At 66.2% G+C, this 113801-nt stretch carries 113 protein-coding genes and 4 pseudogenes (1 of these 117 cut by a window edge); 56 read left to right on the forward strand and 61 right to left on the reverse strand.

Translation table 11 applies throughout. The annotated features are described in order from the left end of the window. Positions 1–352: 352 nt before the first annotated feature. The 11 genes from ACVT6V_RS19555 to ACVT6V_RS19605 form a co-directional block, all read right to left on the reverse strand. On the reverse strand, positions 353–685 hold the full coding sequence (locus ACVT6V_RS19555; protein ID WP_489895648.1) for a type II toxin-antitoxin system PemK/MazF family toxin: 333 nt from the start codon (positions 683–685) through the stop codon (positions 353–355). Next, the gene (locus ACVT6V_RS19560; RefSeq protein WP_489895650.1) at positions 682–891 is read right to left on the reverse strand and encodes an antitoxin MazE-like protein; all 210 of its coding nucleotides are present in this window, start codon (positions 889–891) and stop codon (positions 682–684) included. The genes ACVT6V_RS19555 and ACVT6V_RS19560 overlap by 4 nt, the downstream gene beginning before the upstream one ends. Positions 892–1068: 177 nt before the next feature. Further along, entirely contained in the window at positions 1069–1782 is a 714-nt protein-coding gene (locus tag ACVT6V_RS19565; protein ID WP_489895652.1) for an RES family NAD+ phosphorylase, read from the reverse strand. 14 nt (positions 1783–1796) lie between these two features. Beyond that, on the reverse strand, positions 1797–2525 hold the full coding sequence (locus tag ACVT6V_RS19570) for a hypothetical protein (protein WP_489895654.1): 729 nt from the start codon (positions 2523–2525) through the stop codon (positions 1797–1799). Positions 2526–2943: 418 nt separating this feature from the next. Beyond that, the gene (locus tag ACVT6V_RS19575) at positions 2944–3153 is read right to left on the reverse strand and encodes a hypothetical protein (RefSeq protein ID WP_489895656.1); all 210 of its coding nucleotides are present in this window, start codon (positions 3151–3153) and stop codon (positions 2944–2946) included. A 224-nt stretch (positions 3154–3377) separates the two neighbouring features. Beyond that, entirely contained in the window at positions 3378–3794 is a 417-nt protein-coding gene (locus tag ACVT6V_RS19580; protein WP_489895658.1) for a type II toxin-antitoxin system VapC family toxin, read from the reverse strand. Beyond that, complete coding sequence (locus tag ACVT6V_RS19585; protein WP_489895660.1) at positions 3794–4048, reverse strand: FitA-like ribbon-helix-helix domain-containing protein; 255 nt, start codon at positions 4046–4048, stop codon at positions 3794–3796. Before ACVT6V_RS19585 ends, ACVT6V_RS19580 begins: the two co-directional genes overlap by 1 nt. Positions 4049–4284: 236 nt before the next feature. Next, positions 4285–4590 carry a type II toxin-antitoxin system PemK/MazF family toxin gene (locus tag ACVT6V_RS19590; protein ID WP_489895662.1) on the reverse strand — a complete coding sequence of 102 codons (306 nt, stop codon included), beginning with the start codon at positions 4588–4590 and terminating at the stop codon, positions 4285–4287. Further along, positions 4587–4904, reverse strand: a complete 318-nt coding sequence (locus ACVT6V_RS19595; protein ID WP_489895664.1) for an antitoxin MazE family protein — start codon at positions 4902–4904, stop codon at positions 4587–4589. Before ACVT6V_RS19595 ends, ACVT6V_RS19590 begins: the two co-directional genes overlap by 4 nt. Before the next feature lie 256 nt (positions 4905–5160). Continuing rightward, positions 5161–5562: a type II toxin-antitoxin system VapC family toxin gene (locus tag ACVT6V_RS19600; RefSeq protein ID WP_489895666.1), complete on the reverse strand. Its 402-nt coding sequence runs from the start codon at positions 5560–5562 to the stop codon at positions 5161–5163. A 26-nt stretch (positions 5563–5588) separates the two neighbouring features. Further along, positions 5589–5828 carry a type II toxin-antitoxin system Phd/YefM family antitoxin gene (locus ACVT6V_RS19605; RefSeq protein ID WP_489895668.1) on the reverse strand — a complete coding sequence of 80 codons (240 nt, stop codon included), beginning with the start codon at positions 5826–5828 and terminating at the stop codon, positions 5589–5591. A 116-nt stretch (positions 5829–5944) separates the two neighbouring features. Here ACVT6V_RS19605 and ACVT6V_RS19610 point away from each other — a divergent pair. From ACVT6V_RS19610 to ACVT6V_RS19625, 4 genes and pseudogenes are all read left to right on the forward strand, one after another. Further along, positions 5945–6367, forward strand: a pseudogene (locus ACVT6V_RS19610) (PrsW family glutamic-type intramembrane protease); the annotation flags it as partial. Between the two features lie 109 nt (positions 6368–6476). Beyond that, complete coding sequence (locus ACVT6V_RS19615; RefSeq protein ID WP_489901080.1) at positions 6477–6671, forward strand: hypothetical protein; 195 nt, start codon at positions 6477–6479, stop codon at positions 6669–6671. A gap of 323 nt (positions 6672–6994) precedes the next feature. Continuing rightward, entirely contained in the window at positions 6995–7390 is a 396-nt protein-coding gene (locus ACVT6V_RS19620; RefSeq protein WP_489895670.1) for a hypothetical protein, read from the forward strand. Beyond that, on the forward strand, positions 7300–7920 hold the full coding sequence (locus tag ACVT6V_RS19625) for a CPBP family intramembrane glutamic endopeptidase (RefSeq protein ID WP_489895672.1): 621 nt from the start codon (positions 7300–7302) through the stop codon (positions 7918–7920). Before ACVT6V_RS19620 ends, ACVT6V_RS19625 begins: the two co-directional genes overlap by 91 nt. A 65-nt stretch (positions 7921–7985) precedes the next feature. Here ACVT6V_RS19625 and ACVT6V_RS19630 read toward each other — a convergent pair whose 3' ends face one another. The 5 genes from ACVT6V_RS19630 to ACVT6V_RS19650 all read right to left on the reverse strand — a co-directional run bounded on the left by ACVT6V_RS19630 (position 7986) and on the right by ACVT6V_RS19650 (position 13624). Continuing rightward, complete coding sequence (locus ACVT6V_RS19630) at positions 7986–8654, reverse strand: LGFP repeat-containing protein (protein WP_489900902.1); 669 nt, start codon at positions 8652–8654, stop codon at positions 7986–7988. Positions 8655–8907: 253 nt separating this feature from the next. Then, positions 8908–10329, reverse strand: a complete 1422-nt coding sequence (locus tag ACVT6V_RS19635) for a DUF1254 domain-containing protein (RefSeq protein WP_489895674.1) — start codon at positions 10327–10329, stop codon at positions 8908–8910. Positions 10330–10849: 520 nt separating this feature from the next. Then, positions 10850–12241 (reverse strand): IS1380 family transposase, encoded by a 1392-nt coding sequence (locus tag ACVT6V_RS19640; protein ID WP_489895676.1) that lies wholly within the window; start codon positions 12239–12241, stop codon positions 10850–10852. Positions 12242–12457: 216 nt separating this feature from the next. After that, entirely contained in the window at positions 12458–12922 is a 465-nt protein-coding gene (locus ACVT6V_RS19645; RefSeq protein WP_489895678.1) for a DUF8821 family protein, read from the reverse strand. A gap of 237 nt (positions 12923–13159) precedes the next feature. Continuing rightward, positions 13160–13624 (reverse strand): nitroreductase/quinone reductase family protein, encoded by a 465-nt coding sequence (locus ACVT6V_RS19650; RefSeq protein ID WP_489895680.1) that lies wholly within the window; start codon positions 13622–13624, stop codon positions 13160–13162. Between the two features lie 210 nt (positions 13625–13834). Here ACVT6V_RS19650 and ACVT6V_RS19655 point away from each other — a divergent pair, with 210 nt between their 5' ends. The 4 genes from ACVT6V_RS19655 (at position 13835) to ACVT6V_RS19670 (ending at position 16875) form a co-directional block, all read left to right on the forward strand. Continuing rightward, entirely contained in the window at positions 13835–14098 is a 264-nt protein-coding gene (locus ACVT6V_RS19655; RefSeq protein ID WP_489895682.1) for an SHOCT domain-containing protein, read from the forward strand. Further along, a complete protein-coding gene (locus ACVT6V_RS19660; protein ID WP_489895684.1) occupies positions 14095–15570 on the forward strand; it encodes a multicopper oxidase family protein in 1476 nt (491 codons plus the stop codon). Before ACVT6V_RS19655 ends, ACVT6V_RS19660 begins: the two co-directional genes overlap by 4 nt. 132 nt (positions 15571–15702) lie before the next feature. Further along, entirely contained in the window at positions 15703–16488 is a 786-nt protein-coding gene (locus ACVT6V_RS19665; RefSeq protein ID WP_489895686.1) for an alpha/beta fold hydrolase, read from the forward strand. A 174-nt stretch (positions 16489–16662) separates the two neighbouring features. After that, entirely contained in the window at positions 16663–16875 is a 213-nt protein-coding gene (locus ACVT6V_RS19670) for a DUF2255 family protein (protein ID WP_489895688.1), read from the forward strand. Between the two features lie 48 nt (positions 16876–16923). Here the strand turns inward: ACVT6V_RS19670 and ACVT6V_RS19675 are convergent, their stop codons facing one another. After that, positions 16924–17262, reverse strand: a complete 339-nt coding sequence (locus ACVT6V_RS19675; RefSeq protein WP_489895690.1) for a hypothetical protein — start codon at positions 17260–17262, stop codon at positions 16924–16926. Between the two features lie 139 nt (positions 17263–17401). Continuing rightward, positions 17402–17569: a hypothetical protein gene (locus ACVT6V_RS19680; RefSeq protein ID WP_489895692.1), complete on the reverse strand. Its 168-nt coding sequence runs from the start codon at positions 17567–17569 to the stop codon at positions 17402–17404. A gap of 24 nt (positions 17570–17593) precedes the next feature. Here ACVT6V_RS19680 and ACVT6V_RS19685 point away from each other — a divergent pair, with 24 nt between their 5' ends. From ACVT6V_RS19685 to ACVT6V_RS19695, 3 genes are read left to right on the forward strand one after another with little or no spacing between them, the layout of a single operon-like run. Continuing rightward, complete coding sequence (locus ACVT6V_RS19685; protein WP_489895694.1) at positions 17594–18439, forward strand: isocitrate lyase/PEP mutase family protein; 846 nt, start codon at positions 17594–17596, stop codon at positions 18437–18439. A gap of 37 nt (positions 18440–18476) precedes the next feature. Beyond that, the gene (locus tag ACVT6V_RS19690; protein ID WP_489895696.1) at positions 18477–19853 is read left to right on the forward strand and encodes a TrkH family potassium uptake protein; all 1377 of its coding nucleotides are present in this window, start codon (positions 18477–18479) and stop codon (positions 19851–19853) included. 19 nt (positions 19854–19872) lie between these two features. Then, positions 19873–20511, forward strand: coding sequence for a potassium channel family protein (locus ACVT6V_RS19695; RefSeq protein WP_489895698.1), 639 nt, complete (start codon positions 19873–19875; stop codon positions 20509–20511). Between the two features lie 249 nt (positions 20512–20760). Here the strand turns inward: ACVT6V_RS19695 and ACVT6V_RS19700 are convergent, their stop codons facing one another. Further along, positions 20761–21279 carry a hypothetical protein gene (locus ACVT6V_RS19700; protein WP_489895700.1) on the reverse strand — a complete coding sequence of 173 codons (519 nt, stop codon included), beginning with the start codon at positions 21277–21279 and terminating at the stop codon, positions 20761–20763. A gap of 286 nt (positions 21280–21565) precedes the next feature. Here ACVT6V_RS19700 and ACVT6V_RS19705 point away from each other — a divergent pair, with 286 nt between their 5' ends. Further along, positions 21566–22819 carry a wax ester/triacylglycerol synthase domain-containing protein gene (locus ACVT6V_RS19705; protein ID WP_489895702.1) on the forward strand — a complete coding sequence of 418 codons (1254 nt, stop codon included), beginning with the start codon at positions 21566–21568 and terminating at the stop codon, positions 22817–22819. Between the two features lie 61 nt (positions 22820–22880). Here the strand turns inward: ACVT6V_RS19705 and ACVT6V_RS19710 are convergent, their stop codons facing one another. After that, complete coding sequence (locus tag ACVT6V_RS19710; RefSeq protein WP_489895704.1) at positions 22881–25451, reverse strand: ATP-binding protein; 2571 nt, start codon at positions 25449–25451, stop codon at positions 22881–22883. A 134-nt stretch (positions 25452–25585) separates the two neighbouring features. On the opposite strand from ACVT6V_RS19710, the gene ACVT6V_RS19715 reads away from it, so the two are divergent. Next, complete coding sequence (locus tag ACVT6V_RS19715) at positions 25586–25861, forward strand: DUF4242 domain-containing protein (protein ID WP_489895706.1); 276 nt, start codon at positions 25586–25588, stop codon at positions 25859–25861. Between the two features lie 83 nt (positions 25862–25944). Here the strand turns inward: ACVT6V_RS19715 and ACVT6V_RS19720 are convergent, their stop codons facing one another. Both ACVT6V_RS19720 and ACVT6V_RS19725 read right to left on the reverse strand, forming a co-directional pair. Next, a complete protein-coding gene (locus ACVT6V_RS19720; RefSeq protein WP_489895708.1) occupies positions 25945–27036 on the reverse strand; it encodes a DUF2332 domain-containing protein in 1092 nt (363 codons plus the stop codon). Then, positions 27036–27371 (reverse strand): hypothetical protein, encoded by a 336-nt coding sequence (locus ACVT6V_RS19725; protein ID WP_489895710.1) that lies wholly within the window; start codon positions 27369–27371, stop codon positions 27036–27038. The genes ACVT6V_RS19720 and ACVT6V_RS19725 overlap by 1 nt, the downstream gene beginning before the upstream one ends. Before the next feature lie 216 nt (positions 27372–27587). Between ACVT6V_RS19725 and ACVT6V_RS19730 the strand changes: the two genes are divergently transcribed. From ACVT6V_RS19730 to ACVT6V_RS19750, 5 genes are all read left to right on the forward strand, one after another. Continuing rightward, positions 27588–29624, forward strand: a complete 2037-nt coding sequence (locus tag ACVT6V_RS19730) for a DNA/RNA non-specific endonuclease (protein WP_489895712.1) — start codon at positions 27588–27590, stop codon at positions 29622–29624. Between the two features lie 9 nt (positions 29625–29633). After that, a complete protein-coding gene (locus ACVT6V_RS19735) occupies positions 29634–30548 on the forward strand; it encodes a zinc metalloprotease (RefSeq protein ID WP_489895714.1) in 915 nt (304 codons plus the stop codon). A gap of 7 nt (positions 30549–30555) precedes the next feature. Further along, positions 30556–30867: a hypothetical protein gene (locus ACVT6V_RS19740; RefSeq protein WP_489895716.1), complete on the forward strand. Its 312-nt coding sequence runs from the start codon at positions 30556–30558 to the stop codon at positions 30865–30867. Next, positions 30864–31820: a M28 family metallopeptidase gene (locus tag ACVT6V_RS19745; RefSeq protein WP_489895718.1), complete on the forward strand. Its 957-nt coding sequence runs from the start codon at positions 30864–30866 to the stop codon at positions 31818–31820. The genes ACVT6V_RS19740 and ACVT6V_RS19745 overlap by 4 nt, the downstream gene beginning before the upstream one ends. A gap of 88 nt (positions 31821–31908) precedes the next feature. Further along, complete coding sequence (locus ACVT6V_RS19750) at positions 31909–33543, forward strand: alkaline phosphatase D family protein (RefSeq protein WP_489895720.1); 1635 nt, start codon at positions 31909–31911, stop codon at positions 33541–33543. A gap of 29 nt (positions 33544–33572) precedes the next feature. Here the strand turns inward: ACVT6V_RS19750 and ACVT6V_RS19755 are convergent, their stop codons facing one another. Beyond that, entirely contained in the window at positions 33573–34004 is a 432-nt protein-coding gene (locus ACVT6V_RS19755) for a PPOX class F420-dependent oxidoreductase (protein ID WP_489895722.1), read from the reverse strand. Positions 34005–34162: 158 nt separating this feature from the next. On the opposite strand from ACVT6V_RS19755, the gene ACVT6V_RS19760 reads away from it, so the two are divergent. The 6 genes from ACVT6V_RS19760 to ACVT6V_RS19785 all read left to right on the forward strand — a co-directional run bounded on the left by ACVT6V_RS19760 (position 34163) and on the right by ACVT6V_RS19785 (position 38861). Continuing rightward, the gene (locus ACVT6V_RS19760; RefSeq protein WP_489895724.1) at positions 34163–34675 is read left to right on the forward strand and encodes a flavodoxin domain-containing protein; all 513 of its coding nucleotides are present in this window, start codon (positions 34163–34165) and stop codon (positions 34673–34675) included. 108 nt (positions 34676–34783) lie between these two features. Further along, complete coding sequence (locus ACVT6V_RS19765) at positions 34784–35554, forward strand: CPBP family intramembrane glutamic endopeptidase (RefSeq protein WP_489895726.1); 771 nt, start codon at positions 34784–34786, stop codon at positions 35552–35554. 67 nt (positions 35555–35621) lie between these two features. Beyond that, positions 35622–37298: a cation:proton antiporter gene (locus ACVT6V_RS19770; protein WP_489895728.1), complete on the forward strand. Its 1677-nt coding sequence runs from the start codon at positions 35622–35624 to the stop codon at positions 37296–37298. Positions 37299–37397: 99 nt separating this feature from the next. Then, positions 37398–37718, forward strand: coding sequence for a hypothetical protein (locus tag ACVT6V_RS19775; protein ID WP_489895730.1), 321 nt, complete (start codon positions 37398–37400; stop codon positions 37716–37718). A gap of 61 nt (positions 37719–37779) precedes the next feature. Continuing rightward, complete coding sequence (locus tag ACVT6V_RS19780; RefSeq protein WP_489895732.1) at positions 37780–38058, forward strand: YrhK family protein; 279 nt, start codon at positions 37780–37782, stop codon at positions 38056–38058. Positions 38059–38138: 80 nt separating this feature from the next. Beyond that, complete coding sequence (locus ACVT6V_RS19785; protein ID WP_489895734.1) at positions 38139–38861, forward strand: potassium channel family protein; 723 nt, start codon at positions 38139–38141, stop codon at positions 38859–38861. A 6-nt stretch (positions 38862–38867) separates the two neighbouring features. Here ACVT6V_RS19785 and ACVT6V_RS19790 read toward each other — a convergent pair whose 3' ends face one another. The 3 genes from ACVT6V_RS19790 to ACVT6V_RS19800 form a co-directional block, all read right to left on the reverse strand. Further along, complete coding sequence (locus tag ACVT6V_RS19790) at positions 38868–39323, reverse strand: nitroreductase/quinone reductase family protein (protein ID WP_489895736.1); 456 nt, start codon at positions 39321–39323, stop codon at positions 38868–38870. A gap of 67 nt (positions 39324–39390) precedes the next feature. Then, positions 39391–40338 (reverse strand): NAD(P)H-dependent flavin oxidoreductase, encoded by a 948-nt coding sequence (locus ACVT6V_RS19795; protein WP_489895738.1) that lies wholly within the window; start codon positions 40336–40338, stop codon positions 39391–39393. Then, on the reverse strand, positions 40335–40763 hold the full coding sequence (locus ACVT6V_RS19800) for a type II toxin-antitoxin system Rv0910 family toxin (protein ID WP_489895740.1): 429 nt from the start codon (positions 40761–40763) through the stop codon (positions 40335–40337). Before ACVT6V_RS19800 ends, ACVT6V_RS19795 begins: the two co-directional genes overlap by 4 nt. A 67-nt stretch (positions 40764–40830) precedes the next feature. On the opposite strand from ACVT6V_RS19800, the gene ACVT6V_RS19805 reads away from it, so the two are divergent. Further along, positions 40831–41958 (forward strand): carboxylate-amine ligase, encoded by a 1128-nt coding sequence (locus ACVT6V_RS19805; RefSeq protein WP_489895742.1) that lies wholly within the window; start codon positions 40831–40833, stop codon positions 41956–41958. Here ACVT6V_RS19805 and ACVT6V_RS19810 read toward each other — a convergent pair. After that, entirely contained in the window at positions 41948–42118 is a 171-nt protein-coding gene (locus ACVT6V_RS19810; RefSeq protein ID WP_489895744.1) for a hypothetical protein, read from the reverse strand. The two genes, ACVT6V_RS19805 and ACVT6V_RS19810, sit on opposite strands and share 11 nt — an antisense overlap. Before the next feature lie 153 nt (positions 42119–42271). Between ACVT6V_RS19810 and ilvD the strand changes: the two genes are divergently transcribed. Continuing rightward, the gene (gene ilvD / locus ACVT6V_RS19815; protein ID WP_489895746.1) at positions 42272–43981 is read left to right on the forward strand and encodes a dihydroxy-acid dehydratase; all 1710 of its coding nucleotides are present in this window, start codon (positions 42272–42274) and stop codon (positions 43979–43981) included. A 48-nt stretch (positions 43982–44029) separates the two neighbouring features. Next, positions 44030–44584 carry a DUF4334 domain-containing protein gene (locus tag ACVT6V_RS19820; protein WP_489895748.1) on the forward strand — a complete coding sequence of 185 codons (555 nt, stop codon included), beginning with the start codon at positions 44030–44032 and terminating at the stop codon, positions 44582–44584. Positions 44585–45042: 458 nt separating this feature from the next. Here ACVT6V_RS19820 and ACVT6V_RS19825 read toward each other — a convergent pair whose 3' ends face one another. After that, a complete protein-coding gene (locus ACVT6V_RS19825; RefSeq protein WP_489895750.1) occupies positions 45043–45480 on the reverse strand; it encodes a VOC family protein in 438 nt (145 codons plus the stop codon). A 114-nt stretch (positions 45481–45594) separates the two neighbouring features. On the opposite strand from ACVT6V_RS19825, the gene ACVT6V_RS19830 reads away from it, so the two are divergent. Next, positions 45595–46188, forward strand: a complete 594-nt coding sequence (locus tag ACVT6V_RS19830; protein ID WP_489895752.1) for an FKBP-type peptidyl-prolyl cis-trans isomerase — start codon at positions 45595–45597, stop codon at positions 46186–46188. Positions 46189–46199: 11 nt separating this feature from the next. On the opposite strand, the gene ACVT6V_RS19835 is transcribed toward ACVT6V_RS19830, so the two are convergent. Beyond that, on the reverse strand, positions 46200–47096 hold the full coding sequence (locus ACVT6V_RS19835) for a hypothetical protein (RefSeq protein ID WP_489895754.1): 897 nt from the start codon (positions 47094–47096) through the stop codon (positions 46200–46202). A 161-nt stretch (positions 47097–47257) separates the two neighbouring features. Here ACVT6V_RS19835 and ACVT6V_RS19840 point away from each other — a divergent pair, with 161 nt between their 5' ends. The 5 genes from ACVT6V_RS19840 to katG all read left to right on the forward strand — a co-directional run bounded on the left by ACVT6V_RS19840 (position 47258) and on the right by katG (position 52171). Beyond that, the gene (locus tag ACVT6V_RS19840; protein ID WP_489895756.1) at positions 47258–48091 is read left to right on the forward strand and encodes a serine hydrolase; all 834 of its coding nucleotides are present in this window, start codon (positions 47258–47260) and stop codon (positions 48089–48091) included. A 102-nt stretch (positions 48092–48193) separates the two neighbouring features. Further along, positions 48194–49090, forward strand: a complete 897-nt coding sequence (locus tag ACVT6V_RS19845) for an MBL fold metallo-hydrolase (RefSeq protein WP_489895758.1) — start codon at positions 48194–48196, stop codon at positions 49088–49090. Positions 49091–49175: 85 nt separating this feature from the next. Next, positions 49176–49388, forward strand: a complete 213-nt coding sequence (locus ACVT6V_RS19850) for a dodecin (protein WP_489895760.1) — start codon at positions 49176–49178, stop codon at positions 49386–49388. Positions 49389–49467: 79 nt separating this feature from the next. Beyond that, positions 49468–49911 (forward strand): Fur family transcriptional regulator, encoded by a 444-nt coding sequence (locus ACVT6V_RS19855; protein ID WP_489895762.1) that lies wholly within the window; start codon positions 49468–49470, stop codon positions 49909–49911. Positions 49912–49942: 31 nt separating this feature from the next. Then, a complete protein-coding gene (gene katG / locus ACVT6V_RS19860; protein ID WP_489895764.1) occupies positions 49943–52171 on the forward strand; it encodes a catalase/peroxidase HPI in 2229 nt (742 codons plus the stop codon). A gap of 78 nt (positions 52172–52249) precedes the next feature. Here katG and ACVT6V_RS19865 read toward each other — a convergent pair whose 3' ends face one another. Together ACVT6V_RS19865 and bluB are read right to left on the reverse strand one after the other, a co-directional pair. Beyond that, positions 52250–52792 (reverse strand): dihydrofolate reductase family protein, encoded by a 543-nt coding sequence (locus tag ACVT6V_RS19865; RefSeq protein ID WP_489895766.1) that lies wholly within the window; start codon positions 52790–52792, stop codon positions 52250–52252. Further along, positions 52789–53475, reverse strand: coding sequence for a 5,6-dimethylbenzimidazole synthase (bluB, locus tag ACVT6V_RS19870; RefSeq protein ID WP_489895768.1), 687 nt, complete (start codon positions 53473–53475; stop codon positions 52789–52791). Before bluB ends, ACVT6V_RS19865 begins: the two co-directional genes overlap by 4 nt. Before the next feature lie 47 nt (positions 53476–53522). Between bluB and ACVT6V_RS19875 the strand changes: the two genes are divergently transcribed. The 4 genes from ACVT6V_RS19875 (at position 53523) to upp (ending at position 57432) form a co-directional block, all read left to right on the forward strand. Next, positions 53523–54113 (forward strand): class I SAM-dependent DNA methyltransferase, encoded by a 591-nt coding sequence (locus tag ACVT6V_RS19875; RefSeq protein WP_489895770.1) that lies wholly within the window; start codon positions 53523–53525, stop codon positions 54111–54113. 130 nt (positions 54114–54243) lie between these two features. Next, on the forward strand, positions 54244–55521 hold the full coding sequence (locus tag ACVT6V_RS19880) for a GTP cyclohydrolase II (RefSeq protein WP_489895772.1): 1278 nt from the start codon (positions 54244–54246) through the stop codon (positions 55519–55521). Then, positions 55518–56780 (forward strand): URC4/urg3 family protein, encoded by a 1263-nt coding sequence (locus tag ACVT6V_RS19885; protein ID WP_489895774.1) that lies wholly within the window; start codon positions 55518–55520, stop codon positions 56778–56780. The genes ACVT6V_RS19880 and ACVT6V_RS19885 overlap by 4 nt, the downstream gene beginning before the upstream one ends. Before the next feature lie 22 nt (positions 56781–56802). After that, positions 56803–57432: a uracil phosphoribosyltransferase gene (upp, locus tag ACVT6V_RS19890; RefSeq protein ID WP_489895776.1), complete on the forward strand. Its 630-nt coding sequence runs from the start codon at positions 56803–56805 to the stop codon at positions 57430–57432. A 163-nt stretch (positions 57433–57595) separates the two neighbouring features. Here the strand turns inward: upp and ACVT6V_RS19895 are convergent, their stop codons facing one another. From ACVT6V_RS19895 to ACVT6V_RS19920, 6 genes are all read right to left on the reverse strand, one after another. After that, positions 57596–58279 (reverse strand): CPBP family intramembrane glutamic endopeptidase, encoded by a 684-nt coding sequence (locus ACVT6V_RS19895; RefSeq protein ID WP_489900904.1) that lies wholly within the window; start codon positions 58277–58279, stop codon positions 57596–57598. A gap of 195 nt (positions 58280–58474) precedes the next feature. Further along, entirely contained in the window at positions 58475–59080 is a 606-nt protein-coding gene (locus tag ACVT6V_RS19900; protein ID WP_489895778.1) for a TetR/AcrR family transcriptional regulator, read from the reverse strand. Next, on the reverse strand, positions 59080–59940 hold the full coding sequence (locus tag ACVT6V_RS19905; protein WP_489895780.1) for an ABC transporter ATP-binding protein: 861 nt from the start codon (positions 59938–59940) through the stop codon (positions 59080–59082). Before ACVT6V_RS19905 ends, ACVT6V_RS19900 begins: the two co-directional genes overlap by 1 nt. Then, positions 59937–60761, reverse strand: coding sequence for an ABC transporter ATP-binding protein (locus ACVT6V_RS19910; RefSeq protein ID WP_489895782.1), 825 nt, complete (start codon positions 60759–60761; stop codon positions 59937–59939). Before ACVT6V_RS19910 ends, ACVT6V_RS19905 begins: the two co-directional genes overlap by 4 nt. Further along, positions 60758–61834 (reverse strand): ABC transporter permease, encoded by a 1077-nt coding sequence (locus tag ACVT6V_RS19915; RefSeq protein ID WP_489895784.1) that lies wholly within the window; start codon positions 61832–61834, stop codon positions 60758–60760. The genes ACVT6V_RS19910 and ACVT6V_RS19915 overlap by 4 nt, the downstream gene beginning before the upstream one ends. Before the next feature lie 132 nt (positions 61835–61966). Then, on the reverse strand, positions 61967–62701 hold the full coding sequence (locus ACVT6V_RS19920; protein ID WP_489895786.1) for a glucose 1-dehydrogenase: 735 nt from the start codon (positions 62699–62701) through the stop codon (positions 61967–61969). Positions 62702–62828: 127 nt separating this feature from the next. Here ACVT6V_RS19920 and ACVT6V_RS19925 point away from each other — a divergent pair. Next, positions 62829–63551: pseudogene (locus tag ACVT6V_RS19925) on the forward strand (diacylglycerol kinase); the annotation flags it as partial. Here ACVT6V_RS19925 and ACVT6V_RS19930 read toward each other — a convergent pair. Next, a pseudogene (locus ACVT6V_RS19930) lies at positions 63550–63894 on the reverse strand (diacylglycerol kinase); the annotation flags it as partial. The pseudogenes ACVT6V_RS19925 and ACVT6V_RS19930 sit on opposite strands and share 2 nt — an antisense overlap. A gap of 8 nt (positions 63895–63902) precedes the next feature. On the opposite strand from ACVT6V_RS19930, the gene ACVT6V_RS19935 reads away from it, so the two are divergent. Both ACVT6V_RS19935 and ACVT6V_RS19940 read left to right on the forward strand, forming a co-directional pair. Further along, complete coding sequence (locus ACVT6V_RS19935) at positions 63903–64535, forward strand: tyrosine-type recombinase/integrase (RefSeq protein ID WP_489900906.1); 633 nt, start codon at positions 63903–63905, stop codon at positions 64533–64535. Continuing rightward, the gene (locus tag ACVT6V_RS19940; protein ID WP_489895788.1) at positions 64532–65566 is read left to right on the forward strand and encodes a tyrosine-type recombinase/integrase; all 1035 of its coding nucleotides are present in this window, start codon (positions 64532–64534) and stop codon (positions 65564–65566) included. The genes ACVT6V_RS19935 and ACVT6V_RS19940 overlap by 4 nt, the downstream gene beginning before the upstream one ends. Positions 65567–65625: 59 nt before the next feature. Here the strand turns inward: ACVT6V_RS19940 and ACVT6V_RS19945 are convergent. Beyond that, positions 65626–65859: pseudogene (locus ACVT6V_RS19945) on the reverse strand (DDE-type integrase/transposase/recombinase); the annotation flags it as partial. A gap of 255 nt (positions 65860–66114) precedes the next feature. On the opposite strand from ACVT6V_RS19945, the gene ACVT6V_RS19950 reads away from it, so the two are divergent. Continuing rightward, positions 66115–67335 carry a PucR family transcriptional regulator gene (locus ACVT6V_RS19950; protein ID WP_489895790.1) on the forward strand — a complete coding sequence of 407 codons (1221 nt, stop codon included), beginning with the start codon at positions 66115–66117 and terminating at the stop codon, positions 67333–67335. A 206-nt stretch (positions 67336–67541) separates the two neighbouring features. Here ACVT6V_RS19950 and ACVT6V_RS19955 read toward each other — a convergent pair whose 3' ends face one another. The 11 genes from ACVT6V_RS19955 to ACVT6V_RS20005 are packed head-to-tail and all read right to left on the reverse strand — an operon-like array spanning position 67542 to position 80736. After that, positions 67542–67679, reverse strand: coding sequence for a hypothetical protein (locus ACVT6V_RS19955; RefSeq protein WP_489895792.1), 138 nt, complete (start codon positions 67677–67679; stop codon positions 67542–67544). Positions 67680–67689: 10 nt separating this feature from the next. Beyond that, a complete protein-coding gene (locus ACVT6V_RS19960) occupies positions 67690–69156 on the reverse strand; it encodes an aldehyde dehydrogenase family protein (protein WP_489895794.1) in 1467 nt (488 codons plus the stop codon). Then, entirely contained in the window at positions 69153–70274 is a 1122-nt protein-coding gene (locus ACVT6V_RS19965; protein ID WP_489895796.1) for a Zn-dependent alcohol dehydrogenase, read from the reverse strand. The genes ACVT6V_RS19960 and ACVT6V_RS19965 overlap by 4 nt, the downstream gene beginning before the upstream one ends. Continuing rightward, positions 70271–72706, reverse strand: coding sequence for an AMP-binding protein (locus tag ACVT6V_RS19970; protein WP_489895798.1), 2436 nt, complete (start codon positions 72704–72706; stop codon positions 70271–70273). The genes ACVT6V_RS19965 and ACVT6V_RS19970 overlap by 4 nt, the downstream gene beginning before the upstream one ends. After that, positions 72706–73464 (reverse strand): gamma-glutamyl-gamma-aminobutyrate hydrolase family protein, encoded by a 759-nt coding sequence (locus tag ACVT6V_RS19975; RefSeq protein WP_489895800.1) that lies wholly within the window; start codon positions 73462–73464, stop codon positions 72706–72708. The genes ACVT6V_RS19970 and ACVT6V_RS19975 overlap by 1 nt, the downstream gene beginning before the upstream one ends. Next, on the reverse strand, positions 73461–74825 hold the full coding sequence (locus tag ACVT6V_RS19980) for a glutamine synthetase family protein (RefSeq protein WP_489895802.1): 1365 nt from the start codon (positions 74823–74825) through the stop codon (positions 73461–73463). Before ACVT6V_RS19980 ends, ACVT6V_RS19975 begins: the two co-directional genes overlap by 4 nt. Beyond that, positions 74818–75465 (reverse strand): hypothetical protein, encoded by a 648-nt coding sequence (locus ACVT6V_RS19985; RefSeq protein WP_489895804.1) that lies wholly within the window; start codon positions 75463–75465, stop codon positions 74818–74820. Before ACVT6V_RS19985 ends, ACVT6V_RS19980 begins: the two co-directional genes overlap by 8 nt. Positions 75466–75514: 49 nt before the next feature. Next, complete coding sequence (locus ACVT6V_RS19990; RefSeq protein ID WP_489895806.1) at positions 75515–76942, reverse strand: APC family permease; 1428 nt, start codon at positions 76940–76942, stop codon at positions 75515–75517. After that, a complete protein-coding gene (locus ACVT6V_RS19995; RefSeq protein WP_489895808.1) occupies positions 76939–78339 on the reverse strand; it encodes a flavin monoamine oxidase family protein in 1401 nt (466 codons plus the stop codon). The genes ACVT6V_RS19990 and ACVT6V_RS19995 overlap by 4 nt, the downstream gene beginning before the upstream one ends. Next, a complete protein-coding gene (locus ACVT6V_RS20000) occupies positions 78336–79235 on the reverse strand; it encodes an alpha/beta fold hydrolase (protein ID WP_489895810.1) in 900 nt (299 codons plus the stop codon). Before ACVT6V_RS20000 ends, ACVT6V_RS19995 begins: the two co-directional genes overlap by 4 nt. Further along, the gene (locus ACVT6V_RS20005) at positions 79228–80736 is read right to left on the reverse strand and encodes a flavin-containing monooxygenase (protein ID WP_489895812.1); all 1509 of its coding nucleotides are present in this window, start codon (positions 80734–80736) and stop codon (positions 79228–79230) included. Before ACVT6V_RS20005 ends, ACVT6V_RS20000 begins: the two co-directional genes overlap by 8 nt. Before the next feature lie 290 nt (positions 80737–81026). Between ACVT6V_RS20005 and ACVT6V_RS20010 the strand changes: the two genes are divergently transcribed. Continuing rightward, positions 81027–81728, forward strand: coding sequence for a transporter (locus ACVT6V_RS20010; RefSeq protein WP_489895814.1), 702 nt, complete (start codon positions 81027–81029; stop codon positions 81726–81728). Next, positions 81725–83134, forward strand: a complete 1410-nt coding sequence (locus ACVT6V_RS20015; RefSeq protein WP_489895816.1) for an NAD(P)/FAD-dependent oxidoreductase — start codon at positions 81725–81727, stop codon at positions 83132–83134. Before ACVT6V_RS20010 ends, ACVT6V_RS20015 begins: the two co-directional genes overlap by 4 nt. 175 nt (positions 83135–83309) lie before the next feature. Here the strand turns inward: ACVT6V_RS20015 and xylB are convergent, their stop codons facing one another. The 3 genes from xylB to ACVT6V_RS20030 are packed head-to-tail and all read right to left on the reverse strand — an operon-like array spanning position 83310 to position 87240. After that, a complete protein-coding gene (xylB, locus tag ACVT6V_RS20020; RefSeq protein ID WP_489895818.1) occupies positions 83310–84701 on the reverse strand; it encodes a xylulokinase in 1392 nt (463 codons plus the stop codon). After that, positions 84698–86182 carry a mannitol dehydrogenase family protein gene (locus tag ACVT6V_RS20025; RefSeq protein WP_489895820.1) on the reverse strand — a complete coding sequence of 495 codons (1485 nt, stop codon included), beginning with the start codon at positions 86180–86182 and terminating at the stop codon, positions 84698–84700. Before ACVT6V_RS20025 ends, xylB begins: the two co-directional genes overlap by 4 nt. Then, positions 86179–87240 carry an NAD(P)-dependent alcohol dehydrogenase gene (locus ACVT6V_RS20030; protein WP_489900908.1) on the reverse strand — a complete coding sequence of 354 codons (1062 nt, stop codon included), beginning with the start codon at positions 87238–87240 and terminating at the stop codon, positions 86179–86181. Before ACVT6V_RS20030 ends, ACVT6V_RS20025 begins: the two co-directional genes overlap by 4 nt. Positions 87241–87359: 119 nt before the next feature. On the opposite strand from ACVT6V_RS20030, the gene ACVT6V_RS20035 reads away from it, so the two are divergent. The 6 genes from ACVT6V_RS20035 (at position 87360) to ACVT6V_RS20060 (ending at position 94806) form a co-directional block, all read left to right on the forward strand. After that, positions 87360–88349 carry a sugar-binding transcriptional regulator gene (locus tag ACVT6V_RS20035; RefSeq protein WP_489895822.1) on the forward strand — a complete coding sequence of 330 codons (990 nt, stop codon included), beginning with the start codon at positions 87360–87362 and terminating at the stop codon, positions 88347–88349. Continuing rightward, the gene (locus tag ACVT6V_RS20040; protein WP_489895824.1) at positions 88349–89737 is read left to right on the forward strand and encodes an ABC transporter substrate-binding protein; all 1389 of its coding nucleotides are present in this window, start codon (positions 88349–88351) and stop codon (positions 89735–89737) included. The genes ACVT6V_RS20035 and ACVT6V_RS20040 overlap by 1 nt, the downstream gene beginning before the upstream one ends. Before the next feature lie 3 nt (positions 89738–89740). After that, on the forward strand, positions 89741–90700 hold the full coding sequence (locus ACVT6V_RS20045; protein ID WP_489895826.1) for a carbohydrate ABC transporter permease: 960 nt from the start codon (positions 89741–89743) through the stop codon (positions 90698–90700). Further along, complete coding sequence (locus ACVT6V_RS20050) at positions 90700–91575, forward strand: carbohydrate ABC transporter permease (protein ID WP_489895828.1); 876 nt, start codon at positions 90700–90702, stop codon at positions 91573–91575. Before ACVT6V_RS20045 ends, ACVT6V_RS20050 begins: the two co-directional genes overlap by 1 nt. 152 nt (positions 91576–91727) lie before the next feature. Beyond that, positions 91728–92828, forward strand: coding sequence for an ABC transporter ATP-binding protein (locus tag ACVT6V_RS20055; protein WP_489895830.1), 1101 nt, complete (start codon positions 91728–91730; stop codon positions 92826–92828). A 70-nt stretch (positions 92829–92898) separates the two neighbouring features. Continuing rightward, a complete protein-coding gene (locus ACVT6V_RS20060) occupies positions 92899–94806 on the forward strand; it encodes an alpha/beta hydrolase (RefSeq protein WP_489895832.1) in 1908 nt (635 codons plus the stop codon). 18 nt (positions 94807–94824) lie between these two features. Here ACVT6V_RS20060 and ACVT6V_RS20065 read toward each other — a convergent pair whose 3' ends face one another. Both ACVT6V_RS20065 and ACVT6V_RS20070 read right to left on the reverse strand, forming a co-directional pair. Further along, complete coding sequence (locus ACVT6V_RS20065; protein WP_489895834.1) at positions 94825–95277, reverse strand: nuclear transport factor 2 family protein; 453 nt, start codon at positions 95275–95277, stop codon at positions 94825–94827. Further along, positions 95270–97087: an N-acyl-D-amino-acid deacylase family protein gene (locus ACVT6V_RS20070; RefSeq protein WP_489895836.1), complete on the reverse strand. Its 1818-nt coding sequence runs from the start codon at positions 97085–97087 to the stop codon at positions 95270–95272. The genes ACVT6V_RS20065 and ACVT6V_RS20070 overlap by 8 nt, the downstream gene beginning before the upstream one ends. Positions 97088–97267: 180 nt before the next feature. On the opposite strand from ACVT6V_RS20070, the gene ACVT6V_RS20075 reads away from it, so the two are divergent. Both ACVT6V_RS20075 and ACVT6V_RS20080 read left to right on the forward strand, forming a co-directional pair. Beyond that, a complete protein-coding gene (locus tag ACVT6V_RS20075) occupies positions 97268–98206 on the forward strand; it encodes a helix-turn-helix domain-containing protein (RefSeq protein ID WP_489895838.1) in 939 nt (312 codons plus the stop codon). Continuing rightward, positions 98203–98766 carry a dihydrofolate reductase family protein gene (locus ACVT6V_RS20080; protein WP_489895840.1) on the forward strand — a complete coding sequence of 188 codons (564 nt, stop codon included), beginning with the start codon at positions 98203–98205 and terminating at the stop codon, positions 98764–98766. Before ACVT6V_RS20075 ends, ACVT6V_RS20080 begins: the two co-directional genes overlap by 4 nt. Before the next feature lie 45 nt (positions 98767–98811). On the opposite strand, the gene ACVT6V_RS20085 is transcribed toward ACVT6V_RS20080, so the two are convergent. Then, positions 98812–99468, reverse strand: coding sequence for a PaaI family thioesterase (locus tag ACVT6V_RS20085; RefSeq protein ID WP_489895842.1), 657 nt, complete (start codon positions 99466–99468; stop codon positions 98812–98814). 136 nt (positions 99469–99604) lie between these two features. On the opposite strand from ACVT6V_RS20085, the gene ACVT6V_RS20090 reads away from it, so the two are divergent. Further along, positions 99605–100078 carry a carboxymuconolactone decarboxylase family protein gene (locus ACVT6V_RS20090; RefSeq protein ID WP_489895844.1) on the forward strand — a complete coding sequence of 158 codons (474 nt, stop codon included), beginning with the start codon at positions 99605–99607 and terminating at the stop codon, positions 100076–100078. 30 nt (positions 100079–100108) lie between these two features. After that, positions 100109–100936, forward strand: coding sequence for a crotonase/enoyl-CoA hydratase family protein (locus ACVT6V_RS20095; RefSeq protein WP_489895846.1), 828 nt, complete (start codon positions 100109–100111; stop codon positions 100934–100936). A gap of 21 nt (positions 100937–100957) precedes the next feature. On the opposite strand, the gene ACVT6V_RS20100 is transcribed toward ACVT6V_RS20095, so the two are convergent. Next, a complete protein-coding gene (locus ACVT6V_RS20100) occupies positions 100958–101437 on the reverse strand; it encodes a nitroreductase family deazaflavin-dependent oxidoreductase (protein WP_489895848.1) in 480 nt (159 codons plus the stop codon). 125 nt (positions 101438–101562) lie between these two features. Here ACVT6V_RS20100 and ACVT6V_RS20105 point away from each other — a divergent pair, with 125 nt between their 5' ends. After that, positions 101563–102012 carry a hypothetical protein gene (locus ACVT6V_RS20105; protein WP_489895850.1) on the forward strand — a complete coding sequence of 150 codons (450 nt, stop codon included), beginning with the start codon at positions 101563–101565 and terminating at the stop codon, positions 102010–102012. An 821-nt stretch (positions 102013–102833) separates the two neighbouring features. Continuing rightward, the gene (locus tag ACVT6V_RS20110) at positions 102834–103757 is read left to right on the forward strand and encodes an N-acetylglucosamine kinase (protein WP_489895852.1); all 924 of its coding nucleotides are present in this window, start codon (positions 102834–102836) and stop codon (positions 103755–103757) included. Positions 103758–103783: 26 nt separating this feature from the next. Here ACVT6V_RS20110 and htpG read toward each other — a convergent pair whose 3' ends face one another. After that, positions 103784–105763, reverse strand: coding sequence for a molecular chaperone HtpG (htpG, locus tag ACVT6V_RS20115; RefSeq protein WP_489895854.1), 1980 nt, complete (start codon positions 105761–105763; stop codon positions 103784–103786). A 154-nt stretch (positions 105764–105917) separates the two neighbouring features. Between htpG and ACVT6V_RS20120 the strand changes: the two genes are divergently transcribed. Further along, the gene (locus tag ACVT6V_RS20120) at positions 105918–106679 is read left to right on the forward strand and encodes a PIG-L family deacetylase (RefSeq protein ID WP_489895856.1); all 762 of its coding nucleotides are present in this window, start codon (positions 105918–105920) and stop codon (positions 106677–106679) included. A 7-nt stretch (positions 106680–106686) separates the two neighbouring features. Here the strand turns inward: ACVT6V_RS20120 and recD are convergent, their stop codons facing one another. The 3 genes in view from recD to recC are tightly spaced (at most 32 nt apart) and all read right to left on the reverse strand, a layout consistent with a single transcriptional unit that may run on beyond the window. Then, positions 106687–108549, reverse strand: coding sequence for an exodeoxyribonuclease V subunit alpha (recD, locus tag ACVT6V_RS20125; RefSeq protein WP_489900909.1), 1863 nt, complete (start codon positions 108547–108549; stop codon positions 106687–106689). A gap of 32 nt (positions 108550–108581) precedes the next feature. Continuing rightward, positions 108582–112034 carry a UvrD-helicase domain-containing protein gene (locus tag ACVT6V_RS20130; RefSeq protein WP_489895858.1) on the reverse strand — a complete coding sequence of 1151 codons (3453 nt, stop codon included), beginning with the start codon at positions 112032–112034 and terminating at the stop codon, positions 108582–108584. Further along, positions 112031–113801: the 3' portion of an exodeoxyribonuclease V subunit gamma gene (gene recC, locus ACVT6V_RS20135; protein ID WP_489895860.1), read on the reverse strand. 1640 nt of this gene lie beyond the right edge of the window; 1771 of the gene's 3411 nt are visible here — the last part of the coding sequence; its start codon lies off the right edge, out of view — the gene reads right to left on this strand; its stop codon occupies positions 112031–112033. Before recC ends, ACVT6V_RS20130 begins: the two co-directional genes overlap by 4 nt.

Below are 113801 nucleotides of genomic sequence, written 5' to 3' on the forward strand. Positions count from 1 at the left end.
AAAGTTAGAGTAACACAACTATAGTTGACTTCGGTCGCATGGAGTTGCCCAAGCGTCACGCGCGAGATTCCCGCGAACCGGAGTCGTACGGCACAGCGAAGCGGCCTATCTGACCGGTCAGCACCCCGCTCGTTCATTCGCCACGCCGCACCACTTCCGACGCCTAGGCTTGCTCCCGCGCGAAGCTACCAGTTGGCCAGACTGCGCGCCCCGGTTCGAGTGATTGGAATATGCAGCAATTGAACATGCAGCGTTACCACCAATAGCCTGCAGATGGGTAGCAGTGCAAGAAGATCCAAGCACTGGACCACCACCACTACTCCCGAAGTTGCGCTGCCGCTTGGTTATCACATCATCGCGCGAGCCCCAGGAACGCCATCAGCGAGCGTTCAACTTCCACCAGCTGTTCGGACGTCAGCCGGCCAACACGCGTCAGCACGTTCGACCGTCGGACCGCGGTCAGCTTGTCAACCATCACGTCACTGTCCCGCTCGAGACCCGAGATCGCGTCCCCGTCGCCTCGGATGCGTATCCGCATCAACGGCGCATCGACAAGCCGGCTCGTCATCGGCGCAACCACCACCGACAGAGTTGAATCGAAAAGGTCATCCTGGACGATGACCACAGGCCGCGGCTTGGACGCATACACACCGCCCGCCACTGTCCAGATCTCACCGCGAATCACGTCTCGTCATCCCATGGCACCGCAACGGCCTCGACGAAATCCTGCGCGTCCCCATCGCCATCGGCCTGCGCGACGAGAAGCGACTGCATGTGGGCTTGCGCGGCAAACTCGGGCGTGCGCACGTCAGGGACCCAAACCTGCAACGGGCGCAAACCGCGCTCACGCATCCGGCGTCGATACTCACCCACCCTGTCCCTCACAGCCATGAGCTCATGTTACATGTAACGCTACGGAGTGGCCCGGCTATGCGTCGACTGCGAATATGCAGCAATCGAATATGCATGGGCTACCCGTAAATCACTGCATATTGCGCTGCACCGCAACGCCACTCCACCTGCAAAAGCCGGCGTGTTGTCATGCAAGCGCCATGCCCCAGACCCAAGCTACGCCTTATCAGTCTCGATCAGCGCTCGCAGTTCTTCGGCGATCTCGTCCACGAGTAGCCGCCCTGGCCCTTCGTAGAGATTCTGTGAGCCAGGTCCAGATCTCTTCCAGGAACCTCGCTTCGACGGATACCTTGCGCCGAACAGAATGATCACTTCTTCAGGCGGCTTCCCGGTCAACTCAGCCTGACGAGAATGCCAGATCAGTCCTTGCAGCGGTGAATCATGCCGTTGCGCTAGGGCCGCGATTCCCAGCCGTCTGGTGCACGGGTAATGCTCGGCAGGACTCGTGATCACTTGACTGCGATCGAGGCCGAGCCGGGCAAGTTCCGGATCGCGAAGGTCGCCCAGCCTGGCATCAGTCGGAACCTCGATGTGTGCCAAGAGCTTTTCGTGCAGTTGTGTGTCGTAGGCGATCATGCTGCCCAGTTCGTGCACGTCATGGAAGACTGACTCGAGCAGCACTCCCGTTGGTGATTCTCCCAGATACATACTTGGCAAACGCTTTGCAGTAGTGGGATCGTCTACCGGAGCGAAACGAGTATCGCCCCAGCCTGGATTGAACTCGTCATAGCCCCATTTTCCGTCGTAAACGCGATAAAGCAGGCGGCCTTTATTGAGGGTCACCGTACTCAACGCGGGCAGCTCCGCGGCGACGGTACAGCCAGCCGGATGAGGGCACACCAAATCCTGCGACGGTGGTGTCGCGGTCATGTGGACCTCAACTTCTAGGCGGCCGCGCCCGCGGCGAAGCGGTCGGCCGCTCGCAGCGCGCGTGCCGGATCAGTCGATGCGATGCTCTCTGGTATCTCGCCTGAGAGAAAGCTCGTCGGGCTCGTGAGCCACGACCACAAGGACCACTCCCGCACTCCCCCCTGCGCGAGCGCTGCCAGGATCGGTGCCAACTCTGGGCGCAGCTCGCCGTTCTCATCGAATTGGAACGCAGGTATCAATGTCCTCCCATGAAGATCGACGGTGAACAGTTCGTGCGCTCGGCGGCGCCGCGCCACCCACGTTCTGGCGCTGGATTCTGGCGAGTTGCGCTGCTCGCTGAGCGAGACGTAGGTGTGGAAGGGCGTCGCGAGCAGCTCGTTGCGGTGTGTCGCCAAACGCCTCGACTGCGAAAGTGACGCAGCAGGCGTCAGGTTGACGCCGTGGCCCATCAGCGCCCGAAGAAGTTCTTCACGGGACGCTTCAACGTGCTCAGCTTGCAGTTCGCGAACAGCGTTGAACAACTCAACGAACTCGCCGACGTTGACCTCTGGTTGTCCGTGGACGAGCGCATTGCGCAACCGTGTTACCGACACATCGTAGGAAGCGGAGCCGGTTGACTCGTATCGGCCTGCGGCACTTTTGGAAAGGCTGAGAAGCTGAAGCGCCCCGACGAGCTCTGATCGGGTTACACCATGGACCGCCAGCCAGTCGACCAACTCGGCGATATCGTAATCCGGCACCATGTAGCGAGTGTAGCACCAGATTCAAAATCGGAACGTCGCTACATCACCGATGCGGCCACGCGCAGCTCCTGACGGCTCGTGCAGAGTGACCGGCCTGCCGACCTTGGCGCCGGTCCCCCGGCATCGGCGCTACAGGCTCGCGAGTTGCTCGAGCTGCGGGTGGACAACCGAATATGCAGCGATCGAATATGCCGGGTTACCGGTAGACCACGGCATATTGCGTCAGATGAATCACGACCAGACTTCCGCACGCCACCCATTGGCTCGCGTACGAGTCGATCGTCGCAGGTCGGTAACTCCCAAGTGGCTATCACCACTCCCAGATCCGTTGTCATCCGACGACACCCGCTCGTGCAGAGGGCCGCAACGACTGCCGAGGTTGACTCGAGCATGCAAGGGCGACGACGGCAACAATTCCCTAATCTGACTCGAGCTCGTCCAACTCTTTCGCTAGCAACGCCGTTTTCGCCGCGGTGAAGTTGCGGAGCTGAAGAGCGAGCACCGATTGCGCTTGGAGATCATCAAACCCGTACCGATCCTTAAGCGCCTCGGCGACCATGTCTTCGCTCAGTCCCTCGGTGGCCACCAGATCGAGGACGTCCCGACGGTTCTCAACAGCGGTGATCACAGCTCGGAGAATCAACACCCGCTGAGAAGATTCATTTGACAAAGCATTCTCCATTCATCCGGTAGTGGCCAACGAGCCAATTGACCGCGATCCATCTAATCGAAAGTCCTGAAATTCAAAGTCGAGGACTTTTCTGGATTCATAACGCGGCGGTGGAAATAAGCGGATCGTTGGTGGTGCATTGCTTTTTCGATTAGTGGATCGCGACCCACCTCGTTAGGCACCTACTCCCAGGGATTGATCAATGCGATTCCGAGATCCATGAAATCATCGACGTTGCGGGTGGCGAGCTGGGCGCCGAGTCGACCGCAGATCGCTGCGATTTGCGCGTCAGCCATGCCGACCGGTCTTCCGAGGCGCTCTCGCGCGACGACCATCTCCGCATACATCACCGCAGCGGGCGCGTCGAATGGAATGACTCGCCCGCGAAAATCATCTTCAAGGAGCCCTTGTACTCGAGAACGTAGATCCGTTTGTCGGCGCCCTTTCGGTAATCGCTCGACGCCGTACCTCAACTCTGCGGCCGAGATCGCCGTAATTGCGATGTCAGCGGACGGCCAGCCATCCACACGCTCCAGAACGCGCTCATCGGGATCAGCGCGCATCAGTTCCGACACCACACTGGTGTCGAGAATGATCATCAAAGCTCGGCCGCCCGCGGAGCATCAGTCCGTAATGGAGGTTCGACTACATCCGCGTCAGATCCGGCAAATCGCCGACGAATCCGCGTGCCCATACCGACGTCGTCAATCGTCGGTGCGAGAACTTCACGCAATATTGTTCGGACCTCAGCCTCCATCGATCGCCCGTGGCTGGCGGCACGCATCCGCAGGGCCACCTTCAGATCGTCATCGAGATCCCGAATCGTCAAGCTCGCCATTTCGCACCTGTCCATATGATTGCAGTGAAATCAATGCTATCAGGCACGCTAGGCGCCGACATCCCGAGCCGTCACCGGAAGCTAACAACCTCAACCCTGCTGCAGGGAACATGATCAACTCGATATTGACGGTATCCAGTAATGCACTGCATATCGCATTGCGCAGCAACGGAACTCAAGCGCCCCACCACCCCAACCCGCCGCGGTACGCCACTGCGCATGACGTCATCGCGCAGGTCCCAGAAACGCCATCAACGAGCGTTCGACTCAATGAGCTGTTCGGATGTCAGGCGGCCGACACGCGTCTGAACATTCGACCGTCGTAGCGCGGTTAGCTTGTCAACCGTCACGTCACTGTCCCGTTCGAGGCCCGAGATCGCATCGCGATCACCCGGGATGCGAATCCGCAACAAGGGCGCATCGATGAGCTGGCTCGTCATCGGCGCAACCACCACCGACGGAGCTGAATCGAAAAGGTCATCCTGGACGCTGACGGCCGGCCGCGGAATGGACGCGTACACGCCACCCGCAACGGTCCAGATTTCGCCGCGAATCATGCTTCGTCTCCCCAAGGCGCGGCGACAGCCTCGACGAAATCCTGCCCATCCCCGTCGGCCTCGGCCTCTGCCACGAGAACCGACTGCTTGTGGGCTTGCGCGGCAAACTCTGGCGTGCGTACGTCAGGAACCCAGACCTGCAACGGTCGCAAACCGCGCTCACGCATCCGACGCCGGTACTCGCCGACCCTGCCCCTCACTGCCATGCCCGTATAAGTTACAGGTAACGCTCCGGACCGGCCAGCGTGCGCAGCCCGAGATGGATATGCAGCAATCGAATACGCAGCGTTACCAGTTTTATTTACATATTGCATTGCGGCGCAACGTGATTCGTGTACGTCGATTTGCCGCTGACACCCATCGGCGCCATCAGTTCCCGGGCTAGTCTCAACTACCTGCCACTCGTCTCAGGCGTGTTGTCGCCAGACAGCGGTACGGCACTTTCGTTACTACCGCACGAGAACCACGCGGAGCGCAGCGTCGACGCGTCTCAATTCTTCATGGGTCAGGTAACCCGCACTCGCTCCGAGTCGCTGTGGATCAACCGAACCAAGTGAAGAGATCCGACCCTCAGGCTCCAGCGTCTGGATGCGTCACCGAACGTAGATCCAATTGGGGTATGCCAACAAAATCGCTTGGGTTGCAGGTGTACAGCGGAATACCGTTCGCGATGGCACTGGCAGCGATCAATGCGTCATATGCGCGCGCTCTGGGTTTTCGCCCTGATGAGCGTAATGCGGCCGCGACACCGCCGAAAGCTCGCGCACTTTCGGCAGTGAATGCCAGCGCCTCGAAATCCGCTTCCGCCTGCTGTACGTGCTGTTGTCGGGCACTTCGCTCGCGGTCGGTTCGCACGACGTGCGGGCCCACTGAAAGCTCTGCAAGGGTGATCACACTGATCACCGACTCCTCGGGCAGCTCGTCGGGATCGGCCAGTCTGCCGAGCAGAATCACGGTTGAGGTGTCAAGCATCCCCCGCGTCGTACCGACCGACCCCGTCATAGGGACGAATCCAACACGCTGTCGATGTCAGCGCGCAGGACGTCCGGGTCGATCTGCGGAAGATGGGCGCGCCGGCGAATCAACTCCGCCGCGCTCACACTCTTTCGGGGCAAAGACCGGAGTTCGGCCACTGGCGCGCCATCGCGCGTGACCACGATTCGCTCACCACGCTCGACTCTGCGTAACACCTCGCCACCGTGGTTACGCAGATCTCTGACACTCACCACCTCGGTCATGCCACCAGTGTATCACCGGTGATACACGCGCGGTCGGTGAATATGCAGCAATCATACGAGCGCGAGTCGCCGAAACTCGCTGTGTGGAGGTTCATCTGGGGTGGCTTCGCCGCTACATGGGCGATCGCCGTGCACGGCAACAATGCGCTGATCGACCTCTACGCAACGTTGATCTCCCCCGAATTCGCCCTCAACTGGGGCCGCCGCTGGCGGCTCCGTTCGTCGAGGAGAGCGCCAAGGGCATCGGCTTCGCGCTGATACTGGTCCTTGCCCGTCACGCTGTTCGCTCCGCATTCGACGGTCTGATCCTCGGCGCGTTCATCGGTCTCGGTTTTCAGGTGCTGGAGAATGTCCACTACGCACTCGGCGCGGCCGAGACCGCCTTCAGCAGCGCCAACATCAGCGGTGTGATCGGTACCGTTTTCGGCCGCGGCATCATGAACGGTCTGTTCTCGCACGTATTGTTCTCCGCCGTGGTATGTGGCGGCCTCGTCTATCTGATCGGCACGCCGAGTGAACCGCGGAATGTGACGCGTGGACTCGTTCTCGTTGTCACTGCGGTGGTCGCCCACGGGTGCTTCGACGCGATCGCCCTCCACCTCGGATTTACCGAGGTCCCTCCTTGGTCTGTTCGTCATCGAATTCTGCTTGATCTGGCTGGCCTTCCGCTGGACGGTCGGGCGCGAGCGCGGCTGGCTACGCGACGCTCTCGCACCCGAGGTCGACACAGGAGTGATCACCGTCGAAGAGCTGGCCGCGCTCACTGGGAAGCGCAAGCAGCGTCGTGCCTACATCAAGTCCAAGGACAACGACATGTCCCGGCGGCCGAAAGTGAGGAAGTAGTTTTCGCGAGGTCAGAGATCGCGAGGGTGCGGACCGCATGAGGCGAGGCGGGGCGGGCGGTTCTCTCGTGTCGAGCATGTCGTCACCGGGACACGTCCCCGCGCCTCGCGAACGTCCTGCTAGGTACGACGACATTTGATATGACGACGCTGACGCGGTCCACCGAGGCGCCAACCTCTGAGACGAGAACCGACTATTTGCGGCTTCCTTGGCAAATCCGGGCGGAAAGCCAGCGCGAACCTTGATACGGTCCAGATGAATCAATCCGTGAATGAGCGGTGACGATGGCCGTCGTGGAGGCCGACCCTCGAAAGGACGCTGCGATGGACATCCGGTCGTCATTCCACCTTCGCCAGATTCGGCGCGCGAAGCATCCCACCTCGTGGTGGGGATCGATCATCCTGAGCTTCCTACTGATCCTCTTCCTCAGCGGCGCGGGCGCGCCAATCGTCAGGAACTTCACCAGCGACGAGGACGGGACGGTCGGCGCCCAGGTGGTCGAGGCGATCGGCGGCGTCTTCATCATCGTGGCGCTATCGCTCTGGGTGCTGGCGAAAGAACGACGGAACCCACTATCTCTGGGATTCTTGGGTTCAGGCATGACGGGTTTCCTGCGCCTGCTCCTGGGATGGGCATCGGCGCCGCGATGTTCAGCATCACCGCGGGAATCGCCCTGGCCATCGGCGCGGTTGAGGTCCGCGACAACCCCGACGGGGTGACGACGGGCTCAGCCGCCGCCGGCGTCGCGTTGATCATGGTTCTCGCCTGGCTCTTCCAGGCAGGTTCCGAGGAGATCGTGGTCCGCGGCTTCATGTTCCAGTCAGCGGGGCGCCAGCTGCCGACGTTTCTCGCGGTGGCCGTTCCCGCAGTCGTCTTCACTGCGCTGCACCTGCTGAACCCAGGTGAGAAGACACCTGTCGTGATCGCCAACCTACTGATGTTCTCCGTTTTCGCGGCCTTCATCGCGGTCGCGGACCGCGGACTGTGGCTCGTCATCGGCATCCACACGGGATGGAACTGGTTCCAGGGCAACGTCTTCGGTGTCGCAGTGAGCGGTGAATCGCATGCAACCTCCATCATGTCGCTGACCCCTGGCGACAATTCGGCCGCCATCACCGGCGGTGATTATGGGCTTGAAGGCTCCATCTCGGCCACAATCGTTCTGATCCTGGCGCTTGTCGCGTCGCTGTGGTGGATGAGGCGGCGCCTGGCCGCCGAACCCGCCCAACCGGCGCTTCAAGAAGCCTGACGTCAACCAGAACCCACACTCATCGTCGCCGCGCACGAGCACCGGTGCGGCGCACATCGACCGGTCTACTTCAGACCCGATGGCACGACCGTGCCGTCGACCATCACAGTCACCTCTCCGGTCTTGGTGTTCTCGGTGACCTTGCCGTGCTCGAATGTCACCACCTCCAGATCACCCTCGGTGGTCAAGTCGCTGGTAGGAACTCCCAGGGGCCCGGGAGAGCCGTTCATACCGCTGAGCGACGGGGTACCGTCCGGGGCACGTTCAGTGTTCCAGGCGTCCCGAATCTTGCCTGACGTGACGATATATGCCGCCGTCCCCGGGTCATCGTTCTTCGCGATGATCACGCCGCCCTGGAACTGTTGAAACACGACGCCACTCTCGCGGATCCCTGCGTTGTGGTCGCCGGTCAGCGGCTTGCCGAGGGCATCTTTCTGAGCGTCGGTCGCCGACTCGTACTTGACGGCGAGCGGGCCGGTCAGGGTCACCTCAACGTCCCGCTCCCCCACAATTGTCACTTCGGCGGGGTCGGCATCGGGCGTCGTCTCTTCGACGGTGGCCGAAGGTGCATCCTCGCTGGCCTCTGACGTCGACTCCGACACCGAAGCCGCAGCCGACGAGTTCTGCGACGCGGCGTCGTCCGTCGTGTCGTCGCTACCGCAACCTGCGGCGATCAGCGTGACCGCCGACAGTCCGGCGACGAAAACGGCACGACGGTAAGAGAGTTGCCTCAATGTATTCCCCTCAGTTATTCGGCACATGCCCCGGTCCAAAGTGCGCGAACCGGACACTCTGTTCGACTCTATCGGTACGACGGCGCGGATTCCTCCCAGCGATCTCGTCCTGTCGATGTGGGCGCCCATATTCAGGGCGTCGACCAGACAGCCCCGCCTACAGCGAACACGAAACAGGTTGCGGCTGGATGTGTTCAATTACGAGCTGCAACCACCACCGCATTCGGCCGGTGAGTCACCTCCGCCAGCGCAATCAAACCTTCTCGATCTCCCCCGGCTGCCAAGACTTGTCGAACCACGGCTCGAGCGGGCCATAGATCCGGAGAACGGTGAACCAGCTCTTGTTGGGGAGTGTCTGGATCCAGTTGGAGTCCTTGCCTGCCGGCGCCGTCGGCGCGAACCAGAGAACGGTCGAACCGTCCGGTTCTGACATCACGGTGTCGCCCAAGCTCATCAGGCTCGGATAGGGATTGTCGGTCTGCAGCAGTGACCGGGTTTGGGTGTCGTAGACGTCGACCGACCAGAAGTTGGCGGCCGGCGGATTCGGCGGCAGCACAAGGCGGTATGTTGCCGCACCATCGAGGATGCGGCCCTGCGAATCCTGGGCGGTGTAGGTGTAGGCCGACCCGGCACCGACCTGGGCGTGCGACATGGCCGGGGTGATGACCGTCGCCGTGTAGTGATACATGGTCCGGGCATCAAGGAGCCGGACCTGATCCTTGACGAATTCGTAACTGCCACCGACGAATGCGTCTTTCCAGGACGATCCCTCGAACGTAAGGTTCGCCCGGTCGCGCGGAAAGTAGAGCAGCGCGCGACTCATGCCTGCGGCAGTCTTGGCCGCCGCGTCGAGGATTGCGCGGAGCCGATCATCAGGCGTGAACGGTTGGCCGTGAACGATGCCGATCGCGGCGAGCTGACCAGCCCGTTCCGGATCGATCGAACCAACGGGTTCGGACTGAACCAGTTCGTTGATCTCCTCGAAGAAGTGGAAATCGTTGGCGTGCACGGTGTTGAAGACCTGTTCGGCCATGTTCACGAACTGCATGGCAGGCGGGTCCGTGGCGTCGGCGAGCAGATAGACGCGTGCCTGCTTGATGGCGTCGATGCCGTCCAATGCCCGAAGAACAGTCCACACCGTGAACGTGCTGCTGCGGTAGACGAAGTAACCCTCGGGTTCCTCCCCTGTGTAACCGGGTGGCAGAAACAGATACTTTCCACCCTGACCTTTGTCCGGCCCGGCCAACCCCATATCGGCGACGTATCTGAACCAGAAGTCGTCGACCACACACAGCGAGTTGGTCGGTGGTTCGATGACCACGGGCCCATCTCGCAGATCAAGGAACATGGTGCCGTAGGCCGTCGACGTGTTCGCCGTGAGCAGCAACGATCCCGAGTTGGCACGAGGATCGGTGATTCCCAGGACATTCAACCCGTCAACACCGATGCTGCGCAGACCGTGGCGCATAGCGACGAGAGACGCTCCGGGCACGGCATTGAGGAACACGTCGATCCCGCGAAGATAGTCCAGGCCCTCGTACAACTTGGCGGTGGTTTCCGGCTTTGGCACCCCGTCGAAGAAATCGAAAGTCCCCAACGGGGTCTCAACGCTATCGGGCAGACCAAGTGCCTCGAGTTCCGCCGTCAGATCGGTATTACCTGCAGTGCCATCCACTCGGTCTGCACTCCTTCATCAGGATCGCCCGGCACAGCCGAAACGATTCAGTGTGAGAACGCCACCATCCGCGGGGTTCCGCATCAACCGTAGTAGGAATCGCGCATCGCTGGTGGGTGTCGGTGGATGCCACCCGATCCCTGAGGAGCCTCGCGAGGAACGAGCGACGCGTCACCACCCGATCCCTGAGGAGACTCGCGAGGAACGAGCGACGCGTCACCACCCGATCCCTGAGGAGACTCGCGAGGAACGAGCGACGCGTCACGAAGGGGCCGGCCCTTCGTGACGGTCCTCCGCTGGCGCTCCGGACCTCCTCAGGGACCGGAGGGTGACGGTCCTCCGCTGGCGCTCCGGACCTCCTCAGCCTGAATCCACCGATTGGTGGGTGGGGTGGACTTTTGTGTTTTCGTGACTTGTGTTGTGCGCGTTGAGGTGTGGTGAGTAGGGGGTATTCGCCGATCTCTGAGTTCGGCTTGTTTCACTGGGTCCTCGTGTTGGGCCGGGGTGGCGGGTGGATAGGTCAGGCTGCGGCGGGTTGTCGGTGGTGGGTGGCTGCGAACAGGCGTTGCCATTCGTTGTGCCAGGGCCAGTCGGCGGGCAGGTGCAGGGTCAGGGTGCGCGCGGATCGGGCGGTGCGGGCGGGTACCTGGATCAGGGTCCGGCGAATGGTGGGTGTGGTGGCCGCGGCCAGGCGTGGGCCGGCGATCGAGGCTGCCGCGCGGGTGAGGTTGAACGCGATGACCGCGCACGTCAGCCAGGCCGCGTTGGCCGCGAAGCACCCCGAGGGCATGTGGGCCAGTGCGGAGGCTTTCAGATCGGCGTGGACTTGTTCGATGATGGCGTGGCGGCGGTGGATCTTGTCGGCGGTGACGGTGTCGGCATCCTCGCTGGGGGTGGTGGTGAAGAAGGCGTGGAAACGCCACAGCTCAAACAGGGATTGTTGCTCGACCGGCGTGGCCGAGGGTCGCAGTGCGCGGGTGCGGCGCACGATCAGTCGTCCGGGCACCTGCGCGGATGCCGGGTCGGACGCGAAGGCGGTGAACGCGATCTCAGCGACTTCGGCATCCGAGATCAGCTCGCCGGTATCGGGGTCGGTCACCGCCCGCGGGTAGTGGATCGGGGTCCAGTCGCGCTCGTCGATCTGGGTGATGGCGCGTTTGACGTCGGGGTTCATGCGCGCGGTGATCGAGACGTGGGCGCCGGCACGCCGCGCTGCGGCGATGACTTTGCGACTGTAGAACGCCGAATCGGCACGCACCAGGATCCGGCGGTGATCGCAGGCTGCGGCGGTGTGCAGCGCTTCGGTCAGCAGACTGCCCGCCCCGCGCGCCGAGCCTGCCGGACCTGCACGTAATCGTTGCGCCACGATCAGCGGTGCGGCGTCGGTGGCGCTCACCGTGGCCAGCAGCGCGTTGAGACCACGGGTGCCGTTGTAGCCGATCCCGGCGCCCTGTTTCTGATAGCCATGGACCTGCACCACGGTGTCGTCGAGGTCGAGCATCGTCGGCTCCTCGCCGCTACCACCGGCCGGGGTCGTCTCACACAACCCGGCCAGCAGCCGGCAGGCCACGGCATCGAGCTGGCGCACATGACCGAAGGTGAAGGCCCGCAGGAACGAGCCCAACGTCGAGGGCGCATACGGGTGGTCGAACACCGAGCCCATCGCACCATGGCGCAGCACCGCCATGTCATCGATACTGTCAGCACCCATGACCATCCCGGCGATCAGCGAGGCCACCTTGGCCCCCGCGTGCGCACCTTTATCGGTGGGCAGCTGCACGAACTGATCCACCAGCTCATCGAGCCCGCAGCGATGCGCCAACGCCATCACCGGCACCACCCCGGCCGCCGCCAGCAAATTCGGGTCATCGAACCTCACCGACCGCACCGGCGCGGTATGACACAATTGCATCTACGAGATGCCCTTTCTGAGTGACTGGACAGACCTTCGACAAGTCCCATCCTCTCACTCCGACAGGGCATTTCGTCTCACCAACACCCCCAACAACCCACAACATCGGTGGATCCAGGCTCAGGGACCCGAGGGTGACAGTCACCGAGACGGCGCTCCAAACCTCCTCAGGGTGACGGTCCTCCGCGCTCGCTCCCAGCCTCCCCGGAGGGTGATCTAGTAGGCGTTCTTGATGACGAAGTAGGAACCTCGGATGGTGCCGGCGAGCTTTGACTTCTGCCGCGCGAACTTGAAGGTCGATGCAAGCTCGTCGGGGATCTCCATGCCATCGGACAACTTGAAACCGACCGCGCGCTTGCCCCCATCCTCGAGCGAGTACATCACGTTGATCGACAGACCACTTTCGTAAAAGACATACGCCATCCGAATGCCGTCGACCTCGAACTCAGTCGCCTCGAGGGGCCGCGACCCGATGACGAGGTCACGCTCCTCCTTGAGGATGCGGTGTACCCAGTCGACAGTCGAGGTCGCCTCATCCGCCGGTTCGACGGTGAACACGTGGTTGTACTTGTTCTTGAAATAGCGCGCTTCGTTGGCCCGTAGCCCGGCCAGCGCATCGACGACCGGCGACGATTCGAGTCCGATGGTCGAGACGTCTGTGAAATCTACCGCGTAGGCCATGGCCTTTCTTTCCTTCCCGTCCGGTGAGTGCCACCCGAGTGTCAAGTCATTTCGGGTCGACCGCGTCATCCCCCAACCCTGCCAGCTTCGACGTCGAATCGCCGCCGATCTGCGTCATCGAGGGTTCTAGGACTTAAACAATCGCCGGCGGCATGCCAAAGTGAAGCCTGCGCGAGCGGGGCAGACCGCCGGCACTCGCCAGGTCTCTCGAGACCCAAAGCTCGCCCGGTCGAGCCGTCACACCCCCGGGTCGGGAACCAGCCGGAAGATCGGCGGCACCCGCCCGAGCCTGCGTTCGTAACGGTCGTAGTCGGGCGCGATCGTGAGGATCCATTGCCATCTGTCCACGGCCTCGTCAGCGGAGAGCGGTTCGGCACGCAATCGCATTCGGCGACCGTACAACTCGCCGACGAGCGACGGGTCGGCGCTCAGGTTGTGGTACCAGCCCGGCGGCGTCGCCATCCCGCTGTTCGCCGCGACGACAAACAGGTCCACGCCGTCCTCGAAGACCTGCACCAGAACGGTGCGAGGACGCCCCGACCGGCGGCCGGTGGTGGTCAGGACGATAGCGCGGCGCCGCCACAGCGAGGTGATCCGACCGCGAGTGCGCCGGTACAGCCACACTCCGAATGCCACGGACTTGGTGTCCAGGGCGTGCTCGATCCGAGTCTTCTGGTCCTCCGAAAAGATATGAATCGACATATCTTCATCTCAGCCCTCGAGACCTGACACGGCCAGAGCCGTAGGTCACTCGACCGGCGACTCCAGCGCCAGTGCCGTCGGCCTTCGCGCATCGCATCCGCGATGCAGTATCGGCGGAAAACACGTGTCGCGTAGGCTTGCCCATATACCCCCTAGGGTATATGGGCCGCGTGGCCCGATACCCACGTTCCGAAAGGAGGCAACCAGCACATGATGGGAAGTACGGGCGCGATGGGTTCCGGTATGGGCTGGGTGTCGATGGCGCTGATTGTCGTCGGCCTGGCAGTGATCGTCTACGTCGCGGTTCGACTCGTCCGACGTGACAGCACCCCGCCGTCTGCCAACGCGTCAGAGCCGCTTTCCCCGTCGAACGCCGGGAGTCCAGCGCAAACGATTCTCGAGGAGCGCTATGCGCGCGGAGAGATAGACACCGAGGAGTTCACCGCCCGCCTCCGCATCATCCAGGGCCGATGAGCCAGCCGATCAGTCGCCGGAAGGCGCTGACGCTGGGAGTGCTCGGGGTTGGCGCCGTGGCTGCCGGGGCGACCGGCCTGGTGCTCGGAACCCGGTCGTCGGGGCCGGACACGGCGGCCGGCGGATCGGGCGCCGCATGGGGCGAGCCACCGGTGCTGTCATCGACCGATGGCGCCCTCGACCTGGAGTTGCGGATCGCCGAGACCGACGTCTCGATCGACGGCGACACAGTGCGGATGCTCAGCTACAACGGCACCGTGCCGGGACCGACCCTCCACCTCCGGCCGGGCGACCACCTGCGCGTGCACCTCCACAACGGACTCGACCGACCCACCAATCTCCACACCCACGGTCTCGTGGTGTCCGCCGCCGGCAACAGCGACAACCCGTTCATTCGCGTCGAACCCGGCGACACCTTCGACTACGACATCCACCTTCCCGACGACCACCCGGCCGCGGTCTGCTGGTATCACCCCCACCATCACGGCACCGTCGCGGATCAGCTGTTCGCCGGGCTGTACGGCGCGATCATCGTCGACGATGACGACTGGGCGACAGCGCCGCCGCGCATCGTCGTCGTCTCCGATGTGACCATCGGCGACGGCGGCGTCGCCACCGTCTCCGGCGCCGAGCGGATGGCCGGGCGCACGGGCAAGACCCTGCTGACCAACGGTCGGATCGCCCCTGCCCTCCACTCACGCGCCGGCGGCAACGAACGGCTGCTGCTCATCAATTCCTGCTCGAGTCGTTACCTGGATCTGCAACTGTCCGACTTCGGCGCCCGATTGCGCGGCCGGGATTCCGCGCGCCTCCCGGCGCCGGTGCCCACCGATCGGCTGCTGCTGCCACCCGGCAGTCGAGCCGATCTCGTCGTCACGGTGCCGTCGGCGCCGACCGATCTGATCGCTGCCGCCGTCGACCGCGGCCAGGTGGGCATGGGCATGATGAGTGGACAATCCACCACCTCCCCCGAATCGACAGTGCTGTCGGTGGTACCTGATGCCGCAGCCGCGCCGTCCGCTGTCGCCGATTCGACGTCAACCGCGCCGCCGGATCTGCGCGACCGCCCCGCTGATGCTGCCCGCACGTTGACGTTGAGCATAGGCGGTGGCCTGGCAGGTGGCGGTGGCATGGCAGGTGGCGGCGGCATGCGATTCGTCATCGACGGTCGCGCGTTCGATCACGAACGGATCGACCAGGCCGTGCGCACCGGCACCGTCGAAGAGTGGACCATCGTCAACAGGTCCCCCATGAATCACCCGTTCCACCTGCACATCTGGCCCATGCAGCTGATCCGTGAAGGCGGGTCGGACGTGACCGCCGTCGACGTCCGCGATGTCATCGACGTTCCTGCGCGCCAGTCGATCACGGTCCGGATCGCGTTCGACCGGTTTCCCGGGAAAACGGTGTACCACTGCCATATCCTCGACCACGAGGACCTGGGGATGATGGGCGTCATCCAGGCCCGATGATGGTCAGCGCGGCGGCCCCGATCTCAGAGACGCTCGGACACCCACGGGTTTCATCAACAGCCGACAATGATCGCCGACGACCGATGAGTGGAACCCATTTGGCAAGTCGGTCTTGGCAAGAGATGACGATCGATGACCGGAGGACCAATGCGCACTGTCGAGCTGTATCACGAGACCTATGGCGAACTCGGCGACCGGACACCGCTGGTCCTCGTGCACGGAGGTGCCGGCACGATCGGGTCGAACTGGGGCGCGGCGATCCCGCTGCTGTCAACGGACCGGCTCGTAATCGGCGTCGAGTTGCAAGGGCATGGTCACACCCCACACTCGGAGCGGCCATACACGTTCGAGAACTCCGCCGACGACATCGCCGCGGTGGTGCGGAAACTCGATGTGCCGCGCGTCGACGTCATCGGCTTCAGCAACGGTGGACCGACCGTGCTGCGGTTCGCCATGCGCCACGCCGACTTCGTGAGGCGCGTCGTCGTCGCGTCCGGGTTCTACCGGCGCGACGGCATGATCGAGGGGTTCTGGGGCAACTTCGGCGACCCGACGATCGACTCGATGCCCACGGTGCTGGCCGAGGCCTATGGCGCCATCAATCCCGACCCCGCTGACCTGAAACGCATGTTCGACCTTGATGTCTCACTGATGCGTGGATTCACCGATTGGGATGACGACGATCTCGCGACCGTGACCCAACCGGTCCTCTACGTCAGTGGCGACGACGATGTGGTTCTCCCCCAGCACACCGTGCGTATGGCGCAGCTGACGCCTCATGGGCGCGCCCTCATCCTCCCCGCCGGCCACGGCGACTACCTGGGCAGCACCGACACCGGTTCGGTCGACCACGGCCTCACCGAACCGTGTCTCACCCTGATCCGGCGATTTCTCGACGATAACCAGGAGAATGCGTGAGATGTGGACCTCCGAGGACTTGCACCGGATCGCCGTCACGGACGAGCTTCTGATCGCCGCACGGCGCGCCGACGGATCGCTGCAAGATTGGGTTCCGATCTGGACGGTCGCCACAGCGGTGAGGTTTACGTCCGCACGTGGTACCGACGCCGGACGGGGTGGTTCGGAAGCGCGGTGCGCTCGCGCCGAGCACGCGTCCGCGTCGACGGATATGAGGCGGACGTCGAGATCGAGGATCTCGGTACCGGCACTGCTGCTCTGCGCGCCGATATCGACGCAGCGTACCGTGCGAAATACGGTCGCTACGGCGAGGCGACGGTTGCCCGGATGGTCGGCGACCAGGCGGCAGCGGCGACGCTGAAACTCGTCCCGCTCGACGCCCGCTGAATCAGCCACTGGCTGGAAGACATTGGCGCGGTGTCGATCTGCACCTGCTCACTCAGCGGACTCGTCGAGCAACTGTCGAATCGCGGTGATGAGTTGCTCGCGCCCCGGAACGCGGTCGTATCCGGCGTCCGTCAGGTACCTGCGGCAGGTCAGGGACTCGGCGACCGTGCCGTCCGGGGCCAGGGGATCGATCCCGTTGACGGTCATGGTCGGGGATCCGGCGAATGCGGGGTGCGCAGCGATGTCGTCGTCGGACCCGAGCACGATGGTGGCAACCGAGGTCGCATCCAGGTGGAGCTCGCCCAACACGTCGACGAGGAGATCGTGGGCGATCTGCTGATTCGGGCAGTCAGGTATCACCAGCAACTCGAAGTGCGGTGTGGGCATGCACCCACGGTAACCCGGAGCCGAGCTGCCTGACCCGAACCCCGTGAGGGCACTCGACATGGCCTGCCGCGTAGCCACTCTCGGGATCGGGCCGGGCGGCGGGCGAGCTGTGCTGGTGCCAGATCACCGCTGGGACGCCTCATTTGTCGATGATCGGGGCGAGCAGTTCCGCGGCTCGGGCGAAGGTGATGCCGTGGTCGTCCGGCACCGTGGTGATCGCCGTGGACTCGCAATCGGCCGTTTCCGGACGGCGACCCTCTGATCGCGAGAGAATGACGCACAAGCGGGACAGCTTCGGCAGCAACATCCGCCACAGCGCCAGGAGGGCACAATGACTCAGGCCCAGCACTATGAACAGTTCCTGGCACTGCATCAGCGGCCCGGGGCATTTGTGATGCCCAATGTCTGGGATGGACTGTCGGCGCTGATCTGCAAACACGCGGGCTTCGGAGCATTGGCCACCTCATCGGCCGCTTACGCCGCCACTCTGGGCCGACGCGACGGGCGACACGCGGTCAGCGCCGCCGAGCACCTTGCACATGCACGGCTTCTGATCGACGTGAGCGGCCTACCCATCAACGGTGATTTCGAGGACGGCTACGGCGAGACACCCGACGACGTCGCCGCGACGGTGAACGCCTGCATCGACACCGGCCTTGCCGGAGTGGGCGTCGAGGACTCGTCCGGCGACCCCGACAACCCGATTCGCGACTTCGACGACGCCGTGGCCCGGGTGAGCGCCGCGTCGCGTGTGGCGCGGGGGCGGATCGTGCTCACCGGTCGAACGGACAATTTCTTCCAGGGCCGCATGGACCTCGACGACACGATCCGTCGCCTGACGGCGTTCGCCGAGGTGGGTGCCGACGTCCTGTACGCGCCGTTCCCGCCCGACACGGCGGCTGTGCGGGCGATCGTCGCAGCCGTATCCCCGAAGCCGGTGAACATCGTCGTCGGCACCAAGTCCGAGAGGCCCCCGGTCGCCGAACTCGCCGCGGCCGGGGTCAAACGCATCAGCACCGGGATGGCGCTCTATGCCCACCTCGCCGCGTCGCTGCAGGAAGCGGTCGCAGCGTTGGGCGACGGTGATATCGCGAGCGCAACGACGGGGATCTCGTTCGCGGAACTCGGCAGCCTCCTCGACACGGCGGCAACTCGGAACCTTCCGGGCACGTCCTGACCCATCGTGACGGCATCCGGCATTACGCTGAACCATCGTGGACGACGCCAGCCAATCCTCGTCGCGGACACCGGCACGGCGCGGACCCGCGGCGAGCACCTTGACCCCGGTGCGACTGGTCGCGTTGGGCTTCGCCACGGCGATCATCGTCGGCACACTGCTGCTCTTGGTGCCCGCGGCCACCAATCCCGGGCTGCACACCAGCGTGTTGCAGGCATTGTTCACGGCAACATCGGCGATGTGTCTGACCGGACTGGCCGTGGTCGACACCGAATCGCATTGGTCGACCTTCGGTCACGTCGTCATCCTCGGTCTGATCCAGATCGGCGGCCTCGGGATCATGACGCTCGCGTCGGTCGTCGGCCTGATCCTGGCCAACCGCATCGGGTTGCGCGCCCGATTGAACGCCGCCGCCGAGGTGCGCGCCTCCGGACTCGGTGACGTACGCAGTGTCGTCGTCAGTGTCGTCCGGGTCAGTCTGGGCATCGAGGCGATCATCGCGGCATGTCTGTGGGTGCGGTTCGCCGTCGCTTATCACGAGCCGGTCGGATATGCACTGTGGCTCGGCGTGTTCCATTCGATCTCGGCGTTCAACAATGCGGGCTTCGCCCTGTTCGGCGACAACATGATCGGGTTTGCCACCGACCCCTGGATCTGTGTGCCGTTGATGGTCGCGGTCATCCTCGGCGGCATCGGATTCCCGGTTCTCGTCGAAGTGGGCCGGCGAGTGCGCGGTCATAGGCGGCGGTGGAGCCTGCACACGCGCCTGACGGTGACGATGACCACGTTCCTCCTCATCGCCGGCCCTCTGATCGTCTTGGTGCTGGAATGGTCTCGCACGTTGCGTGGCTTCGACTTCGGCGCCAAGATCCTGGTCGCGACGTTCCAGGGAGTCATGCCGCGCACGGCCGGCTTCAACAGCGTCGACTATGCCCAGATGGACCATGCGACCTGGCTGGCCACCGACGTGCTGATGTTCCTCGGCGGTGGGAGCGGCGGGACCGCCGGCGGCATCAAGGTCACCACCTTCGTCCTGCTGTTGTTCGCGATCGTGGCCGAGGCACGCGGAGACCGCTTGGTCACCGCATTCGATCGACGGATCGACGGCCGCGTGATCCGGCAGGCACTCGCGGTCGCACTGCTCGGGGTGGCGTTGGTGATGGTGCCGACGATGCTGGTGATGGCCGGCACCGATTTCGATCTCGACGCCGTGCTGTTCGAGGTCACCTCGGCCTTCGCGACGGTCGGACTGTCCACCGGGATCACCGCGCTGTTACCGGGGTGGGCTCAGGTGATCCTCGTGGTGCTGATGTACCTGGGGCGCATCGGATCGATCACCTTGGTCAGTTCGCTGGCAGCGCGTCAACGCGACCGCCGGTACACCCTTCCCACGGAAAGGCCCTTCATTGGCTAGGAGACCCTCATCCGACGTCGTGGTCGTACTCGGCCTCGGCCGGTTCGGAGAATCGCTTGCCATCGAACTGATGGCCCAGGGCACCGAGGTCCTCGGACTCGACGCCGATGAGTCGGTCGTCCAACGCATGTCGCACCAGCTCACCCACGCGGTGGCCGCCGACACCACCGACGAGGAGACACTCCGGCAGCTGTCGGTACCCGAGTTCGACCGCGCGGTGGTCGGGATCGGTCACGACCTGGAAGCCAGCCTGCTCACCGCGTCGGCACTCATCAACCTCGCGGTACCTGTCGTGTGGGCCAAAGCGGTGACCAATGCCCACGCCCGCATTCTCCGTCAGATCGGTGTGGATCATGTCGTCCGTCCCGAACATGACATGGGCAAGCGGGTCGCCCACCTCGTCCGGGGCCAGATGATGGACTACATCGAGTTCGACGATGACTTCGCCATGGTGAAGACCGATGTTCCTGCCTGGCTTGTCGGAAAGAAGTTGGCAGATTCCTCGATCCGGCAGAAGTTCGGTGTCACGGTTGTGGCGGTGAAGAACCAGGGAAGCCGATTCACCTACGCCACCCCGGACACAATTCTGTCCAGCGAGGACACGATCATCGTGTCGGGCGAGGTGGCGCAGGCCGAGAGGTTCTCCAACCAGCGATAATCACCTGGCCCACAGGGCGCACGGTCGGACTCCTCGCGACACCGGCAGAGATCGACCTCGTGCGTCCATGCGCGCAGCACCGTGTTCATTCCGGGCACCGGAGACATCGACCGTCTCGAAGCCGACCTGAACGTCGGCGACGTCGGTCCAGTGTCGACAGCGACGCCGATCGAGGCGCCGCACTGGCCCGCTGAAGCGCGTGGACGCCCCGATCCGGTTCACCGGCAGAACCCGGTTTGTACGCACCGCTCAGTAGTTCCGCGCGACAACCGGACTCGTGCCGTATCGATCCCCTCCCTGGGCATAGTGCAGATGCACTTGTGCGTAGATCTCGTCGGTGTCGTCGAACGCGTTGTGATCCTCGTCCATGTATTCGCGCGGGACGAGCATGATCTTCAGGTAGCTCAGCCCTTGATCCGTGGCGAGCAGATGCCCGCCGGGCATGCTGCCCGTTCCGGTGGCGAGTCGTTCGAAGACGACGTCGTCGGTACCGGGATCGTCGGCCTTCAGGGTGTAGGTCACTCCCCCGGCACGCTGGTCGTTCATGTACTGGATGATGGTCTCGGCATCGATCCGGCTCATCGGAAAGACGCCTTCGATGGTGACCCGGATGTTGTATGCATCGGGTGCGTACACCGACAGGCGCGTGCCCGTCGCCCGCGGTGCGGCATCGGCAAGGCCGGCCGACCCGACGGTGACCAGTCCGGCGGCGATGGCGACGGCCCCCACCATGGTTCCGAAACGTCCGGTGAACTTCGGAAAGCTCATTTGTTTTCTCCTGCAGTGTGGATGGTGACGCAAGTGCTTCGGTGACCACTTGCCCAGGTGCGGCCGGTCGACCAGCAGCTGGGGCGCTCCGGCTGGTGGAAGCGCCGACATCAGCATTGCCGCAGATCGATCCGGGCGAATCGGGAAAAGCTCCCCACATTTCGACCGGCGTGTGGGCGATCGTGCATGGGGAGATCGCGCGCTATCCCGACGTCGGCTGCCACTGCGCGCCCCGTCCGACGGCGATGCTGCTCCGGGGGGCCGGGCATTGATGGACAATCGAACGGTGACCACCGAGCGTCCACCGAGCCGCGACGTCATCTCCCCCACCGACGTCGCGAATCTGGTGTTCGACACCGAGGATCGGGTCAACACGTTCATGTTGGCCGGTCGCCTCGGGCCGGGCGGATTCGTCCTGCCGGACGGCACCGTCGATCTGGACCGCGCACGGGATGTTCTCATCACCCGCGCCGAGGCCGTACCCCGACTCGGACAGCTCGCCAATAGGTCCGGACGGGTGTGGCGATGGCAGGACACCACGATCGAGCCGACCCATCACATCCGCTCGGTCGACGCAACGAGCCTGACCGACCTCTGTGCGGCGTGCATCGCCCGTCGCCTCGACCACGCACATCCGCTCTGGGAGATTCTCCTGGTCCCTCGCATCAGTCCCGGATGCGCAGGCATCGTCATCCGCATTCACCACGCCGTCGCCGACGGGCTGGCCGCGGCCGTTGGGGTTGCCGCACTTGCTGACACGACGTCCCTCACCGCGCGAGTCAGACCGACAGATGCGACGGATGCGACGGCCGGCGGCCACGGTCGCCTCGGGCAGTTGTGGCGCGTGGCCACCGGCGCGAAGGTGCCGACCTCCAGCGTGCTGCTCGGTCCCACCGATGGGCCTCGCGCGGTTCGATTCGCCGACGTCGATCTCGCTGCCTTCCGTGCCGGTGTGGCCACGGCCCAAGGCACCATCAACGACGGGGTCCTGGCCGTGGTGGCGGGGGCCGTGGGCACGGTCCTCGGCTCCCTCGGTGAGAATCCACCTGCGTCGGTGACCGTTTCCGTTCCGGTGGCACTGCGCCGCCGCGGTGGCGAGGGCAATGCGATCGGGTCCGCGATCGTGCCCCTCCCGCTGCGCATCGACGATCGCGCCGAACGAATCCGCCAGATCCACAGGGTGGCAGCGGTGGCCATCGCGGACGCGCATCGTGCCGGCACCTTCCCACCGGTGAACAGCCGTTGGATGATGCGACAGTTCGACCGCTACAGCCGACACCAGCGCAGGATCGGCCTCGTCACGAGTGATGTCCCGGGACCCGAACAGACACTGACGTTCGACGGAGCACCCCTGCTCGAGATGCACGGCGTAGGGATGCTCGGCGGCAACGTCCGGATCAGCGTGGTCGCCGCGTCGTATGCCGGCGTGTTGTCCTTCGGATCACACACCGCCGCGGCAATCCCTGCCGACACCCTCGCCGATGCCCTGAACACAGAGGTCAACGCCGTCACCACGCTCGCTCCGGGCCACCCCCACTGAACGGCCCGGCGACAGCCGAAACCTGCTGCCCGACCTCGATTCCCGGAGTTCTGGCGAGCAGTCAATCGATGACGCCGACCTCCCGCCCGCGGCGGACCGCCTCACGCCGGTTCGGCACCTCGAGGCGGGTGAGGATGGCCGACACATGGTGATCGACCGTCTTCTCCGAAAGATAGAGGCGTTCCGCCAGTTCAGCATTGGTGAGACCTTCGCCCATCAATGCCAGCACCTCGACCTGCCGCTTGGTCAGCCCCGCCGCGTTGGCCACGGTCGCAGACCGCCGTCGCGCGGGGACCGCGGTCATTCCGTTCAAACGGAGATCCCGTCGGATCTTGCCGGCCGTCGCGTGGGCGCCGAGCCTGTCGAGTGTCAGGAGACCTTTGCTGACACAGGACGGATCTCCGGTCTCGGTGAAGGCCACCGCCGCATCGAACTCCAGACCACGCTCCTGCAGCATTCGGGCGGCTCCGAGGATGTCGCCGGCGACATAGGCCGCGTAGGGCGGTGCCATGTCGGCCGGCTGCACCTCGACCCCCACGCGCCCCAGCCAGACGGCCAGATCTCCTCTTCCCCATTGCAATCCGTCGCCTCCGTGGGCAGCAAGGTGCGCGAACTCACCGCTCCTCGCATCCGCCGAGCCGGTGAGCCACATACGCTCGACAAGCGCGGTCGCCGCCGGGACGATGCGCAACGGCCCTCCGTAGCAGACGCTCAACTCCCACGCCCGATCCAACTCGTCGCCACCCTCGCCGCGAGAACGCAGGGCGACGAGACCACGGACGAGTAGCGGCCAGGGCCGAGCGAGCGGTGCCGACGGTCCGTCGAGCACCACCGCACAGTCTTCCAGGGCCTCATCCCAACGGCCGCTGAGGAATTCGAGGCGACCGCGGGCACCCAACTGCCACACACGACACACCGGGAGATCATTGTCGATGGTCATGTCGATGCTGATCGCCAGCAGATCCGCCGCCTCGTCGAAGCGACGTTGCTCGACGTCGAAGTAGGCGAGATTGCTGTAGCCGCTGGAATGGATCTCATCCAGGTGTTCGGGAGCGTGGGAGAGGACCTTCAAGATGCGCTGGCGACCACCCGGCACACCGGCCAGCACGTCGCACATACCGTCGATGATCTCGATGCGTGCGCGAAGCCCCGGCTCGCCGACGACCTCGGATACGCGGCGAGCACGTTCGATGTGCTCGCGTGCCACGGCGACGGAGGCCGAGTGCAGTGCAAGAAACGCCCGCATCGCGAATCCATGACCCAAGGGGGCGGCAACCTGGTCTGACCCGTCGAACACACTGATCGATTGGGCGACATGGTGATCGGCGCGTTCGCGATTGGCGTTGTACCACTCATAGATTGCCAGTGCGTTGTGGTCGGCGCTCATGCCGGGCACGTCGCCGGCCGCGCGACGGCGATCGAGCGCCCGCTCGCACGCATCTATCGCATCCTCGAGCCGATCGATCAGGTAGAACTCCGCCGCCAGCAACTCCAACAGTTCGGTGTCGTCGGCGCCGGCGCCATCCTGGACTGCGAGAGCTGTCCGGAAGAAGTCCGCGCTCTGGCGATGTGCACCCGAGCGAGCGGCGGCGCGTCCGGCCGCAGCAGCAGCGGCACGCACACGGGCATGATCCCCGGCACCCTGTGCGTGGTGGACGATCGTGGCGGGATCGGGATCTCCCACGGCGTCGTACGCGCTGATCAAGCGCCGGTGCAGGCCCACTTCGGCGCCCGGTGGTATCACGTCCACGACCGCCAGGCGGCACAGATCGTGCCAGAACGAGACGCCACGCGCGGTGCTGCGGACCAGATGCGCAGCACTCAGGCGCGCCAAGGCCTCACCGCTGGCGCCCAGCGTCGCCATCACCTGGCCTGGTACGGCGCCCGGTGAGCATGCCAACAGGTTCAGCACGTCCCAGCAGCCGGTGTCCAACCCGACGGTGCGAGCCAGGATCGCGTCGCGCACGGTGGCAGGCAGGTCGTCGCCGTCGTGGTCCAGCAATTCGGTGACGAAGAAGGCATTTCCGCCGCTGAGTCTGTGCAGAGTCGTCGCATCGAGGTGACGGTCGCCGATGAGCTGCGTGACACCGTCGACCGACAGTGGTTGTACCGGAATCGAAATGGCCGACGAAGAACGCGCGACGTCACCCAGGAGGAGTCGCACCGCATCGGCTTGTCCCGGAGCCTCGTCACGACGCGCGGTGATCACCACCAGGGTGGTGAAGTCGCGGATGCGCCGCAGGATGTGCCGCAGGAAGTCGGTGGTGCCCTGATCAGCCCAGTGCGCGTCATCGATGACCAGCAGAGTCGGCGTCGACGCGAGATCGAGCGTCACGGCGTCGAAGATGTCGTAGGCATGCTCGGCCCCGCGCAACGTCTCGCGGGTCTCCGGGGAGAGGGCGTCGACGACGTCGAAGAGTGGGCCCAGCGGCCGCGGGGTCTCCAAAGGGTCACAGGCACCCCACAACACCCGAAGGTCACCTGCGGACTGCCGCACGAACTCTTCCACGAACGCTGTCTTGCCGGCGCCGGCCTCGCCGGTCACCATCACGACACCGCCTTCACCGCCACGTGCCCGATCGGCGCGTGCCATGAGCGTTGTCAGCTCTTCGTCGCGCTCGATGAGGGCCACGAATAGACGATAGGCATCGCGTTGACCAGCACACAAGACCACCGAAGATGGGGAGCAACTCCCGATGTGAGGGATGTTCGCCGAGGACGACGCTGGTCGAGTACATCCACCCTCCGAGAACAAGGAGACCGACCATGAAAACCTTCGTCATCGAACGCGAATTCCCCGGCGCCAAGGATCTCGACACCGCCGCGCTCGCGGAGATCGCGCGCACGTCCAACGCGACCGTGGAAACCCTCGGCGTTCCGTATCGATGGATCACCAGCTTCGCAGCGGGCGACAAGGTCTACTGCGTTCACGAGACCGCGGACGAGGCCAGCGTCTGGGAGCATGCACGCCGCGCCGGCTTCCCGTGCACCACGGTCACCGAGGTGTCGTCCGAGTTCGGCCCACAGACGGCTGATCGCTGACGGCTGACCGCAAGGGCACAACCCGCGCTCCACGAGGCCACCGAAAGCCACGGTGGAGCGCGGGTGTGCTGTGGTGGTGCGGGCTACAGACCAGCGGCGTCCGAGGCGTCCTCGTGACGGGCGAGCCACGCCAGCACGCGGCCCTTCGACCAACAGCGGCCGACGGCCTCGCTCCGCAGGCAGGAATGCTCGACGATCGCCAGACCGATGATGCTGTGACCAGAGGCGTGACGGTCACCGAATGTCGGTATCGATGGCGCGACTCCCACACCCTCCACCGACACCCAGGCAACGGACCGCGCGGTTGCTGCCCCGTCCAGACTCTGCAGGAAACGCAGACGACCCTCCACACTGAGTTGCGACAGTGCCCAGGCCGTCATGACGACCGGCACGGCGTCCGCGGGTACGCGGGCGATGGCGGCGGACAGCACGTCGACCGCATCACCTCGGACGAGGAGCGGCGGTGTCTCTGCCGCCAATGCGATCTCCGCGTCGAGCCTCGCCGCAGAGTCGGCCTGATCGGGTGGCAGGCAGGCACGCAACCAGCGGGTGTCACCTTCGTCGGTGACATCGATCGGATCCTCATCCACTTTGATCCGCGAAACGACCTCGGGGATCGGCGTCGCCGGAACACCCTTGTCCCCCACGATCGATGCGGTCATCTGTACCGGTGACGACAGGACACCGAGCGTTTGCCCGTTGCTGTAGCTGACGTTCACGCGATCGACATTCAGATCCAGTCCGGCGGACCTGCCGACGTCGATCAGCCCGACCCTGGCTGCGCCGGTGCGGCGCGCCGCCTCGGCGATCGCGGGGTAGAGCACGGCGCAGTGACCGGTCTCGCCGCTCCGAATCGTCCGGCGCGCGGCGGCCGCGAGTACGGAGTCGTCCAGCCGCACCAGAGTGTCGATCGCCGCGGCGGCGGCAGCATCCCCGTCGGCGGTGGCATACGCATCGGCGAGTGCGGGGGCGTGTCCGCTCAGCGCCAGATCGTGCAGCACGGCGAGAACGACGGCGGGGCGACGTCGGCGAGCCGGTGCCGCCTCGATGGCGCGCAGTGCCGCCGCGGACCTGCTGACCGCCGTCGCGATCCGCGCGTACAGCGCCGAACCGTCGGCTGGTTCGGTCTCTCCGAAACGGCGATACAGCTCGGCAAGCGCATATGTCGTCGCCATCACCCGCCGCTCTCCTGCCGGCCGATGCCCGACTTGTGGACGGCGTGCGGCACAGTCGTCAGACGCGGCCACGGTGGCTGGCGCAGGACCGCGGCCGAACCGAGCGTTGCCGCGACGAGGCCGGTGATCACTCCGATCAGTGCGACTCGTCCACCATCGACGATCGGGGTCCACGTGGTGGCACCGTCGGTCACGGTGAAGGCGCCCACTGCGACGGGCCTGCCCCGCAGGCCGCGGCGTGAGACGGGGATGAAAGTCGTGTGCTCGTCGATCGTCACAGGAGCACCGAACCGTTCGACGGCGGTCTTGTCGGCGGAATACTGGCGGTTGGACATCAGCTCTCCCTTTTCCTGTCGGCTTGTGGGATGTCTCATCCGATTGCAGGGCCCGGGGCCGCATGCGTCAAGACCGCGGCCTCGGCCTGTACTACTCGATCGATCGGTTCTGCGGTACGTACGTAATTGGAGTAGCCCGCTACCCACGCGGCGTTCACGGCGCCCGTCGCATACTTTTCACGATCTCATTGGACTCCAGCGAGCCGAGGTACCGCCATGACGATCATCTCGCCCATCCCCGCGCATCCGTCCGCGTTCGACAACGAACACGATCTCCAGGTGGCGGCCGCCGAACGTCGACTCCGCGAACGCGCCAGACCGCGAGGTGAGCACAGCCGTGTTCTCGACGAGGCCGACGGACTTGCGAAAGCCGATGACCCAGAACGTATCACGCAGCGACTGGCGCGCATAGCCAACTACTACACGCCCGCCGACACGATCATCAGTCCGCAGCCATCGGTGACCGATGGCGTCGAGCAGGCTGCCGCGATCATGGACCTCCCCGGGGCGGACCTCGAGAAGATCATCAACACCGCCGACTTCCTCGGTGTGCGCTACCTCGACGATGGCGTTCTCGCCAGCCGCGCGATCGGCCGGGTCCAGATCGGTGTCCTGTCGGGTCGATTGCAGGGCTACGGTACGGGTTCGATGGTCTCCCCCACGTTGTTGCTCACCAACCACCACGTGTTGCCCGATGCGCAGACCGCTCGCACGAGTCGGATCGAGTTCGACTACCAGGACGGACCAGGCGGAACAGAGCTGAGATCGCATACCTTCGGCTTGGATCCCGACCGGTTCTTCCTCGCGGACCGGCAACACGATTTCGCCCTCGTGGCCGTGGCGGGCGACCCGGACCTGTTTCGCCAGTACGGGTTCAACCACCTCACCGCGGACCAGGGCACGGTCATCATCGGCGAGTACATCACCATCGTGCAACATCCGGGTGGGCGCAAGAAGCAGATCGTGCTGCGCGAGAACAAGATCGTCGACATTCCCGCCGGCTTCGTCCACTACAGTGCCGACACCGAACCGGGCTCGTCGGGATCCCCCGTGTTCAACGACCAGTGGGAGGTCGTCGCGCTTCACCACGCCAGCGTGCCCGCGCCCGGGCGAACCGAGTTCGGCGGCTTCCTGAACGAAGGAGTCCGGGTGAGCAGCATCCTGGATTTCATCTCCGCCAGGACATTCCCGGCTGATCAACAGAAGCTGGTCGACGAACTGCGCCGAAACGATGTTCCGGTCACGCCCACTGCGTCGCACTCCCCGGTGACCGTGCAGCCGCGCACAGCACCGGAAACCGTGACCCCACCCGCGCCCGATGGGACCGTCACCCTCCGGGTGCCGATCGAGGTCACCGTGCGCCTCGGTGAACCGTACGCACCGGGAGCGGTACCGACGACGGTTCCGGAACCCGCTGTCGCCGAGGCGGTCACCATCGACCCCGACTACTCCGCGCGCGAAGGGTACGACCCGATGTTCTTGGGCTCCTCGGCGCCGCTACCGACCGTCGGCGCAGACCTGGTCGACGTCGCCTCCGGCGAACTGCGTTATCACCACTACAGCGTGGTGATGAACCGCCGCAGGCGGATGGCACTGTTCACCGCGGTCAACATCGACGGAAATCAGGCCGCCGACATTCGACGCGAGAGCGACCGCTGGATCCGCGATCCGCGGCTGCCCGCCGACGAGCAGACCGATGAGAGTGTCTACACGAACAACGACCTCGACCGGGGACACCTCGTCCGTCGCCTCGATCCGGCGTGGGGCCCGAATGCCAAGGCGGCCAACGACGACACCTTCCACTTCACCAACTGCACACCACAACACCACGACTTCAACGCAGGCCGGACACTCTGGCTGGGTTTGGAGGACTACGTTCTCCGCAACAGCGCCGCCCATGGCCTGAAGGTCAGCGTGTTCACCGGACCGGTACTCGCCGACGACGACCCGCCCTACCGGGGCATAGCGCTCCCCCGACAGTTCTGGAAGGTCGTCTCCATTGTCACCGCCGACGGCACCCAGGCGTCCACCGGCTATCTCCTGAGCCAGGCAGCGTTGCTCGAGGAGTTCGCTGCCGGTCCGGAAGCATTCTCCTACGGCGCCTACCGGACCTATCAGGTTCCGGTTCGCCGCATCGGCGACCTCACCGGACTCGGTCTGGACCAGTACGTCGCCGCCGACCCACTAGCACACCTGGAGTCGGCGGGCGACGCACGTGAGTTGCTCCGCCCCCAAGACCTCATCCTCTGCTAAGGAAAGATCATGACCAGCATCGAACCACCCCTCGTGCGCCAGTGCGCGACGATGGAGATCCACCGCCGCCTGCTGACCGAGTCGGCACAGTATCGGGCCGCGCGCTCATCACTCGAGAACGAGACCATCCGCTTCGTCAGCCTCGAACGCACCACCGACGAGATCCTGCAGATCCCGGTGGTCGTCCACGTGGTGCACCGTACTGCCGTCCAGAACATCTCCGATGACCAGATCCACAGTCAGATCGACGTCCTCAATCGCGACTATCGCGCCACGAATCCCGATGTGTCCTCGGTACCGGACGTGTTCGAACCCCTGGTGGCCGACGCGCGGGTCGAGTTCCATCTCGCGTCCATCGACCCGGACGGCAACCCCACCGACGGCATCACGCGCACCCAGACCGGCCGGAACACCTTCGGCACCGATGACGCGGTCAAGTCGGTCGCCTCGGGCGGCGCCGACGCGTGGCCGGCAGATCGCTACCTGAACATCTGGGTGTGCCAACTCTCCGGCGGTCTGCTCGGCTACGCACAGTTTCCCGGCGGCCCGCCCGAGACGGACGGCGTGGTGATCACCTACACCGCATTCGGCACGACCGGTACGGCCACGCAGCCGTTCCACCTCGGGCGTACCACGACCCACGAAGTCGGCCACTACCTCAACCTGTTCCACATCTGGGGCGATGACGGCACCGGTTGCGGCGGCTCCGACGAGGTCGACGACACGCCCAATCAGGGATCGGAGAACGTCGGCAAGCCGACGTTTCCCAAGGTCAGCTGTCACAACGGGCCGAACGGCGACCTGTTCATGGACTACATGGACTACGTCGACGACGATGTGATGGTGATGTTCACCGCCGGGCAGGTCGCGCGGATGCGCGCGTGTCTGCACGACGCGCGCAAGCCGTTGTGGTCGGGCGTCTGAGGCGCACATGAGCGAACTGTGCCGACGATGGTGGCACTCCTTCGAGGAGGACCATGATCACATCCGGGTGTACCGGCCCGACGGTTTCGACTTCCCACCGGCCCGCGGGCGCCGCGGTATCGAATTGCAGACCGACGGAACCTGTACCGAGTTCGGGCTGGGACGGGGCGATGCGCCCGAGCCCACGACCGGGACCTGGACGGCCGACGACAATCTCGAACGACTCGACATCAGCGACCCGGCCGGGTCCACCCGGACCCTGCGACTCGTCCACCTCGGACCCGATCGCCTCGAACTCGACCCGCGGGACGACCAGTGACCACTCCATCCGACACCGCGACAACAGAATTGGGCCCGTCTGCACACAGCTGCCGACAAGCGGCGGCCCTTCGCGCGACCTCGGAGCTGGTCCGGCCGAGCCCGGTGGCCCGCGAACGTGACGACGTCACCGCGGCGTTGCTCGAGCAACTGTCGGCCGAGCGCTACACCGCCACCCATGCGGAGATCGCGGCACCGATCACGCGGCACTCGGCGAGCCCGGAGTTCCGGATAGTCCTGCCGAAAGTCGCCGAAGTCCTATCCGACCTCGGATGTCGGATCACCCGAACGACATTCGCCATCCCGGGCGGGCACAGCGAGAACTGCATCGCCGAGTACCCCGGAACCGGCGACGACCGCGGCCTGGTCGTGATCTCCGCACATCTGGATTCGGTGAACCGACGCGGCGCGGATCTGCCGGCCCCGGGCGCCGACGACAACGCGAGCGGGTCCGCGGGGGTACTCGAACTTGCGCGTGTGCTCACCAGCCAGACCTGGCGCAACGATGTCCGGTTCATCCTGTTCGGCGGCGAAGAGCAAGGACTCTTCGGCAGCATCGACTATGTGAACGAACTCGCGGACACCGAACGTGACCGCCTCACCGCAGTGATCAACATGGACATGATCGCGCGACGCAACACCGCCGAACCCGGCGTCCTGATCGAGGGCGCGCCGGCGTCGCAGACATTGATCGACGAACTCGCCACCTCCGCTGCCACCTGGACAGAACTCACGGTCACGACGTCGACGAACCCGTTCGCCAGCGACCACGTCCCGTTCATCGACGCCGGGCTTCCCGCGGTGCTCACGATCGAGGCCGACGACGACACCAACACCGACGTACACACCGAGAACGATGTACTCACGAAGGTCGACGTCGGGTTGGCCATGGCCATTCTGAGGATGAATCTGGCCGTGGCAGCAGCGCATCTGCGACGCCCGCGCGAGGTGTAGTGGCGTGAACCGCTGCTCGTCAGGCCGCCGAACTCAGAACATGTCATCGACAAGGCTCACTCACAGCCGATGGCACTAGGCTGAACCGATGTCGTCGCTCGTACTCGGACCGATCCTGCGCCATGTCGGCGAGACCACCGCAACAGTCTGGGTGCAGACCGACGAGGCGGCCGACGTCGAGGTGCTGGGATGTGGTGCCCGCACATTCGCCGTCGAGGGCTGCCACTACGCGCTGGTCGTGATCACCGGCCTCACCCCGGATTCGACCACTGAGTATCAGGTGAATCTCAACGGCCGACAGGTGTGGCCCGACCCCGCCTCTCCGTACCCGCCGAGCGTGATCCGTACGCGGGGGCCTGCGCGCGCCGACCACCTGCGCGTGGTGTTCGGATCCTGCCGATTCCCGAAATCCGGCGATGCCGCCCTGGACAAGAAGAACGGACTCGACGCACTCGACTGCTACGCGCGGCGACTGGCCGAACACCCTGCCGATGAGTGGCCGGACGCCCTGATCCTGCTCGGCGACCAGGTGTACGCCGACGAGTTGACCCCGGACGCCCGCAGACGACTCGCCGGTCGCGACCGCAGCCCCAGAAGAAGCGCGAAGCGTCCGCCGGATGAAGTCGTCAGCTTCTCCGAGTACGAGGGCCTCTATCGACACACCTGGGGCGATCGGGAGATCCAGTGGATTCTGTCCACCGTCTCGACGGCGATGATCTTCGACGACCACGACATCCGTGACGACTGGAACACGTCGGCTTCCTGGCGTTCTGACATGCAGGAGCTACCGTGGTGGCGAGATCGCATCCGCGCCGGACTCGCCTCGTATTGGGTGTATCAGCACCTGGGCAATCTCAGCCCCGACGAACTCGCGCGCGACGACACTTATCAGCGCATTCTCGAAGCCAAGGGCGACTGCTGGGACCTTCTGGTCGATCTTGCCGACCACGCGGATTCGGACACTTCCGCCGACAAGGGGCTACGGTTCAGCTATCGATGGGATCTGGGACGCAATCGCCTGGTCATGGTGGACTCACGCAACGGCCGCGTTCTCACCGGCCGACATCGGAAGATGCTGAGTGACAGCGAGTTCGGGTGGCTCGAGGATCAGGTCACGAACGACCTGGACCAGGTCGATCATCTGATCCTGGGCTCGTCGCTGCCGTGGCTGATGCCGCCGGCGATCGGCGACCTGCAGACGATCAACGAGATCGCGGCCGCCCGTCCCGGCCGGCACGGCAGGATCGGTGAGAAGATTCGTCGCGCCACCGACTTCGAGCATTGGCCGGCGTTCATGAACTCGTTTCTGAGGTTGAGCGATCTGATCCACGGCGTCGCCCGCGGATCATCCGGACCGGCAACGATCACTGTCCTCTCCGGCGACGTGCACCACAGCTATGCGGCGCGGGCCGACTTTCCGGGCGGCACAACGGCGGTGGTCCATCAACTCGTCTGCTCGCCGGTCCACAATCATGTGCCCGGCTACGTCAAGCCGGTGTTCCAGCACGGCTGGTCGCCACGGATGGCGCGGCTGACCCGGGTATGGGCACGGCACGTCGGCGCACCCACACTGCCGCTGAAGTGGGCGAACACCGCCGGGCCGCTGTTCGGCAACACGATCGCGACACTGCGCACAACTGGCCGTGACGCCGAGGTCGTGTTCGAACAACCAACCGAGGACCGGGGCCTCGCCACGATCGCGAGACGCTCACTCACCGACTGAGGCCGCCGACGTCGCCGGCGGGCCTGCACTCATCGCAGCTTGGCTCCGTAGACATGACTGATCTCGAGTGCCATGAGCACTCGTCGGTCCGACACCATCACGGCGCGGTACTCGTCCCAGTCGGGATGCTCACCCGCGCCACGCCGGTAATAGTCGACCAGGGCATCCACTTCGGGTCCGTTCGGATCCGTACCCGGCCCGATCAGACTGACATTGCCTTCGGCGGTCGCCCATGTGTAGCCGTCCGGCCCGGTGAACTCGATCGCCGCGCGCGGATCGCGACGGAGGTTTGCGGTCTTGGCGCGTCCCTCGGTCATCGAGACGAAGATGGTGTCGGTGTCCCGGTCGTAGACCGTTGTCACCGGCGACAGCTGCGGCACCCCGGTCGACCTGATGGTGGCCAGGACGCCGATCCTGGTGTCGGCGATGAGCGTGCGCGGATCGAAATCTGTGGCAGCCATGTCCATGCCAACCCGGGCACCGACCGAGTCATTCCGCCGAGGTGGACGTTGTCCGTGCAGGACCTTCGTCCCACCCGATGGCGGGGCCCTCTCCTCTGGTGCCGTGACATCATTCGTTGTCCACTGGACGTGGAGCGTCGCCGAGGCCAGGAGTCGAGATGCGAGTACTGGTGGCCACCGCCAGCAGGCATGGTGCCACACGAGAGATAGGAGCCCGGATCGGCGCCGTCCTGTCCACGGAGTTGACGAACCGTGGACTCGATTCCGACATCGACGTCGTCGATGCCGCACAGGTGCACGACATGGGCGCCTACGATGCGGCGATCATCGGCAGCGGGATCTACTTCGGCCGCTGGCTCTCAGACGCACGCAAACTCATCGACAACGAGGAGTACCACCTGCTCGGTATTCCGGTCTGGCTGTTCTCGAGCGGCCCGATCGGCGATGACACCCGGTCGACTAGGTCGCCGGTGACTGCTCCGTGGGCGCGCGAACATCGCACGTTTCCCGGCAAACTCGATCGCTCCGCACTCAACGTCGGCGAGCGCTTGGTCGCGTCCCTACTGCGGGTCCCGGACGTCGACGGCCGGGACTTCGCCGACATCGAGAGCTGGGCACGCGAGATCGCGGCCGGGGTTTCCGGCGACGCCCCATCGGGAACCACGCGCTAGGTTTGACGGACCGGAAAGCCCGAGACGACCGTTTCGGGCCATGGGATACAGCGGTCAGCCGTCGGTCCGCGCGATTTGTCGGCAGTCGATAGGAAGGGCAGGTCGTCAGTGCGCGTCACCCCGAAGGTCTGGATCGGCATCGCGATCTGGGCGCTCTACGCCGTGACCGTGTTCATCGTGCAGGTGGCGATGGGAGTTCCCTACGACGAGTGGGGTGACTCCGCGGACAATCTCTGGCGCGGCGCCGTGGTCTCACTGGCCGTCGGTTCGCTGTTGATGGCGGTGATCGCGACAGTGCTGGGTTGGTGGCGTCCGGCACTGTTCGAAGCCTCCCGCACCACTTTGCGCTGGGCGTGGGTGGCGCCGATCGCGATGCTCGTACTGCTCGGGGTGAACCTGGCGGCCACCGACTTCGGCGAACTCGGGACCGACTTCCTGGTGGCGGCGCTCGTACTCGGCGTCGGGGTCGGGTTCTCCGAGGAGATGATGTCGCGCGGACTCCTGCTGGTCGGCTTGCGGTCGACGTTGTCCGAGCGTTGGGTCTGGATTTTGACGAGCGTACTGTTCGGGTCTTTTCATCTCATCAACATCGGCCTCGGCGCACCTGTCCTGCAGACGGTCGTCCAGGTGGTGACCGCCTCCCTGTCGGGGTCGATCTTCTATGTGACCCGCCGACTCACCGGCTCGTTGTTCGCCCCGATGCTGCTGCACGGGCTGTGGGACTTCTCCACATTTGTGCAGCCCCAAGCGCCGACATTCGACCCGCCGGCGACCCTGATCGTGTTCGTCGGGATCTTCGCGGCGGTCGCTGCGTGGCGTATGACTGCCCCTGCCCGCATCGACGCCGAGACCTCGAGCGTGCCCACGTCCCGCGCCTGACCGAAGACCGATCCATCACGCGATAGATTTGGTGGGTCGAGGACCTGTCCGACGGAAGAGTTGGCCCGTGGTGGCACTGCACGACTTCGCTCTGATAGCGGTCATCCTGGCCATAGCGGCGGCCGCCGGGTTGCTCGCGACCAAACTCCGCCAGCCGATGATCGTCGCGTTCATCGGTGTCGGCATCGTGCTGGGTCCGACGGGCGCGGGGTGGGTGGTCACCGACGACACGATCGAACTCCTTGCCCGTCTGGGCATCGCCATCCTGTTGTTCCTCGTCGGCCTGCGACTGGACATGCACCTGATCCGCAGCACCGGTCCGGTCGCGCTGATCACCGGCCTCGGCCAGGTGTTGCTCACCGCCGCGATCGGGTATCTCCTCGCGATCGCGTTCGGCATGAGTGCCATCGCCGCCATGTACATCGCGCTGGCCGTGACGTTCTCGTCGACGATCATCATCGTCAAACTCTTGTCTGATACGCGCGAGATCGAACAGCTCCACGGACGGATCGCCGTCGGCCTCTTGATCGTGCAGGACCTGGTCGTCGTGGTGGTCATGATCGCGATCAACGCATTCGGCAAGGACACCGACGACACGATGGCGGCCAGCGTGGCCCTCGTCTTCGTCAAGGGGATAGCCCTGCTCGTCGGTATCGGCCTGCTGATGCGATTCGTCCTCCCTTGGCTCCTGCACCAGGTCGCCCGATCCCAGGAACTCCTCGTGCTGTTCGGTGTCGCCTACGCGATCGCGCTGGCCGCCGCCACCGACAGTCTCGGATTCAGCTCGGAAGTGGGCGCCTTCCTCGCCGGGGTGTCGCTCGCGGCCACACCGTATCGAGATGCGCTGGGCGCCCGGCTGGTGAGCCTGCGCGACTTCCTGTTGCTGTTCTTCTTTCTCGACCTCGGCGCCGGACTGGATTTCGCCGACGCCTCCGGGCACATCCTGGAAGTTGCCGTCTTCACGATCGTCGTCCTGATCGGTAAACCCCTGATCGTCATGGCGCTCATGGCTGTGCAGCGCTATCCACCCCAGGTGGGCTTCATGACCGGTCTGCCCATGGCACAGGTATCCGAATTCTCGCTGATCCTCGCCGCGTTGGGTCTCGGGTTGGGCCATATCTCGAACACCACGGCCAGCCTCATCACCGTCGTCGCCCTCATCACCATCGCGGGGTCGACCTACCTGATGCTTTTCTCCCATCAGCTCTATCGCCGACTCGAGCGCGTGTTGAGCATCTTCGATCGCACCGCGGCGCGGCGAACCGAACTGTCGGAAAGCGATGAGGAGATCGACGCGATTCTCTATGGACTCGGTAGGTTCGGTCGCCACCTGGCGGACGAGTTCAGTGCGGCCGGCCACCGGATCCTCGCCGTCGACTTCGACCCGCACCGACTTGCGGCCAATTCCCGGCCGGGCATCACGTCGGTGTACGGCACCGCGACCGACCTCCACTTCCTGGAATCCCTGCCCTTGGGACAAGCCAAGTTCATCATCAGCACCATTCCCGCGACAGACGCCAACCTCGCCCTGCTGCACGCGTTGCACCACCACGCCTACCGCGGTCACGTCGTCATGACCGCCCATCACCCGCGGGATGCCGAGCAGCTGCGAGCCGCGGGTGCCGACACCGTGCTCGAACCGTTTTCGCTCGCGGCCGAGGCCACCGTCCACGAACTCAGTCGGCTCGTCGACGGCGACGGGGGCGAGTCCGACCCGGAGGATCGCGGACCATCCGACCAGTGAGAACGACCACGTTTCCCACCGCCCCGGCCGGTACACGGCCTGCCGGTTCGGTAGACCTGAGTGAGGACCCGCCACGCATCCCAGACCCCGGAGGCAGCAGTGCAGCTCGGTTGGACGCATCATCTGGTCGGCGCCGCGGCCGGCGCCATCGCCGCCAACGTGGTGCCTCATCTCGCACACGGCATCGCCGGCACACCGTTCCCGACGCCGTTCTCCGACCCGCCCGGGGTGGGTGATTCGTCCCCGGCACGCAACCTCGTCTGGGCGTCGATGAACGTGGCCGCGGCATCGGGTCTGCTGTACGCGGAGCGATCCCGGCTGAACTCGCCCGCGTTCTGCGGGGTCGTCGGTGTCAGCGCCGCCGCTGCAGGCGTCGGACTACGAACGTACTTCCGAGGCGTCCGCGGCGCCACGACCTGAGAATGCCGTGGTCATCGCACATGATCGACCATCCGAACCACCAAGGAGGCGCACCTTCGCAATGAGCAATCAGCTCACCTTCACCATCGGCCACGACGAACTGATCATCCGGCACCGCTGGGAGGTGATCAGCATCGTCAACGACATCCTGATCGCCGCCTGGTTCGTCATCGGCAGCGTGTTGTTCTTCAATGAGTCGACAACCACCGCGGGCACCTGGCTTTTTCTGCTCGGCAGTATCGAACTGATGATCCGGCCTGCGATTCGCCTGGCTCGCCGAATCCACCTCCGGCGTGTGCGTGGCGGACAGCTCAGCACCGATTCCGACACCGACTACTGAGCCGCCACCAGAGTCCTGGGCGCAGGTGCGCGATTCGCCTCACCGCATGACACCGCCGCCATCCCATTAGGGTGAGGCGAATGGTTTCGCAGCAACAATGGGAGCGCCGGACCGAATGGCCGATGGCAGGGGTGGCCCTCGCCTTCCTCATCGCCTACAGCTGCCAGGTCTTGATGGACCTGTCAGGAGCCGCCGAGCACATCTGCGCGGTCGCGATGGCCGCGTCCTGGGTCTTGTTCCTCATCGACTACCTCGGGCGTCTCGTGCTCGCCGAACGGCGGGTTCACTGGTTCTTCCACCATCTGGTGGAGTTCGCCGTGGTCGTGCTTCCGGCGATCCGGCCGCTGCGCCTGCTCCGGCTGGTGGCGATGGTCACGATCATGCAGCGAGCCGTCGGTGGCGCCATCCGCGGCAAGGTGTTGATGTACACGGTCGTCACCTCGTCGCTTCTGATCTATGTGGCGTCGCTGGCGATGTTGGAGGCCGAACGCGGCCAACCCGACTCGACGGTCAACAGCTTCGGTGAGGCACTGTGGTGGTCGATGACCACGGTCACCACCGTCGGCTATGGCGACTACGCACCGGTGACCACGACCGGCAGGTTCATCGCGGCGGGTCTGATGATCGGCGGCATCAGTCTGATCGGTGTGGTGACAGCCACCATCGCATCGTGGATCGTCGAACAGGTCGCCGAGGAGGACAGCGCCCAGCAGGCAGCGACCGCACGGCAGATCGAAGAGTTGCGTCAGGAGGTCGGCCGGCTGACCGAGCAGGTCGAGGCGACGACGGTCAGCACCCGCTGACGTCCCTCACCCGCGGGGCGTGAGCGCCAGGATGGGGATCGTCCGATCGGTCTTGGTCTCGTAACCGCCGAAGCGGCTCGAGGCAGCCACCACCTCGGCCCACACCCGCTCTCGTTCCGGGCTCTGGAGTTCTTCGGCGTGCACGTGGATCTTCTGTCCGCCGACCTCGATGCTCACCTGATCGGGATGGGCGGCGATGTTGTGATACCAGGCCGGATTGTTTGCCGCACCGGCAGCGGACGCGACGATGTAGCGCGTGTCGCCGGGCCCGGGAAACCATGCGACCGGCGTGCTGCGCTCCGCTCCGCTCTTACGCCCGGTGGTCGTCAGGGCGAGGACCTGCATCCCCATCATCTTTCCGGACTTGCCGGCACGCTTGGCCATCATCTTGTTCATCCAGCGCATCACCGCGCCGTGCGGCTGCCGGGCACCGTAGGTTCCTCGTGGATTCGAGAAAGTCATGTCATTGTCTCCCATCCCCGTTGGCGTCGCCGTGGAGTGATACAGACCTGCCTACATCATGGAGAGATCACACGCCGCTGTCCATCACGCGGGCAGCTTGAGCGGTCATACCCGCAATCACGGCCGACGCCGATTCGACCGCGACGATTGCGCCGACCCCCATCCCGGCATCCACCGCGGGTGGCGCCCAGTCACGCAGGCCGGCACGATCGGCATCACCGAGCACCCGCTCGTGCAGGTCGCGTGACCAGCGGTCGGTGAACCTGTTGCGCAACACCCGACTGGGGAATCGCTGCGGCCATGGCCATTCGTTTATGCGGTCATAACCCTGGGTGAGCACGGTGTCCTCGGGCACGGCACGAAGTAATCGGTCTTTGGCCACCGCCGGGGTGGACGCCTCGACACATGCCGACAACGTCGTGCCCACCCAGACACCGGCAGCCCCGGCCATGAGCGCGGCGGCGACATCGTGGCCGGTGGCGATACCGCCTGCCGCGAGGACCGGGATGTCGACGGCGGCGAGCACGGCGTCGAGGAGCGGTACTCGAGGCTCGCGCGGATCGCCGTGGCCGCCACCCTCGAGGCCTCGAGCCACCACCACATCGATGCCGGCGTGCTGGGCTCGCTGCGCTTCGACGGCGGAACAGACCTGGGTGACGGTGTGGATTCCGGCGGCGTGCGCAGGCTCGACCCATTCGAAGGTGTCGCCGAAACTCACCGACAGCAGCGTCGGGCGCGCCGCGATCGACATGTCGAGCAGCTCAGGTGCGGCACGGCACACCCAGTCGACCAGACCGATGCCGAAGGGCCGCACGTCGCCGAGTGCGGTGAGTTCACGCGCCAACGCGGCGGCGGTGCCGGCGCTACCCATCCCGATCATGCCGAGTCCCCCGGCGCCCGAGACGGCCGCGGCCAGGTGTCCCCCGGCGACCCCGCCCATCGGGGCGTTGACGATGGGCGTTCGCAATCCCAACCCGTGCGACCAGGCTGTGGCGATCGTGGGCCCCGACCTCATCCCATCCGAGCCAGATTGTCGACGGACGCCCGCACATCGGACTCGATCACCCGCGCGACGAGTCTGCCGACCGGGCCGTTCAGCAGACCGCCACGCAGTTCGGCGCTCAGATCGAAGCGCGATCCGTCGTCGACGGCGATCACCTTCATCGTCAGGTCGATGCGTACGCCACCGCGGCCATGCCCGGACAGTGCGATGGCGTCCGGTTCGTCGTAATGGGTCACCGTCCAATGGATGACGTTGCGAAAACCCTTGACCTTGATCACCGACGACACCTCGGTGCCCCGACCGATCTCGTCGGGAAGGTCGCTTTTCCAGCCCCCGAAGATCGTCAGCCATTCCGAGAACCGGCTCAGGTCTGACGCCAGCGCCCATGCCGCTTCGGGTGTCATGTCCGACTCCACACCCACATCCACTCCGGCCATCAGGCCCTCCCCTTCGTCGCGTCTGCACGAAAACGCTTGCCCGGTGTCTCGAACGTACGATGTGCAGATGAATCCCGCCGACCCGTTGTCCGCCGACGATACCCAGTCCGCGGTTCCGACGGTCGGCGTGGAGGAGGAGTTCATCTTGGTCGACCTCGCCACCGGCCACCCGGTGGGCCGCAATCGGGACGTGGCCGCAGCGGCCTCCCGCCGCGGTGTCGACCTCGATCTGGAGCTGACGTCATGCCAGGTGGAGATCGCCACCTCGACATGTTCCACGAGTCACGACGTGCTCGCCGAGCTGCGGCGCCTTCGGTCGGTCGTCGCGGAGGCAGCTGCCGAGGTGGGGATCGGTGTCATCGCGGTGGGCGTACCGCCGACGGTCCCCGATCAACTCCCGATCACCGATACCGAGCGTTATCGGCGAATCGGCGAGGGCTTCGGCATGCTCGCCCACGAACAGGGGATCAGCGGTTGCCATGTCCACGTGGGCGTTCCCGACCGCGACATCGCGGTCACGGTCAGCAACCACCTGCGCCGGCGGTTGCCGATACTGCTCGCGTTGGCGGCGAATTCGGCGATCTACCGGGATGCCGACAGCGGACATGCGAGCTGGCGGACGATCTTGTGGTCGCGCTGGCCGGCCGCGGGCCCACCGCCACATCTGCGCTCGCGCAAGCACTTCGAATCCCTGGTCGACATGCTCGTCTCGAGCGGGGCGATTCTCGATGACCACATGGTCTATTGGGACATCCGCCCCTCCGATCATCTGCCGACGATCGAGGTCCGGGTCGGCGATGTGCAGCCGCACGCAGAGGATGCGGTCGGGCTGGCCGCGATCGTGCGTGCGCTGGTCATCACCGCCATGTCCGACGACGCGGCGGGGGTCAGCGCCCCGGTCATCGACGCCGAGGTGCTGTCCGCCGCGCTGTGGAAGGCGGCACACGACGGTATCGACGGCGACGCGATCGATGTGTCCACCCAGCAACGGGTTTCGACGCAGAGCCTGGTTGGCTCGCTCATCGAGGACCTGACTCCGGCGCTCGACCTCGCCGGCGACCGTACGCTCGTGGAGACGTATCTCGCGCGTGTCCGCTCGCACGGCAACGGCGCCTCCCGCCAGCGCGCGCAGTTCGCGGCGGGAGCCGTCGGCCTCGACATCGTCGAGACCGCCATCGCCGAATTCACCAGGTGATCATGCCCTCGAGACGCCAGTTTGCTGCCGCGTCGGCTGGTTGAGGCGATTTCACACCTGAGTTGGTGCAGGTGAGGATCAGTACGGCGAGGTCGATCATGGTCCTCGCTCCCATCGCGAAGCAGTTTTCCGCACCTACTGGGACGTCGGTCATGGACATCGCGTTCACCTCAGACGGCCGGATCACCGCGATGGACTCGACGCTGCGTCGTCGGCGGTCCAGGCGGTCGCGGTGACCGATCTGTAGTCCCGATTCGGCGTCAGGGCCGCACAATCGCGCCACAGCGCGGCCGACGGCTCTATCGTGGCCGACATGACCAACCGAACCGGCACCGACATCGACATCAAACCCCGTAGTCGCGACGTCACCGACGGCCTGGAGAAGACCGCGGCCCGCGGCATGCTCCGGGCCGTCGGGATGGGCGATGACGACTGGGTGAAACCCCAGATCGGCATCGGGTCGTCCTGGAACGAGATCACCCCGTGCAACCTATCGCTGGACCGCCTGGCGAAAGCGGCCAAAGAAGGCGTTCACGCGGGTGCCGGCTACCCGCTCGAGTTCGGCACGATCTCCGTGTCGGACGGCATCTCGATGGGTCACGAGGGCATGCATTTCTCGCTCGTGTCGCGCGAGGTGATCGCCGACAGCGTGGAGACGGTGATGAGTGCCGAACGCCTCGACGGCTCGGTGCTGCTCGCCGGTTGCGACAAGTCCTTGCCCGGGATGCTCATGGCGGCGGCCCGACTCGACCTCGCATCGGTGTTCCTGTATGCCGGATCCACTCTGCCCGGCTACGCCACGCTCTCCGACGGATCCGAGCGTCAGGTGACGATCATCGACGCCTTCGAGGCTGTGGGTGCATGCTCACGCGGGCTCATGAGCCGCGAGGACGTCGACACCATCGAACGCGCGATCTGCCCGGGCGAAGGCGCGTGTGGCGGGATGTACACGGCGAACACCATGGCCAGCGCCGCCGAGGCGCTCGGCATGTCGATCCCGGGTAGTGCCGCCCCGCCGGCACCGGATCGACGGCGCGACCGGTATGCACGCGAGAGCGGAGAGGCGGTGGTCGAGTTGCTGCGCAAGGGCATCACCGCCCGCGACATCATGACCAGGGAGGCCTTCGAGAACGCGATCGCGGTGGTGATGGCGTTCGGTGGCTCCACCAATGCGGTCCTGCATCTCCTCGCCATCGCCAATGAGGCCGAGGTCGAGCTGTCCCTGGACGACTTCTCCCGCATCGGATCGCGGGTTCCGCATCTGGCCGACGTGAAACCGTTCGGCAAGCATGTGATGACCGACGTCGACCGGATCGGCGGGGTGCCGGTGATCATGAAGGCGTTGCTGGACGCCGATCTCCTGCACGGGGACTGCCTCACGGTGACCGGCAAGACGGTGGCGGAGAACCTCGCCGACATCGATCCCCCCGATCCGGATGGTCTGGTTCTGCGGGCCACGTCCTCCCCTATTCACCCCACGGGCGGGATCACCATTCTGCGTGGATCGCTGGCACCGGAGGGGGCGGTGGTGAAGTCGGCGGGTTTCGACTCCGATGTCTTCGAAGGTGTGGCAAGGGTTTTCGACCGTGAACGCGCCGCTATGGACGCTTTGGAAGACGGCACGATCACCGCCGGGGATGTCGTCGTCATCCGCTACGAGGGACCCAAAGGTGGGCCTGGCATGCGGGAGATGCTAGCGATCACCGGGGCCATCAAGGGCGCCGGCCTGGGCAAAGACGTCCTGCTGATGACCGATGGCAGGTTCTCCGGAGGAACCACCGGACTCTGCGTCGGCCACGTTGCCCCGGAGGCCGTCGACGGCGGGCCGATCGCGCTCGTGCGTGACGGCGATCGCATTCGGCTCGACGTGGGCACGGGGACGCTCGACCTGCTCGTCGACGAGGACGAATTGTCTTCGCGCGCAGCAGAGTTCACGCCGTTGCCGCCTCGCTACACCCGCGGGGTGCTGGCGAAGTACTCGAAACTCGTGACCTCGGCGTCGATGGGTGCGGTGTGCCGCTGACGGATCGCGCCGACAGCGACATGTGACATCGCACGTATCCTGATGGTCATGAACCTCCAGGAGATCATGCCGACTGTTCCGACGACGACGTCGGAGGCCCTCGATCTGTTCGACGCCTCCGACGCCGTCGACCCGGATTTCATGATCGGCACGTGGCACGGGGCGGAACTGCCCACCGACCATCCGATCGACGGACTGCTGGCGGCCAGCGGCTGGTGGGGCAAGCAGTTCATCGATCCCGAAACCGTGCATCCGCTGTTGTTCCGCACACGCGACGGGTCCGCCTTGTGGGCGATGAATCCTGTGCTCGCCTTCGGCGGCGTGCCACTCGCCAACCGGGTGCCCCAGGTGAAGAAACTCTCCCTCGGCACTGCGATCGCCTCATCGCGACTGCTCTACCAGACCCGGACATCGAAGGCCCGCCTGCGGACCACCCGGTTTCGGGGGACGGATACGGCGACGATGGTCTATGACCAATTACCCATCAACGATGTGTTCCACCGACTGTCCGATGATGTGGTGATCGGCGCGATGGACCTCAAGGGAATCGACCGACCCTACTTCTTTCTCCTCGAGCGCAACGATTCACTCGCCCTGCGCTGACACGACACCGACACCGTCCCGAGCTCGTCTAACCGGTCCCTGAGGAGCGAGCCTGCGAAGGCCCCAGAGGACCACCACCCTCCAACCCGTCCCTCAGGAGCCAGCTCGCGAAGGCCCCAGAGGACCACCACCCTCCAACCCGTCCCTCAGGAGCCAGCTCGCGAAGGCCCCAGAGGACCACCACCCTCCAACCGATCCCTGAGGAGCCTCGCGAGGAACGAGCGAAGCGTCACGAAGGGCGCCCTTCGTGACGCCCCTCCGCTAGCGCTCCGGGGCTCCTCAGGGATCGGGGCCAGGCGCTTCTCCGGCACCCCCACCCACCAATGCAAGGGGCAGGCGCTTCTCCGGCACCATCACCCACCAATGCAGGGCGCAGGCGCTTCTCCGGCACCATCACCCACCAATGCAGGGCGCAGCCACTACTCCGGCACCATCACCCACCAACAGCTGATTCCCGCTCAGTCGAGGCAGAATTCGTTGCCCTCCGGATCGGTCATGACGATGTGCCCACCTTGGAGCGGCGGTTCGGGCTCGTGTCGCCGGACACGGCTCGCGCCGAGGGCGAGCAGGTCCGAACACGTGGTTTCCAGCGCGGCCATGCGTTCGTCCCCCGCCAATCCGTGGGCGGCCCGGACATCGAGGTGCACCCGATTCTTCGCGGCCTTGCCTTCCGGTACCCGCTGAAAGAATATCCGCGGACCGGCGCCGTCGGGATCGACCAGTGCCGACGCGTCATTGCGACGCTCGGGTGGAATCCCCATCGCGTCCAGTGCCGCGTCCCAGGAATCAAATCCCGGCGGTGGGCTCTGGATGCGGTAGTCGAGCACCTCTGCCCAGAACCCGGCCAGAGCCGCCGGGTCGCCGCAGTCGAACGTCACCTGGATCTCCCGAGCCATCAGCTTCCCTCTCGATGATGTTGTCCTGACCTTCGCGTCATCCCATCGTGGCACCGAACTAGGACAACCACGGTCCGCCGTCGAGCGACGCACCGACTTCGGTAGGTTGTCGGCATGAAACTCCGTCGTGGCGCTCTCCTGTCGGCCGTCGTTCTCACCTTGACGTTGTCCGCATGCGGTTCAACCGATTCGTCATCAGAGACGACCGCTGCGGACGGCGCGACGTCGGCAAACGCAGCGTCCACGACCTGTCCGAGCGCCGCACCAACCGATTCCACCGATCCGGAATGGGAGTTCGACGGCGCCACCGGCAAGATCGCGGTCACCGGATCGACCGATTCGGCCGCGCCGCGTGTCGACGTCACCACCCCGTTCTCCGTCACCGAGACCGAGGTCCACACCTTGCAGAAGGGCAGCGGCCCCGTCGTGGCGGACACCGCGACCGTGTCCGTGTGCTACATGGGTGTCAACGGCCGAGACGGCAAGGTCTTCGACAGCAGTTATGAGCGCGGAACCCCTGCCGACTTCCCGCTCGACGGCGTCGTGCCCGGCTTCCAGAAGGCCATTGCCGGGCAGACGGTGGGATCGACCGTCGCGGTCGCCATGACCTCGGCGGACGGCTATCCCGACGGCCAGCCCGACGCCGGCATCGAAAAGGGCGACACATTGGTGTTCGCGATCAAGATCCTCGACGCACAGCAGAGCTGATCGCACCGAACTCAGCCCTCGCCGCCGTCGGAAGACAGCTCGGCGAGCCGGCGGCGCGCCGACTCGAGTCGCTCCGCGGCCTCGGCACATGTGCGTGCCGCGCTACGCTGTTCACCGGAACGGACCTCGACCTCACGGCGGGCAAAACGGAGCTCGTCCTCGCATCGGGCCAGTTCGGCGCGGAGCGACTCCGCGCGTTCGCCGAGTTCATCGGCGCGGGCGGTGGACTCCGTGAGAGCGTCGTCGAGCGCCGCCAGCGCTTCGCGGGCCGCGCCTTCAACTCTTGCCGCTTCGCCGACCGAGGCCTCCGCTTCCGCGATCTGTTCGGAGCGACGGTCGTCGTGGTCGGTGGCGTCCTGCGCGGTGGCATGCTCGCGCGCTTCGGCTGGGGGCACGTCAACCGGTTCGGGCACGACAAAGACGCCGGCCGGTCCGAATCCGCTGTACTCGGCTGCCGCGGTGAGGCGACCGCGACGGACGTCATCGGCCACCTCCGGATCGGCGATGGCGGCCCGCAGCGTCTGCGTGATCTCGCGGATCGCCCCGTCTGACAACGTCGTCTGCATCGTCTGCGCGGCGCGCGTGATCTCGGCGACGGTGTCGGCGACAAGGCGTTGACGACGACCGGACAGTTCGCGCAGCCGATCTGCAGACGACCGGCGCTGTGCGCCGACCAGTTCGGCTGCGAGATCGAGGATGGCCGCGACACCGTCCGGCTCCCGCCGCGCCCACTGATTGACCGCCCAGGCCGACTGGGTCGGCCGACGCAGCGCCGAGATCTGCTGCGCGAGTTCGCGATGCCCGTCGGCTTTGGCCTGCTTGGCGAACTCGTTCCGACGGCGGACAAAATCGCCGGGCGCGAACCCATACAACTCGTCGATCACATCGTCGAGATCCGTCACAGGCATACCCCTATCTGTACCGGGTCGAAGCCGGGCGGTGTACCGGTATCCCATGGACGGCCGCGGCAGTACCCACACTGCCGCACTCCGTTGCCGGGCGCGGTGGCTGCGGCGTGTCTCCCAATTCCCTTTGCGGGCATTTGCGAGACACGCCCTAGGCTCAACTCATGCGTGCACCGTGGACCCGCCGAAGCCTCCTGGCCCTCGGCGCCTCAATCGCCGTCGCCATGCTGCCGATGGTTCCGACCGCTGCGGCGGCGCCGCTGAGTGACGACGCACTCGCCGTCGCCCTCCCGGCGCGACTGGCCACGGCGAACGCCTATGCAGCGACCCGCCCCGGCACGGTCGGCATCGTGGTCACCGACCGGCGGACCGGGCTCACACTGGTCAACAACTTCGCCGACACGCCGGTTTGGACGGCCTCCACGATCAAACTCGCGATGGCCACCGACCTGCTAGAACGAAATCGAAGCGGCGCAATCCACCTGGATGCGGCAGATCGCGACGCCATGCACGCGATGTTGCATTCATCGGACGACGACGCGGCCGATCGGCTCTGGTACGCCTACTCGGGGCCGCGGCACATGATGTTCAACAAAGACTTCGCCCGGTTCGGCATGACGAGACTCGCTCCTGCGCGCGGATTCTCCGCCTACTATCCGTACTGGGGGTTTCAGAAGGACACTCCCCGTGACCTCGCCGCCCTGGTCAGGTATGTGTTGTCAGACCTTCCGGCCGCCGACCGCGAGCTCCTCGTCCGTGAGATGCGTGGGGTGGCGACGAACCAACACTGGGGTCTCATGGACCTGCCGGCCGGGTTGCAGCCGGGGAACAAGAATGGTTGGTCCGACGAGCAGGGCGGGTCCGTGGTGAACAGCATCGGGTTCGCCGGCACAAACCAGCGTTTTGTCGTGGCGATCATGAACTCTCTACGCGGACAAGGGAACCAGGCCGACGGCAAGGTCACGGTGTCGCATGTCGCGCGTGACCTCCTGGCCTGACCGCGCCGTTCGCGCGATCCCCCGGGCCGGCGGTCCGTCCCCGCACCGGCCCAGGCCCGGACGAACGTTGACACCGATGACCTGGACGTGTACCCAGACCTCATGACCGCTACACCGAAGTTCCGAGCGGACCGATTCGATCAGGTGACGGTACTCTCGTCAGCCCACGGTGGCGCCTACCCGTACGGAAACACTGTGGTGGTCAACGGGTCCGAGTCAACCCTGGTCATCGATCCGTCCCTCGAGATCGACCACGACCCCGTCGGAGCCGACGCGGTGATGATCAGCCACGCCCACGAGGACCACCTCGCGGGCCTGAAGCATTTCACAGCCCGGACCTTCGCGCATGGCGCCGACGTCGACGCAGTCCGATCACTCGAGGCGCTCCTCGACGGCTACGGCCTCACTCCGGCGGAAAAGGTGGCCGTGGCCGATGAGATCGGCGATCAGTTCGGCCTGCCTCCCGGATTTCCCGGCGCCGAGGGCGTGACCGGCGGTCACGTTTTTGAGCTCGGCGACGTGACGGCGACGGTCATCCACCTGCCGGGCCACACCGCCGGCCACTGTGGCGTTCTCGTCGAACCGACAGGATTCTTCTACATCGCCGACATCGATCTCACCTCGTTCGGCCCGATGTACGGAGACGTCGGCAGCAGCGTCGAGGCGTACCTGCGGTCGATCGACCGGGTTCGCGAGATCGACGCGCGGTGGTACGGCACCTTCCATCAGAAGGGGGTCATCGAGGGCGCTGACGAGCTGCGCCGCAGACTCGATGATTACGTCGGCGTCATCGACCGCAGAGAGAATCGGCTGTTGTCGTTCCTGGACCGGCCGCGGACCCTGCCCGAGATCGCGGCGCATCGCCTGGTCTACCGGCCGCACGTGGACCTGCCGTTCGCCGATGCGGTCGAGCGCCGCACCGCCGAACTCCATCTCGACCGACTCATCGCGCACGGCCAGGTGAGGGTGACCGAGACCGGCGCCTACACCCTCAGCTGACGCCGGTTGCGCGTCGATCACCCCGCGCCCGTCGTTCTGCGGAAAGCAGCCGAATCCGTCTCACGTCCATGGGAGTATCGAAACCATGAGCGATCACACATATCGAGTCATCGAAGTCGTCGGATCGTCACCGAACGGTACCGATGAGGCGATCGCGAACGCGATCGCGCGCGTCACCTCGACCACCCGGAACGTCGAGTGGTTCGAAGTGGTCAGCACCCGTGGCCACATCGAGGACGGCGCGATCGCCCACATGCAGGTCACGCTGAAGGTCGGGTTCCGCATCGAATCGGATTGACCGGCCGATATGACGCATCGCCTGAGCGGATTCCGTCCGAAGTCTTGACTGAGTCCAGAAAACGCGACATATTGTGTGCGTGCCATCACACTCGGATCATGCGGATCGACTCCGCGATGCCGATCTGCGGGTGACTCGCCCGCGAGTCGCCGTTCTCGACGCCGTGTGCGCACATCCTCACGCCGACACCGAGACAATCGTCGGGGTGGTCCGTGCCGGACTGCCCGACGTCTCCCGACAAGCGGTCTACGACGTACTGCGTGCGTTGACCACTGCCGGCTTGGTGCGTCGAATCCAACCGTCCGGCCACGTGGCCCGTTACGAATCACGTGTCGGCGACAACCATCATCACGTCGTCTGCCGGTCCTGCGGGATCATCGGCGACGTCGACTGCGCCGTCGGGGAGGCTCCCTGCCTCACACCGTCGGACCACCGAGGTTTCGTGCTCGACGAGGCCGAGGTCATCTACTGGGGTCTCTGCACAGAGTGCGCGGCCTCTCCCCCTTCGGGATCACACCCGTGATCACAGCCCGAATCACTCCGAAAGGATTGTCGTGACCGAGGAAAATCCCGCCCAGGCGACTGAGCATCCGCCGATCGCCGAGGCGCAAACCGAGCCCGCCGAGGGCGGATGCCCCATGCGGATCAAGCCGCCGGTCGAGGGCGGCGGGAACCGTGACTGGTGGCCCAATCAGCTGAATCTCAAACTGCTGGCACACAATCCGGATGTGGTCAACCCGTTGGGGGCCGACTTCGACTACGACGCGGCACTCGGGGGCCTCGATGTCGACGCGCTCAAGGCCGACCTCGTCGATGTCATGACGGCCTCGCAGTCCTGGTGGCCCGCCGACTTCGGCCACTATGGCCCGCTCTTCATCCGTATGTCCTGGCATGCCGCCGGCACCTACCGCGTCGAAGACGGTCGCGGTGGCGCGGGTTCGGGCATGCAGCGGTTCGCTCCCCTGAACAGCTGGCCCGACAACGCGAGCCTCGACAAGGCCCGTCGTCTGCTGTGGCCGGTGAAGAAGAAGTACGGCAAGGCCGTCTCGTGGGCCGACCTGCTCGTCCTGGCTGGAAACGTGGCACTGGAGTCGATGGGCTTCAAGACGGCCGGTTTCGCTTTCGGCCGCGTCGACGAGTGGGAGCCCGAAGAGGTCTACTGGGGCCCCGAGGCCGAGTGGCTCGGCGACAACCGCTACAGCGGTGAACGCGATCTGGAGAATCCTCTGGCCGCCGTCCAGATGGGCCTGATCTACGTCAATCCGGAAGGGCCCAACGGCAATCCGGATCCGCTGGCCGCGGCAACCGACATCCGGGAGACCTTCAACCGGATGGCGATGAACGACGTGGAGACCGCAGCGCTCATCGTCGGCGGTCACACCTTCGGCAAGACCCACGGCAACGGTGACGCCGAGCTCGTCGGCCCCGAGCCGGAGGCCGCGCCCATCGAGCTGATGGGACTCGGCTGGGTCAACCCACAGGGCACCGGCGTCGGCGCCGATGCGATCACCAGCGGTATCGAGGTGACGTGGACCAACACGCCGACCAAGTGGGACAACAGCTTCCTGGAAATCCTGTACGGCTACGAGTGGGAACTCACCAAGAGCCCGGCGGGCGCCAACCAGTGGAAGCCCAAGGAAGATGCCGGTGCGGGCACCGTACCGAACGCCCACGGTGAGGGCACCACCCATCCGTCGATGCTCACCACCGACCTGTCGATGCGGTTCGATCCGGGATTCGAGAAGATCACTCGACGTTGGCTCGAGCATCCCGAGGAACTCGCCGACGAGTTCGCCAAGGCGTGGTTCAAGCTGCTGCACCGCGACATGGGTCCGGCGATCCGCTACCGCGGCCCGCTCGCACCGTCGGAAACCTACCTGTGGCAGGACAATGTTCCCGCGCAGGAGGGCCCGGCCCTGTCCGATGCCGACGTCGACTCGCTGAAGGCGCAGCTGCTCGAATCGGGTCTCACGGTGTCGCAGTTGGTGTCGACGGCGTGGAAGGCGGCATCGTCGTTCCGCGGCAGCGACTTCCGTGGCGGCGCCAACGGCGGTCGCATCCGCCTGCAGCCGCAGGCGGGCTGGGAGGTCAACGAGCCGGATGCGCTCGGCGAGGTGGTCGCGAAGCTCGAGCAGATCCAGGAGTCCTTCAACGCCGAGGCCGGCGCGAAGGTGTCCTTCGCCGACCTCGTGGTCCTCGGCGGCGTGGCCGGCGTGGAGAAGGCGGCCAAGGATGCCGGTGTCGCGGTGACGGTTCCGTTCACCCCGGGCCGCACCGATGCCACCCAGGAGATGACCGACGTCGACTCCTTCACCCACATGGAACCGAAGGCCGACGGCTTCCGGAACTACGAGGGCAAGGCGAGCGAACTGCCGGCGGAATACCGCCTCCTCGACAAGGCCAACCTGCTCACCCTGTCGGCCCCGGAGATGACCGCACTGGTCGGCGGTCTGCGTGTTCTGGGCACCAACTACAAGGGCTCACAGCTCGGGGTGCTGACCGACAAGCCCGGACAGTTGACCAACGACTTCTTCGTCAACGTGCTGGATATGAGCACCGAGTGGACGCCTTCGCCGGCCGATGACGGCACCTATGTGGGCAAGGACCGCGAGTCCGGCACACAGAAGTGGACGGGCAGCCGCGCCGACCTGGTGTTCGGTTCGAACTCGCAGCTACGGGCGCTGGCCGAGGTCTACGCCGAGGACGACGCGCAGGAGAAGTTCGTCAAGGACTTCGTCGCGGCGTTCGACAAGGTGATGAACCTGGACCGTTTCGACATCTGATCCGGGTTGGCGATCGACTGATCGACGAGGGCGCCCTCCTGCCATGACAGGAGGGCGCCCTCGGTGTCGAATGCCGGGTCAGCCGCCCGCCGGTCCATAGTTCAGGTGCAGCACACCGTTGCTGTACACGTCGGTGCCCTGCAAAGACAGGGTCAGTTCGTCGGCCTCGGACCACAGCCGCTCACCAGTGCCGAGAACGACGGGATAGACAAACAGGTGCAGTTCGTCGACGAGACCGTCGGCGAGCAGTGCCCGCACGAGGGTGCCGCTCCCCGAGATGTAGATGTCACCGTCGGTCTCGTCACGAACCCGACGGATCGTGTCGGCGTCATAGGCACCGATCACGGTCGAGTTGGCCCATTCGACCGCGGGAGTTCCGCTGGTGACCACGAGCTTCTCGGTGTCGTTGAAGAACGGCGCACCCGGATCGTCGTCGGCCGTCCGCGTCGACCAGGCCGGCGCGAACATCTCGAACGTGTTTCGGCCCAGCATGATACGCGTCGAGCGCGCACAAATGGCGCCGATGGTCTCCCCCATCGCCGGATCGAATCCGAAAGGTGCTGTCCACGATGGATTCTCGTAGACACCATCCAGTGACATGAACTCGTGCACGGCGATCATTGTTGATTTCCCATCCTCGTTGTCGTTACTGCTGAGGTTGACTCGCGGGGTGCGCGGAACTCATCGGCGCCGTAGGACTCCCGATGAACGGCATCCTCGAGGGGCCGGCGCCTGCGCCATCCGAAGCGTTCCAGATCGGGAACCGTCTGCAGACAGGTCACCGGTCCCAGACACAGCCACGCGACCACCTCGACCGACTCTGGAGCTCCCACCAGATCGCGGAGAAACCGATCCCGATAGAAGGAGACCCAGCCGACGCCGAGTCCTTCGGCAGTGGCCGCGAGCCACAGGTTCTCGATTGCCAACCCGACCGACAACCGCCCGGTCTCGTCGATGGTGTGCCGGCCCAGGATGTGGCGGCCACCACGACTCGAATCGTAGGTGACCACGATTCCGGTGCCCGATTGCTCGATCCCCTCGACAACGATCGGCCCGAAGGTCGCCGCGCGGTCGGCCGGCAGGGACCGTGCGAAATCCTCCCGGCACTCGGCGACGTGACCCGCGAATCGCGAAAGGGTGTCGCGGTCCTGCACCACGACGAAATCCCACGGTTGGGTGTTGCCGACGCTCGGCGCGGCGTGCGCGGCGTCGAGGACCCGCCACAGTTGTGCTTCGTCGACAACCTCGCCGCTGAACTCGTTGCGGACGTCGCGACGGGCGCCGATCGCCTCGTAGACGTTCATCAAGAACTCCCTTGTTCTGACCTAGAAGCACTGTGCCACGATGAACCGTGGCCACTCGTTGGGACGACACCGACGCACCCAGAGGTGAAGAGTACGACGCCCGCTGGGCACGATTGGCGGCCACCGGTCAGAACATCCACGGCGAGGCCGACCTCGTCGACTCACTCCTGGGCGAGTTCGGCGGCGAACGGGTTCTCGATGCCGGATGCGGGACCGGCCGGGTGGCGATCGAACTGCACCGTCGGGGCTTTCATGTGGTGGGCGTCGACGCCGACGAACCGATGTTGGCGACCGCCCGGCACCGGGACCCGTCGATTGCATGGATCCACGGGGATCTGGTCGAACTGGCGTCACACGTCGACGAACGATTCGACGCCGCAGTACTCGCCGGTAACGTGATGATCTTCGTCGACCCCGGGACCGAGGGCACGGTCATCGACCAGATATGCGGCCGGCTCGAGCCACCCGGACTCCTGATCGCGGGTTTCCAGGTCAACCGCCACCGGTTACCGCTCGCGACCTACGACGAGCACGCCGAGCGCAACGGCTGCGAGCTGATCGCACGGTGGTCCACCTGGCAGCGCGATGCCTATGCAGGTGGCGACTACGCGGTGTCGGTCCATCGACGCGCGGTGTGAGCGTCGGATCGCTGGGCCCCGAACTGTTACCGCGCTCGTCCAGCAACCGTTGCCCGATGTCGCTATGCTGGCGCTTTCCATTGGGCGACCGCAGTCGACGCCGACGTCGCTCGGACGGACAGGAGCGACGATGACCGCAGATCCGAGCACGACTCCCTTGTCGTCGGACGAGCCCGGACGACATATCCGTCTGACCTCGCACAGCGGTGGCGCCGACGCGCTGCCCATCCGGTGGGGTGCTGCCACCCCCGCTGAGCGGGGACCCGTCGTCGGCACCACGGCGCGCCGCGCCGACCGCAATGTCATCGGCACGCACAGTGGGTCCTACAGCGTCTACCGCGCTCTGGCTGTCGCATCCGGCGCGCTGTCCCGCGATCACCGTGCCGACCTGACCAACACCGCGCCGACCGATGTCATCGGGCCCTATCCGCAGTGGTCCGATCCAGCGGCGATCGTGAGTCTGGACCCATGGGGTGCGATGACCTCGCAGGCGTTCGCCGACGAGCTCGCCGCCGGACGCGACATCCGGCCCACCATCGCGATCACCAAGGCACACGTCGTGCTCCCGGAGATCGCCGATGCCATCGCGAAAGGTCGTCTGCGTCCGGACGGCACCCATCTGCTGGACTCCGGCGCGGCCCTGGTCACCAAAGCGGCGGTCGAACCCGTCTGGTACCTGCCCGGTGTGGCGGCGCGCTTCGGATGCACGGAAGGCGAGCTTCGGCGCGTGTTGTTCGAGGAGACCGGTGGGATGTACCCGGAGTTGGTGACCCGCTCCGATCTCGAGGTCTTCCTGCCACCGATCGGCGGCCAGACCGTCTACATCTTCGGCGCTCCGCGAGATCTGTCGAACCCGTTGGTTGAACTCACCGCGCGGGTCCACGACGAGTGCAACGGGTCCGACGTGTTCGGGTCGGACATCTGCACGTGCCGTCCCTACCTCACGCATGCGATCGAAGAATGCATCCTCGGGGCACAGCGAGGTGGAGTCGGGTTGGTCTCGTACTCCCGCAAAGAGGGTCGCGCGCTCGGCGAGGTGACGAAGTTCCTCGTGTACAACGCTCGCAAACGCCAGGAAGGCGGCGACACCGCCGCTCAGTACTTCGCGCGCACGGAATGCGTTGCCGGCGTTCAGGACATGCGATTCCAGGAGTTGATGCCCGACGTGCTGCATTGGCTCGGCGTGCGCAAGATCCATCGTCTGGTGTCGATGAGCAATATGAAATACGACGCGATCACCGGTTCGGGCATCGAGGTCGGCGAGCGCGTCAACATCCCTGACTACCTCATCCCGGAAGATGCCCAGGTCGAGATCGACGCCAAGATGGCGGCCGGCTACTTCACCCCGGGTCTGGTGCCCGACGCCGTCGAGCTCGGCAAGGTCAAGGGCCGGGGGTTGACCACGTGAGCGTTCAGACCAACACGAGCCCATCGGATACGCGGATCGAGGCCGCCGCCGCACATCCCGCCGACCTACTCCGTACCACCACCGCCATTCGGGAGCGGGCGGGGCAGCTGCTGGCCCGAGCCCGCGCGGGCTCCTCGGCGTGGTTCGTCGTTCACGATGATGCGCTCGCGGCCGCGGCGGCCACGGTCGCCACCGTCACCCGAGAGCGCTACCCCGATCTGGACATCCCCTTCCACAGCCGCTGGCGGCATTTCGAAACCGCCGGGGTGGACCGGATCGAGCCACTGCGCGATCGACTGTCCACCGATCCCGACGAGCAGGCCCGCACGCTCATCGACCTCGCGGTGGTGAGTGTGCTGCTCGACGCAGGCGCCGGCGCGTCCTGGCGTTTTCGCGAGCAGGACACCGACCTCGTCATCGGGCGCTCCGAAGGGCTGGCGGTCGCCGGTTGGCACGCGTTCTCCAACGGGTTGTTCTCCAGCGATCCCGACCACCCGCAACAGGTGGATGCGGGCGGCCTGCAGGCGTTGTCTGCCGATTCACTCGCGTCCGCATTCCAGGTCGACGGGGACAACAGTCTCGTCGGACTCGATGGGCGGGTCGAACTCCTGCATCGTCTCGGTACCGCGCTCACACGGCAGCCGGACGTCTTCGGCGACGCGGCCCGACCCGGCCGCCTGTACGACGCGCTCAGAGGTTCGGACACGGACGCGGTCCGGGCCCATGACATCCTTAGCCTGCTACTCGCCACGTTGTCCGGAATCTGGTTGTCCGACAACATGGTCGGCGGCCAACCGGTCGGCGACTGTTGGCGTCACGACGCCGTCGCCGGCTCCGGCGAAACCGCCGGCTGGATGCCGTTTCACAAGCTGTCACAGTGGCTGACCTACTCGCTCCTGGAACCGTTCTCGTGGTCCGGAATCGAGGTGACCGGACTCGACGATCTGACCGCGCTTCCGGAGTACCGCAACGGCGGTCTGTTGATCGACACCGGCGTCCTGACGTTGCGTGATCCCGATCTCGCACGACGCAGCCTGCACGTGGGTGACGAGCTGGTGGTGGAGTGGCGCGCCCTCACCCTCGGCCTGATCGACGAACTCGCCGTGGCCGTCCGGGACGTGCTCGGCGTGGGAGCCGACGAACTGCCCCTCGCCTGCGTACTCGAAGGCGGTACCTGGGCGGCGGGCCGCGAACTGGCGGGTCGACTCCGCGACGGATCACCGCCACTGACCATCATCAGCGACGGCACGGTCTTCTGACACCGGCACAAAGGACACCGACATGGACGACGTAGTTCTCATCGATCACCCCCTGGTGCAGCACAAGCTCACCCTGATGCGCCGAAAAGAAACCTCCACCAACGATTTCCGCCGTTTGCTCACGGAGATCTCCACGCTGATGGCCTACGACGTCCTGCACGACGTCCCGATGCACCCGGTGACGATCGAGACCCCGTTGGAGACGATGACCGCACACGTCATCGACGGCAAGAAGGTTGTCTTCGCCTCGATCCTGCGGGCCGGTACCGGGATCGTCGACGGCATGCTGACCGTGGTGCCCGGCGCACGGGTGGGCCATATCGGTCTCTACCGCGACCCGAAGACCCGAGTCGCGGTCGAATACTACTTCAAGATGCCGGGCGATCTCGCCGAACGTGATGTGGTGATCGTGGATCCGATGCTCGCCACCGGCCATTCGGCGGTGGCGGCCGTGGACCGCATCAAAGAGTACGCGCCTCGCTCGATCAAGTTCGTCTGCCTTCTCACGTGTCCCGAAGGTGTCGCGACACTGCATCGGGCACACCCCGACGTACCGATCTTCACCGCGGCCATCGACCGTGGACTCGACGAGAACGGCTACATCGTCCCCGGCATCGGCGATGCCGGCGACCGGATCTTCGGCACCACCTGATCGCCCACCGCTCGCTGACCGAGAAAGTGACCAGCGGCAGCAGCCAACCCCTTCGCTGACCGAGAAAGTGACCAGCGGCAGCAGCCGGCCCCTCTCGCTGATCGAGTAAGTGACGAGCGGCAGCGAGGAACTGTATCGAGATCGAGATCGGGTTCCACCGCGGTCAGGACGGGAGCTGCCAGGCGACCGCCGCCCCGATCGCCCCGATCGCGTTGAGCGCCCAATGCAGCGCAACCGGGGCCAGCAGGCTGGTGGTGCGATGCCGCAGCCACCCCAGCACGAGTCCGGCGGCCGACGTCGCGATCACCGCACCGACGATGCCGACGACCTGACCGACCACGCCTGCCCCGAGGAATCCGGCCAACCCCTCGTTGCCGGCCGTCAGGCCCAGCGACGAATTGACATGCCACAGACCGAAGGCGAATGCCCCCAGACCCAGGGTCCATCGCACGTCGAACAACCGGCCCAGCGCGCCCTGCAGCACCCCACGGAACAGCAGTTCCTCGGGGAGCACGGTTTGGATGGGGATCAGCACGAGTCCCGCCAGGACTGCGTCGGCTGCGCTGTCGTAGCGATCGGACAGAAAGAACTGCCGGGTGAATGGAACCGCCACAGCCACCGACACGATGGCGAACACGACCACGACGGCTGCCACGGCGTAGGGCACGCCGGCGCGGAGTTCGGTGCGGCTCAGACCCATCTCCCGCCATTGCATACCGGCGAGCCGCGCTCCGATCGCCACCACGACCGCCGCCGCCGGGACGGCCACCATCGATGCCCAGTGGCCGGCGAAGTGGGCGAGGAAATTCGTGGCCACCAGGGTCGCGACGACACCGACGAGCAACATGATCGAGCGTGCGCGGGTCGGCTGCACGGTGGTCACCGGGATACGGTACGTCGGGAGCGGGGTTCTGGTGGCGCGGGTGGCGTGAATCGTGTCGATACTCAACCCGATGTGCCTCATCTGCACAGCGACGACGTGCGCTTGGAGGCGAGGGGGACAGCACCTACTCGGGAGTCGTCACCCCTTCGCCGACGGCGGCTACGCGCCCAGATCGCCGAGCAGATACCGGTCGATGCTCGGGCCCACACTCGTGGCCAACTCCTCGATCGACGCATTCTCGACATCGGGAACCTTGAGGATGTACCTGGACATCGCCAAGCCGATGGTCTGGGTGACCACGAGGGCGATTCTCCCGTCTCTGTCGTCGGGTCTGGCGATTTCCCCGAGGGCCATCCGAGCGATGCCGAGGAAGAAGTCACGCACTCGCCCGGCGATCTCCTCGCGGGTCACGGCAATTCGGAGCAACGCGATTGCCCGAGCCCGTTGTTGCGGATTCGACTCCCAGAACCCGAGAACTCGGCGAAGGAATTCCTCCCCCGGATCGGTGGTGTGTGACGTGATGCCGGCGAAAACGGTCTGCACGTCGACCTCGGGCCGAAGTGCGGCCACCAACAAGTCGTTCTTGGTGCCGAAGTAGTGATGGATGAGTGCCGGATCGACACCGGCCCGCTGCCCGATCGAACGCATCGTGGTTCGTTCGAAACCATTGTCCGAAAAAAGTTCTCGTGCGGCGATCAGAATCGCTTCGCGATTGTCGGCACTGTCCTCGGCGAGCTTCGGTCGCCCCCGGCCTCGCGGAGTCATCACCGTCCGCGGGCCAAGACCAGCATCCGTTCCTCGATGGTGGCCCGTACCGGTCGGATCTCGGCGTCGATCCCTGCGTCGGTGAGGACGGAGTCGATCCTTGCCGGGTCGGTGTCGGGTACGCGGATGGCCCGACCCGCCAGGATGACCGGTACCCCGGCGTCGTTGAGGACCGCGAATGTCCGTGCCCAATCCCGCGTGTGGACCGCGAAGGCTCGAGTGCCACCGATGATGTCGTCCTCGCTGCCCGACCCGACGAGCTTGCCACTCGACATGAGCAGCAAGCGGTCACACTGCTGTGCTTCCTCCATGTAGTGCGTGGTCACCAACACCCCGACGCCCTTGTCGGCCTGCTCCCGAATGGTGTCCCACAACCCGGCACGTGAGAGTGCATCCACGCCCGACGTCGGTTCGTCGAGCACCAGCACCGACGGCTCGTGGGCCAGCGCCACCACGAATGCGGCCTGTCGCTGTGTGCCGAGCGCGAGATCGCCGACGAGGGTGTTCCGCACGTCGTTCAGTTCGGCGGGCAGTCGGGGTATCCGCGCGCCGTAGGCGCCGGCGCTGAATGCCAAGTTCTCCGTCACCGTCAGGTCGCGGTACAGGCCGAGATTCTGCGGCACATAGCCCAGGTGCGCCCGGCGCGTCCGATCCGGTGGTCCTCCGAGCAGTTCGACCGCTCCCTCGGTCGCTGCAAGCAGACCCAGAAGCATGCGGATCAAGGTGGTCTTGCCGGCGCCATTGGCGCCGAGGAGTCCCACCACCTCACCCGGAGCCACCGTCATCGACACCGACTCGACGGCGGTGAAGTCGCCGAATCTGCGGGTCACCGATTCTGCCGCTATCACGTCGCCGCTCATGACGTGCGCACCTCCTGTCGACGTGTGAGCGACAGCGCGATGACGATGTCCTCCAGGTCGGGTGCGACCCTGGGTGCGTCGGTGGTCGGCTGCCCGTCGGGCCAGTACTCGTGTCGCTCCCGTCCGCGTCGCCAGGACCAGTCGGCCCGGACGGGCACCTCGGCCCGGGTGATGGTGCCCCCGAAACCGGCGCGCACATCGTCGTACGCCCCCTGGACCAGGATTCGGCCGGCGTCGAGGACCACGAGCTCGCCGGCGCGTTCGGCCTCGTCGAGGTAGGTCGTCGACATCAACACGCCCGCGCCGTCTGCCGCGGCTTCGGAGATCATGCGCCACAGATCGATTCGGCTCACCGGGTCGACACCGGTACTCGGCTCGTCAAGAATGAGCAACTCGGGTCGATGGAGCATGGCCATCGCGGCGCCCAGTTTGCGACGCATCCCGCCCGACAATGCCGATGCCAGCCGGTCCGCGGCAACCCGGAGTCCGGACCGGTCGATGAGTTCCTCCCGTCGCCGTTCGAGGTCATCGCCGCGCAGCCCGTAGATCCCACCGACAAAATCCAGGTTCTGCCGAACCGTGAGCGCCGCCCAGCTGCCCGGACCTGCCGACAGAAAACCGATCTCGTGTTTGCCCGGAGCCGAGATGGTTCCGACATCCGGCACGACCTCACCGACAAAGGTGCGCAGCAGGGTGGACTTCCCGGCACCGTCGCCGCCCACCAGCGCCACCACCTGCCCGGCCGTCACCTCGACGCTCGCATCGTCGAGAGCGGTCCGATCGCCGAACCGTACGGTGACCGACCGCGCCGACGCGATCATGCGACGTCCGCGCCGGTCGAATCCGCCGACTTCGACTCCCCGGGCGCCCGTGACCTGGATACATCGGGGGCGAGGTCACGGCGGAATCGCAAGGTGGCCCCGGTGAACACGACGATTGCCATCACCGTCAGCACCAACAGCGGCAGCCACAGCGACGTGATGGGGGCGCCGCGCAGCATGACGCCCTGGGAGATCATCGTGAAATAGGTCAGCGGCAGCAGATAGCCGATCCAGCGCACCCCTGCGGCCATCGCGTCGAGCGGAAATATCATGCCGGACAGCAGAATCTGCGGCAGAAGGAAGAAGAATGCCGTCTGGATCGCCTGCCCGGTCGTCTGCGAGACCGTCGAGATCAGCACTCCCAAACCGAGGACCACGAACAGGAAGATGCCCGCGCCGAGGGCGAACACCAGCACGTTGCCGTTGAACGGGACACCGAACAGCAGCATGCCCAGCACGGTCACGATGATCATGTCCAGAGCGGCCAGCAGGAAGTACGGAATGATCTTGCCGAGGATCACCTGGCTGGGCCGGATAGGCATCACCGCCAACTGTTCAAGGGTGCCCGCCTCACGCTCGCGGACGAGTCCGATGCTGGTGATGATCGTCCCGATGAACGTCAGGATCAGACCGATGATCGCGGGAACCATGACCCACGACGTCTTGAGGTTCGGGTTGAACAGAACCTGGGTATCGACCCGGTCTCCGAGCCGGTTGAGCACGGACACCGTCGACTGGGCGGCGAACAGATTCGACCCGTCCACGAGCGCAGTCGCCTGCTCACCGGGACTTCCGGTCATGATCACGACATCGACCTTGTTGTCTCGCAACAGATCCTCGGCTTGCGCCCGGGTACCGTCGACGTTCGTCTCGGTCACGTCGAAATAGGACGGCAACACCTGGGAGGCCTGCTGGGCCGAGGGGCCCATCACTGCGGTCTCGACCGAGGAGACATAGAAGTTTGCGGCATACCCGAAGATCACCAGCAACAAGAGCGGCAGGACGATCAGCATGGCCAGCGTGCGGCGGTCACGCCGGAGTTCGCGAAATTCCTTGAGGATCATGGCTCGCATACCGAATGCTAAGCACGCCGGACGACCGTGGTCAACAACCGATGAATTAATTCCTCGGTTGACTGATCACGGTTGCACGGACGTGCTCGACGATCGCGAGACGACCCGACCAGCCCGGTCTCGCCGCTGTGGTCAGTTGTGCGGAACGTCGGCGGTGAGGCCGCCGTCCATCACGAACTCGGCGCCGGTCGCATAGGACGACTCGTCGCTGGCCAGGAACACGATGAAGGTGGAGACCTCACTGGACTCGGCGGGCCGACCCAGTGGTGTCTTGACGATGTCCTCCGGCAGACCTTCGGTCATCGGGGTGCGGATCATGCCGGGGTGGATCGAGTTCACCCGGATGTTGTGCGGAGCCAGTTCCAACGCAGCGGATTTCGCCAATCCACGCACTCCCCACTTCGTCGCCACGTATCCGTGCGCCCAGGGGCTGCCGCGGAGCCCTTCGACCGACGAGACGTTGATGATCGAGCCACCACCGGCGGCGATCATCGGGTCCACCGCCACCTGCATACCCAGGAATGTCCCGGTGAGATTGACATCGAGGATCTGTTTCCACTTGTCGAGTCGGAACTTCTGCAGGCTGCTGCCGTTGACGATGCCGGCGTTGTTGACGAGTACGTTGAGCTTGCCGAAGTCGTCGATGGCGGTGGACGCAGCGGCAGCCCAGTCGTCCGGTGAGGTGACGTCGAGATGCACGTAGCGTGCAGCATCGCCCAACTCGTCGGCGAGGGCCTTGCCCTCGTCGTCGAGAATGTCGCCGATCACCACCTTCGCCCCCTCGGCGACGAGCATGCGCGCGTGCGACGCACCCATTCCCCGTGAACCACCGCTGATCAGCGCAACCTTGTCATCTACACGTCCCATGGCGAGCCAGGTTACCTGGTCAGGAACCAAATGAGAACAGGTTCTATCAATCGACCACCGGACGTGTTCTACTGAAATGGACAGTAGTCCGGACAATTGTTCACCTGACCAGCACAAGGAGCTTTCGATGGCCATCCGCGCGGCTCACGTAGGAACCGGAAATGTCGGCAGATTGGCGCTTCGCCAGTTGATCGACGACCCTCGATTCGAGCTCGTCGGCGTCTGTGTCAGCGACCCGGACAAGCTGGGCAAGGACGCCGCGGATCTCGCCGGACACGGCCGGACTCCGACCGGCGTGCTTGCCACCGGCGGCCTCGACACGATTATCGCCGCCGACCCCGACTGCGTCGTCTACTGCGCGATGGGTGACACCCGCCCGGTGGAGGCGCTCGACGATTGCGTCCGCGTGCTGTCGGCGGGTATCGATGTGGTCGGGTCGGCCCCGGTCTCGCTCCAGTATCCATGGGGCGTCATGCCCGAGAAGGCAATCCGGAAGGTCAAGACTGCAGCGCAGGATGGCGATGCGAGCATCTTCATCAGCGGTGTCGACCCGGGTTTCGCGACCGACCTCATCCCGATAGCATTCGCATCCACCTGCCAGAACGTCGAGCAGGTGCGCTGCATGGAGATCGCCGACTACGCCACCTACGACGGTGCCGAGGTCATGTTCGACGTGATGGGCTTCGGGCAGCCATTGGATCAGACACCGATGCTCTTTCTGCCCGGAGTTCTCGGATTAGGCTGGGGCACAACCATTCATCAGCTCGCCGAGGCTCTCGGCGTGGCCGTGGACAGAATAGTCGAGCGGCACGAAAGCCTGCCGGCACCCGAATCTTTCGACGTCGCGGCCCAGCCGCTGAAATCAGCGGAAGGTCGAGAGTCGTTCGGATACCAGATGGTCCGCCGACAACGGCGGGGATAGCGTTCACGATGCGCCCGGCCGCTGCGACTATCGCGGCGTGATTATGGTCGCCATGCTCACTGGTGGGGCAGATGTCGACGCGGTAGGACGGCTCGCCGGTGATCTCGATGCGGTAGCAGCCGCCGGGTTGGGACGGCTCGGCCCACGCAGGGCCGATATCGCTGTGAAGTCGGGTGACGTGCTCGATCACGACGCGCTCTGCACCATCCGCCATGCCGATGATCTCGAAGCGGACGGCGGCCCGCGTGCCGATGGCGATATGGCCTGGCGCACCCGTACCTGCTCACCGAAGCGGAGATCGACCGCTTCTTTGCCGCCGCGGCCGGCATGGCCACGACCTCGCCGTGGCGATGGCAAGCGGTCGCGTTCTTCACCCTGATGCATTCGTGTGGACTGCGCACCGGCGAGGTACGCCAGTTGGAGCCCATCCACATCCATCTGCGTGAGGGATATCTCGATGTGATGGGCGCCAAAGGCAACCGCAGCCGTCGGTTACCGCTGACCGACGACGTCATCGCCGTCCTCGAGAGCTGTGAGCAGATCACGGCCCGCCGGTTCGGCCGCGCCCGCGGCACTTTCTTCGTCTCCTCCACCGGCCGGCCGGTCACCGCGGCAACGGTGGGAGTGATGTTCAACCGGATCTGGGACCGGGCCGGCCTGCCCCGCCCCGAGGGCGGGCAGCGGCCCCGGCCCTACGATTTCCGTCATCATTTCGCCTACGCGAACATCGACCGCTGGATGGCCCGCGGCATCGACGTGACCGCGATGCTGCCCTACCTGGCGCGCTATATGGGGCACGCGTCATTCGATTCCACCTTCTACTACATCCAGACCTCGCCGCGGTTCCTCGACGCCTATGCTCACCTCACCGCCGCCATTGCGTCGGTGCTACCCGAGGTCGGGTTTCGATGAAACGCGACCCGCGCACCGGTGCCCCGCAGTTCTACGCCTTGGCCCGCACCTGGCTACACGTGTATCTGCCCACTGCTCAACATCGTTCGCCGAACACGATCGAGGCCTACCGGATCAGTCTGGAATGCTTTCTGGGATATCTGACCGCCGAACACCACATCGACCGCATCCACGTCACTTTCGACCACTTCGATCATGCCCACCTGCTGGGCTGGCTGACCTGGATGAGCGAGCACCAGCACTACACGCCCGCCACGATCGCGCTGCGCCTCAGTACGATCAAGGCGTTCCTGGCTTACTGCGGTGCCGAAGACCTCACCCTGGTCACCTTGGGCCAGCGTGCAGCCACTCTCAAGGCCCCGGCATCACCGAGGAAGCCTGTCGAGTTCCTCACCGAACCGCAAACCCGAGCTTTGCTCGCGGCGTGGACGGGCGCCACCGTCAAGTCGCGCCGTAACCGGATGCTGTTGATCTTGTTGTACGACACCGCCGCCCGGGTCGGGGAGATCACCGCGCTCACTCTCGGCGACCTGCACCTGGCCGCGCCCGGGCACCTCACGCTGACCGGTAAACGCAACAAGACCCGCGTCGTTCCGTTGACCACCACGACAATCGACCACCTCCGCGTCTTCCTCGACGAGTTCCATCCCGAGCCCAGAAACGCCACCCGTCCACTGTTCTACAGCCTGCGTAACGGCAAACCCGCGCCGCTATCAACGGATTCCGTTGCAGTCGTGCTCAAATCAGCCGGCCTCGCGGCCCGAAAAACCTGCCCATCAATGCCCGACCGAATCCACTGCCACATGCTCCGCAAGACCAAAGCGATGGACCTATACCAGCAAGGAATCCCGTTGCCGATCATCATGCGACTCCTCGGCCACGAGAACATGTCGACCACCACCGCGTTCTACGCGTTCGCGACCGTCGACATGATGCGCCACGCCATCGACGCAGCTACCCCGGCCATCGACGGCCCCGCGCCCGACAGCCTCACCGATGAGAAACTCCGTGCCCTCTACAGCCTCCGCTGACCCTCAACGTTAAGACGAGAAACCAGCTACACACCCTAACCCGTACAGGACAACTCGCCATTCCTCGGCTTAACCCAGACCCCGGCATAATCTGAATGATGTACGAGTTTCGTCAAATCAACGACGCCACATCGCTTTCGGTTGTCGATCGCGCTGTTGATGGCATCGGTCACCAGGTTCACTGTCATTTCCGAGGCCACTTTCCAGCCGACGATCCTGCGCGCGAACACGTCGATGACAAATGCCGTATAGGACCACCCTGATTCGGTACGACAATACGTAAAATCGTCTACGACAGGAAACACGCCCGTAGCCGTCGGCGGGATAATCGAGGTGCGGCGCGCAGCAACTCGGCGCGGCGTTCGGCGTTGTTTCCGCCTGGGCGCCCGCGCCAGGTTCCCGAAACCGCGAATCGTGAGCCGTATTCGGTGCTTCGGCCGTCGCCCGAAAGCGTATTCGCCGGGGCGCCTGACCACACAGATCGGTCACTGTGGACGTTGCGTGTCACACAGGAACCGACCAGACCGGCGCAGCGCTACAGTGCGACAGTGGGAACATCGTGGCCACGCCCGAGCGTGCGCATCTCGGCGCTCATCCGGCTGGTGGCGGAGCACATGCTCGCCGCAGCCGACACAGCAGCGGAAGAGGTGACGGCGGCGGCACACGAGTCGGCGGATTACCGCGCCGTGCTCGACGACCCGCAGCTCGTCGACGCGGACCGCCGGATGAACAGGACCAACATGCTGCACTGGTTGTCCGCGAACATCCAGGCTCCGGGCATGCGGGTTCCGCCGAGCATGGACCCGGAGATCTTGCAGTTCGCGCGGGACGTCGTGCGCCGTGGGCTGGATCTGCACGACCTGGGTTCCTGGCGTGGCGCTCAGCACGGCGCGTGGTCGATGTGGGTCGACGGCTGCTTCGCCGCCACCACCGACCTCGACGAACTCCGGGAACTGATAAAGGTGTCCGAGCGCTCGATGGCGACGTTCATCGACGATTCGATCGCCGCGCTCGACGAGTTCGTGGAGCGGGAGCGCGCCGATCTCGCCAAGGGGGCGAACGCCGAGCGACACGCCACGGTCCAGCTCCTGCTCGAAGGCGCGCCGATCGGTCGCACGCGGGCGGAATCCCGTCTCGGCTACGCCCTGACAGGGCACCATGTGGCCGCGATCATCTGGAGCGACTCGGCGGACGAGGCAGCGGGCCTCGACACCGCCGCGGAGGCGGTGATGCGGATGTGCGGCGCCGGTCGGCGGCTCACGCTCAACGCGAGCACCACCGCCCTGTGGGTGTGGGTCCCGGCCCACGTGGTCCCACCGGCCGAGGTCGCCGAACAGATCGTCGCGGAAACCCCGGGAATCCACCTCGCCTTCGGGCGGCCGGGCGAGGACCTCGAAGGTTTCCGCCGCACCCACCTCGACGCGGCGGCGGCGCAGCGCATGCTGGCCCGACTGGGCTCGAACCGGACCGTCGTGCGCTATGAAGACGTCGCGCTGGTCTCGGTGCTCACTGCCGACATGGCCCAGGCCGATCAGTTCGTCGACGACACCCTGGGCGACCTGGCCACCGCCGATCCCGCGCTGCGCGAGACGGTGCTCACCTACGTCCAGGAGCGGTTCAACGGTTCCGCCGCCGCGGAACGGTTGTTCACCCACAGGAACACCGTCGAGCGGAGGCTGGCGCGCGCCGACCAGCTCCTGCCCGTGCCGCTAGCCGAGAACGCTGCGAGCGTCGTCGCCGCGCTCATGCTGGTGCAACTGCGCGACTGACGCCGCCGTGTCCTCGACCGGGGCCGTCGTGGTTCCGGCTCACCCCGCGGCGACGACCTTCGCCTGGGCCGCGAAGCCGAGGTCCCCGAGGGCGGCGACACCTACCCCGACATCTGAGTCAAGGCCGTGAGGGTCTGGAGATGTGCGGCCCATGCGAATTCGGATCCGGAGCATAGGATGGCCGCCGCCTCACCGATGTCGGCGGGCTAGCCGGGGATCGAGCCGTCCAGGTAGGCCGGCGTGCGTGCGAGTGCGGCACCCATCAGTCCACAGTCGAGGACCGTGACGCCATGAGCGGTGTTCTTCTGCACGGGTGCGTCTCCCCCGTGTTCGGTTCGGGTCATGGTGGCCGGCCTACATCGGCAGGTCCGACGAGTCAACGCCGACCACACGGTCGCCGCAGAACACCCGGATCGACTCGGCCGGACCGTGTCCGCCGATGCCAGACGGACCCCAGAAGCTCTGCGCGGAGTCGTCGCCGAGGTCGGCGACCTTCGCACCGTTGACGCGGACCTCGCCGGACTTGACCCGGGCACCGACGGCGATCGCGCGGTCGGTGTCGGTGCCGAAGACGTACGCGTCGAGGCCGGACGGGTGTGCGTTCGCCGCCCGCAGCGCCTCCTCCTCGGAGTCCACGCCGTGCAACGAGACGACCGGCCCGAACAGCTCCGCCGTTGTGCGGTCGGGGTCGGAACCGGTGGCGATCGTGGGAGACAGGAAGAACCCTGCCAGGGCGGGGAGCTCGCCCGGCTGGTCGACCTCGGCTCCGAGCGCGCGCAGACCGTCGATTCGCTGCTGCAGCGTGCGGTGGTGCGGCTCGTTGGAGATCGGGCCGATGTCGGTCGCCTCGTCCAGCGAGTGCCCGATTCGCAGTTTCGCGATGCGCTCTACCAGCGCCTCACGGAGCGGCTGCACCAGGTGCTGCGGCGCGAGTACCTTGCCCGGGCCCTCGCACCATTGTCCGTTGAGGTTCGTCATGCCCGTGAGGATCCCGTCGGCGGTCGCGTCGAGGTCGGCGTCGTCGAGCACGATCACCGGGTTGTTTCCGCCCAGCTCCAGCTGCAGGACCTTGAAGTCCTCCGCTGCGGCGCGGGCTATCGCCCGCCCCGCGCCCGGGCCGCCCGTGAAGGACACGACCTGGATCCGATGGTCACCCGTCAGTGCGGCACCGATCTCGCCGGTGCCGTGCACCACTTGAAGGGCGCCGTCGGGCAGGCCGGCGTCGACGAGGCACTCAGCGATCACCTGCGCGCTCGCGGGCGCGTGCTCGGAGGGCTTGAGCAGGACGGGGCAGCCGGCGGCGACGGCGCTTGCGACCTTGGCCGCCGGGATGAAACTGGGGCCGTTCCAGGGGGTGAGGATCGCCGCTGGGCCCCACGGGATCCGGTGCAGCCGTACGTCGCGGCCGCCCGCGGAGAGCGCAGCGACGCGGGCGATGTTCCGTGCCTCGGCGGCCGCACCGCGTAGGCGGTGCGGAAGGAACGCCGCGATCTTGCGGGTGGCGCCGATCGCCGTGCCACTGGTGAGCGCGTCGACCCGCGCGATCTCCTCGAGCCGCTGATCGACGTTGGCCGCGGCCCGCTCCAGTGCCTCGGCGCGTTCGATCCGGAAGTCGTCGGCGGTGAAGTCCGTCGCGTCGTAGACGCGCTGCGCGAGGTCCAGCGCGCGGTCCAGATCGGCCTGGGTGGTGGTCACCGTGCGGTGGACGGGGGCGCCGGTGTTCGGGTCGACGTTCCAGGTGTCGAGCGTCTCGCACTCGATCCACTCCCCGGCGATGTAGCTGCGGGGCTGGGCGAGGGTGGTTGTGATTTCGGTGGTCATAGGGTCACCTCGGTCTCGGAGCGGGTGGGCATGGCGACGACGATCCGCGTGACGTCGCCCGATTTCATGGATTCGAAGCCCTCGTTGATCGCCTCGAATCCGATGACGTCCGTGACCATCTCGTCGAGCAGCAGTCGGCCTTGCTGGTAGAGGCCGGCGAACTGCCCGATGTCCTCGCGTGCCTGGCCGGAGCCCATGTACGAGCCGATCAGGCGCTTCTCGCTGAAGAAGAAGTCGGAGGCGGGGACGGGTACGTCGGTGCCGTCGGGCGCGATGCCGACCAGGCACGCGGTGCCGGTGGCGCGCACGATCGCGAGTGCCGTCGCGGCGGTGCGCGCCGAGCCGACGGCCTCGAAGGCGTAGTCCACGCCGTCGCCGCCGAGCAGTTCGGTGATCTCGGCTCGCACGTCGCGCGCACCGTTCACGGTGTGCGTAGCACCGTACTGGTGCGCGGCCTTCAGCCGGGCGTCGTCGAGGTCGATTCCCACGATGGCGGACGCGCCGGCCAGCCGCGCGCCCTGGATGATGGCCGATCCGACTCCGCCGCAGCCGATCACGGCGACGGTGGAACCGGGGCGCACCTGCGCCCCGCGGAACACAGCGCCGACGCCGGTCACGATGCAGCAGGAGAGCAGGCAGCCGACGCGGGTCGGTACGTCGTCGGGCAGCTTCACCACGGCGTTCGCGCGGAGCAGGATGTGCTCGGAGAACGCGCCGACGTCGCCGAGGCGGGCGACGGGCGTCCCGTCGGGCAGCGAGTACGCGGGCCGGGGGCGGCGCCGGATCTCCGCCTGGCGCTGGCACTGGGTGGAGCGGCCGGCGTTGCAGTTCGCGCACTGCCCGCACGACGGGGTCAGCGCGCCGGTCACAAGGTCGCCGGGCTTGAGGTCGGTGACGGCGGAGCCGATCGACTCGACGACGCCCGCCACTTCGTGCCCGACGACGACCGGCATCTCGGATTCGACGGTGCCGGTCATGTAGTGCAGGTCGCTGTGGCACAGTCCCACGTGGGTGACGGCGACCCGCACCTCGTGCGGCTCGGGATCGTCGACGTGGATGTCGGTCAGGTGCAGTGGCCGGCCCACCTCGGTGAGCACGGCGGCGCGGGTGGTGATCATCGGTTCGCTCCGTTCACGGTGCCAGGTGTGCGTGCGTCCCAGAAGTTCTGAACGCCGGCGGTGAGCGAGCCGCTGTTCCAGGACTCGTCGGCGGCCGCGTCCTCACGTTCGAAGGCGCGCTCGATCTCCTCGATCGACGGTCGCAGCAGCTCCAGGTGCAGAGCGGTGTTGTTGACGCCCTCGGGGGTCCACGCGTGCACGGTGTCGATGGCGCGGTCCAGCAGCGCCTCCGGCTCGACGATCTCGTCGAGCAGGCCGATCTTCAGCGCCTCGTCGGAGCCGACGCGCTCGGAGGCCAGGACCATGCGCATCGCGTGGCCGCCGGCGATGCGGGGCAGCAGGATGCTGGACGCGTTGGAGATGGTCAGGCCGCGTCCGTTCTCGGGCTGGTAGTACTCCGTCCGCAGCGTGCCCAGTCGGGCGTCGCAGCACAGCGTGATCTCCGACGCGCCGCCCACGGCGATGCCGTTGATCGCCGCGATCACGGGGACCCGGGTCTCGATCACTGCGCGGGTCACGTCGTGGAAGCTCTCGAAGCTCTCCCGCATCTCCTCGAAGGACGTGGGAGCGGCGGCGAGGTCCTCGCCGGCGCTGAACGCGCGTCCGGTCCCGGTGAGCACGATGCCCCTGGCCTTGTCGCCGGTGCCGTACTCGCGGATCAGCGCCGACAGGCGCCTGCGCATCGGTGCGGTGAGAGCGTTGAGCTTCTCGGGCCGGCGCAACGTGATGACGGCGACCTCCCGGGTCACCTCGACGAGCACATGCTCGGTCGCATGATCGCTGTCGTTCACCTTGTTCACCTTGTTCTCCTTGGTCGACGGGGCCGGCGCGCGCAGGTCGTGGACGGTGCCGGGGGCCTGCGCGGCGCGGGCCTTGAGTGCGGGTTTGGACACCCGCTCGGACGGGGTGCGCGGGAAGTCCGCGACGAATTCGACGTAGCGAGGCACCTTGAAGCGGGCGAGGCTTTCGGCGACGCGGGCGACGATCGCCTCAGCCGTCGCACGGTCGGGGGCGACGCCCGCCGCGAGCTGCACGAAGGCCTTGACCTCCTCGCCGAGCACGTCGTCGGGTTCGGCGACGACGGCGGTCGCGACGACGGCGCCGTCGCGTTCGAGCGCGGCTTCCACCTCCGCGGCGGCGACGTTCTCACCGCCGCGCCGCACCATGTCTTTGAGGCGGCCGACGAGGCGGATCCCTCCGTGCTCGTCCTTGACGGCGACGTCACCGGTGTGCAGGCGACCGTCGCGTAGGGTCCTCTCGGTCTCCTCGGGGCGGTTCCAGTAGCCGAGCATCATCGGCGTCCCGGCCACGGTCAGCTCGCCCGGTGTCCCCGCCGGGACCTCGGCACCGTCGGCGTCGACGATCCTGACCTGCTTGGTGGGTACGGGATGCCCGAGGGTTCCGCTGCCGACGGCGGCGTCGTCGTTGAACCTGCTGAACAGGTCGATCCCGCTCTCCGTCATCCCGTAGACCTCGCGCCAGGGTGCGCCCCAGCGCTCCTCCAGCGCGGCGTGCAGCGCCGTGGGGATGGCGGAGCAGAAGACGCCACGTAAGCGATTCGCGCGATCGTCGGGGCCTGGCGGCTGCTTGAACAGCAACGTGGGCATCGAGCCGAGCACGTAGCAGAAGGTCGCGCCGTGGCGGCGCACGTCACGCATGAAACCGGACGCCGAGAACTTCGGCAGTACCACCAGCGGAGCGCCGGTCGTCAACGCCAGCACGGTGTTCCACTGCGGGTCCATATAGGAGAAGGGCTGGGCCGTGAGCAGCACGTCGTCGGGACCGAGGCAAGCCGCTCCTGCGCAGGTCCAGCCGATCCGGGTCCAGTAGTCGTGCGTGAGCATGCACGCCTTCGGGAAACCGGTGGTCCCCGAGGTGTACTGCAGGTTCGCGAGAATGTCTGGGCCGATGCCCACGTCCGGGGCGGTGGACGGGTGCTCGGTGCCGGTGGTCTCCGCGACGTCGACGACGACGACGCCGCCCAACGCGGAATCGCTCGCGATCACCTCGCGCACCAGCGGCAGATGGTCCGCGTCGGTCACGATCACGCGGGCGCCGGAGTCCTCCAGCACGAACCGCAGGTCAGCGGCGCGGTAGGCGGAGTTGACGGGCACGGCGACCGCGCCGGCCTTGAGCACGGCGAACCAGGTGAGCGGCCAGGCCGCGACGTTGGGCAGCATGATCGCGACCCGCTCGCCCGGGGCAATGCCGTGGTCCGAGATCAGCAGGTGCGCGAGCCGCGACGATGCCGCGTCGGCCTGCTCGTAGGTCCACGACTCGTCGCCGAACCGCAACAGCTCCGCACCCGGCGTGCGGGTGGCACCGTCGGCCAGGAGACCCGTGACGGTGCCGATCCGGGGGGCGTCACCGAGCTCGTCCACGGCGACGGCGCGGCGTCGCGCGGTCTCTTGGGGGTGGGATGTGGTGGTCACTACCAGGCCTCCTGTCGGGTCGTCGATTCGTCGACGATCCAGGCCATCGCCGGGTCATCGCTGTCCATCCATTCGGGGTGCCACTGCACGCCGAGGATCGGCGCGCCGGGCGCCTCCACGGCCTCGATGACACCGTCGGACGTCCGGCCCGTCACGATCAGGCCGTCCCCGCACCGGTCGACGGCCTGGTGGTGCCACGAGTTCGTCGTCATGCTCGGGCCGAAGACCCGCGCGGCGGTCGACCCGGGCTCGAACCGCACCACGTGAACGGCGTCGCCGTCGGTGGGCGCGGACTGCGGCGAGAGGTGCGGGATAGGACCCGCCGGGAGGTCGGGAATCAGCGTGCCCCCGAGCGCGGAATTGAGCACCTGCAGCCCCCGGCACACCCCCAGCACCGGGATCCCGCGGTCGACGGCCGCACGGGTGAGTGCGAACTCGTAGTCGTCGCGTTCCGGATCGTGCGCGTTCGTGTCGGTCCTCGGGTCGACGTCGCGTACGACCGCGGTGTCCCCGCCCCAGCGGGCGGGGTGGACGTCCTGCCCACCGGTGATCACCACGCCCGACAGCCACTCGCAGGCGTCGTCGGGCTCGGCGTCGTAGGGCAGGTGCACCGGCAGCCCGCCGGCCTGCGCGATGCGGGTCGCGAACGCGGACATGAACGAGTCCATGCACGCCTTGCCGTAGCGCGGGTCCGAGCCGGCGATCAGGCTCAGTTCGAACCGGCGGCCGGTGATCCCGATGAGTGGCGGGCGGTTCATGAGAACTCGAAGTAGCGTCGGGACTCCCACTCGGAGAGCTCGGCGTACGGATCACCGCCCGTGGTGTGGAACTGCATCCACTCCCACCGGCGCGAGGCGGTCCAGAAATCCACGAATTCGTCTCCCAGGTACTCGCGCAGGATCTCGTCGCTGTCGAGCGCGTCGATCGCCTTGGTCATCGAGTCGGGGATCCGCGCGATGCCGCAGTCATCGGGCAGGCACCACGCCATGTCGTCGACCTGCGGCGGGGGCGCCATCCCCTTCTCGATCCCCGCGACGATGCCGGCGAGGACGCCGGCGAGCGCGTAGTAGGGGTTGACGTCCGAGCCGGGTACGCGGTACTCGAGACGGGAGTACTTCGGATGGCCGGCGATCGCCCGCAGGGCCGCGGTCTTGTTGTTCACGCCCCAACTGATCGTGGTGGGCGGCCCCGATACGTCGACGAGACGGCGGTACGAAGTGATCTGCGGCAGCGCCAGCAGGGTGTTCCCGGCCATCGTCGCCATCAGGCCGCCGACGGCCTGCAGCATCGTCTCCGACGGTCCGTCGGGCGCGTAGAACTGGTTCACACCGTGCCGCTGCAGCGACACGTTCAGGTGCGCTCCCTGCCCGAAACCGGCCGTCGGCTTGGCCATGAAGGTCACCGATCGGCCGTGCTCGCAGGCGATCTCGCGCATGACCTGCTTCGTGCGCACCCAGGAATCGGCGAGCGCGAGCGGATCGGTGGGAGCGATGTTCAGCTCGGTCTGGCCCGGCGCGGCCTCGTCGGTCCACGCCTCCCACACGATGCCGAGCTCGTCGAGCCGGTCCGTGACCGCCTCCATATACGCGATCCAGTCGGAGGATCGGGCCAGGTTGTAGGTGGCGCCGGTCTCGCCGCCGAGGGCGGTGAGGTCGCGGTAACCGCGAGCTCTGGCCTCCTGGATGGACTCCTCGAACAGGGTGGTCTCGATCTCCACCGCGACCGTCGCCGTGTAACCCAACGCTCCGAGGCGCTCGATGAGGCGGCGCACCATGTTGCGGGGACAGATCGGCACCGGGTTGCCGTCCTTCATCCAGAAGTCGCCGATCACGGACTGCACGCCGGGCTTCCACTCGACGAGCGTGTTCATGTCCGGGAGGAGGGCGATGTCGTAGAGGTTGCCGCGCCACTCGGGATAGGCGTCGCCGAACACAATGTCGGTGCCCATGTCGATAGCGAACAGTACGTCGGCGAACGCGAAGCCGGACTCCTTGCCGGCGGCGAACTTCGCGGGGGTGACGTTCTTCCCCATGAAGCTGCCGTCGTGGTTGGTCGCCTCCACGCGGTAGGCCTTGGCCGGGCAGGGTGCACCGGCTTCGGATCGGCTGGGATCAGACATCGTAACGGGCCTTCCACGAGGCAGCGGTCATGACCGACAGCTGCGCGAGAGTGCCCTGGACCCGCAGGTCACGCTCCAGGGCGGTGAACAGGAAATCGGTGCCGGTGAAGAATCCGGCCAGTGCGTCTGGGCTGCCGACGATGCGGTAGGCGACGTCCCCGACGCCGAACCTCCTCTCCTGCGAGCCCTCGATTCCGCGGGCGACCACGGTCAACACGTCGGGCATGCCGGGGATGGTGCGGGTCTGTTCCCAGAAGCGGGCACCCGCTTCCTGCCAATCGGGCAGCGGGACCTGTAGGGCGCCGAGCACCGCGGCGGCGAGATCCGCGTCGCCCTCGGTATCGACCCGCGCGCACCGGCTGTCGAGGTCGACGACCACGGTGGCGTCGACCGGGGCGAAAACGCCTCCGGTCACGGCGACCATGCCGTCGGCAAAGGTGACAGTGGCGGCCTGCGGTGTCGAGTGGGAGCGGATCGCGATGGATCCGGAACCGCGCCCGAGCAGGTCGGCCGCGTGGCCGGTCCGACTCGCGTCCCGCAGGATCCGGCCGAGGAGGCGGACGATCGGCGTCGCGTCATCGTCGATCTCGATCCAAATGACGTTCGCAACTCCGGATGGGGGGATGGTGGTGGTTTCCATGGCGTGTCCTACTTTCTGGAAGGTGGTGGCCCGCTGTGCGCGGCCGGAGTCATTCGAGGGCCGCGTACACGTCCGGCCGGTTCCGGCGCAGCCCGGCGGCCCATACAAGGCCGGAGAGGAAGGCCGTGGCGAGGACAGCGAGGAACACGTCGGCCAGGCCGTCCGAGCCGATGAGCAGGTCGAAGTTGCCGACGACCATGACGAGGATCGTGCCGAGCGCTATGAGCGCGAGGACGGGCGCGACAGTGCCTCGCCACATGCCGGCCGTGCGGACCCGGAGGAAGTGCACGACGATCGCGGCGGAGGTGAGCACCAGCAGAGCGATCAGACCGAGCGTTCCGGCTCCGCCGAACCAGGCGTAGACCTCGGTGACGGGATCCAACCCGCCGATCGCCGTCACCGCTACCAGCACGCTGATGACCGCAGAAGTGAGCAGCGATGCGACGTGCGGCGACCGGTGCGCGGGGTGCACCGCGCCGAGGCGCCGGGGCAGGGCGTCCTGCCTGCCGAGGGCGAACAGGTACCGCGAGACCACGTTGTGCGCGGTCAGGATGCACGCGAAGAAGCTGGTGACCAGGAGCACCTGCACACCGTCGTGCGCGACCTGCGAGATGTACCGCGTCGCGAGCCCGGGCGCGAGCCCCTCGGGGTCCTGCGCGGCCAGCTCGGCGGCGCGGGAGACACCGAGTCCGTTGATCATCGCCCAGGAGGAGAAGGCGTAGATCACGGCGATGAGGACCACCGCGATATAGGTGGCGCGCGGGACGGTGCGGTCGGGGTCCTTCGCCTCGGACCGGAACACTGCGGTCGCCTCGAAGCCGACGAATCCGAAGACCGCGAACATGATCCCGGTTCCGGTGGTGCCGCTGGAGAACGCGCCCCAGGACAGCGGCTCGGCCGAGAGACCGTCGGCACCACCGCGCAGCACGATCGCGAGGTCGACCAACGCTACGATCCCGATCTCCGCGACCAGCAGCACACCGAGCACGCGGGCGCTCACCTCGACGTTGCGGTACCCGAGGTAGCCGATCGCCGCGAGCCCGGCCGCGGAGAGGATCCACCACGGCACCGACAGGCCGGTGAACGTGGTGATCACGTTGCGGGCGGCGGCACCGAGGTAACCCGTCACGGAGACGATCAGGACGGCGTAGGTGACCAGGGCGAGCGCCGCCGCACCCAGGCCGACGGTGGTTCCCAGGCCTCGCTGGACGTACGAGTAGAAGGCGCCGGCGTTGCGGACCTCGGGCGTCATCGCGGAGTAGCCGACGGTGAACAGCACCAGCACGATCCCGACGATCACGAAATCGACGGGGGTACCGATGCCGTTCCCGGTACCGAGCATGAGAGGGATCAGCCCGGCGAAGACCGTGAGCGGTGCGGCGAACGCCACCACCATGAAGACGATCTGCGGGACGCCGAGGGTGCGGTTGAGGCCGGTGCCGGTTTCCGGTGCCTGGACTTCACGCTGCTGCGTCATGAGAGCACGCCCCCGCCGACCCGGGCGCCCGCGGCGGTCAGAACCTCCGAGGCCGCGCGCTCCGCGGCGCTGACGGCACCGTCGATGTAGCCCTGGTTCAGGATCGCCGTCTCCGTGCCGGCCCAATGAATCCGGCCCACCGGCCGGCGATCGGCGTCGGTGTACTGGGTCAGCGAACCGGGCGCGCGGGAACCGACGCAGCCGCTGATCCACTGCTCGTGCGTCCAGTCCTTCTCCAGGTACGCCGCCGGATTCGCGGCCTCAGGCCCGAACAGAGTGGTCAGATCGGCGAGGAAGGCGTCCTGGCGCGCCGCGGGATCGTCGAGGATCGCGTCGGACCAGTGCTGGCCACCGCCGGCGCCGGCGGTGCCGTGGAAGGTCAGCAGGATGCCGACGCTCGCGTCGGGCGGAGAGTTGTCGACGACGTAGTTCGCGACCGGGAGGTCGCTGACGGCCTGACCGTTCAGCCCCTGCTCGCGCCAGAACGGGCGGTCGTAGACCGCGAACAGCTTGTTCTCGGAGCCGGTACTCCACCGTCGCTGCAGCATGCTGCGCCGGGTCGGGAGGTCGGGCGTGAACCGGATGCGCGTCGCGTCCGCCGGCGACATCGCGACGATGACGCGGTCCGCCTCGACGTCGAGCCGCGCAGAGCGGACGAGCACCCCGTCGGCGTCCTGGTGGACGTCGGACACCGGGGAGTCGAGCACCACTGCCGGCCCGAGGTCGGCCGCCATGCGGTCGGCTATCGCCGCCGTGCCGCCCACCACCCGCGACTCCTGCGCACCGTCGGTGATGTTGACGGCGTGATCAATACCGCCACCCCCCTTGATCCGCGCGAGCTGGACCAGCAGCGAGGTGCTGTGCAGGTCCTCCGCGTTGGTCACGGTGAAGGCCATCGTGAACATCTCCTTGGCCTCCGCGGTGAACGAGTGCGCGTCCAGCCACCGGCCGAACGTCGTCGCGTCCCACTCCTGCGCCCGGCGCGCCGTCCACGGGGCCTCGAGAGGAACCGATTTCGCCATCCGCTCGAGTCGCAGCTGCAGCTGGGCGAAGTCGGCGATGGCCAGGGTGCTCATCGGCGGGATCGTTCCGTCGTAGCGCCTGGACCTGCCGCGCCGGTGGTAGATCGACTTGCCGTCGATGAACGTCTTGAACGTCGTGAGGCCCAACTCGTCGATCAGTGCGAGGATGCGGTCCTGGCCGGGGCCGACCCACTGGCCGCCGCCCTCGGTGATCACGTCGCCGGTCACCTGCAGGTTCATCGTGCGGCCGCCGACGCGGTCGCCGGCCTCGATCACGGCCACCGAACGTCCGGCCTGGGTGAGCCGCCGCGCCGCCGTCAACCCGGAGATCCCGGCGCCGATCACCACGACGTCCACGGTGCGCTGCTCTGTCATGCCGCCACCTTCTCGATGTGGGAGACGACGTGGTCCGCGATGCGCAAGGCGAGCGCGTCGGGAAGGTGATGCCCCATGCCCGGGATCACGATGTGGCGGGCGTGGGGGATCGCGGCGGCGGTCGCATCGCCGCCCGACGGTGCGACGATGAGATCGCGGTCTCCGTTGATCACCAGGGTGGGCGCCGTGATCCGTGCCAGCTCGGCGGTGCGGTCGCCCGACGCCGCGATCGCCTGGATCTGCCGGGCGGTGCCGGCGACACCGTCGCCCGCGGTGCGGTTCCAGGTGGTGACGGCATGCGCCGCCTCCTCGACCTCGTCGATCGGGTACGCCGTGCCGGCGAGATGGGCCGTCATCCGCAGGTGCGCCCGGACGGCGCCCACCCGGTCCCGCGGGGGCGGGCTCGCGATGAGCGCCATGGTCGACGCCGCGGGCTGCCCCACCTTCGGATTCCCGGTGGTGGAGTACAGCGACGTCAGCGACGCGGTCAGTTCGGGGTACCGCGCGGCGACGGTCTGCGCGATCATGCCGCCCATCGACCGCCCCACGACGTGCGTGGCCCCTAGCCCGAGGTGCTCGATCAGCTGGGCCGCGTCGTCGGCCATATCCCCTAGCGTGTAGGCGTCGCGGCGGGCCTTGCCGAGCAACTGCCGCAGCGTGTTCGGCGGCGGCGCCGCCGCGTACGTCGACCGCCCGCAGTCCCGGTTGTCCATGCGGATCACCAAGAATCCCGTGGCGGTCAGCGCCGACACGAATCGGTCCGACCAGGTCGTGAGGTCCTCGGCGAGACCGGCGACCATCAGCACGGGCGATGCTCCGTAGTGGCCGTCCATCCGGTAGCAGATGCGCGTGCCCCCCGGGAGCGGGGCGAACCTGTCCTCGGTGTGCTCAGGCACGGACGACCTCCTTCGCCGTCGACGGTGCTGCGTCGTCCGTCGTGGAGCCGAACACCAGGGCGTCGTCGAGCAGCGGGCCGCGGAGGATCTTGGCGTCCTGCTGGTACGACATGGACATCTGGAACAGGCCCGTGCCCTGCTTGGGGATGACGTCGCGGGCGCGCTGGGCGTAGCCGGAGCTCAGGTCCACGATCGGCCGGCGTTCCATGCCGGGGTCGGCTTCGACACGGACGCTGTCGTAGCCGAAAACGTCCATGTGCGTGACCAAGTCGCAGAAGTAGCGGGCGAGGATCCCGACCTTGAGCGTCCATGCGGACGTGGTGTAACCGATCGAGATGGCCAGGTTGGGGATGCCCGAGAGCAGTGCGCCGCGGTACGCGACCGTGTCCGGGAGGTGGATCGGGGTGCCGTCGACCTCGAGGTCGATACCGCCGAGCATGCGCATGTTCAGGCCGGTCGCGGTGACGATGAGGTCGGCGTCGAGGTGTTCGCCCGATTCGAGCGCGATCCCGGACGCGGTGAACCGGTCGATCTTGTCGGTGTTGATGGAGGCGGCGCCGGTGCTGAGCGCCTCGAAGAAGTCGCCGTCGGGGCACAGGCACAGACGCTGGTCCCACGGGTTGTACGGCGGGTTGAAATGGGTATCCACGTCGTAGCCCTCCGGCAGGGACTTGGCGTTGACGCGCCGGATGATCTTGCGCGTGAGGTTCGGGAACGCGCGCATGAACTTGACCTGGCCGAGGTCGGTCCAGATGTTGGTGAACCGGGTCATCGCGTAGCCGCGCTTCTCGCCGAACAGCCGGCTGAGCAGCTGGGCGAAGCTGTCGACCTTGGGCCACGGCACAACGTAGGTCGGCGTGCGCTGCAGCATGGTGACGTGCTCGGCGGCACCCGCGTGGTTCAGCATCGACGGGATCAGCGTGACCGCGGTGGCGCCGCTGCCGATGACCACCACCTTCTTTCCGGCGTAGTCGTAGTCCTCGGGCCAGTGCTGGGGGTGAATGATGTCGCCCGTGAAGTCCTCGCGGCCCTCGAAGTGCGGGGTGTACCCCTCGTCGTAGCGGTAGTAGCCGGTGCCGGCGAAGATCCAGTTCGTGGTGATGCGCCGGTCGCCGTCGGGGGTGTGGACGTCGAGGGTCCAGCGGGCGTCGGCGGACGACCACGAGGCGTGCTGGACGCTGTGCTCGAAGCGCACCAGCCGGTTCAGGTCGAACTCGTCGAGCGTCTCTTGCAGGTAGTCGACGATCTTCGGCGCTTCTGCGATGGCGTCCGGGTCGGTCCACGGCTTGAACTCGTAGCCGAAGGTGTGCAGACCGTTGTCTGACCGGATGCCTGGGTACTTGAACAGGTCCCAGGTGCCGCCGATGTTCGCGCGGCCCTCGAGGATCACCACCCGCTTGCCGGGGAACGCCTCGGTGATGTACTTAGCCGCGCCGATGCCGGAGATGCCGGCCCCCACGATGACGATGTCGAATTCTTCGGTCTGCGGGCGTGCCTTCATCGTGTGCCCTTTCGGTGGTGACGATGTGTCGGTGGTCACTTGGTGTGCCCATGACGTTGCCGGTTCAGCCGTCGTGTGAGCCACAACGCACTGCTCCTAGTTCTCCGAGGGGGTAGTGCACTGTGCACACGCTCGTCGTGTCCGGTCGACGGCGATCGCACCACCTGGTGCAAGGTGTTGCGAAGGTCAGCCGAGGATGTTGCACCTCGCCGTAGCGCAGCGAGCGCTCTTCGCGGCACCGTGAGAAGCGTCACGAGACACGGATCACATCTCACAGAGGAAACGGCACCATGCGCGACTTGCTCTTCGCTGCAGCGGACATCTGGATGATCGCCATCGGATTCATCTGCGGCATCACATTCATCAGGAAGTATTCGAACTGGCTGATCGGCCTCGAGTGGATCATCATGGGAACGTCGGGCACGAACTTCCTCGTCTACGGCGTCACGAAGGCCGGCACCGACTCGTCGATGTACCACGTCGCTTTCTTCCTCGACGCGTTCTCCCGGTCGATCGGTTTCACCGTGATCCTGGTGCTCGGCCTGCTCATGGTCACGCACCGGTACAAGCCCACGAAGGCCGTCGAGGTCGGCGTCTTCGCCCTGGCAGCGGTGCTCGGATTCCTCCTGTCGCAGTTCGCTACCGAGATCGGCACGCCCGGTAAGGTCTTCTTCCTCGTGATGGCGCTCGGCGTCAGTGCCTTCCTCGTGTACTACGGACAGCGGCTGTGGGCGCTCGGCGAGCACTCTCACGCGGTCTGGGTGTGGATCGCCACGGCGCTCAATGTGGTGGTCGCCTCTATCTACGACTTCTGGCACATCCCGGGTGACGACGCCAACCACACGCTGTTCTACATCCTCGCGCTGTTCACCTGGGGCCTGGCCATGCTCGTGATCTACCGCTCATACGTCGTTTTCGACGCGCACAACCGCGCCGCCGACGGTGCGCGCAGCGTCGGCACGGCGGTGGTCCAGGGGGCTGAGAAGGCATGAGCGCCACGACGAACACGGCCTACACCGAATTCTCGGGCTGGATCGATCCGCCCGCCGATGTACGTCCTCCGCTGACGGAGAACCTGACGTGTTCCGTCGCCGTGATCGGCGGTGGGCTCGCCGGGATGGCGACGGCCCTGCGGCTCGCGGAGCACGGCGTGGACACGATCCTGCTCGAAGCCGCGTTCTGTGGGCACGGTGCCGGCTCGCGCAATGCTGGCCAGCTGGCCAGCGCGCCGGGCGGCGACATCCAACTCCTGGATCTGCTGTACCGCAAGCGGATGCCGGCGATCATCCGCCTCACCGAGAACGCGGCGGCGCACGTGGAGGACCTCATCGCGACACGCGGGATCGAGTGCGACTACGAGGCCACCGGCAACGTCTTCGCTGCGGTGTCCCGTGGCCAGCTGGGCCGGACGCGGCGGATCGCGAAGATCCTCCGCAGGGCCGGCGCCGAGGTCCACGAAGGGAACGCCCGTGAGTTGGGGATCCCCCACGGCTTCCTCGGCGGTATGCGGGAGGTCCACGGCGGCATCATGAACCCGGGGAGATTCCTCCGCGGCCTACGTACGGCGGTGCTCGGTTCGCCGGTTCGGGTCTTCGAGCAGTCGAAGGTGACCGACATCGTTCGCGACGGCGCCGGGGTGCGCGTCACCACCCCGCGCGGCGTCGTCCAGGCCGGCACCGTCGTCCTCGCCACGAACGCCTACGCGGGCGAGTGGGACATCACCCCGAAGAGGCTGTCCTCGCCCATGTGGGTCACCGAGGCCGAGACCGAGCCGATCGACCCGGAGCGGCTCGCCGCGCTCGGCTGGACGAGCCGATCGGGGCTCGTCACGCAGCACAACATCATGGAGAACTACCGCCTCACCGCGCGCAACACGATCGTTTTCGGGGTGCGCAAGATCGAGCGCGCCGTCGAATACCCTCTCCCGGAACGTACCCCGGATCCGGCCGTCGTGGCCGAACTGGCGGGGGCCTTCGCCCGACGATTCCCACCGCTCGCGGACATCTCCGTCGCCCGGGCATGGGGCGGCTGGATCGGCATCACGTCGAGTTGGTTGCCCGTGGCTGGAACGACCGGAGGCAACATCTACTACTCACTCGCGTGCAACGGCCACGGCCTGGCACAAGCGCCGTACATCGGCGCTCTCATAGCCGATCGGATCGCGACGGGAACGATGCCGGAGGACCTGCGCACGGTGTGGGCCGACCAGCCGCGGTTCGGCCGCGCGGTCGGCCTGATCATGGGGCGGCTCGGCGTCCGAGCGGCCTGGGCCCTCGACCGGTTCAACGACGCGCTGAACGGGAGCAAGCGGATCGCGCGGCGGCGCTACGCGCACGCGACATCGGCCGGCACCGATTCCTCGCGGGCGCTGGACGTACGGAGCGGAGGACACCGGTGAGCACGAACAGTCCAGGCCTTGGGTACCGCGCTGTGTGCGGTCCGTACTGGCGGACATCGCAACCTGTGAGCAAGGCTCACCTGCACCCGGCGGCCCGGCCCCGCCAGCCCGTCGGATCCGGCACAGCGTCGTATTGCACCAACCTCCAGCAGGGACGGCAGGAAAGTGGGCCTGTTCACCGACGCAGGGTCAGGTGCGCGGCCTGGCGATACCGTTCGTAGACAGCAGTGTCGTGGTCGTCGGCGTCGCGGCGATCGGCTGTTACCTCCCACGCCGGCAATTCACCGGACAACACCCACGCCGCCTGGCGGGCGGCCCCCAGCGCCACGTATTCGCCTGCCGCCGGGACCGACACAGGTCGGCCGAACAGTCGAGGTGCGACCGCGAGCACCGCTGCCGAGCGGCTTCCCCCGCCTACCAACAGGATTCGTTCGATTCCAATGCCCTGCTCGCCGATCAGATCCATACAGTAGACCAGCGAACACAGCAGACCTTCGACCGCTGCCCGGGCGACGTTGGTGGGGCTCCAGTTGTCTCCGGTGATCCCGACGAGCGAAGCGGTCGCGTCCGGCAGGTTCGGCGACCGTTCACCGGAGAAGTACGGCACCATCACCAAACCCTCCGCACCGGGCGGCGCGGCCGATGCGAGTCGACCGAACTCCTCGAGGTCGACGCCCAACAGCCGGGCGGTGTCCGCAAGCACCGGTGCACCGTTGAGCGTGCACACCAGCGGCAGCTGTCGCCCGGTCGCGTCGGCGAACCCGGCCACGAGGCCGCTGCCGTCGTGGGACGGCACGTCCGTGACCGCACTCACCACACCTGAGGTCCCCAGCGACACAACGCAATCTCCTGACCCGGCGGACAGTCCGAGAGCTGCTGCCGCGTTGTCCCCGGTGCCCGGCCCGACAACGCAGCCCGATCCGTCGACACCCGCCCGCTCCGACGGCTTGAGGACATCGGGCAGACGCGGTCGGCGCCCGCCGAAGGCCAACTCCAGCAGTTCGTCGCGATATTCGCCGTCGGCGGCCGAGAAGTAACCGGTCCCCGATGCGTCGCTGCGATCGGTGACGAGTGCGTCGATACCCGGGGCTCCACGCAGCCGCCAGGTCAACCAGTCGTGCGGTAGGCAGATCGCGGCGGTGTCATCCGCCAATTCAGGTTCGGCCTGTGCCATCCACCGAAGCTTCGAAGCGGTGATCGAGGCGACCGGAACCACACCGACCCGCTTCGCCCATTCGTCGGGCCCACCCAGTTCGTCGACCAATGCCGCGGCTGCGGGTGCCGACCGGGTATCGTTCCACAACAACGCGTTTCGAACAACGACGCCGTCCTCGTCGAGGCAGATCAATCCGTGCTGCTGTCCCGCCACCGAGATGGCGGCGACGTCGTCGAGGCCACCTGCTGCGCTTACGGCCTGCTGCAGCGCCGACCACCAGTACTCGGGGTCCACCTCGGTGCCGGGTGGATGTGGAGCCTTGCCGAATCTCACCACCTCGCCGGTGTCGGCGTCACAGACGACGACCTTGCACGATTGGGTGGACGAGTCGACTCCTGCGACGAGGGTCATGCGAGCAGCTCCTCCAGCGTTGCTCGTGCACCGTTGCGGCGCAGTGATTCCAACGCAGCCAGGTACGGTTTGGTGAATCGGGCGTCATCGGCCAGGTCGCCGAACAACGCGCGATCCGAGACGAATGCGAGTGTCTGCATACGTGATTCACGGGCCAACGGCACGAGCCGGTCGGAGAGTGGGTCCGCCACGGCGATGGCGTCGCCATTCTCGTCCACCCCTTCGGCGTAGCGGGTCCAACTCGCCACGACGGCCGCGGCCAACGTGACCTCCCCGTCGGCCGCAAGGTTTTCGCGAATGACCGGCACCAGCCACTTGGGGATTCGGTCCGACGAATCCTGGCACAGCCGAGCGATCGTGTCCGCGATGGCCGGATTCCCGAACCGCGAGATCAGTGTCTCGGTGTAGTCGTCGAGGTCGACGCCCGGGACCTCGGCCAGTGTCGGGCGTCCTTCGGAGTTCATGTAGCGCCGCAGCAGGGTCGCGATCAGCGGGTCAGCCGTCGCATCGTGCACATATCGATACCCCATCAGATACCCGAAGTAGCACAGTGCCTGGTGACTGGCGTTCAGCAGCCTGAGCTTCATCAACTCATAGGGGGTGACGTCCTCGACGACCTGCACACCGACGTCTTCCAGGCGAGGTCGCCCCATCGAGAACTTGTCCTCGAGAACCCATTGGGTGAAGGGTTCAGCAACCACCGGCCAGCGGTCGTCGACCCCGGTACGCTGAGCCACCTCGTCGCGCAATTCGCGCGGGGTCGCGGGTGTGATGCGGTCGACCATCGAGTTGGGGAACTCGGTGTGTTCGGAGATCCATTCCGCGAGTTCACTGTCTTTGAGCCGTGCGAACGCCAGAAAGGTCGACTGCGCCATGTGACCGTTGCCCTGGATGTTGTCGCAGGACATCACGGTGAACGACGGGACGCCGCGGTCGCGCCGACGACGCAGCGCCTCGGTTACCAACCCGAACACAGTGCCGGGAACCGCACCAGCGGCGAGATCGGCGACGATGTCCGGGTTCTCGGCGTCGAACTCACCGGTCGACGGCGAGAAGTTGTAGCCGCCTTCGGTCACCGTGAGCGACACGATCCGCGTGTCCGGCGCAGCCAGCTTCTCGATCACTCTTTCCGGATCATCGGGCGCATAGAGATAGTCGTGGATCGACCCGATGACCGAGGTCTCGACCTTTCCGTCCGGATGTTTGAGCGTCAGCGTGTAGAGCCCGTCCTGTGGTGTCAGCGCATCGCGCATGGCCGCATCGGCCGGACGGACACCGACCCCGCATATGCCCCAGTCCATCGCGTCCCGACCGCCCGAGGTGAGCAGGCGGTCGAGGTACATCGCCTGGTGAGCGCGGTGAAACCCCCCGACGCCGAAGTGCACCACACCGGTGGACATCGCGGCACGGTCGTAGGTCGGCAGCGAGAGGTCGCTGATCTGCGACAACGAAGCCTGGCTCAAACCAACAGATTCGGTCATGCGTCACTTCCTCGGGTCGTCGCGGCGGCCGTCTTGGCCGACGATCGATGATGGGTCATCGCCGGATAGACGACGGCCTTGATGCTGCCGGGTTCTCGGTCGGCGTCGAGTGCAGCTCGAGCATCGTCGAGGCCGAACCTGCCGGTGACCATGGCATCGAGATCAACATGGCCCGACGTGATCAGCGACAGCGCGCTCGGCCAGGTGTTTGCGTACCGGAAGACACCGGTCAGCACGATTTCTCGGTTCTGGATCACGGTGACGGGCAAAGTCATCGAGTCGGATCCCATTCCGACGAGCACTGCGCGCCCCGCCGGACGCAATGACCGGATACCGGCGACGACCGCGGCCTCGACACCACTGGCATCGATGAAAGCGTCGATGGGCGCAATGGCGTCGGCGGCCACGCCGGGTTCGATCGCATCGGTTGCGCCGAATCCGAGGATCTTCTCGCGACGGATCGGGTCCGGCTCACTGACGATGATCCTGGTGGCCCCTGCGGCGCGCGCGACCTGAGCGCACATGAGTCCGATCGGGCCGGCGCCCGCGATGAGCAACGAATCCCCCATCCCGATCTGGGCTTTGCGTATCGACGCGATGCCCACCGACAACGGTTCACACAACGCTGCGGCCTCGTCACTGACAGCGTCGGGAACCGGGTGGGCGAAAGTGGCGCCGATGGTGACGAACTCACACAGTGCACCGTCAACCGGCGGCGTCGCATAGAACCGCATGTGCGGGCACAGGTTGTAGAGGCCACGGCGCGACTCGGCGCTCGACGGGTCCGGCATCTGGGGTTCGATCGAAACCCGCTCCCCGATCCGGTCGCTCGCGATGCCGCTACCCACACCGACGATCGTTCCGGCGGCCTCATGTCCGAGCACCAATGGACCGGTCACCACGTGGTCGCCGATTCGTCCGTGCCGGAGATAGTGCGCGTCTGATCCGCACACCCCCACCGCACTCACCTGGATGAGGACCTCCCCCGGCCCGGGGGCCGGTATCGGCCGATCCTCGACCGTCATCCGACCGTCCGGGTACAGGACACTGGCCCGCATGCTGATCGGTAACTCACTCTGCGATTTGACTGTTGCGTGCGTCACATCTGCGATGTTAGCGTATTGAGCAATAGTCCGGCTAGTGAGCAAATGTTCACACCACATTTCGAGGCGGCTTGATGACGACTCCAGCAAAGACCACCCCCGATACCGGGCATGACCTGCGGTTGCTCGTTCGGGCCGCCACCATGTATCACCTCGAGGGACTCACCCAGGCCGAGATCGCCACCCGCCTGGGCGTGTCCCGCCCGACGGCCGGTCGTCTGATCGGACGGGCCCGGGCGCAGGGTTTGGTGCAGGTGACAGTGACCGCGCCGAGTCACCTCAGTGCGTCCATCCACACCGATGTCGAACGCGAGGTCGAACAGACCTTCGGCCTCGACGAGGTGCTCGTGATCGATGAAACCGCGGACGGCAGCGCCTCCGGAAACGCCGCGCTGGGCCGCGCAGGCGCGTCGGTACTGACCCGACGCGTCCAGCCGACCGATGTGCTCGGATTCACCTGGGGTCCCGAACAGGTGGCCGTCGCCGACTCGATGCCGTCGAGCTCCTCCTGCCGTCAGGTGGTTCAGATGGACGGCTCGATGACCTCGGTCGAGTACCACACCGGCGTCGACCATGCGCTCGCCCGGTTCTCCGACCGACTGCACGCCCAGCCGATGCGCCTGGTCGCCCCGCTGTACGCGGATCCCGACACGGTCACCGCGCTGCAACGGGATTCCATTCTCTCGCAGTCGTTGTCAGCGGCACGGTCGGCGAATGTGATGCTGTTCGGAGTGGGTTCCGTCTCCACCTCGACCACCCTCTTCCAGGGCGCTTTCATCGATGCGATCGTCCTCGACGAGCTGATGGAACTCGGAGCGGTCGGCGAGATCGGTGGGCGATTCTATGACGCCCACGGCTCGGCCGTGGCGTCGACACTGGTCGACCGCACTGTGTCGGTCCCGCTCGACTCGGTGCGAGCCTGTCCCACATCGATCCTCATCTCCGGTGGAGAACACCGCCGGGAATCCATCCTCGGCGCCTTGCGCGGCGGGTACGTGACGATCCTCGTCACGGACCTCGAGACCGCGCAATGGCTTGTCGCTCAACAGAAAGGTGATCTCTGATGGCCGAACAACCGATGCCCTCGCGGCACCTCGGCCACGCGTCCCGGCGGGTCCGAATCCTCGCGGTGGTGATCGCGGCATCCCTGGCGCTGATCACGAGTGCGTGTTCCGGCGCGGGGTCCCTGCTCGGTGGGGGCGGTGACAGCATCACCGTCGCAATGGTCTCCAATTCTCAGATGCAGGACGCCGTCAAGCTGTCCAGCCAGTTCGAGGAGCAGAACCCGGGGATCAAGCTCAAGTTCGTCACGCTCTCCGAGAACGAGGCGCGCGCCAAGATCACCGCATCGGTGGCGACCGGCGGTGGCGAGTTCGACGTGGTGATGATCAGCAACTACGAAACGCAGATGTGGGCAGAGAACGGGTGGCTGGTGAACCTCAGCCCCTACATGAATGCCGATCCGTCTTACCAGGCAGACGATTTCATCCCGACTCTCAAGTCGGCACTCTCCTACGAGGGCTCGATGTATTCGGCTCCGTTCTACGGCGAGTCGTCCTTCCTGATGTACAACAAGAAGATGTTCGCCGACGCAGGGGTATCCCTGCCGGCCAAACCGACCTGGCCGCAGGTCGCAGAGGCTGCGGCGAAGCTCAACCGCGGCAACGTTTCCGGCATCTGCCTACGCGGCAAGCCCGGCTGGGGTGAGCTCCTGGCACCGTTGGACACCGTCATCAACGCCTTCGGCGGCCGCTGGTATGACGAGGACTGGAACGCGCAGCTGACCAGCCCCGAGGTGAAGGCCGCGGTGAACTTCTACGTGGACACCGTGCGTAAGTACGGCGAGCCCGGCGCCGCCTCGTCGGGCTTCCAGGAATGCGGAAACCTGCTCTCGCAGGGGCAGGCCGCGATGTGGTATGACGCAACCTCGGCAGTGTCGGTGCTCGAGAGCCCGGACACCTCGACGATCGCGGGCGACGTCGGCTATCTTCCCGCTCCGAGCATGGCCAAGTCCGACAACGGCTGGCTCTACACCTGGTCGCTCGGCATCCCCACCAGCAGCAAGAAGCCCGATGATGCGTGGAAGTTCATCGACTGGATGACCAACCGCGCCTACATCCAGCATGTCGCCGACACCCTCGGTGCCACGCACATCCCGCCCGGAAGCCGGTTGTCGACCTACCAGCTCCCCGCCTACAAGGCGATCTCGGGACCGTTCGCAGACGCGACGCTATCTGCGATGAGAAGCGCAGACCAACTCCATCCGACGCTGAAGCCGGTCCCTTACACCGGCATCCAGTTCCTCGCGATTCCGGAGTTCCAGGATCTCGGAACCCGGGTGAGCCAGCAGATCTCGGCGGCCATCGCCGGACAGATCAGCGTCGACAGGGCGCTCGAGCAAAGTCAGAAGTACGCCGAGACGGTCGGTAAGACCTATCAGAAGGAGAGGTGAGCCGTGGCCACCACACTTGCCCAACCAGGGGCACAACCACAGCCGCGATCCGACCAACCGCTGGGCTCAGGCCGCGACCACATCTCGCGTGCCGAGGGCTGGCGTCGACGAGGACCACTGTTACCCGCCCTGATCTTCATGATCGTGGTGACGCAGATCCCGTTCCTCTTCACGCTGTTCTATTCGACGCAGTCGTGGAACCTGGTCCGGCCGGGCTCTCGCAGCTTCGTCGGGTTGGACAACTACATCGCGGTCTTCACCGACGGGCAGTTCTGGCGGGTGACGCTGAACACCATCTTCCTGATCGTCGGGACGGTGATCGCCTCGGTGATCCTGGGGCTGATCTTCGCGCTGCTGCTCGACCGGAAGTTCCTCGGCCGCGGGATCGTTCGCACGCTGCTGATCACACCGTTCCTGGTCACCCCGGTGGCCGCGGCGCTGTTGTGGAAGACCAGCCTGCTCTCGCCGACCAACGGCCTCGTCAACTGGGCGTTGAGCCCGTTCGGCATTCACACCGACTGGCTCAGCCAGTATCCGCTGATGAGCGTCATCGCCGAATTGGTCTGGCAGTGGACGCCGTTCATGATGCTGCTGATCCTGGCCGGCCTGCAGTCCATGCCGAATGACATCCAGGAGGCGGCCCGCGTCGACGGTGCCACGAGTTTCCGACTGTTCCGTGAGCTGACGCTGCCGCATCTGCGCCGCTTCATCGAACTCGGAGCGGTCCTGGGCGCCATCTATCTGGTCAACACCTTCGATGCGGTGTACATGATGACCTCCGGCGGACCGGGCGTATCCAGCTCGAACCTGCCGTTCTACATCTATCAGCGCGCATTCCTGGGCTTCGACATCGGACAGGCCGCGGCCATGGGCGTGGTCACGGTGATCGGTACCATCGTCGTCGCCTCGCTCGCCCTGCGCCTGATCTTCAAGAGCTTCACCGGAAATGAGGAGGCAGCCTGATGACCACGACACTCGGTTCCCACCGGTCATCGGAACGCATCGGCGACGTGGAGATCCACCGCCGGCGTAACCCGCGGGGTACGTTGCTGACCGTCATCACCTGGATCCTGGCGCTCGGGTTCTTCTTCCCGGTGTTGTGGATGGTGTTGACGGCGTTCAAGAAGGAAAGCGACGCCGCCACCAATCCGCCGACGTTCATCTTCACCCCGACACTGCAACAGTTCAAAGAGGTGTTCGACGCCGGTATCGGCACCCCTCTGCTGAACTCGCTGTTCGCCACCATCGTCTCCACCATCCTGGTACTGGCACTGGGTGTACCGGCAGCGTTCGCACTCTCGCTGCGCCCGGTCCGCAAAACCCAAGACGCCCTGTTCTTCTTCATCAGCACCAAGATGCTGCCCATCGTCGCCGCGATCATCCCGCTCTATGTGATCGTCGGACGCATCGGCATGCTCGACAACATCTGGACCCTGGTCATCCTCTACACCGCCATGAACCTCCCCATCGCGGTCTGGATGATGCGCTCGTTCTTCCTCGAAGTCCCCGGCGAACTACTGGAAGCCGCCAGCATCGACGGCGCCAGCCTGTGGACCTCCGTACGCGAAGTGATCCTGCCGCTGGTCTCCCCCGGCATCGCCGCCACCGCACTGATCTGCGTCATCTTCTCCTGGAACGAGTTCTTCTTCGCCGTCAACATGACCGCCGTCAACGCCCAAACCATGCCGGTCTTCCTCACCGGCTTCATGTCCGGACAAGGCCTCTACTGGGCCCAACTGTCGGCCGCCTCCGTACTGGCCGCCCTCCCCGTGGTCATCTGCGGCTGGATCGCCCAGAACAAACTCGTCCGCGGCCTGTCCTTCGGCGCCATCAAATAACCCGACCAGTCGCACACCGCGACACCGTCCCGGAGCGGCGCCATCAAATAACCCGACCAGTCGCACACCGCGACACCGTCCCGGAGCGGCGCCATCAAATAACCCCCCTTCTCCTTTCGACCCACCCTTACGACTCTCAGGAGACACCCATCATGGCTTCCATCACCTACGACAACGCCTGCTGCGTCTACCCCGGCGCCGACAAACTCGCCGTCGACCGCCTCAGCCTCGACATCGAAGACGGCGAATTCGTGGTCCTCGTCGGCCCCTCGGGCTCGGGCAAATCCACCGCCCTACGCATGCTCGCCGGCCTCGAAGAAATCGACTCCGGCGCCATCCGCATCGGCGGCGACAACATGGTCGGCGTCGCCCCCAAAGACCGCGACATCGCCATGGTCTTCCAGAACTACGCCCTCTACCCCAACAAAACCGTCGGCGAGAACATGGGCTTCGCACTGAAAATGCGCGGCATCCCCACCGAGGAACGCAAACAGAAAGTCGCCGAAGCCGCCCGCCTACTCGACCTCACCGACTACCTCGACCGCAAACCCGCCAAACTCTCCGGCGGCCAACGCCAACGCGTCGCCATGGGCCGCGCCATCGTCCGCGAACCCCAAGTGTTCTGCATGGACGAACCCCTGTCCAACCTCGACGCCAAACTGCGCGTACAAACCCGCACCCAAATCGCCGCACTCCAACGCCGCCTGGGCACCACCACCGTCTACGTCACCCACGACCAAGTCGAAGCCATGACCATGGGCGACCGCGTCGCCGTCCTGCGCCACGGCGTCCTGCAACAATTCTCCACCCCCGCCGACCTCTACGACCGCCCCATCAACGCCTTCGTCGCCGGCTTCATCGGCTCACCCGCCATGAACCTGTTCACCGCACCAATCACAGACAACGCCATCACCATCGCCGGCTCCACCGTCGACCTCGACGACGAAACCCAAGCCCTACTCCGCAAATCCGGCCACGACAAGGTCATCGTCGGCATCCGCCCCGAACACCTCGCCATCGGCGACCACGGCATCAACGCCGACGTCGTCCTCCTCGAAGAACTCGGCAGCGAGAGCTACCTCTACGCCAAAATCGACGACCCCACCATCACCACCCTCGACGGCGACCCCGTCACCCTCGTCGCCCGCGTCCCCCACCGCGCACCCGCCAAACTCGGCGACACCGTCCACCTCCACCAAGCCGACCGCGCCGTACACCTCTTCAACCCCGACACCGGCGACCGACTCGGGTGAGCGCGTCGGCCGGGCCGGTGGGCGCCGGCCGCTGATACTGTTACTGCTCCGACGACTCTGAGGAGCAGCGGTGACAGACGGCAGCAGTCCATCGGCCACGGACGGCGATGGCGCCTCTGACGGAGTGCCCGTCGGCTCTTCCGACGACGAGGCTCACGGCAGCCAGACGTCGAAGGGCGCGACGCGTCACGACGGCCCCAGCGCCGACAGCGGCGCCGGGGCCGACAACACTTCGTCGAGCGCGTCGGGATCGGGTTCGACCGCGACGGCGGCAAATACGACTGCGACGACCGCGAGCACGACTGCGGCAGAGTCACAGCCAGACCGACGGGCCCACCGAGGCTGGTGGCGGCGACATCTCGACCGCTACGCCTTCAGCGGTTCGCTCGTCGCACTGGCGTTCCTGTGGTTCTCGATGACCCCGTCCCTGCTACCGCGGGGTGCGTTCTTCCAGGGCGTCGTCAGCGGGGCGTCGGCCGCCGTCGGCTACCTTCTCGGCGTATTCATCTCCTGGCTGGTGCGCTACCTCATCTCGCGAGATGAACCCTGGCCGCGCGCATCACGGATCGCCTGGATTGTCCTGGCAGTCATCGCGCTCATCGGCACGATCCTCATGCTGGTGTGGTTTTCGCAATGGCAGGACGATATCCGTGACCTGATGGGCGTCGAGCGGCTCAGTTGGACCGCGTATCCGTGGATAGCCGTCCTCGCGGTGCTGGTGTTCCTGCTCTTGGTCGCGCTCGGCCGGCTGTTCGCGTTCGAGGTGCGATGGGCCGTTCGCGGACTCAACCGCATTGCTCCACCACGTGTCTCGGCGCTCATCGGCGCCGGCCTGGTCATCGTACTGACGGTGTTCATCCTCAACGGTGTGGTGGCCAAGTACTCGATGCAGTGGCTCAACTCCAGCTTCGCTGCGGCGAACGAGGAAACAAAACCCGACAACTCCCCGCCGACATCCTCGCTACGATCCGGCGGCCCCGGCTCGCTGGTCTCCTGGGCGTCGTTGGGCCGCGAGGGCCGTGTGTTCGTCTCCCGAGGTCCGGATGTCGGCGCCCTCACCCAATTCAACGGCGCCCCGGCCTCCGAACCGATCCGGGTGTACGCCGGCCTCGAGTCCGCCGACAACATCCGCGAGGCCGCCGAGCTCGCCGCGGACGAACTGGTCCGGACCGGCGGTCTACAGCGTGCCGTGGTCGCCGTCGGGTCGTCGACCGGGAGCGGCTGGGTCAACAAGGCCACCGTCGATTCGCTGGAGTACATGTACAACGGCGACACCGCCACGATCAGCATGCAGTATTCATATCTGCCGAGCTGGCTGTCGTTCCTCGTCGACAAAGAACGTGCCCGGCAGGCAGGTCGCGCCCTGTTCGAGGCAGTGTCCGAGAGGGTCCGTGCGCTCCCAGAGGCTCAGCGGCCCAAGGTGGTGGTGTTCGGCGAGAGTCTGGGTTCCTTTGCCGGCGAAGCCGCCTTCGGCAGCATCCCGACCATCGCGGCGCGCACCGACGGCGCCCTGTTCAGTGGGCCGACGTTCAACAACACGCTCTGGAACGACACGACGAACGATCGTGATGCGGGCACTCCGGAAGTGTTGCCGGTCTACGACAACGGCAAACAGGTGCGCTTCATCGCCGACCAGACCGACCTGCCCGGAGCCGACGCGAACTGGCAGGCATCACGCATCGTCTACCTGCAGCATGCGAGCGACCCGATCACGTGGTGGAATCCGGCCCTCATCCTGAACAAGCCCGATTGGCTGAGCGAACCGCGTGGTCGTGATGTGCTGTCGTCGACGCGTTGGATTCCCTTCGTGACATTCCTGCAGGTGTCCGCCGACATGGCGGTGGCGGTGAACGTGCCCGATGGACATGGGCACGATTACATGTCGGCGATCCCGTACGCATGGTCACGGATTCTGCAACCACCGGGTTGGACGGATGCAAAGACCGAGGCACTGCTCCCGCGCCTCAACCGCGACTGATCGTCGACCACGTCCGCGTCAGATCATGCCGGTGGCGTCGAAGACCCAACTCGTGTCGGCCGACGCGAGACTCTCCATCCACGTTGCGGGCGCGCTGTTGAGCAGCGTGGCCGAGTCCCAATAGTCCTTCCACAGCGTGACTTTGCCGTCTCGGACTCGATGTACCGTCACGAACGGCAACTCGGCGACCTCACCGCTGGGCCATTCCCACGTCTCGGAATGCTCGTAGATGACCTCGTCACCGTTGGCGACGAGCAACCCGTCGTGGTTGGTGTAGCTCGCGAGCTGCTCGAATGCCACCTTGATGCGCTTGACGATGTCGACCGGGCCTCGAGCGGCCAGCGTCGGGCCGTAGGGCATGTCGAGATAGATACAGTCGTCGGCCAGAAAGGGCGTCATCGCATCCCAATCACGCTCCGACAGAGCTCTCCACAGACCCAGGACCGAGTCGGTCGCGGCTTGTTCACTCATTCGCGGACCCCGCGTCGACCAGGTCCACCGAAGCAGACGGGCGGGCAACGACAGCGACTGGGCGGCCCGGCCGGCCGAACCGAAGGAACTGACCGGTGCGAACGGCGCCGACCGTCGGCGTGGTGACTCCGTGATCGACGACCTTGTGTCCACTCACGAAAACCGCGACGACAGTGTCGTCGTTGCGGTTCACCATCCGCGACATGCCACCGAAGGCGGCCACGGGTGCCTCCGCGTATGCGTCGAGGGAATCATCGAGCCGGCACGGGTCCACGACCATCAGGTCGGCACGATCGCCCGGGCGTAGATGTCCGGCGTCGATGCCGTACCAGTCCGCCAGTTCACCGGTCATGCGATGGACGGCCTCGGCGACGCTCAGGAACGGGTCACCGGCCTGCTCGGCCGCATACACGTGCCGTAGCAGGCGAAGGCCGAAGTTGTAGAAGGCCATGTTTCGCAGATGTGCCCCGGCATCGGAGAACCCGAATTGGATTCCCGGCTCACGCGCCATCGCCCTGAGCACCTCGGGCCGGTGATTGGATATCGTGGTGCGCCAGCGGATCTCTGTGCCGTGCTCGAGAACGAGGTCGAGGAAGGCGTCGACCGCATGCAGACCGCCGCGGTCGAGGCCAACCTGGCCGAAGGACTTACCGACCACCGACTCGTCCGGGCACTTGACGATCTCGGCGTCGAAGAAGTCGCGGTGCCAGACCCGCGTGCCGAACTTCGACTCATAGTCTTTGCGGAACCGCCGGCGGTACGCCTTGTCGCGCAAGAGTTCGTTGCGCTCGAGCTCATCCTTCAGATGCAGCGCCGCGGCCCCGGACCCGAACTCCTCGAAGATGACCAGGTCGATGCCGTCGGCGTACACCTCGAACGGGACCGGCAGATGCTGCCAGCGGAAGTCGCCGCCGAGCCTGTTGACCAGTCCGGCAAGCGGTCCCATGATTCTGATCGCGTGCGGATTCGCCTTGATGTCGGCGGCGGACAACAAGCTCGTCTTGAGCTTCCTGCGCCCGATGCCGACCGACGTGAGAGCCTGCGACACCACATTGGTGGGGTTGCTGATGTCCGGACCCGCCTGCAGGATACGACCGGTCCGACGCAGCAGTGACTTGAGTCGTCGCAGTTCCTTCGGTCCGGCATAGGTCGACGGGAGGGTGCGCGACCGGCAGGTGTCGCCGTCGAGTTTGTCGAAGAGCAGCTGTTGTGACGACATCCCGACGAACCCGGCGTCCAGCGCCTCGGACAGCCACCGTTCCATCTGCTCCTGTTCGGACATGCTGGGCCGCAACTCTTTCCGGGTCGCGCGCTCCAGACCCATGGCGGCCGTGCGCATGTCGGAATGGCCGATGAACGCCACGACATTCGGTCCGAGCTCACGGCTCTCGAGTGCGTCGACGTAGTCGGCGGGCGTGGACCACGTCTTGTGCCGATCAACGGTCTCGATCACGTGTTCACGCGGGATCGCCTCCACGCGCCCGAACAGATCACCGGCCTCGGTCGGGTCGACGTGGATGGTCGACAGCGAACACGAGCCGACGAACACGGTGGTCACACCATGACGCAGCGATTCCGCGAGTCCGGGCTGAGCAAGCACCTCCACGTCGTAGTGGGTGTGGATGTCGATCATGCCGGGCAGTACCCACAACCCTGTCGCATCGATGACCTCGCCGCATCCGCGCTCGTCGAGCGGGTCGGCGGAGACGGTGGCGACGACGCCGTCCCGGATGCCGATGTTGCGGACTGCGGCCGGGGTCCCGGTACCGTCGAACCACAGACCATTCCGGATGATTGTGTCGTAGATCACGTGAACATTAGAGACACGGTCAGCGATCAGTGTCAACGAATCAGTAGACATTTTCTCAGATCTGTACACCTGACCCACTTCCACGGGAGCCCACACCGGGTCGGCGTCAGTCCCGGCCGCGCCGCGAAGGGAGCAAGAACGGTCGGGCGGACCGGTTGCCCCACGGCGGATACTGGGTTCATGACCGAAGCCGGACGCGATCGCATCCGCGAGTTACTCGACACCGTGCTCGCCGACGAGCACTCCACGCTCGACGCCATGGCGGCCGGCGCCCATGTGTCGGCGTTTCATTTCAGTCGGCAGTTCTCGCGCAACGTCGGCGAATCGCCGGTCGCACTTCGCCGGCGGGTCCTGCTCGAACGCGCCGCGTGGTCATTGCAACGCGGAGAGTCGGTGACCGACACCGCGTTCGACTCTGGGTACGAATCCGTCGAAGGCTTCGCGCGGGCCTTCGCCCGCGCGTTCGGACACCCGCCGAGCCGAATCGGCCCGCGTACACACCGTGGGCACTGGTTGCCCGCTCCCAACGGCATCCACTTCCATTCGCCCACGGTCCTCTACGTCGACGCGGGAACGACCTCCGAGGAGTCCGCCGGCGACGTTCTCGCACTGATGGTGCGTCATGACCTCGACGACGTGTCCGCATTACTGGACGCGGCCAAGGACATCGATCGCGACGCCTTTCACGCGATCCGGCTACCCGGTCATCGACCACTCGCCTGGAACGGTACAGAAGAGTCGGTCGCCGAAGTCCTCCACCACCTCGTCGTCGACAAACTGCCCTGGCTGGCCAGTATCGAGGGTGACGACGAACCGGGCCTCGACGGTCCCCACGACGTCCGGTCACTGATCGAGTCACACGCCGAGATCGCGCCGCGCTGGCTGGCGTTGACGCGGGACATCGATCGCCGGGACGCGTGGTCGGACCGGATCATCGACGCGATCTGTGATCCGCCGGAATCCTTTCTGCTGTCGCAGATCTGGGCCCACGTGCTGACGTTCTCCGCCCATCGTCGGCAGATCGCACGCTGGATGCTGACTGACGCCGGGATCGATGTCGCCACACTCGATCCCGACCCCATCATGTGGCATCGACATCAATCCGGAGGTTTCGCATGACCACCTCGACACCGCGTGGCTTGTATTACACGGCAACCACACTCGACGGCTACCTCGCAAATGAGCACGATTCACTCGATTGGCTGTTCATCCAGCCCATCGACGAGGACGGTGCCATGAACTATCAGGATTTCATCGCCGACATCGGGTGCATGGCGATGGGCGCCACCACCTACCAGTGGCTGCTCGACCACGAGGTCAGCGACGGCAAACCCTGGCCCTACGAAATGCCGAGTTTTGTGTTCACCCATCGCGACGTGACGCCGGTGGCCGACTCGATCCGTGTCGTCGCCGGTACTCCGGAGACGCATCGGGCGGCGCTCGTGGAGGCTGCGGGAGGCAAAGACATCTGGGTGGTGGGCGGCGGCGATCTCGCCGCGCAGTTCGCCGAGGCAGGAATGCTCGACGAGATCATCGTCAACGTCGCGCCCGTCACGCTCGGCGCGGGACGCCCGCTGTTCCCCCGGCCGTTCGACCTGGAACTCCTCGACGTCGACCGCAACCGTGCCTTCGTGTGCGCCCGCTATCGCGTGGTGGGGCCACGTTCGGCAAACTCCTGACACGTCACGGCCAAACGGCCGTGCAGCGATCGTGATTCCGGATTCTCAGGCGTCGCCGATGCCGAACCGGTGGTCGGCATCGAGTTCCTGCGCCCACTTCGGCAGGATGAAGATCCCCTCCGCTTCGGCGCAGACCCCGTCAGCCGTCGATATCTCCCCTTTCGCAAAGGACTTACGCCGTTCGGTGCGATCGTGCCAACCCTTGACGGTGACCGGCCCGAGGCGCGTGCCCTGCCGATAGCGAATCGACAGGGTTCCGGTCATGCCGGGGGCACCGGCGTGCACGGCCGCCTGACCGAGCACCTGATCGAGGATCAACGCGATGACCCCGCCGTGCACCAGGCCGGGCGGACCCTCGTACTGCGGGCCCAGGAACACCTCCGACCACACGTGATCGTCCTCGTATTCGAATTCGACCGGCGGTGCGAGCGGGTTCCGGATCCCCTCCACCGCGTTGCCCCAATTTCTTTGCCGTCCATCGGAATTGAAACGTATCCCGAAGGATGCGTCGATCTGCTCTCGCCCCAGGATCTCGGCCGCGGCCGCGATGTGACGTTGCGCCTCGCGGACGTCGTCCGCACCGACATCGGTGATCACCGTCGCTGCCACCAGATCCCGAACGCTGTCACCGAGCGATCTCGCGACCTCGATCTGCCGCGTCAACTCGTCCGGGGAAATGTCCTCGGTGATGTACTCGCTCACTGTGCCACCTCGTGCCGCATCGCATGTTTCGAACAGTTCGCAGAACACGCTATCCGACGATGGACATCCGCCAACCCGACCGACCCCAGGTCAGACACCGAATGAGAACCTGTTCTCGTTTTGCTAGGCTCGGATGATGGCACGGATCGGCGACTACGCAGACGACGACATCATCAGTTGGTTCGGCCTGTCGCCCCAACTGGGCGCGTCGCTCGGCGCCTATGCCGATGCCGTCTACACGAAGAATCGACTCGAGGTCCGCACGCGCGAACTGGCCCGGATGGTCATCGCCGGCCACAACGAATGCGAGGTCTGCCGGCACACCCGGTCGACCGAGACGGGGATCGATGAGGACTTCTATCGCCACGTCGACGAATGGGCCGCCTGGCCCGGGTATTCCGACGTTGAACGGATCGCGGCGGAGTTCGCTCACCGGTTCGCCACCGATCACATCGGTCTGCGGGAGGACGAGGGCTTCTGGCGGCGCTGCCGCGCCGCGCTGTCCGATGAACTCATCGTCGATCTGACTCTGTCGTGTGCCCTGTGGCTGGGCCAGGGCCGAGCGCTTCGTGTCCTCGACGTCGGGCAGGCCTGCCAACTGACGATCTGACCGGTCATCGCGCCCGGTAGCCTCAGCACCATGAGCGATCAACAGTGGACAGCATTCGAGGTCTCCATCTCGGACTACATCGCCGAGGTCACGATCACCGGGCCCGGCAAGGGCAACGCGATGGGTCCCGATTTCTGGCGGGAGCTGCCGGAGATCTTCGCCCATCTCGACCGAGAGGACGACGTCCGTGCGGTCGTGCTGACCGGCTCGGGAGCGAACTTCTCCTATGGCCTGGACCTCGCGGCCATGGGCGGTGATCTCGCGCCGGTCCTCGCCGAGGGCGCGAAGGCACGTCCACGGACCGAGTTCCACGACACCATCCGCCGGATGCAGGCCGCGATCACCGCGGTTGCCGACTGCCGGAAGCCGGTTGTCGCCTCGATCTCCGGCTGGTGCATCGGCGGTGGCGTCGACTTGATCAGCGCCGCCGACATCCGCTACGCGAGCGCGGATGCCAAGTTCAGTGTCCGCGAGGTCCGGGTCGCGATGGTGGCCGATGTAGGCAGCTTCGCGCGACTGCCTGCCATCATCGGTGATGGCCACCTGCGCGAGCTCGCGCTGACGGGTAAGGACATCGACGCCGAGCGCGCGGCCCGGATCGGCTTGGTCAACGATGTGCTGCCCGACCAGAAGTCGGCGCTCGAGACCGCGCGAGCAACCGCCGCCGAGATCGCCGCGAATCCGCCGCTGGTGGTGCACGGCGTCAAAGCTGTGCTCGACCACGGGCGACGTCCCGCGGTCGACGACAGCCTGCGATATGTGGCCGCGTGGAACTCGGCGTTCCTCCCGAGCGAAGACCTCACCGAGGCCGTCACGGCGGTGTTCGAGAAGCGTCCGCCGGAGTTTCGCGGCGCCTGAGTCCGTTTCTGCTGGAGCCGATCACGCCACCGCGATCGGCTCCAGCACGAAGACGGGGATGTGGCGTGGAGTACGGGCCACATATAAGTCGAAGTTCGGCCACACGGCGACCATTCGCGTCCAGGCCTGCGAGTACTCCGCCCCGTCGAGCTCACGCCAGCCCATGGTCGTCGACTGCCCGTGATGTCCCACCTCGACGCTCTGGGCCGCCCGGATGTTGTACACCCATTGCGGCATGTCGGGGCCGCCGAAGTAAGACCCCGCGATCAACCAGGCGCCGTCGTTCCCGGGCACCGCGAGCAGCCGGGTGGAGCGCACGACCCCGCTCTTGCGTCCGGCCACCTTGAGCTCGATGTTCGGCAGTCCTGCGATGTCGAGCAGGCCGTAGCGGTCCCCGGTCAGCTTGTGCAACGCGTTGTCGCAGACGACGATCTGCGGCAAGAGTTTCGGCATCCAGCTGATGGAACCGATCTTGATCGCCAATGGTGTGAGCGCGCCCATCAGTCCAGTGTGACAGTTCGCGTGGGATACCTCATCGCGTCACACGCGCACCCACACAGTCCACAGGGTCGACGAGCTGTGGACAGACTTTTCGAGGTCATGAATATGCGGGCGATGATCAGCCCATGACAATCGACAACACCGCCATTCCCGACATCGCCACCGCGCAGGAGACCATCGGTTCCGTCGGCGATCTCCGCCAGCGCTGGCGTGCACTCATGGGTCCGCTCGGCTTCTCCGAGTCGTTGCTGTGGTTCACATTCATCGGTGCCGACCGCCGACTCATGAAGGTCCTCAATCAACTCCCATTGCCTCCGTCACCCGACGCGTTCCTTGCCGACATACTGATCACGCGGTTCGGCGAAGTGTTCGAGTCGATCCCGGCGACGTCGGCCGCCTGCCTCATCACGCGACCCGGCAGCGATGGCGTCAGCGACGCCGACCAGGCATGGGCGCATCTACTCGTGCAAGCGGCGCACGCACACGACGTCCCACTGGAGCCGGTGTTTCGTGCCAACGACGTCGACCTGCTGGCCCTGACCGTCGCCGACGCAGCGCGTCCCACCGCTAGCTGAGCATCCTCGAGAGGAATGTGATTGAGAACTCAGGGGTCAAGGCCCTACCCACCCGCTCCCTGAGGAGCCTCGCGAGGAACGAGCGAACCGTCACCACCGCCCCTGAGGAGCCTCGCGAGGAACGAGCGAACCGTCACCACCGCTCCCTGAGGAGCCTCGCGAGGAACGAGCGAAGCGTCACGAAGGGCCCTTCGTGACACTCGGCTAGCGCCTCGTTCCTCAGGGGGCGGGCGATGGATGGCCGAGTTCTCAAACACGCGCAGAGGAGCCTCGCGAGGAACGAGCGAACCGTCACCACCGCTCCCTGAGGAGCCTCGCGAGGAACGAGCGAAGCGTCACGAAGGGCCCTTCGTGACACTCGGCTAGCGCCTCGTTCCTCAGGGGGCGGGCGATGGATGGCCGAGTTCTCAAACACGCGCAGAGGAGCCTCGCGAGGAACGAGCGAACCGTCACCACCGCCCCCTGAGGAGCCTCGCGAGGAACGAGCGAAGCGTCACGAAGGGCCCTTCGTGACGGTCCTCCGCTAGCGCTCCGGACCTCCTCAGGGACCGGAGGGTGACCGTCGCCGAGCTAACGCTCCGAACCTCCTCAGGGACCGGAGGGTGACCGTCGCCGAGCTAACGCTCCGAACCTCCTCGGGGACCGGAGGGTTACCGTCCAGGGATCAAGATGGCAGCCCACCAACGCTCCCCACCACCTCAAGGATCAGCTGCGGGGACGCTCATCCGGGCTCGGCAACCGCCGCCGACGCCGCACCCGAAGAGTAGGTTGACTTGCGGATGTCGGCGACCGCGCCGGCCATGAGGAGCGCAGGAGGTCGGATGCCCGGGCCGCAACGCCTTCTCGTCGACGGCGGTCAGACCGCCACCCGGCTTCGTCTCGTCGGGCCGTCGTCGAATGGCGATCACGAGGCCGGCCCGGTTCACACGGATCGGCCGGTCGTGGGCCAGATCGCGTCAGCTGCAACAGATTTGGCAGAGGAACTCGGTATCTTGGTGGATGAACTCGCCGCCGGGGTGTCCGGACTGACCCCGGAGGCGACGCGGCCGGCCGAATTGCGCACCGCCGTCGCCGATCTCGGAATCGACAGGGTTGCCCTGGCACACGATTCGGTCTCCGCCTATCTGGCCGCCAACGGCCTCGAGCTCGGTGCCGTGATCGCGGTCGGGACCGGAGTTGTCACCTTGGGGGTCGGCCCGGGCGGAACCGCCCGGGTCGACGGGTGGGGCCACCTCGTCGGTGACGCCGGCAGCGCCTACTGGATCGGCCGGGCGGGACTCGACGCCGCGCTACGTGCCTTCGACGGACGCGGCAGGGCAACCGGACTCGAGGACGCTGCGGCGGATGCGTTCGGACCGCTGCCCGAGCTCTACATGGTGTTGCAAGGTGACCCCGGGCGGGTGGCACGTACCGCCGGTTTCGCCCGCGTCGTCGGCGAGCTCGCACGGACAGGCGACCCGGTCGCCGTCGACATCAACAACCGCGCCGCCGCGGAACTGGCTGCATCGGTGGACGCGGCACTGAGCCGCAGCGGGCACCGCGCCGGCGAGCCCACTCGCGTCAGTTGGATGGGCAACGTCCTGACCGCGAATGACCAGATCCGCACACGGTTCATCGAGCTCGTCGGCAGGGCACACCCAGACGTGACCGTCGCCGAACCGTATGGAGAACCGCTCGACGGCGTCGCGCTGCTGCTCGACGTGCCGCCCGATCATCCACTGGCCGCGCAGATCCACTCGGCCTGAGGCCGAGCGGACCCCTTGGTCTGCGGTCAGTCGGTCGCGTCGAGCGAGGCGGTCAACGTGGACGACAACAGCTTGGCGAATTCGGCCGGGTCGCCGAGCTCTCCGCCTTCAGCGATCACCGCCATGCCGTAGATGAGCTTCGCGGTCGGGATCAGAGACGTGTGGTCGTCGGAGGAGCCGAACGCCTTCTTGAGCCCGACGACCAACGGATGGTCGGCATTGAGTTCGAGCGCACGCTTGCTCTTCGGCAGTTCTTGTCCCGATGCGCGATACAGCTTTTCCAGCTGCGGCGACATCGAGAAGGTATCGCCGACCAGACAGGCCGCCGACTCGGTGAGCCTCGACGACAGTCGCGCCTCGCTGACCTCCTCCGCCAGTGCCTCGGCCAGCCAGGTGAGGAGTCCCGAGAACTCCTCGGACTGCTTCTCCTTGTCCGCCTTGGTCTTCTCGGCGTCGGAGTCGTCGGCGGAATCGCCATCCAGATCGTCGAGATCGACGGCGCCCTTGGCGATGGAGGTGAACGACTTGCCGTCGAACTCGATACCGGAGGTGACCCACATCTCGTCGACCGGGTCGGTGAGCAGCAACACCTCGATGCCCTTTGCCCGGAACGCCTCGATGTGTGGCGAGTTCTCGATCTGCTGGCGGGTCTCCCCCGTCATGTAGTAGATCGTCTCCTGGCCGGTGTGCATGCGTCCGACATAGTCGGCGAGGGTGGTGAGGCCGTCGGCCGAATCGGTCGACGCGAACGACGATGCCTTCAGCACTGCGTCCCGATTGTCGAAATCGTTGATCAGGCCTTCCTTCCAGACCCGACCGAAATTCTCCCAGAAGGTGTTGTAATCATCTGGCCGCGAGCTGCGCATCTCACCCACCGTCGAGATCACCCGCTTGGTGAGTCGACGTCGGATGGCGCGGATCTGCCGGTCTTGCTGCAGGATCTCCCGCGAGACATTCAGCGACAGATCGGCGGCATCGACGACACCCTTCACAAAGCGCAGGTATTCGGGGATCAGCTCTTCGCAGTCGTCCATGATGAACACCCGCTTGACGTAGAGCTGAACCCCGGACGCGCGCTCGCGCATGAAGAGGTCGAACGGCGCCTGCGTCGGGATGAACAGCAGGGCCTGGTATTCGAAGGTGCCCTCTGCCTTCACCGTGATGACCTCGAGGGGCTCATCCCACGCGTGGCTGACGTGACGGTAGAACTCGTGGTACTCGTCCTTCGAGACCTCGTCGGCCGATTTCGCCCACAGCGCCTTCTGCGAGTTGATCGTCTCGGTGACGATCTCGATCTTCGGAGTGTCGCCGTCGGTGTCGTCGGCGTCGTCGGACGGCGTCACGGGCTTCTCGACATCCATGCGGATGGGCCACGCGATGAAGTCGGAGTACCGCTTGACCAACTGACGCAGCTTGGTCGGGTCGGTGTAGTCGTAGAGGTGGTCCTCGGCATCCTCGGGTTTGAGTGCCAATGTCACCGAGGTGCCCTGTGCGGCGTCGGCGACCTCGTCGATCGTGTAGGTGCCGTCGCCGGTCGATTCCCATCGCGTGCCGAGTTCGTCGCCGGCCCGACGGGTCACCAGCGTGACCCGGTCGGCGACCATGAAGGTCGAGTAGAAGCCGATGCCGAACTGTCCGATCAGTTCCTCGGACGCCGCGGCGTCCTTGACCTCGGCGAGTTTGCGGCGCAGCTCGGCCGTGCCGGAGCGGGCGAGTGTCCCGATCAGGCCGATCACGTCCTCACGCGACATTCCGATCCCGTTGTCGCGGACGGTGAGGGTGCGCTCCTCGCGGTCGGCCTCCAGCTGGATGTGCAGATCGGATGCGTCGACATCGAGATCTTTGTCCTGAAGTGACTCCAGCCGGAGCTTGTCCAGGGCATCGGACGAGTTGGAGATCAGCTCCCGAAGGAAACTGTCCTTGTTCGAGTACACCGAGTGCACCATGAGATCCAGCAACTGCCGGGTCTCGGCCTGGAACTCGCGAACCTCTGTTTGACCACTCATGATCGACCTCCACTGGGCGCGCCACTGACGGAGCCGGATAATACCGGCCCGCACATTGGCTACTCTGAAGTGGGTCAGCCCAGCACCCGGTACGCGGAGGCGGATCGGTCGCAACGGCCACCCCGCCCCGACGCCACCATCGGAAGACAGGTGAATGTCCGCTCCTCGTCTGCTGTTCGTGCACGCGCACCCCGACGACGAAACCCTGTGGACAGGTGGTGTCCTGGCCCGCCACACCGACCGTGGCGGCGACGCCGACCTGATCATGTGCACCTGGGCCGAGGGCACCGACCGGCACACCGAGCTCATCGACGCCGTCCGTGAGCTGGGTCTGCCGCGGCCACCGATCATGCTGGGCTATGCCGACGAACGTGTGCCGGACTCGGCGCCGGACGCCGAGCGATTCTGTGCGGTTCCCTTCGACGATTTGGTACGAACCATGGTCGGCCATATCCGCTCGTTGCGTCCGGACGCGATCATCACCTACGACGCGATGGGAATCTACGGCCACCCGGACCACATCCACGCGCACCGACTGGCCGCGGTCGCCGCCGACGCCGCAGCAAGTCCCCGCCTCTACCGATCGCAGGGTGACGCCTGGCAGACCCGGTCCATCTACTTCGTGACCATCGCCGACTGGATGGTCGACGATGTCCGCATGGATGTGCTCAAGGAGATCCCCCGCGACCACCTGCCCGGCACGCCCGAATCGGCGATCGATCTCACGGTCGACGTCGGGCCGTGGCGAGACCGCAAGGCAGCCGCGCTGGCGGCACATCACACCGAGATGAGACGAAGCAAGACGATGCAGGCACTGATGGCCATGGATCCCGACCGGCGCAGCCGGCTGTTCGGGTCGGAGAGCTTCATCCGACGAGACCTCGTCCCCGGGGGCGTCGACCTCGACGAATGGTGACCGGCGATCAGTGGGTCGCGGATTCGACGGGGTCCACCACGCTGATCGGTGAACGCAAGCCGCTGGCCCGCTGCACGCGCCGTGCCACGGCTGCCGCGAGTACGTCTCGCGAGCCGATGATCCGAACCCTTCGCTGGGCTCGGGTGATCGCCGTGTACAGCAGTTCCCGGGTCAGCAACTCCGAGCCCTCGGGTGGGAGAACCACAGTGACACCATCGAACTGGCTGCCCTGACTGCGATGGATGGTCATCGCATACATCGGGACCGCGTCGGCGAGCTGGGTGGGATGCAGCGTCCGGACGCCGCTGCCGCGGCGGAACACGACTTCCAGGCCGGTGACACCGCGGATCACCACGCCGTTGTCGCCGTTGAAGGTCTCGGTCTGACGGTCATTGGCCGTGACCAGCAGCGGTTGTCCCGGATGGCTGAGACCGCCATCGGGCACCACGTCGTGATCAGGTAGTTGGGACAGCCACTCGACGATCTGTCTCGACCACCCCTGCACGCCCCAGCTGCCCTCGCGGTGAGCGCACAACACCCGATGTGTATCGAGGGCGGTCAGGGCTCCGGCAGCGTCGCCTACGACGGCCGCGGTGCGTAGCGCACCGCCCCATGCCTCGACGTCGGCACGCACACCGTCGAGATCGCCGGCAGGCACGAGGGTGACGTCGGCGATCGCGTCGTCGCTCACCAGGTCCAGCACGGCGTCGACGTCACCGCGGTTGACCGCGTCGGCCACCTGCGCGATCCCGCCGCCGAATCGTCTGCCCCGATACAGCGTCACCACGCCACGGGAGACACTCTCCCGATCCTCGGTGGGGACAGCGTCTGCGAGGACTCCCGCCGGGATCGGAACCGGCGGCAGCGACAGCTCGCGGTCGACGAGGTCGGCGAGAACGGCGCCCGCCTCCACCGACGCCAGCTGGTGAGGGTCGCCCACCAGGATCACTCGGGTGTCCGGGCGGACGGCGTCGAGAAGTTTGCTCATCGCGGTCATCGACAACATCGAGGTCTCATCGACGACGACGACGTCGAACGGCAACTTGTTGCCCCGCCCATACCGCGGTGCGTGGCCGGGCCGCCAGCCCAGCAGCGAGTGCACCGTGACCGCGCGGACCGAGTCGGGCGCCGCGCCGTCGGTGGACACGGCCGCCTGGAGTTGAGCGGCGGCGCGGCCGGTCGGCGCACACAGACCGATCCGTGCAGCGCCCCCTGCCAGACGGTCGAGAACCGCCAGAATGCGTGCCACGGTGTACGTCTTGCCGGTTCCGGGGCCTCCGGCGACGACCAGAGTCCAGCTGATCGCCGCCATCTGCGCGGCCACCCGTTGCTGGTCGACGACGTCGGCGTCCCCTGCGCCGAAGACGTCGGTCACCGCCTCCGACAACGCATCGGCGTCGACGTCGGGGCGGGATCCCTCGCGGGCGACCAGCACCGACCTGATCAGTTCCTCCTGGCGAAAATACTTGCGCAGGTAGAGCAACGGGCCGTCTGCAGAGGTGGCGAGGACCAGCGGCCGCAACGGACCGGTTCGACCGCCCCGCACGAGCACACTGTCGGCCAAGGCGCGCGCCAGGTCGGCCGGAGACGGCATCAACGCCGCAATCGAGGGATCGTCGCCCACGATCTCGGATACCCGGTCGACCGCCAGGCACGTCGATCCGAACCGTACCGCCCGCACCGCCAATGCGGCGCCGATCTGTGCGGTCTCGGCAACGGGCTCACCGCACAACCGCATCAGCCTGCGGGTGACGTGCAGGTCCGCTGCGCCGAGGACACCGAGAGCGTTGAGCCGCACCAGAACACCGTCGTCGCCGGCCACGGCGCGGGCATCGTTCGTGGGCCGTGGCGAAGCGGTGGTAGTCCCCACGGTCGATGCCGGCGACCGCGGATCGGGGCCGGTCACGCGACGCCCTCCGCGAGGAGATCGGACAGACCTTCGACCAAGGAGGCGGGCACCGCCCATTCGAACACACCGCATCCGGACGGGGTCGCGGGGCCGATCATTCCGCGAACGAAGTGATACTGAACGGGACCCAGATGCACCGCGGCGCGGTACCCGGGCAGTCGCCACCGCAGATAGCGATGCAGCGCAACCGAATACAGCAGGGCCTGGAGTGGATAGTTCGCCGCGATCATCTCGTCGGCCATCGCGGCACGATCGAAGTCCTCGGCGGTCAGGTCGCCGGCACGCAGTCTATTCGTCTTGTAGTCGACGATGACGTATCGCCCGTCGGGGGTGCGCAACACGGAATCGATACTCCCGGTCAGGTAGCCGCGGAACCGTTGTGGCGGGAGCTCACGCAGTCGTGCGCCGAAGCCGATGAGTTGATCGTCGGGCGACAGATGGCGGTCGATCAGGTCGGCGACCGCCGACATCGTCACCGCGCCGGCCGCGGTGACCTCGCCGCCGGCAGGCGATTCGGGGCTCCCGGCCAGCGGGAACTCGAACTCCAGCTCGGCCAGCCGGTCGCGGGTTCGGACAGACCACAGGTCGCCGAAACCGATCGGGGTCGTCAGCACCCCGATCAGAGCGGCGGTCAATCGATCCACGTCGACATCGACCATCCGCCGCTCGACCGCGGAACGACACAGATCTGCCACGTGCGCCTGCATGTCGTCGGCTTCGGTGTCGACGTATTCGAGGACCTCGTGGACGAGGGTGCCGAATCCCGCACCGAACGGCATCCCGTTCATCAGCGACGCGGTCACGCCGTCCTCGGCCGGCGGCGACACCGTACCGGTCGATGATTCGGCCTGCGCCGATGACGCCGCGTCGACAGGCTCCGCCGCATCCTCGAGCGACATGGCAGGCTCGTCGGCGATCAGGTCGTCGCCCGCCTCGCTCCCGGTTTCGAGCACCGGCGCAGATCCGTGGCCGACCGTCGCCACGATCGCGGAATACGATGTGCGTCGCCAACTCTGATCGATGACGCGGTCGAAGTGCGCCACAGCGAGGTCGGGTGAGCGGCGATGTGCGGGCGACCGTTCGTCGATGCTGCGATCCCCGTCGCGGCCGGCCACCTCCACCCCGATGGCACCGTCGGCGGCATACCCCATCAGCACCCGGCCGCACGTGTCGTCGTCGGGGACATCGAAGGTGTCGGGCACGACGGGTGTCCGACCTGTGCGCCCGAACAGCAGCCGGTGCAGTGCGGAGTTCTTGGTGAAAAATGCCGGCGCCCACCAGATCACCACCGCGGACTGCGCGCGGGTCAGTGCGACGTAGAGCAGCCGGAGCTCCTCCCCCGCGGACTCGGCCTCATGACGTTGCCAGCGGGCCCGGTAGTCCGGGGCCTCCTTGCCGCCGACGTCGAGAACCCGCTGTCCGTCGTCGTCGTGAAAGGTGAACGTGACCCGGTTCGAGTTGCGGAAGCCATCCCATGCGAACGGTACATACACGATCGGGAACTGCAGCCCCTTGCTGCGATGCACGGTCATGATCTGCACCGCCTGTGTGTCCCGGTCGAGGCGCCGTGTCTGGTCCTGATGCCGTTGCCACCGGGTGGTGTCGGCGATGCGGTCGGCCAGCCACTCCCCGAGCGCGCCGAGGCCGCATTCGCTGCGCATGACCTCGGCGTTGCACAGCGACGCCACCTGGATCAGATCGGTGAGCGTACGTTCGCCGTCGTCGCTGCCGAGAACCCGTTCGGCCACCGCCATCCGGCTCATCAGTCGCTGCGACATCGCCGCGAAGCCGCCGTCGGCGAAGACCCGGCCCAATCCTTGCAGTGTGCCGGCCAGTTCTGCGACCGCGGCGCCGTCGTCGGCGGCGAGCTCGGGCACCTCCCAACCGATCAGCGGGCCCAGTGCGGCCATCCGGACCAGATCGGCGCGCGCCGGTTGTTCGATCGCCCGGATGGCCGCGAGCCACTGTCGCGCAGCGGCCGTGTGGAAGACGCTGGCTCCGGAACCGATCACCGCGGCGACGCCGTGGGCCTGCAGCTGCGTCTGCAACGGCTCGATGGTCTTGTTGAGGGTGACGAGCACGGCGATGTCACCAGGTTCGACGGGGCGGGTGACGCCGTCGACCTCGATCAGGGTTCCCGAGGCCAACAGCCCTGCGATGTCGGCGGCGACGTCGGCGATCACGCGGTCGCGGACCTCGCCGACCGCGGCGAATCCGCTGGGCCCCGTGACCGGGAACGATCGACGGGGGAAGGCGCGCAGACGCACCGGCGGCACACCGTGGACACGACTACCACCGCGAGCAGCGGTGACGTCGTGGACGACGATGTCTCGGTGGCCCAGCTGGGCACCGCCGTGCAGCCGGCCGAGTGCGTCCACCAGGGCGCCGTCGGATCGACGGTTGACATCGAGGACACGTAGGGCGTCGGCCGACCGGACCGCCTGGAGATAGCTGAGGACCTCGGCGCCGCGGAATCCGTAGATCGACTGTTTCGGGTCACCGACGAGCGCGAGTGTCCGGTGACCGTGGAAACAGCGCCGGACGATCTCCCACTGCTGCGGGTCGGTGTCCTGGAACTCGTCGACGAGGACGGCGTCGAACATGGTGCGAATCCGTTCACACGCCTGCGGCCCGATCACCGGGTCGGTGACGATCCGGTACAGGATCATCTGCAGATCATCGTAGGTACGCAAGCGGGACAACCGTTTACGTTCCTCGATGATCTCCCGGATGCGCTGCGCGAAGCGCACCTTGCGCGCGGCAACCGCCGCGGCTGCTCCGCCTGTCGAATCGAGATCGATGTCGGTGGGCGCCAACCGGGCCCCCGGTTGCCGCACGGCGTCCCGGGCGATCGACGTCGCGTCGGCCAGCGAGATGTCGGGCCGGTCGGCGCCCGCGTAACCGCGCAGATAGAGATCGAGGGCGGCCTCGTCGACGAGATCGTCCACGTCCTCGACGATCTCGTAGATCAGTTCCCGCTCCCCCAGGAATCCGAGAGCGTCGAGCATGCGATTGCAGAACGTGTGCGTGGTCGCGATCGTGGAGGCGTCGAAATCGGACAGCGCACGCACGAGCCGCTCCCGACGACGCGTGACCTCCGCGGCGTCGCCGCCGGCGAGATGGCGGACGAGCGGGTCGTCGTGCGTTGTGCATTCGGTTGGATCAGAGAGCGCGGCAACGAGTTCGGACACGCGATCGCGCATGCGCTCGCGAAGTTCGGCCGTGGCGGCGCGGCTGAACGTCACCAGCAGCAGTTTGTCGATCGGCACGCCGTCGGCGATGAAGCGCGCGCCCAGACCGACGATCGCATACGTCTTGCCGGTACCGGCGCTCGCCTCGAGCACCGTGGTGCCGGTGGGCAACGGGGCCGTGATATCGAATGCGACGGGCACGGCGGTCTCCTCGACCCGGGGGGCGCGCGTTCGCGCCTGATCGCGCGCCGTCATGTCACGGTCTCGTGATCCATCAGCGGTTCCCACACCAGCCGCGCCAATCCGGCGAACACCGCATCGCCGGCCTCGCCTGGTAGTTCGAGCCCACACCACGTCCGATCGGGCCCGACGGTCTCCGTGAGCAGCATGTCGAAGCCCGTCGGCGCGGTCACGTCACCACCGAACGCCAGCCGTAGATAACGATCCCGGCCGGCTCCGAAGTCGCCGTCGAATGCGCGTCGCGCCGCCGGCAGCGCCCGATCGATCCGGCCGCTGCGTCTATGGTGATCGGTGAACTCGGCCGCCGGGTCGGACGGTAGCGGCAGTGCCCGGCGGAGTCCGGTGTCGCGCAGTGCGATCAGTTGCATGAGGACCGTGAGCGGGTCGTCCGGGACGGCGAACAGCGCGCGGGCCACACCTCCGGACCGGCCGGGTCGTCGGGCGACGACCGCCGCGGCCCGGATGTCGGTGGACATCGCGTTGCCGTGCTGCGCGGCCGCAGCCAGCGCCAACAACCGTATCCAGGCGACGACACGCTGCTTGGCCCGCAACTTCGAGTAGGTCGCGGTGACGACGGTGCCCGCGTGGATGTCTCCGATCGTTCCGAAGAGCCGGCGCCCGTCCGGCAGCGGGACCACGATGTCCACGGTCTGAGGTGATCCCACCCGCGCCGCAGCCGCCGCTTCGAATACCGCGCGAACGTCGCGGGAGATGTCCTGAAGTTCGCGGGTGCCGAATGCGAACGGGGGCAGCGTGCCCCGCCGGAGCTCGGCGGCCTGGCATGCCTCGAGGTCGGTGCCGCCCAGCATCCGGGACAGGAAGCGGTCGCCGATCGCCCAGCGGTCCAGCGGCGGGAGTTCGACATCGAGTTGGTCGGGGTGCGGACGTTCGTCATCGGGGATGCGCGCTCCGAGCCGCTGACGGACGAACCCCTCGATGGGGTTGGTCACAAAGCTCACCAACGTCGCGAGGTCGATGTCCCCGGGCTCGGGCGGGTCGAGAACGATGTCGGCGATCCGCGCAGTCGTCACCGCTGCCGTCCCCAGCGCACGCGCCCCGGCCAGCAGTGCGGTGTCGTAGGAGAAGGGACCGGCGACGCCCGCAACCGCGTCGGGCCGGAAGTTGGTGTCGTCGAACGCGTGCAGGGTGTGCTGCCGGGTGCACACACCGCCACCGGCGTCACCACCGGTCAGACCGTGCACCGTGTCGACGAGTTCGCTGACCACCACGGCCGGCGGAACACGTTGGCCGGACACGGGATCGGCACCGCTGTAGTAGACGTGCAGGTTCTCCTCCGCGGCGCCGATCGCGTCGAGGAAGAGTTGTCGATCCTCGTCGCGTGGATTTCGCTCCCCGATCAGCGGGGAACGGCCGAGGATGTCGTCGCCGTCGGTGCGCTGGGCCCGGGGAAACGCGTCGCCGTCGACGCCCAGCAGCACGATGACCCGATGCGGCACCGAGCGCATCGGCACCATCGAACACACGGTCAGCTCGCCGGTGCGAAAGTTGGCGCGCGTCGGCGACGCGGCGACCAGACCGGCGATCAGATCGCGGATGTCCCCCAGCCGCAGGGTCAGCGGTTCGCCGTCCGGATCGTCGGCGTCGTCGGGGAAGACCGCGACGATCGATCGGATCGCCTGTGCCCGTTGCCATTCCTCGTCAATTCCGGGTCGTGCCAGCGCATCGACCGCGCCGACGACCACGTCGATCCAGTGGTGAACGGGATGCGCGCCGGTCAGCGTGTCGAGTGTCACCGACAGACGTTCGACGAACTCGGCGAAC

The organism is Gordonia sp. LMA167 (assembly GCF_058130025.1).

Coding starts and splice junctions, on each gene's coding strand:
- ACVT6V_RS19560 (WP_489895650.1), bottom strand. CDS start 891: ATGGCTGTGAGGGACAGGGTGGGTGAGTATCGACGCCGGATGCGTGAG.
- ACVT6V_RS19565 (WP_489895652.1), bottom strand. CDS start 1,782: ATGACCGCGACACCACCGTCGCAGGATTTGGTGTGCCCTCATCCGGCT.
- ACVT6V_RS19570 (WP_489895654.1), bottom strand. CDS start 2,525: ATGGTGCCGGATTACGATATCGCCGAGTTGGTCGACTGGCTGGCGGTC.
- ACVT6V_RS19580 (WP_489895658.1), bottom strand. CDS start 3,794: ATGATCATTCTCGACACCAGTGTGGTGTCGGAACTGATGCGCGCTGAT.
- ACVT6V_RS19585 (WP_489895660.1), bottom strand. CDS start 4,048: ATGGACAGGTGCGAAATGGCGAGCTTGACGATTCGGGATCTCGATGAC.
- ACVT6V_RS19590 (WP_489895662.1), bottom strand. CDS start 4,590: ATGATTCGCGGCGAAATCTGGACCGTTGCGGGTGGCGTGTACGCGTCC.
- ACVT6V_RS19595 (WP_489895664.1), bottom strand. CDS start 4,904: ATGCAATATGTAAATAAAACTGGTAACGCTGCGTATTCGATTGCTGCA.
- ACVT6V_RS19600 (WP_489895666.1), bottom strand. CDS start 5,562: ATGCTTGACACCTCAACCGTGATTCTGCTCGGCAGACTGGCCGATCCC.
- ACVT6V_RS19605 (WP_489895668.1), bottom strand. CDS start 5,828: ATGACCGAGGTGGTGAGTGTCAGAGATCTGCGTAACCACGGTGGCGAG.
- ACVT6V_RS19620 (WP_489895670.1), top strand. CDS start 6,995: ATGGACATCCGGTCGTCATTCCACCTTCGCCAGATTCGGCGCGCGAAG.
- ACVT6V_RS19625 (WP_489895672.1), top strand. CDS start 7,300: ATGGGCATCGGCGCCGCGATGTTCAGCATCACCGCGGGAATCGCCCTG.
- ACVT6V_RS19640 (WP_489895676.1), bottom strand. CDS start 12,241: ATGCAATTGTGTCATACCGCGCCGGTGCGGTCGGTGAGGTTCGATGAC.
- ACVT6V_RS19645 (WP_489895678.1), bottom strand. CDS start 12,922: ATGGCCTACGCGGTAGATTTCACAGACGTCTCGACCATCGGACTCGAA.
- ACVT6V_RS19650 (WP_489895680.1), bottom strand. CDS start 13,624: ATGTCGATTCATATCTTTTCGGAGGACCAGAAGACTCGGATCGAGCAC.
- ACVT6V_RS19655 (WP_489895682.1), top strand. CDS start 13,835: ATGATGGGAAGTACGGGCGCGATGGGTTCCGGTATGGGCTGGGTGTCG.
- ACVT6V_RS19660 (WP_489895684.1), top strand. CDS start 14,095: ATGAGCCAGCCGATCAGTCGCCGGAAGGCGCTGACGCTGGGAGTGCTC.
- ACVT6V_RS19665 (WP_489895686.1), top strand. CDS start 15,703: ATGACCGGAGGACCAATGCGCACTGTCGAGCTGTATCACGAGACCTAT.
- ACVT6V_RS19675 (WP_489895690.1), bottom strand. CDS start 17,262: ATGCCCACACCGCACTTCGAGTTGCTGGTGATACCTGACTGCCCGAAT.
- ACVT6V_RS19680 (WP_489895692.1), bottom strand. CDS start 17,569: ATGTTGCTGCCGAAGCTGTCCCGCTTGTGCGTCATTCTCTCGCGATCA.
- ACVT6V_RS19685 (WP_489895694.1), top strand. CDS start 17,594: ATGACTCAGGCCCAGCACTATGAACAGTTCCTGGCACTGCATCAGCGG.
- ACVT6V_RS19700 (WP_489895700.1), bottom strand. CDS start 21,279: ATGAGCTTTCCGAAGTTCACCGGACGTTTCGGAACCATGGTGGGGGCC.
- ACVT6V_RS19715 (WP_489895706.1), top strand. CDS start 25,586: ATGAAAACCTTCGTCATCGAACGCGAATTCCCCGGCGCCAAGGATCTC.
- ACVT6V_RS19720 (WP_489895708.1), bottom strand. CDS start 27,036: ATGGCGACGACATATGCGCTTGCCGAGCTGTATCGCCGTTTCGGAGAG.
- ACVT6V_RS19725 (WP_489895710.1), bottom strand. CDS start 27,371: ATGTCCAACCGCCAGTATTCCGCCGACAAGACCGCCGTCGAACGGTTC.
- ACVT6V_RS19730 (WP_489895712.1), top strand. CDS start 27,588: ATGACGATCATCTCGCCCATCCCCGCGCATCCGTCCGCGTTCGACAAC.
- ACVT6V_RS19735 (WP_489895714.1), top strand. CDS start 29,634: ATGACCAGCATCGAACCACCCCTCGTGCGCCAGTGCGCGACGATGGAG.
- ACVT6V_RS19740 (WP_489895716.1), top strand. CDS start 30,556: ATGAGCGAACTGTGCCGACGATGGTGGCACTCCTTCGAGGAGGACCAT.
- ACVT6V_RS19750 (WP_489895720.1), top strand. CDS start 31,909: ATGTCGTCGCTCGTACTCGGACCGATCCTGCGCCATGTCGGCGAGACC.
- ACVT6V_RS19755 (WP_489895722.1), bottom strand. CDS start 34,004: ATGGCTGCCACAGATTTCGATCCGCGCACGCTCATCGCCGACACCAGG.
- ACVT6V_RS19760 (WP_489895724.1), top strand. CDS start 34,163: ATGCGAGTACTGGTGGCCACCGCCAGCAGGCATGGTGCCACACGAGAG.
- ACVT6V_RS19780 (WP_489895732.1), top strand. CDS start 37,780: ATGAGCAATCAGCTCACCTTCACCATCGGCCACGACGAACTGATCATC.
- ACVT6V_RS19785 (WP_489895734.1), top strand. CDS start 38,139: ATGGTTTCGCAGCAACAATGGGAGCGCCGGACCGAATGGCCGATGGCA.
- ACVT6V_RS19790 (WP_489895736.1), bottom strand. CDS start 39,323: ATGACTTTCTCGAATCCACGAGGAACCTACGGTGCCCGGCAGCCGCAC.
- ACVT6V_RS19795 (WP_489895738.1), bottom strand. CDS start 40,338: ATGAGGTCGGGGCCCACGATCGCCACAGCCTGGTCGCACGGGTTGGGA.
- ACVT6V_RS19800 (WP_489895740.1), bottom strand. CDS start 40,763: ATGGCCGGAGTGGATGTGGGTGTGGAGTCGGACATGACACCCGAAGCG.
- ACVT6V_RS19805 (WP_489895742.1), top strand. CDS start 40,831: ATGAATCCCGCCGACCCGTTGTCCGCCGACGATACCCAGTCCGCGGTT.
- ACVT6V_RS19810 (WP_489895744.1), bottom strand. CDS start 42,118: ATGTCCATGACCGACGTCCCAGTAGGTGCGGAAAACTGCTTCGCGATG.
- ilvD (WP_489895746.1), top strand. CDS start 42,272: ATGACCAACCGAACCGGCACCGACATCGACATCAAACCCCGTAGTCGC.
- ACVT6V_RS19820 (WP_489895748.1), top strand. CDS start 44,030: ATGAACCTCCAGGAGATCATGCCGACTGTTCCGACGACGACGTCGGAG.
- ACVT6V_RS19825 (WP_489895750.1), bottom strand. CDS start 45,480: ATGGCTCGGGAGATCCAGGTGACGTTCGACTGCGGCGACCCGGCGGCT.
- ACVT6V_RS19830 (WP_489895752.1), top strand. CDS start 45,595: ATGAAACTCCGTCGTGGCGCTCTCCTGTCGGCCGTCGTTCTCACCTTG.
- ACVT6V_RS19835 (WP_489895754.1), bottom strand. CDS start 47,096: ATGCCTGTGACGGATCTCGACGATGTGATCGACGAGTTGTATGGGTTC.
- ACVT6V_RS19840 (WP_489895756.1), top strand. CDS start 47,258: ATGCGTGCACCGTGGACCCGCCGAAGCCTCCTGGCCCTCGGCGCCTCA.
- ACVT6V_RS19845 (WP_489895758.1), top strand. CDS start 48,194: ATGACCGCTACACCGAAGTTCCGAGCGGACCGATTCGATCAGGTGACG.
- ACVT6V_RS19850 (WP_489895760.1), top strand. CDS start 49,176: ATGAGCGATCACACATATCGAGTCATCGAAGTCGTCGGATCGTCACCG.
- ACVT6V_RS19865 (WP_489895766.1), bottom strand. CDS start 52,792: ATGATCGCCGTGCACGAGTTCATGTCACTGGATGGTGTCTACGAGAAT.
- bluB (WP_489895768.1), bottom strand. CDS start 53,475: ATGAACGTCTACGAGGCGATCGGCGCCCGTCGCGACGTCCGCAACGAG.
- ACVT6V_RS19880 (WP_489895772.1), top strand. CDS start 54,244: ATGACCGCAGATCCGAGCACGACTCCCTTGTCGTCGGACGAGCCCGGA.
- upp (WP_489895776.1), top strand. CDS start 56,803: ATGGACGACGTAGTTCTCATCGATCACCCCCTGGTGCAGCACAAGCTC.
- ACVT6V_RS19895 (WP_489900904.1), bottom strand. CDS start 58,279: ATGTTGCTCGTCGGTGTCGTCGCGACCCTGGTGGCCACGAATTTCCTC.
- ACVT6V_RS19900 (WP_489895778.1), bottom strand. CDS start 59,080: ATGACTCCGCGAGGCCGGGGGCGACCGAAGCTCGCCGAGGACAGTGCC.
- ACVT6V_RS19905 (WP_489895780.1), bottom strand. CDS start 59,940: ATGAGCGGCGACGTGATAGCGGCAGAATCGGTGACCCGCAGATTCGGC.
- ACVT6V_RS19910 (WP_489895782.1), bottom strand. CDS start 60,761: ATGATCGCGTCGGCGCGGTCGGTCACCGTACGGTTCGGCGATCGGACC.
- ACVT6V_RS19915 (WP_489895784.1), bottom strand. CDS start 61,834: ATGCGAGCCATGATCCTCAAGGAATTTCGCGAACTCCGGCGTGACCGC.
- ACVT6V_RS19920 (WP_489895786.1), bottom strand. CDS start 62,701: ATGGGACGTGTAGATGACAAGGTTGCGCTGATCAGCGGTGGTTCACGG.
- ACVT6V_RS19940 (WP_489895788.1), top strand. CDS start 64,532: ATGAAACGCGACCCGCGCACCGGTGCCCCGCAGTTCTACGCCTTGGCC.
- ACVT6V_RS19955 (WP_489895792.1), bottom strand. CDS start 67,679: ATGACCCGAACCGAACACGGGGGAGACGCACCCGTGCAGAAGAACACC.
- ACVT6V_RS19960 (WP_489895794.1), bottom strand. CDS start 69,156: ATGACCACCGAAATCACAACCACCCTCGCCCAGCCCCGCAGCTACATC.
- ACVT6V_RS19965 (WP_489895796.1), bottom strand. CDS start 70,274: ATGATCACCACCCGCGCCGCCGTGCTCACCGAGGTGGGCCGGCCACTG.
- ACVT6V_RS19975 (WP_489895800.1), bottom strand. CDS start 73,464: ATGAACCGCCCGCCACTCATCGGGATCACCGGCCGCCGGTTCGAACTG.
- ACVT6V_RS19980 (WP_489895802.1), bottom strand. CDS start 74,825: ATGTCTGATCCCAGCCGATCCGAAGCCGGTGCACCCTGCCCGGCCAAG.
- ACVT6V_RS19985 (WP_489895804.1), bottom strand. CDS start 75,465: ATGGAAACCACCACCATCCCCCCATCCGGAGTTGCGAACGTCATTTGG.
- ACVT6V_RS19990 (WP_489895806.1), bottom strand. CDS start 76,942: ATGACGCAGCAGCGTGAAGTCCAGGCACCGGAAACCGGCACCGGCCTC.
- ACVT6V_RS19995 (WP_489895808.1), bottom strand. CDS start 78,339: ATGACAGAGCAGCGCACCGTGGACGTCGTGGTGATCGGCGCCGGGATC.
- ACVT6V_RS20005 (WP_489895812.1), bottom strand. CDS start 80,736: ATGAAGGCACGCCCGCAGACCGAAGAATTCGACATCGTCATCGTGGGG.
- ACVT6V_RS20010 (WP_489895814.1), top strand. CDS start 81,027: ATGCGCGACTTGCTCTTCGCTGCAGCGGACATCTGGATGATCGCCATC.
- ACVT6V_RS20015 (WP_489895816.1), top strand. CDS start 81,725: ATGAGCGCCACGACGAACACGGCCTACACCGAATTCTCGGGCTGGATC.
- xylB (WP_489895818.1), bottom strand. CDS start 84,701: ATGACCCTCGTCGCAGGAGTCGACTCGTCCACCCAATCGTGCAAGGTC.
- ACVT6V_RS20025 (WP_489895820.1), bottom strand. CDS start 86,182: ATGACCGAATCTGTTGGTTTGAGCCAGGCTTCGTTGTCGCAGATCAGC.
- ACVT6V_RS20030 (WP_489900908.1), bottom strand. CDS start 87,240: ATGCGGGCCAGTGTCCTGTACCCGGACGGTCGGATGACGGTCGAGGAT.
- ACVT6V_RS20035 (WP_489895822.1), top strand. CDS start 87,360: ATGACGACTCCAGCAAAGACCACCCCCGATACCGGGCATGACCTGCGG.
- ACVT6V_RS20040 (WP_489895824.1), top strand. CDS start 88,349: ATGGCCGAACAACCGATGCCCTCGCGGCACCTCGGCCACGCGTCCCGG.
- ACVT6V_RS20050 (WP_489895828.1), top strand. CDS start 90,700: ATGACCACGACACTCGGTTCCCACCGGTCATCGGAACGCATCGGCGAC.
- ACVT6V_RS20055 (WP_489895830.1), top strand. CDS start 91,728: ATGGCTTCCATCACCTACGACAACGCCTGCTGCGTCTACCCCGGCGCC.
- ACVT6V_RS20065 (WP_489895834.1), bottom strand. CDS start 95,277: ATGAGTGAACAAGCCGCGACCGACTCGGTCCTGGGTCTGTGGAGAGCT.
- ACVT6V_RS20075 (WP_489895838.1), top strand. CDS start 97,268: ATGACCGAAGCCGGACGCGATCGCATCCGCGAGTTACTCGACACCGTG.
- ACVT6V_RS20080 (WP_489895840.1), top strand. CDS start 98,203: ATGACCACCTCGACACCGCGTGGCTTGTATTACACGGCAACCACACTC.
- ACVT6V_RS20090 (WP_489895844.1), top strand. CDS start 99,605: ATGGCACGGATCGGCGACTACGCAGACGACGACATCATCAGTTGGTTC.
- ACVT6V_RS20095 (WP_489895846.1), top strand. CDS start 100,109: ATGAGCGATCAACAGTGGACAGCATTCGAGGTCTCCATCTCGGACTAC.
- ACVT6V_RS20100 (WP_489895848.1), bottom strand. CDS start 101,437: ATGGGCGCGCTCACACCATTGGCGATCAAGATCGGTTCCATCAGCTGG.
- ACVT6V_RS20105 (WP_489895850.1), top strand. CDS start 101,563: ATGACAATCGACAACACCGCCATTCCCGACATCGCCACCGCGCAGGAG.
- ACVT6V_RS20110 (WP_489895852.1), top strand. CDS start 102,834: ATGCCCGGGCCGCAACGCCTTCTCGTCGACGGCGGTCAGACCGCCACC.
- htpG (WP_489895854.1), bottom strand. CDS start 105,763: ATGAGTGGTCAAACAGAGGTTCGCGAGTTCCAGGCCGAGACCCGGCAG.
- ACVT6V_RS20120 (WP_489895856.1), top strand. CDS start 105,918: ATGTCCGCTCCTCGTCTGCTGTTCGTGCACGCGCACCCCGACGACGAA.
- ACVT6V_RS20130 (WP_489895858.1), bottom strand. CDS start 112,034: ATGACGGCGCGCGATCAGGCGCGAACGCGCGCCCCCCGGGTCGAGGAG.